We start from the raw sequence: 115,135 nt of genomic DNA on the forward strand, positions 1-115,135 counted from the left end.
TGGCAGCAGACGGCAGTGCAGATGTACAGTCCGCTCAGGCTGAGGTGGCGTTTGCTGAAGAAGCATCCATAACATATTTTAGTGTAGGAGGTCAGGATACCGTAAGCAGCGGTTCTGTACATATAAGCGCTTTGGGATATGGAACAGAGGCTGTTCTCTATGTAAATGGAGCATGGTATGACTCGTGGACAGACAGTGACTATGACGGAAGCTGGCATGTGGATACGGAATTCAGAGGAGTTGCTGGTGCGACATATCAGTTTAAGCTGGTAGTCAGTGATGACAATGGACAGACGGTGTCGCAGGAGTCGGGAAAGATATATTTTGAAGCACCTAAGTTCAGCCGCAGCAGGAAGCCTTCAGAATACGTATCATATTCTACGGGAGATACCGGATATAGAGAATTAGGTGGAGTATCTGTGTCGTTCCCATTTGACAGCTACGTACAGAATGATATCTGGTATGAGGTGTACAGATCCACAAAGCCATCAGGAGGCTTTACGAAGATTTTGTCAGGCGTCGGTTACATGTATGGAGCTTCTGAAGTGAGGTATTATGATGATAATGTAAAAGTAGGAAATACCTATTACTATATGGCGAAGATAGTAACCGGAACTGACTCATACAATAAGACATCCAGGGTTGTAGAGACATCAGCCGTTGCAAAGGTGGACTGCAGGCTTGGAACAGCGGAGCTTTCAGTCGATAGAGGCGCAAAGGGTGCTGATATAACGGTAAGCGATTACGGCGCTGCTAACCAGTTCGATCTGTACCGTTCAACTTCAAAGACAAAGGGCTTTAAGAAGATAAAGACGATATACACACCGGAGTATACAGATACAACAGTTAAGGCTGGAAGGACATACTACTACAAGATAGTTCCAAAGTATTATGATGCCTCTACCAGAGCGGTTTCAAAGGGAACTGCAAGTGAGGTCCGCGGCGTAAAGATACTCATGGGTACCACAGAGCTCACAGCGGTTCAGAACACAAAGAGCTCAGTAAAGCTCACATGGGATAAGGCAGCCGGAGCAAATATGTATGAAGTCTGGTATATGAGATCCGATATATCGGGAGACAGATATAAGAGAGCTGTTGCGACAAAGGGAACATCATGCACCATCAAGGGACTTGCATCTGGCGCTGAGTATTCATTCAAGCTTAAGAGCCAGAGTGTTTCAGGCGGAAAGGTCATTTGTGAGAACGTGACATACAAATGGCTCCAGACCGGATACACAGAGAGCGTGAGAGAGCTCGAGGCTGTCTCATCCACGGTATCTGCAAGCAAAGACAAGAAAAACCTGACGATATACACCAATCTCAAGTGGAACAGAGTCTGGGGAGCTTCAGGCTACAAGATATTTGCGAGAAATAACTACACAAATAAGCTTGAGCAGGTTGCAGTGATCAAATCTGCAGCCAGAAATACATACAAGTTCAAGAATACAGGAAGCAGCAGTAAGGGTATTAAGTATTACTCTGCATACGTAGTGCCATACAAGGGTAAGAAGCAGGGCGAGATGACATCCGTCAGCGTCAACTATATCCCTCTTGCTAAGAATGTAAAGGCTGTGAGAAAGTCCACATCCGAGGTCAGAGTTACATGGTCAGCGGTGCCTGGTGCAGATTCTTACACAGTATACAGAATGAACCCTGTTCTCGGCACAACCCAGTGGCTGGGACAGACAACGTCAACAAACTTCAGTGACCGCAAGCTCACGACCAAGCTTGAGTATACATATTTTATACAGCCATCGACAATTGTCAGCGGGGTTAACTGCAGCATTGACTATGAAGCTGCAAAGCAGTATAAGGCAGTGTATACACATGCTGTAGGTACACCAAAGATGTCAGGTGCATCTAACACCGGAGCCAAGAAGATCACAGTAAAGTGGAGTAGCGTTACAGGAGCGAAGAACTACGTAGTATATCGCGCAACCAAGAAGAATGGTAAGTACACTAAGATCGGTACAACATCATCATGCAGCTTTACAGACAAGAAGGCTGCAAAGGGCAAGACATACTATTACAAGGTCGCTGCAGTGGCAGTTAACGACGGTGGATGTGCTGCTCAGTCAGCATACTCCAAGACCGCCAGTGCCAAGAGCAAAAAGTAATGGCATATGTTAGGTAATAACAAGCAGTAGATATATTTGCGGGAAAACATATATACATGCATGGAAATGTGGTATATATGGTTTCCCTTTTTTATGGGAAAATGCTTGCGGAAATGCAAAAAAAGTGGTTGACATACCAATGCAAACAGTATATTATATTAACGTTCGTTGTGAACATGCGGAAGTGGCGGAATTGGCAGACGCGCAGGCTTCAGGTGCCTGTGGTAGCAATACCGTGTGGGTTCAAGTCCCATCTTCCGCATTTTTTTATACCATAGTATGCGGAAATGCTGAGCTGTGGAGTCAATAATTTATGATATTTAGGAGGTATGTGCGGCAATGGCAGAGAAGAAGAATGTGGTTACTTATTCAGGTCTCAAGAAGATAGAGGAAGAGCTTCAGAATCTGAAGGTTAATAAACGTAGAGAGATCGCAGCTAAGATCAAAGAGGCCAGAGAACAGGGAGATCTGTCAGAGAATGCAGAGTACGATGCAGCCAAGGACGAGCAGAGAGACATCGAGGCAAGAATCGAGCAGCTCGAGGCCATGCTCAAGAATATAGAAGTAGTCGACGAAGATGAGGTCGATACAGGAGTTGTAGGTATCGGATGTAAGGTAGTTGTATATGACTACGAGTTCGATGAGAAGATCGAGTACGATATCGTTGGTTCATCACAGGCGGATATCATGAACAACAAGATCTCAGATGAGTCACCTGTTGGAATGGCACTCAAGGGTGCAAAGGTTGGCGAAGAGGTTCTGGTGGAGGCACCAGACGGAGAGTTTAAGTACAGGGTACTTGATATTAAGAGACAGGAGCTGTAAGAGAAGATGGCAGAGCAGAATAACAAGGGAAAAGATCAGGATCTTAATAAGCTGCAGATGGTGCGCCGCGAGAAGCTGGCAGACCTTCAGGCGGCAGGCAAGGATCCATTTGTCATAACAAAGTATGATGTGCAGCAGCACAGTGCAGATGTGAAGGAGATGTACACAGCACATGAGGTAGAGCTTCTGGCTGGTAGACAGACACCTTCAGTTGAGGACCTTGAAGAGGCAGAGAAGAGAGAAGTTTTAAACAACGATTACAATGAGAGAAGAGCCATCATGGATGCTTCACCTATCAATGTGAGCATCGCAGGACGTATGATGTTCAAGCGTGTCATGGGTAAGGCTTCTTTCTGTAACATTCAGGATCTTAAGGGCAACATTCAGGTGTATGTTGCAAGAGATCAGATCGGTGAGGAGTCATACGCTGACTTCAAGAAGTCAGATATCGGTGATATATATGGAGTTAAGGGATATGCATTCAGAACAAAGACTGGTGAGATATCCATACATGCAGAGGAGATCACACTTCTCTCTAAGTCACTCCAGATCCTTCCTGAGAAGTTCCACGGACTGACAGATACAGATATGAGATATCGTCAGAGATATGTGGATCTCATCATGAACCAGGACAGCAAGGAAGTATTTATCAAGAGATCACAGATATTAAAGGAGATCCGTAACTTCCTGGCAGGACGTGACTTCATGGAGGTTGAGACACCTATGCTGGTCAGCAATGCCGGTGGTGCCGCAGCCAGACCATTTGAGACACATTACAATGCACTCAATGAGGATGTAAAGCTCCGTATATCACTTGAGCTCTACCTGAAGAGACTTATCGTCGGCGGTCTTGAGAGAGTATACGAGATCGGACGAGTATTCCGTAACGAGGGTGTTGACACACGTCACAACCCTGAGTTCACTCTGATGGAGCTGTACCAGGCATACACAGATTACTATGGTATGATGGAGCTCACAGAGTCCATGTTCCGTTACCTCGCAGAGAAGGTATGTGGAAGCACCAAGATCTCATACAACGGAATCGAGATCGACTTTGGCAAGCCATTTGAGCGTCTGACTATGGTTGACGCTATCAAGAAATATACAGGTGTTGATTTTGACCAGGTTGCTGATGACGCTGAGGCGAAGAAGATCGCTGACGAGCATCACGTAGAGTACGAGGAGCGCCACAAGAAGGGCGACATCGTGAACCTGTTCTTCGAGGAGTTCTGTGAGGAGAAGCTGATCCAGCCTACATTCATCATGGATCATCCAATCGAGATCTCACCACTTACGAAGAAGAAGCCTTCAGACCCTACAAAGGTTGAGCGTTTCGAGCTCTTCATCAACACATGGGAGATGTGTAACGCATACTCAGAGCTGAACGATCCTATCGATCAGCGTGAGAGATTTGCCGCTCAGGATGCGAATGCCGCAGCCGGAGATGATGAGGCTGAGCACACAGATGAGGATTTCCTCAATGCGCTTGAGATCGGTATGCCTCCAACAGGCGGTATCGGTTATGGTATAGACAGACTGGTTATGCTCCTTACAGATTCACAGGCGATCAGAGATGTTCTTCTGTTCCCGACTATGAAGAGTGAGGGTGGTTCAGATTCTGATTCAGTATCTGAGACAGCCGGTGACAACAACGGATTCTTCACACCAAACGAGAAGATCGATTTCTCCAAGGTAGATATAGAGCCACTTTTTGCTGATGAGGTTGATTTCGAGACATTTTCAAGATCAGACTTCAGAGCGGTAAAGGTTAAGGAATGTTCAGCAGTGCCAAAGAGCAAGAAGCTCCTTCAGTTCACACTGGATGACGGCACAGGCACAGACAGAACCATCCTCTCAGGAATCCATGCATTCTATGAGCCAGAGGAGTTAGTCGGCAAGACACTTATTGCAATAACAAACCTTCCACCTAGAAAGATGATGGGAATCGATTCATGCGGTATGCTTCTTTCAGCTATCCATGAGGAAGAGGGCGAGGAGAAGCTTCACCTTCTGATGGTTGACAACCATATTCCTGCAGGTGCGAAGCTCTATTAAGATGAGAAAACTGAGCCTTGCGGCGGTGTGCGCTTGCGAACACCGACATAAGGCGAAAAACACACGGAGACGTCAGTCGACGTGATGTAAAGATGTACCGTTTTACCAAATAGACGGGACATACTTCATTTGATAAAAATGAAAAACAGCGATTTACATCAAAATTACATCATTTGATGCAGAAATCGGTGTAAGTAAGAAAAAATTGTATGATTAGTACGATGAATGGGCAATTCCAATTGGAATTGCCCATTTTTGAAAAGAGGAAAAATATGAATATTAAGGTATATCTTGGTGCAAACGAAGGTAATAATCCCTCTGCAATTTCTTTACTTCCGTGATACAAAATCAAAACTTTTCTCCTTCATCCTATACTTCCTCGGTGTCACTCCATACTTCTGTTTAAACGCCTTGATAAAATGGCTGCAGTCACAAAATCCAGTCTCCTGGCTGATATAAGTTAGGTCAAAATCTGTGAATTGCAATAAGTCCTCCGCTTTTTGCAGTCTTACCGTGAGAATCATCTCCTTGCAGGTCTGTCCATAGTACTCCTTGAATATTGCGGCAAAATACGAATAACTCATATGAAATTTTTCTGCCAGCTCCGCCACCGAGAGATCTTCCTGGTAGTGCTGTGAAATGTACTCAGATACCTCTGTAAATTTTTCGCTTAATACAGTTTCCTTTTTCCTTTTTTTTATCTGAAAGCCTTCCTGCTTCCAGACACGAAGAATTTCTGCCATAAGAAGACAATAATTCGAATGCATAATAATGTCATAACCAAATTGCTTTTCTTCTAACGTCTTCACTGATCCCTGAATCAGCTGCTTCATTTTTTCCTGATTAAATTTCTCTTTCGAAAAATAAACCGATAGCTTCTGCTCCACTGCGGCCATGGCGATCAGACTCGAAATCGATGGAAGTGCCGAACCGGATATATTCAGATGTGCAGGATCGAATTTCAGGACATAGTAACGGATTGGAAGCTGTCCTGTTGAATAAATTGCATGAGCCATCTGTGGATAAAATACGATCAGATCTCCCGGTTCCAATACATAATTCTCTTCTCCTGCCTCTACATACGCCTTTCCCTCCACCATGTAAAGAATCTCCACAAAATAATGCCAATGTGGAAGAATTGGGAACATCTCAGATGTCTGTGCATCAAATAAAAAGGCTTCATATGGTTTGTTTAATTTGTCTAAACATTCAAAATAAGGTTTCACAGATTATCTCCATCATAGATTTTTACAATTTTGTAATAGATTCATTATATCATATCTTTTTTCTACATGATATACTTCCAGCAGAAAATAGAACTATATAATTCGAAAGACAGGAGGTTTTTACCAAAATGAAAATTCAAAATCAACTTGGATATATTAAAGGAATTACATTTGCCCCATTTCACAAACGTGGTTCTCTTTCTACACAGACTGCCCGTGACAGTTTTGATTATATGATAGAACACACTGCTGCTGATTTCGTAATCCTTGCTCCTGTAGGGCTACAGGACCACGCACACTCAGAAGAGATCTGTTACACTTCCAGTGCCACATTCTCAGATGAAGAATTAATCAATATGATCCGCTATGCAAAAAGCAAGCGCATCCGTGTTGCCTTGAAACCTACCGTTAATTGTAAAAATGGTGTCTGGCGTGCTTACATCAGTTTCTTTGAAAAAGATGTTCCATGTGAACCGAAATGGGAAAACTGGTTTGCCTCTTACACAGAATTCCAGACACACTATGCCAAAATTGCAGAAGCCGAACAATGTGATCTTTTTATTGCAGGATGTGAGATGGTAATGACGGAACACCGCAGTGAAGAATGGAGAAACGTAATCGCTGCGATCCGAAACTATTACCACGGACCTGTTTCCTATAATACCGATAAATATCAGGAAGAAAATGTAACCTGGTGGGACTGTGTCGACATGATTTCTTCCAGCGGATATTATCCGATTGATCAGTGGGAACAGGAACTTGACCGTATTGAAAAAGTCGTTCAGAAATTCAAGAAACCATTCTTCTTCGCCGAAGCAGGATGCATGTCCAGAAAAGGATCCTCACTGGTGCCTAACAACTGGGCAATTCAGGGAGATTTACGTCTGGAGGAACAGCCAGACTGGTATCGTGCTATGTTTGAGGCCTGTGCAAAGCGCTCATGGGTCAATGGTTTTGCCATGTGGGAATGGGCTCCGGTTCTTCCGTCCAGAAGTATTGCATCAAGAGATACCAGCTACGAAATCTGCAACAAACCGATACAGGAGGTTATTAAAGACTACTATGGGAGAGACACAAGAAAATAACATACAACAAACTTCAGAACAGGATCTCTGGCAGGAAGAAGCTGCCATGATGCACATCTTCAGCCGGAACAGAAAAAATAACCTGCGCACGCTTCTTTCTCTTTTCAAGGGACACTATGGCGCGCTGGTTGGTTCCATTTTCTTTTTCATTATCAAGCATTCCCCAACCTGGGTTCTTCCAATCGTCACAGCTAATATTATCAATGCAGTGACAGACCACAACGGGAATATTACCAAAATTCTGATTCTGAATACCATCCTTATGATTGCATTTCTGGTACAGAACATACCAACCAACTACATCCATACCTGGCTCTATGCTAAAACGGTACGAACAGTAGAGAAAGAACTGCGAGAAGCCCTAGTCTGCAAGCTTCAGCAATTGTCGATTACCTATCACAAGGAAATGCAGTCCGGAAGGCTTCAGTCGAAGATCATGCGAGATGTAGAACAGATACAAAATCTTGCATCTCAGATTTTTATCTCTCTTTTGACTATCATTCTGAACATTGGTGTATCCTTCGGAGTGGTCATCTTCAAAAGTCGGATCGTATTTCTTTTCTTCCTCTGCACGATACCAGTTTCTGTTTTGATCATTGTTGGTTTTAAAGGAAAAATCAAAAACCATAACCGTGCTTTCCGTAAAGAAATGGAAGAAACTTCTGCAAAAGTAATGGAAATGGTTGAAATGATTCCTGTAACTAAAGCTCACGCTCTGGAAGATCAGGAAGCCCGTAAAATGAGTGAACAGCTTCGTAAAGTTGCTGAAAAAGGGCTTCAGCTTGATATGATTCAGACATACTTTTCTTCAATCAGCTGGGTTGCATTTCAGATCTTTCAGGTATTCTGTCTTGCATTTACAGCCTACATTGCATGGAAAGGAATCATCGGTGTCGGAGATATCACCTTATACCAGACTTATTTTTCCAGCATCGTCGCTCAGATTGCAAGTATTGTGACTTTGCTACCAATCATTGCGAAAGGCCTGGAATCCGTTGAATCGATTGGTGATGTGCTTTGTGCAAATGATATTGAGGACAACTGTAGGAAGAAAAAAGTAGTTGATCTGAAAGGTGAGATTACATTTCAGGATGTATCTTTTACTTATAAAGGCAATGAAAAACCGGTATTAAGTCATCTGAACTTCAAGATTCAGCCGGGGGAAACAGTTGCCTTTGCCGGTGGTTCCGGCTCTGGAAAAACAACAATCCTCAATCTTGCCATCGGTTTCCTGAAAGCTGACAGCGGACAGGTATTGGTTGATGGAAATGACCTGATGGAACTGGATCTGCACAGCTACCGAAAGCAGATTGCCGTCGTTCCACAACAGTCCATTCTCTTCACCGGAACTCTCCGCGAGAATATCACCTATGGATCTGAATCTATCTCCGAGGAACAGTTATGGAATGTCATACGTGCAGCCAACCTGGAAGAAGTTGTCCAGAAACTGCCTGATGGTCTGGACACGATGATCACAGAACATGGGGAAAATCTTTCCGGCGGACAACGGCAGCGCATCTCCATTGCCCGTGCATTTTTACGGAATCCGAAGATCCTGATTCTGGATGAGGCAACTTCTGCGCTTGACAGCATCTCTGAAAAGAAGATTCAGGATTCAATCCAGAAACTTGTGAAAGGACGTACCACACTGATCGTAGCCCACCGTCTGTCTACCATTCGCAATGCTGACCGGATTGCTGTGATTGAAAAAGGAAATGTTCTGGAATGTGGCTCTTACGAAGAATTGCTAGAGAAAAAAGGCGCATTTTATCGGATGGAGAAAATGTAAAAAATCATTAGGATATTTGAGTCCTATAGAGTACAGACATAGACTTGGATTGGTCACTTATATAGTCCAAGAAAATGTCTGCACCCTCCACTCATCACATATATGGAGTTAGCAATCGCAGTTTTCACTTCTTCTTCTTTTTTGCACCAAAACAGTTAGAAACGATTACGCCTATGCCGGAGGAAAGTCCCATACATAATGAGAAAAATAAGAAACTTATCATGCCTACAGAACCAACAGCTCCATAATAGTAGTTATTCCTATTATAGATGGGCTTTAGTTTTATATTTCCGACTTTCTGGTTTTCCGATATTCCCTCGGAGAAAATCCCTTCAGCTTATGAAATAATCGGCTGAAATAGAGCTGGTTATCGTAGCCTACAATCTTAGATATTTCATTGATGGAATAGTTGGTTGTCTCAAGCAAGACCTGTGCGTTGTTGACACGGAGCGCAACAATAAACTGCATAGGAGTAGAACCCGTGAACTTCTTGAAGCTTCGTATGAACCAACTGACGCTCATCCCCTTGGATGTCGCATACTCTTCTATATTGATATCACGGTTATAATTTTCGTTAAAATATGTCATGGCGGTATCCATCTCGTGGTCGAGATATTCATTTTTTAAAACTTGCTCTCTGGTAAGCTCACGTTGGAATATGATCAGAAGATGACGGAGCAATAATGTGAGCATTTCTTCGTAGTTATCCTGACAACGTTGTAATTCTATAATAATTAGAATAAATTATATATGTCTTTTTGACTATCTTTTTATATCTTCTTAAATGTCCGCAAAGCCTTATTTTATAGGCTCTACGGGCATTTTGCTTTTGTGGTAAACCTCACATATCTAGGTCTATCTTCTTATATTTTCGCTATCAAACGTGGTTAAAATCGTGGTAAATACTTCTTATGCGATTAGACGCTGAACCTCTGATTTTGCGGTATCTATGGACGCATGAGCGTACCAGTTCATTGTGATACTGATATTTGAATGTCCCATGATATACTGTAAATCTTTCGGGTTCATGTTCTTGCTTGCCAGTCTTGTGCAGAACGTATGGCGTAGCGTATGTGGTGTGATATGTGGCAAGGGGTTATCCTTATGGTGCTTGTTGTATTTCTTTACCATACGGACAAATAAGGCGTTGTAATCAATGGCAACTTTCGGCTTGCCTTTCTGATTGACAAATAGGAAGTTGCCCCGTCCGTCTATCACAAATGGTTCTGCCTTTGGGCGTTTCTTCATCACTCGTTGAAATGCTTGTATCGTTTCTTTGCTTAATGGCACTTGCCTTGTTCCGCTTTTTGTCTTAGGCGTTTCAATATAATAGCCTTGTTCCTTGCTCTTTAGTAACTGGTGGTCGATAACTACAACCTCATGGATAAAATCAACGTCCATGATTGTCAGTCCGCACAGTTCCGAGATACGAAGTCCAGTCTTTAACAGTATCAGCACATCATCATAATACTTGTGATACACATTGTCCGTCTTGATGAATGACAGTAGGACTTGTTCCTGTTCTTCTGTCAATGCGACTTTCTCTTTGGTATCATTTTCTAGGACTTCACTCAACTTGAAATCAAAGGGATTTTTCCTTACACAATCGTCTTGTATAGCGATATAGAATGACGCTTTTAATGAGCGTTTATAATTGTTAATGGTATTGTAGGAAAAGCCTTTGTCTTTCATGCGTAACGCCCATTCCTTAGCGTCAGAGAGCTTGATTGTGTCAATGCTCCTAGCACCTAACTTGTCCTCTTTTAATAACCGCATGAGTTGTTCCCGTTGTTTCTGTGTGCTTTTCTTCACGTTTGCCCTCTGTGCGTTCTGTTTGGCGTAAAGTTGGCAAAGCGTCATTTTCTTGCCTGTGCTGTCGATACCGTCCTCAATATCCCGTCTTATCTGCTGTTCCAGTTCTCGAAGTGAGGGTTTTTCCCGTTTTCCCTTTGGTGTCGGGTCTGTGGGTGTCAATCTCCAGGCATACACATATTTTGTGTTTCCAAATGCGTCCACATATTTATATAAGTATTTCCCGTCTGTTCGTTGGCTCTCTCCAGTATGCAGGATACGTCCTTTGCTATCCCGTCTTTTTTCTTTCATGGTGTCTGCTCCTTTCCTTGTTGGAAAGAGCCTTGATATGACTTGTGTTCATCATAACACATACAAGGCTCATTTGCATTAGATTGCGTCCAATTTATCAATGACCTTTTCAAACTGTCGGCGTTTAATCTGTATGCGGTTGCCATTCATAATGAGCCAGCCAGCGTCCTTGTTTTCCTCTGCCAAGCGTCTTAGCTTGTTTTCTCCGATACGGAAATATTTTGACGCTTCTTCAATGGTAAGGGTGTATTTTTCCCATACGGGAATATCGTTGTTATTCATCAGATACCCCCTTTCCCATGTTTCGTGTCATACTGGATATAGGGGATAAGGTCGGTGCGGTTTATCCTCTGTAAATGGGCGGTCAGTTTACTGGAAAGGGAAGTGCTGTATCTTGCCTTATCAAGCATAGTTCCCACCCGTTCCAGTCCACCTAATGCGTCATGTTCTTCCAAGAAATAAAAACTTTTGACAGCAGAAATCACGCCACCCTCTGTGAGCCATTGCTGTGTTTCCTCAAGGGAATTTTGCTGTTTTGGTACTTGCAGTTTCAAGACTTCCACAGCCCCTAAAAAGCGTTCCCAAAACCGACACGTTTTCCATCTGCTTTTATTACTTTCGTTTCTGTTTGGCACAACAAAGCGTAGGTTGTTTGCCAATAACCCGAAAGCCAGTTTCCCAAGTTCCAGCGGTCTGTCTTTGAATGTCATGGCAAAGACATGAGCCTTATCATCACGCAGTTGCATTTCTGTCCGTTTCCAACTGCCGACTTCATTAAGTGTCTTATTATGTTTTGAACATACTTCCTTATCCTTGTCATAAAAGCGGTAAGACAATCCCGATTTACCAGCACCGATATAAACAGTCTTTGCGGTGTCGAAATCATCAAACTTGCTTTCATCAAAGTGGTAGCCCTCACTATTCGAGATAAATTCCTCTTTTTCGCATTTCTTCTTTATCTGCTCTATGGTAAAGAATGGCTTTTCGTTCTTATCATCAATGGCAATATCAAGCCTTGTGAAATGGAAATTATCCAGTCCGTATCTTCGCTCACAATGTTTGAACATATCCCCAAAGGTATAATTCCTACTGTCGAGAATACGGAAAATATCATCACACCCTCTGCCAGTCATAACAAGATAACAGCCTAGCCCTTGTGGGTTGTCCTCTGTCTTTCTTGCGTCCCCTGATACATAAATATCTCCAATCTGCCAGCGTGCTTGATAAGTCTTGAATTTAACGCTTGCCGGATAGACATTGAAAATGTCAGTCGGTAAACCTAAAATGTGCATGATGACATCTTCTGCGGTTGCGGTTTCAAATACAATGCTGATGTAATCAATCTTAACGGATAAATTTTTGTGTGTAGTTATAGTGCATTACTCCTTTCGTACTTCCCGTTTTTTTGCGGGGTAAAAATCGTGTTTTTTCCTTTATTTATCACAGTTTCTAGGTACTATGACATGTATGCGCAGGGCGGTGTTACATATACGCCCTTTACGAACGCCTAAAGGCGTTCCCTTTCTTCCTGTGTCTGCCCCGTTCTTAACGCTCACGAGCCTTGTAAGGCTCGTGGCTAAACGGAACAGCCCAGTCAGAAACCCGATTTTCAGTCTGATAGTCCATGCCTATTCATGCTATCAAAGCGAAAATAACTCTTTTCTATGCCTACTCAAGCGTGTGATTGACCTCATTGTGCTTAATCACTATATCCTCCATGATAATAACGCCGTTAGAATTACTTGTCAAGAACTTTTTCTTGACTTTTTCGGCTATAATAAGTATGATAGGCTTATAAAGGAACGAAAAAGCCGGGAAAGGAAAAGATATAAGAAGTTATGGAGCATGACACAAAGAAAATAAATTTTTTAGGGGAGAACATACAGACCATAAGAAAACACAGGAAAATGAAACAGCAGGAGCTTGCGGACGCCATCGGTATCAATATGCAGAGCCTTTCTAAGATTGAACGAGGGGTAAACTATCCCACCTTTGACACGCTGGAAAAGATAATGGACGTACTGGAAGTAACACCGAATGAATTGTTGTCGGGAGAATGGAAGTTTGTCCAACAGGCGGAAAAAGAGGTATGCAAGTTTTTACGGACGGAAGAACGCCTAAATGCAGAACTGAAACACGGACACTATGATAACTTCTTTGACAGTGAAGAAGAATGGCTAGAGTATGAGTTGGAGCAGTTGCGGAAATACATCACAGACTATATCAAGGGAGAGGACATACAAGCGTCCGACCTTTACCCTATCAAAACATTTATCCAGCACTTGAAATTTCAGAAAGTATTAGACCGTTATGATGATTTATACAGCATGGATATGTTCGGGGAAAGCACAGACGGACACAAGTACGGTACACCTTATCAGGTTGTAAAGAGGATAAATCCCAACTCAAAAGAAGATATGGAGCTGTTGCGGGAAGTCTTAAAGGACAGCCATTTTGACAACGGGGACGAGTAGCCTTTTTCCTCTTGCAAAAAGATACAGCAAACAAAAAGCCCAGATCAAGAGTGCAAGCACCACTTCTAAAGAAGTGGCAGGCTCTTGACAGGGCTTTTTCTTTTCTGTTTATGGCAGACAAGAGAAAAAAGGATAGCTATATTGTATAGTTTCTCTAATAATTTTAGAGCAATGAATTTATCACAGGTACTTCGTCTTTTCATTGTAAAAGTACAATCGTGGAAAGCACTAATATTGGCACTTTGATTTTGTGCATTATGCACAAAATATGATAGCAACAAAGAGGTCATATATAAAATAGAAACAAAAATAACTTGACATTTAATGAAATATATGTTATGTTGAGGTTAGTAAAAACAGTACGTGACATAAATATTCCGAAATTGGGCGTAAAGCAGGTATTAGTCGCAACTACATGGTAAAGGCAACTGTAAAGGTCGGCGGAGATACATATACCAGTGGATTCAAGTCAAACTACGCTTACAAAGATGCAAAGAGAGTTTGGTGGGCGAACGAAACATCTTATTATGATTATTATCCATATTAAGTAAAATAGTTCAAACACCTAGGGCAGGGCTATTTGTCCCGCCCTATTTTATACATTTCTTCAAAGAAAGGGGCGTATGTTATGAAAAAATTTTTAAAGATTTTTATTTTCCTTGAAGTCATACTCTTTGCATATATTTTTAATACTTCTATTTACAACATTTATGAAAAGAATAACATTGCTACTGAGAATTTAAAAGGGTATGTTTTAGAAGAAACATCGCCAGAAATTCTCGACAAATTTTATACAATATTTACAGAAGAATATTCTCAAAATAAATTAGAACTCATTAACAATACGCTCACTTCCACAGATAAATCTGTTTATGATTTATATTGCTATCCATTAAATGAGTTTACACAAAAACAGCCTATATCTTCCTCTATTTTGTTTCAATATCATGAATTGCAAAAGGAAGATTTTTTAGATAGTGTTGGTGTATTCTATACAGATTTACCAGCTAACGCAATTAAAGAGATAGCTTCTCAACTGTCCGTCGCAATAAATAACTTTGAAAATGACGCTATTCCGTATAGTATGGTATTAGAATTGAATCTTCTGAATTTTGTAATCTTATTTATTGTACTTCAAATCATATACTGTATTTATACGTCTTATAGTTTGAAAAAAATAGGTATTAAAAAAAGCATGGGCTTTTCTACTATACATATTTTAAAGGAGCAAATTACCAGTGTAATAAAATATTTTGCTGTAATATGTTTAGTATTACTGTTCTTGCTAAATTTATATTACGCATTAACAAACAGATATGATTTTTCTTATTTAGCAACAAGTGTACTGTTCTTTATTGGTGTTTTAGCTATAAATATACTTTGTGTTTTAATTACAAGTATTTTAATTAAGTTTGTTTCTTTAGAGGCAATGATAAAAAATAAGACTTTAAATAGCGGCACAAATATTGTAGTTCAGGCTATAAAAATAATTTTTTCGGTAATAATCGCTATCACTATTATTTCATTGCTGAATCAGGGGAACTCATTTAGACAAAGCCAACAAGCTGTTTTAGATTATAAGTATCTGGACGGATATTATACCGCTAATGGTTTTAATTCATCGGAGTATGATTATGCGTTAGCAAACACAGACATATTAGAAAAATATTCTGAACAAACATTAGAGATGTATAATCATAACCATTCACTACTATGTGATTTTAGGACAGACGGTGGTTTGCAGACATCACGCCCCTATTATGAACAACAGCTTGTTATTGCAAATAGAAATTATCTGAATGAATTTTCAAATATCCAGCTCAGTGGAAAACCATTGGGAGAAGATATATTTAGTGAACCAACAGTATTAGTTCCACATAAATATAAGAATGATGAAAATTCTATTAGCGAATATATTAAGCAAGAATATTTCCGATTGATGAATTACAATCAATTTTATGGAATACCGGGAGAAGAAAAAACTATTGATAAATTTAATGTTGTTTATATAGACGATGATTCTACGATAAAAGTCAATACAGAAAATGGTTTTTCGGATATGGCTAATCCTGTTATCATTGTTGATACGGGCAATTTTGCAGGACTTTACTATTTGGATTCTTTAAATACAAGGTGTTTATTTTTTCAAATGGAGTCAAGAGAAGATTTTTCTTCTTTGTTATCAGAATATGATTTAGAGCAATTAGTTACAGCTGGAACATTACTTACACCTTATTTAATGCAACTTGAAAATGTGACATTCGTTCTTAAAACACTCACTATGTTTACGATTGTCTTTATAGTGTCTTTACTGTTTATTTTGTATATTTCAAATTATGTGGACATTTTTGTAAATCGAAAGAGATATGCGGCAAAAGAGATTTTAGGATTCTCTCATTTTAGGACACTGAAAAATCGGTATATTTTTTGGGGAATCGAAATAATTATATCAGGCGTATTAACTGCTATAAATTATTATTTTGCTTGCCTTTTTGCGATTATACTTATTGACTACATATTCTGCGAATTGCTTTATAGAATTTATATCTCAAACGCTTTATATGAGATTGAAAAGGGGGCATAAGTATGTCATTGATTACATTAAAGAACGTCAAAAAAGAATATGGGAAAAATCAGGTTCTATTTGAAAATTTATCTTTAGAAATAGAAAAAGGCGAATTTGTGGGGCTTGTAGGGAAAAGCGGGGCAGGTAAAACGACACTTTTAAATATAATAGGATTGATTACTGATATATCCGAGGGAACAATCACTATTGATAGTCATAAAAATTTGTCCATGAACGGTAAAAATGCTATGATTTTGAGAAGATATACAATAGGCTATCTATTTCAAAATTATGGACTAATAGAAGATGAAAGCGTGTTGTGGAATTTAAAATTAGCTCTTGAATATAAAAAAGTAAAAAAAGAAGAAAAACTGAAACTAATCAATAAGTATTTAAAGCAATTTGAGCTAAGTGACATGCTTAACAAAAAAGTATATCAGTTAAGCGGTGGAGAGCAACAGCGAATTGCAATTATTAAATTGATTTTGCAAGGAAGTCAGATTATATTAGCTGATGAACCAACTTCTGGACTTGATAAAAAGAACGAATTGATAGTGATGAAACTTTTGAAAGAATTAAATGAAAAGGGCATTACTATAATCATGGTCACTCACAACATGAATTTGTGCGATTGTTTTTCCAGAGTTATAAATGTAGAAAACTTTAGATAGTTTGTTAAAGGGAGATACGCGGTTTTATTATACGTGCAATCTCCCTTTATATTTCGTCATATCAAGACTCATATTCAATTATGGTAAATTCGTGGTAAAACACTTATTTTTTCAAGTGATGAACAGCCCTTAAATGCTGTATTTATGCGGATAATCGGATTTTCTATATCAAGTTTCTCTTAAATATACGCTCATATTCCATGGATGTACCAACCGGGAATATTCTCTCGTTATCTGGGAAACCATATTTTCTTAGGATATTTTTTACATCACTTCCAGTAAAATGAATCCAGTAGACTTCTGTCTTATCTTCCCCATAGTATTCATATTTCTGAAGCTCTTTTGGACGGAATATGACAATGTTACCAGCGGGAACAATTGTTTCGTTATCAACAGTATCAAAATGAAAATGTCCGCATCCGGCTGCAATATATATAATCTGAAAATCAACACGTCCTCTTGGGCGATAGGTTGGCATCTTTGGGTGCTCAGACAAACGATAGATTCCGCAGCTACCGACAATCAGTGGTCGGCTTTTATCCTTAAAATCCATATGTGAATGTTTCAAATAACCGGTGTTCATGTACATAGGGCAGCACTCCTTTCACTCGATACAATAATCACGATTTCTTCGTTCTTCGAACTCTCGAAATCGTGCCAGCCATGCGCACTCCGGACTATCGTCCTGCGTGCTTATGACTGTTTACCTATCAAATAGAAAAGTGTCCGATGTTGCAAGCAGTTCGTCCACTTTTCTGCTTGATGGGATTATTGTATCATTTTGTGCATATTTTGTCCATTCTAGTTTATAGACATAAGAAATGGATTAAGGTAATATAAATCTAACAAAAGCGAGAAGGAAAAAAAGCAGACAGTAAGAAGAAAACTGTTTGCAGGGTTACAAGCAACAAAAAAGTGTATAAACTGTATGAATGAAGGAGGATTATTTATGATCGTGCCACGTTACTATGAGGACTTAAGTGTATTACATGACAATACGATGCCGGCGAGAGCTTATTACATGCCGGCTTCCAAGCGGATGGATGACCTGGTAGAGCACAGAGAGCTGTCAGACAGAATGCAGCTATTGAATGGTACATGGAAGTTTCAGTATTTTGACAGCATCTATGATATGAAGGATGCCTTTTATGAGGATGGTTATTCGGTTGAGGGCTTTGATGAGATCAAAGTTCCGAGTGTATGGCAGATGGCAGGTTATGATACACACCAATACACAAATATCCGTTACCCATTTCCGTTTGATCCGCCATATGTGCCACAGGATATTCCATGTGGAGCTTATGTGCATACCTTTGACTATGCAAAGGATGCTGCAGCACCAAAGGCATATCTTAACTTTGAAGGTGTGGATAGCTGCTTTTATGTATGGTTAAACGGCACCTATGTAGGCTACAGTCAAGTGAGCCACATGACCAGTGAGTTTGATGTGACAGACGTATTGCGGGAAGGAGAGAACCGGATTTCCGTGCTTGTGATGAAGTGGTGCGACGGTTCGTACCTTGAAGATCAGGACAAGTTCCGTATGAGCGGAATCTTCCGTGATGTGTATCTCTTAAAACGTCCGGAAAAGGGAATCCGTGATTATCGCATTACAACACAATTAGATTCAGACATTGCAAGGATAAATCTTACAGCAGCATTTTACGAGCCGACAGAGGTTCGGGTAAAGCTCGAGGATAAGAATGGAGCAGTTGTTTCCGAGGGTGTTATTTCCGAGAGTGGAGAAGCGACTTTTGAGATTGTAGATTATACACTCTGGAATACAGAGAATCCGTATCTGTATACGATTATTCTGGAGACGGAGCAGGAGGTAATCGTAGACCATATAGCACTCCGCAAGATCGAGATCAAGAATCAGGTAATCTACTTAAATGGACAGAAGATTAAATTCCGTGGTGTGAACCGCCATGACTCCGATCCGGTCACCGGATTTACAATTAGCATGGAGCAGATCAAGACAGACCTTACCCTGATGAAGCAGCACAACTTCAATGCCATTCGTTCCAGCCATTATCCAAATGCACCATTTTTCTATGAAATGTGCGACCGCTATGGATTTATGGTGATTGACGAGGCAGATATCGAAGCACACGGACCATTTATGCTGTATCGAAAAGAGGATACGGATTACAACCGCTTTAAGCGTTGGAATGAGAAAATAGCAGATGATCCGGTATGGGAAGCTGCGATTGTTGACCGTGTGAAGCTGATGGTGGAGCGTGACAAGAACCGGTTCTGTATCGTGATGTGGTCTATGGGAAATGAAAGCGCTTATGGCTGCAATTTTGAGAAGGCACTGGCATGGACAAAGAAGTTCGATTCGGAGCGGATCACGCAGTATGAGAGTGCCAGATACCGCAATTACGATGTAACCTATGATTACGGGAATCTGGACTTATACAGCCGTATGTATCCGGCACTTACTGAGATAGAGGAATATTTGGAAAAGGATGGCAGCAAACCATTCCTTCTGGTGGAATACTGCCACAGTATGGGAAATGGTCCCGGAGATTTTGAAGATTATTTCCAGATGATACAGGCAGAGGATAAGATGTGCGGCGGTTTCGTGTGGGAGTGGTGCGATCATGCAATCGCCCATGGTGTAGCCGAAAACGGCAAGACGATCTATGCCTATGGCGGCGATCATGGCGAAGTAATCCATGACAGCAACTTCTGTATGGATGGTCTGGTATATCCGGACAGAAGGATACACACCGGACTTTTGGAGTACAAGAATGTATACCGACCGGCAAGAGTAGTATCGTATGATGCAGCAAGCGGTGAGCTGGTGCTTCACAACTATATGGATTTCGATGATTTGAAGGATTATGTTGAGATTACTTACGAGCTGTCACAGGATGGACTTGTGATCGGAAAGGGGAAGCTTTCTGAAGTATCCGTATTACCGCATTGTGATGGAAGCACGACCTTAAAGCTTTCAATTCCGGAGAATGGAAAGGTATATCTGAAGCTGTTCTATAAGCTGAAGAAGGACATTCCGCTTCTTTCCAAGGCGTATGTCTTAGGCTTTGACGAGATAGATGTAAGCAGTAAGGGTGCAAAGAATCAGCAGGCAGTAGGCTGGCTTACAAAGGAAGTGCCTGATACGGGTATTCAGGTACAGGAAAATGATACAGAGATCATCATAAAGGGACGGGATTTCTCCTATACGGTCAACAAGCGGACAGCACTTTTTGACAGCCTGACATTTGCAGGCAGAGAATATATGAATCATCCGATGGAACTGAACATCTGGAGAGCACCGACGGATAACGATATGTATATCAAGGCAGAGTGGAAGAAAGCCCACTACAACGAAGCCTATACAAGAGCATACAAGTCAGAGGTGATTCAGGGAAAGCACGGAGTAACTGTGACAAGTCAGGCTTCGGTCGTGGCAGCAACCGTGCAGAAAATTATGGATGTGACAATCACTTGGACGATTGACGCAGCCGGAAGAATTGGAGCGGATATCGCAGTGAAAAAGGATGAGGAGTTCCCGGATCTACCAAGATTTGGTGTGCGGATGTTCTTAGATAAGAAGCTTACAGATGCAGGGTTCTTCGGTATGGGACCGCAGGAAAGCTACCGGGACAAGCATAGAGCAGCAAGCCACGGATTGTATCGTCTGAAGGTTTCCGATATGCATGAGGACTATATCCGCCCACAGGAAAACGGAAGTCACTACGACTGCGATTATGTGGAGCTTGGCAACAGCCAGTACGGTATCACTGCCGTTGCAGAGGAAGATACATTTTCATTCAATGCGTCCTTCTATACACAGGAGGAGCTGGAAGAAAAGGCACATAACTATGAATTGATAGAATCGGACAGTACGGTATTCTGTCTTGATTATGCACAGAATGGAATAGGCTCTAACAGCTGCGGACCAGACGTGTTAGAAGCATACAGATTTGATGATAGATTATTCCGGTTCCGGTTTACACTGGTTCCGTATGTGAAAGGATAATGATATAACTCGTTTCCCGAATATCGACGTATAAGTCCGGACATACGGGGATATTCGGGATACAAGAGAACAAAAGTAAAAGCATTTAGAATAATATAGGCATCAGACTGTTTGACACATGAAATTCTAAACATGATTAAGATGAGGAGTGATTCTATGGAAGAAAAAAAGTATTTAAAATGGTATAACAAAGTCGGATACGGATCCGGCGATATAGCAGGAAATGTAGTATATGCATTTTTAACATCCTTTGTGATGATTTATCTGACGGATTCAGTCGGACTTGCAGCAGGTATAGTAGGTACGTTGATCGCAGTTTCCAAACTGTTTGACGGATTTACAGACATTTTCTTTGGCTCGATGATTGACAAGACACACAGCAAGATGGGTAAGGCGAAACCGTGGATGCTTTACGGCTACATTGGATGTGCGATTACACTGGTATGTTGTTTTGCGGTTCCTACAAGCTGGGGAAATACAGCAAAATATGCATGGTTCTTTATTGCATATACATTGTTAAATGGTGTGTTCTATACAGCAAATAATATTGCGTATTCTGCACTTACTTCTTTGATTACGAAGAACAGTAAAGAGCGTGTGCAGATGGGATCTTATCGTTTCATCTTCGCATTTTCTACAAGCCTTTTGATCCAGTCTGTAACCGTAAAATTTGTTGATTACTGCGGTGGAGATGCAGCAGCATGGAGAACGGTAGCAATCATCTATGCAATTATCGGTCTGATTGTAAATACAATCTCAGCGCTCTCCGTAAAAGAGCTTCCGGAGGAGGAGCTTAACGATGGAGAAGTAAAAGGAGATGAAGAAAAGTATGGACTGGTTCAGGCATTTAAGCTTCTTGTAAAGAACAAGTATTATATGATGATCTGTGGAACATATATTTTACAGCAGCTTTATAGTGCCATGATCGGTGCTGGTATCTACTACATGACATGGGTATTGAAGGACAAGAATCTTTTTGGTCAGTTCGCCTGGGCGGTGAATATCCCGCTTATTATAGCTCTTATCTTTACTCCGACACTCGTTGGCAAGTGGAATGGTATGTACAAGCTGAATCTCAGAGGATATATCATTGCCGTTATTGGTAGAGCGTTGGTTGTTGTAGCAGGATATATGGGAAGTATTCCTCTTATGCTGGCATTTACAGCCCTTGCAGCACTTGGACAGGGCCCATGGCAGGGAGATATGAACGCAGTGATTGCTTCTTGTTCAGAGTATACTTATCTGACACAGGGAAAGAGAATTGACGGAACTATGTATTCTTGTACATCACTGGGTGTGAAGATTGGTGGAGGAATCGGAACTGCAGTATGTGGCTGGTTATTAGAGCTTAGTGGTTATGTCGGAACAAATGCAACACAGCCGCAGTCAGCACTTGATATGATGCAGTTTATGTATTTATGGTTGCCATTGATCCTTGATGTGTTAATTATGATTGTTCTTTCCAGAATGAACGTGGAAGCTGTAAATGAAAAATTGAAAGCTGAAAAGGGAATTAAGTCTGATGAAGTAACAGACGCAACAGAGTATTAAGGTTTATATGTAATGAAAAGCATTGTCTAATTGAACATTCGAGAAAGGCAATGCTTTTTGTGCAAGCTAGGTATTCAGTTTTCACAAAGCAGTCCTTTTAGTATTTTATGCATGATATACATGTTCAAAGTAATCAGCGTAGAATACTAAAAGGTTGTTCATATAATTCTTAAACTTGTTCATAATGCGTACCTCCTTTCCTTATTTACAAGCTGATTATAGAATAAATACAATGTGATTGCCTGCCAAATCGAAAAAAAAGTAGACAAATCTTGCAAAGGGGGCGTAACCAATGCATTTATCATTTGTTGATACAAAAGAAGAAATATTAGCTTTAAAAAGAAAATCGAAGCACGTTGCTCCGCATTTACATAATGCATTGGAGATCGTATGTGTGACAAATGGAACACTGGAGCTGGGAGTTGGACAAGAGTTATACCACATGGAAAAGGGAGATATTGGTTTTGTATTTCCTGATATTATCCATCATTATCAGGTTTTCTCTTCGGGAGTGAATAAGGCGGTTTACATTATTTCTCCACCATTTGCGATTGGGAAATATGCTGATATTATACAGACGATGGCACCGGATTACCCAATCATAAAGGCAGAAATGGTGGAGCCGGAAGTATACCGGGCAATTAATGCCATCTTAGATACAGACCACATGGATATAGCAGTTATACAGGCATACCTGCAGATTTTGATTGCAAGATGCATTGGAAAGCTGAAACTGGTCGAGAAAGGAGATGTGGGAAGTAAAGATCTTGTCTATCAGGCAGTATCGTACGTGTCTGGTAATTTTAGAAAGAATTTCTCGTTAGATGATATGGCAAGAGATTTGGGAGTGAGCAAGTATGTTTTATCACGAACATTCTCCAAAACATTCCATCGTAATTTCAATCAATATCTGAATGATGCAAGACTAAATTATGCTTGCCATCGCTTGGAAAATACCAGTGATGCCATTACAAATATATGCTATGATAGCGGATTTGAAAGTCAGAGAACATTCAATCGGGTATTTAAGGAACGATACAAAGTTACACCGAGCGAATACAGAAATATAAGCCGTACAGATATAATATCGTGACTATCAAACATAGAGGCAGAGAATGGAAAAGTTGTGGCTGTGATTGGATATAGGCAGTAAATGTGGCAATTCTACCTTTGAGAGGTGTACTTTTTTGCTGTGATAAGATAAGATTGTCATGATGAAAGGAGGAATGACCTATGGATATTGCTAAGATTGGAAGATATATCGCAGAAAAAAGAAAAAGAGCTAGGCTGACACAGAGACAGCTTGCAGATAAGCTCGGGAAGAGTGATAAGTCTGTTTCAAAATGGGAACGTGGAATTTGCCTTCCAGACGTTTCTGTATATATGGAACTGTGTGAAATATTGGAAATCAGCGTCAATGAATTTTTAGCCGGTGAAGATATCAGCGAAGATAGTGTAAGAGAAAAGTCTGATGAAACGCTATTGCAGGTGTCAAAGGAAGGAAAGAATAAACAGAAATTTCTGCGACGAATCATTGTAGCACTTTGTATTATTCTGACAGGATTTATCACTGTAATCGCTGTTATAGCGTGTAAGAAGATGAGACAACCCCGAAATTTCATAGAAGAAGTATCGCCGGATAGTGCGGAAATGAAAACTGCGGAACTGATGTCTGGAGCAGATGGGGTAATGATGTTTCGGTATAAGACAAAGGATAACTATAAATGCCTTTTTGTTTACTTGTCTGAATATCAATCCGGAAAAAGAGTATCGCATGAGAAAATTGCAGAAATATCTTTTAATGGTACGGAATCTACCGAAACTGGAATGATAGTGGTTGTTCCTAATTTTGAAAAATTTTCTGCAAGTCTAATTGTGGCAGATAACTATACGAAATACACAACAGAAAATCCAATTTTAAATGATGTTGAAGATCGGAAATATTATGGAAGATCGGCGACAAGCATAAACCATATATGTCCGATAGATTTTGGAACAGAGCAGGGGTTAGTGGCTTTGGTTTATGGTAAAAATGGATTAAGTATGTTACCGATACAGGATATTTCCGGAGATTATCTAAATACAGAGAATGATTATATGTATTATTACTCCGTAGAGTTTACGAAATGAGAATATGGATGATCTTCCTATAAAATCTTTACTGATAAGCATGAGGACTAAATATCCTCATGCTTTTTCCCTAGATAGGTGTCAATTTCCTTCTGGTAGTGTTGCAACTCCTTCAGGTCACGCTCATTTTGCCGCTGTTGTTCTTCAAGGTTATGCATGTTCTGTTTAGCCTGTTCCAGTAGTTTTTGTAGGATTTGGATGTTGGAATTCTCGGTATACCGGATGCCGTACCTGTCGTGCAGGTTCTTTTGTATCTCCTGCATGCGTCTGGCGTTCTGCACATTTTACCATTTCTGCAAGCCAACGGTATCCCGTGATACATCACCAGAGAAGTCACACATGGACGAGATTTTCAATCGACTTTTATCCAGTTTTTTTCACCGGGCGACATGGCATCATAAGCAGCTTTTCGCTTTTCTTTTCGTTCTTCCGCTTTTTTCTTTTGTGTTTTCAGATAGTCCTGTCGTCTCGAAATTCTCTTTTTTATGTTGTCATCGGTATAGAATGAACCGAGAGAGTAGCCACGATGAAAACGTTGTTCAACCGAAAATCGGTATTTTGTAACCGTTCCGTATTTCTTTGAGTTTCCGGTTTCAATTATAATATTCTGTGCTTTTAGTCGATTGATATAATCCTCAAATGAAACAGCTTCCATAAGAAGCTCCTTCAGTTCACACTGGATGACGGCACAGGCACAGACAGAACCATCCTCTCAGGAATCCATGCATTCTATGAGCCAGAGGAGTTAGTCGGCAAGACACTTATTGCAATAACAAACCTTCCACCTAGAAAGATGATGGGAATCGATTCATGCGGTATATATGAAAAAGGACCCCAGATTAGAAGTACACACTTCAGATTTGGGGTTCTCTTTTGGTGTGAGAGACGGATCAAAATCCATGATCGCAGGCATGAACAAGTCCGGTAAGTATGGCGCTGAGCTCAAGTTTTCTGTTAAGTCCATGGACGTAATGAAGGTCATGGTGAAGAGCGATTCCAAGAGCTCCAACGATGCACTCAAGGGCACGATGGCGCAGATAAAGGGCGAGGATTACACTGACCTGCAGACGGATGCCCCCGATATCAAGGAGACAAATACGATAATGGAGAGTCTGGATGCGATAGAGAATCTTAAGGCGGATTTCACGGTATCGGATTACTACAGCGTGTATTATTATACTGAGAGACGGCATTTCTCAGCTTTTGCTGGGAGTGCCGTCTTTCTGCATATAAGCCGCAGTTAATTCGCAAAACACATTCGCAGAAAGTCAAATTCAGTTCGCAGAATATCAAATGTAATTGATATTCTGCGAACTGGAGGGTATAATATGCGGTATCTTTGGGTTAGATGCTTGCGGTATGTTGATGCAAGCATGTGTGTATTAAAAGCGAAATGACAGGGGTGAAGGGTAGATGAGAAGATTAAAGTATGTTTTACAGAGTGCGATCGCCTGCTTTGTCGTGGCCGGGGCCTTGCTGGTGCTGTTCTGGGGAGCAGGAATATACAATATATATCATGAGTCACATGGAAATATATCGGATCTGTCAGAGCTGTGGTCGTATATTTCGGAACAGGGATTGATGTTTCTGATCGGATTGCTGGCTTTTGTGTCGTTCCTGGTATCCGGATTTCAGGCGAAGAAGGCCAGCGAGGCGGATAGAGCAGCTAACGGTGGGAACGAGTATGATGGTGTAGGATATGGTGATGCTGATTATTCTGGCACGATAAATGCTGGTGGCGGATATACATATGATTCAATGGACACATCTATAAAGTTAGATGAAGGTTCAGGTATGGAAAATGATAGGAATGTATATGGAAAAAACGGTATGCCATATGCGGACATCTATGGGATGACTGGAGATGCACAATTAACCAATACATATTCATTGCAGTCAGGTGCCAGAAAGATAAGCTTTGACCTGCCTCAGAGGTATAGACTGATAGATGGCGATGACAGTGATCCGGCATTTGCGGGGTTTAATGAGGAGCTTAAGCCGGAACTTGTCTATTGTTCACTTCAGGAGGCTATCGATGATGAGACGGCTGAGGATTACGTGCTGGATGAGCTGGTGGAGGATGAAGCCTGCCCGGAGGAACTGCGGACAAGGGCATATCTGAAACATGAAGTGATAGAGGGAAGACTTTATTACTATTATATATTCAAGTATAAGAAGTCCAGAAAGCAGAGACAGAAGTTTGCGGCGGCATGTGACATAGGCGGCGGGCTGTTCTATACGATAGAGACAGAATGGATATGGCGCAAGGAGGAATTGACGCTGGAAGCACTCATAGACTTTTTGAAGATACGGGTAGAGTGATTTATGACATCTACAGAACATGAGGTGATAATATGTGGACAATAAAGAGAATAGATGAGGCCGACTTCGGCTGTGAGGAGAGGCTTCCGGGGGAGCCGCTTATGGTGCTGGTGAGTCTGGAGTGTGACGATGGAAGGATGCTTCAGCTTGAGGTGGCTGACAACTGGCTGACCATGCAGGAGCTTGACGAGGGCGATGAGTGGCCGGATGATCCGGACGAACCGGATGAAGAAGATGCGAAAAGCGCAAAGCAGGTGCAGTGGATGGAGAGTTATCTGGATGCTCTGGAGGAGCTGGAATAAGAGTGAAAATAATAAGAATATCGACAAAACCGCCATATCATAAGCGATATTGGCGGTTTTTGTGCGTATGGAATTACTTTTTGCCATATACTTTAGGATAATATGTTGTTATAACGAAAAGAATGGTTGTGTGAATTTTGTCGATGTTTGGTTTGCAGGCAACTGCGTATGGGAGAGAATTAATGTTTGGTTTCACTGGTAAATGACATCCTCGACATGTCCAGAATAGAAGCGGGCAAGATAGAGCTCGAGGACAAGCCGTTTGACATAAGGGTTCTCGCAGACGAATTGAGAAATATGTTCCAGGAGAGCGTTGAGGCCAAGAACCTCAGATTTGATGTTGAGCTTGTAGATTTTACTGATTAATTCAAGACAACGATCTTCAGGCCATTTGAGCAGGAGAATGCAGGCATAGCTAAAAATTATGGAGGAACAGGTCTTGGTATGGCCATCACAGATCAGATCGTGAGACTCATGGGCGGTGAGATCGTGATAGACAGTATGCCTGAATGATGTTCTGGCTGTCTGATAAAGGATTGATGCCGGTTGACCAGTATTCCACATATACAGAGGCCGATCCTGCACAGGCTGACAGGGGCAATTTTGTGACTGTGAAGAATGTCGGTGCCAGCAGAAAATACATATATACACCATATTCTGCGGATATTCCGGAGGGAATATTTGTCAATGTGAACGAGGATATGAACTACCTGTCGATGGGTTTGTTTGGTGCAAAGGACTATCAGTACAATGAATATTCCGGTGACAGAATGAACGGAAGCTCCGTCAGAGAAGCCACAATATACCTCTGGATATCCTGCTGGGTATCGTTCTCGTATGCGTACTGGCGGTTACGGTGGTTGAAGTCAGATACTTTGTGCGGAGACTAAGTGATGAGAAGAGGTATGACAGATATGTCCGTGGATGGACATGTCTGCCGCTGTTTTTTGTTTTACTTAAAGATATCTTAAAGATTCGCCTCATTGAAACTTAAAGGGATGGCGGCTATAATCAGCAGGTGTAGTGAGAAGCTGCAGTGCGGATTACGCTGATGGATTGAGGAAGTGTAACCATATTGTAATAACTCTTACATATAATTAAGTCTGTTGAATGTATATTAAGTTGAACTGGCAGAAAGGCTTGGCATATAATCTATTCGATTTTGGAAGAAAGAAAAAGGTGGTTAAACGAGGTGGTAAATATTGAAAAATATATTGGAATTTATAGAGAATTCGGCTTTAAAATATCCAGACAAGCTGGCAGTTGCAGATGAGGAAGGCGGACTCACATATGGTCAGATGGAGAGGCTTTCCAGACAGATCGGTGCATGGATATATGAGAAGACAGATGGCGTGAGGAATAAGCCTGTTGCCGTGTTGCTGGACAAAAAGCCTGGGAGTGTGGCTGCCTATATGGGAGTTGTCTACAGTGGCAATTTCTATGTGGTACTGGATGCGGAGATGCCGGCGTCTAGAGCCGAGTCGATACTCGGAACGCTGAATCCGGTTGCAGTCGTGACTGACATCGGGCATATGGAGAAGGCGCTGGAGCTTTACAGAAATGGCGTGGATGAAGATGGATGCCAGGGACAGGAAGGCGAGAACAAAGAGGTATTCAGGATATTAAATCTTGACGAGCTGGACACAAGTGCAGATCAGTCGGTGTTGGATGCGGTCAGAAGCAGGGCGATAGACACGGATCCCGTGTATGCGCTTTTCACATCGGGCTCGACCGGAGTTCCAAAGGGCGCTGTGGTATCACACAGGAATGTAATATCCTACACCTACTGGTACACGGAGGCATTTGGTATAGACGAGAGTACGATATTCGGAAGCCAGACACCGTTCTACTTCAGCATGTCGGTGTCAGATCTCTACAGCACTCTTAAAAATGGTGCCACGCTGTACATCATACCGAAGGCGTATTTCACCTTCCCTATGAAGCTGATGGAATTCATGAATACATACAGGATCAACACGATATACTGGGTGCCATCGGCATTGCAGATCGTTGCAAATTACAAGCTGTTCCAGTACGCCCAGCTTCCCGAGCTGAAGAAGGTGCTGTTTGCCGGAGAGGTGATGCCGACAAAGCCGCTGAATTACTGGATACAGAATCTTCCGGATGCCATGTATGCAAATCTGTTCGGCCCAACAGAGACGACCGACATATGTACGTATTACGTGGTGGACAGAGTATTTGCCGATGACGAGCCGCTGCCGATGGGACATGCGTGCAACAACTGTGATGTGTTTGTTCTTGATGAGAACGGCAGGGAGGTGTCACCGGAGATCGATCCTGAGACGGGCTTCAGCCGTGAGGGTGAGCTCTATGCCAGAGGTTCATTTGTGGCGCTGGGCTACTTCGGAAATGCGGAGAAGACGAGAGAGGCATTTGTCCAGAATCCGCTGAATCCGTACTATCCAGAGCTGGTCTACAAGACCGGTGATCTGGTGAAATACAACAGATACGGCGAGCTGGTATATGTGTGCCGTAAGGACTATCAGATAAAACACATGGGTTACCGCATAGAGCTCGGCGAGATCGAGGCTGCAGCAGGAGCTATAGACGGAATCAGAAGCTATGCCTGCATATACGATGATGCGGCGGACAAGATCGTGTTCATCTACGAGGGCAGGAAGAAGGACGAGACGGAGCTGCTTAAGGCGTTCCAGGAGAGGGTTCCACATTACATGGAGCCGAACCGTTTTGTCAGGGTGACAAGCATGCCCCACAATGCAAATGGCAAGATAGACAGGAAGAGACTGAAGGCGGAATATGCGCAGCATGTGTGACAATTTTATTGATAAGGAGATAAGAGATTATGGAAGAATTATTAAAGATTTTGAATGAGGTAAAACCTGGAGTTGATTATGAGAACGAGACAGATCTTATAGGACATGGCGTGCTGGATTCCATCACGATGGTAACGCTGGTGCTTCAGCTCAGCGATGAGTTTGACGTAGACATTTCTCCTGTTGATATCACACCGGAGAACTTCAAGACAGTCCAGACCATATACGATATGATCCAGAGACTTGAAGACGAGTAAGAGCAGATATAGATATTGGAAGATGACGGGGACTGACTGCCGTCAAAAAATACTGGAGGAGTGAGAATTATGTCATATACGTCGATATCGTATCTGGTATTTATATTGCTCGGAGCGTTTATAGTGTACAATATAGTGCCGCTGAAGCACAGATGGAAGGTCCTGCTGGCATTCAGCTATCTGTTTTATTTTATCAATTCAGGCAGATATATCATATTTATCCTGTTCGGGTCGTTGACCATATATGTGGGCGGCCTGCTGATAAACAAGATAGATGATGGCTGCAGCATGGCAAGGAAAGCTCTGTCAAAGGAAAACAAAAAAGAGTACAAGGCACTTATCGGATGGCAGAAAAAGTGCGTGTGCGTATGCGTGGTGCTTGTGAATGTAGGAATTCTGGTATTCCTGAAATATTCGGTATTCCTTGGACAGGTATTTACAGATGTGCTTGGACTCATACACATAAATGTAGAGAATCCGATGTATCAGAGGATGATGCCGCTTGGAATCTCGTTCTACACACTGTCTGCGGTGAGTTACATAGTGGACGTGTACAGAGGCAAATACAGGGCATCGGACAAGTTTGGCAAGGTTGCACTTTTCCTTGCATTTTTCCCGCACATTGTTGAGGGACCTATAGCCAGGTTCGATCTTGTTGGAGAGCAGATGTATGAGGGGCACAGGTTCAGTTATGAGAACATGACCATGGGACTCCAGCTTATACTGTGGGGCTTCTTCAAGAAGATAGTTATTGCAGATCGCGCAAATATGTATGTGAACCAGATATTTGACAATTACGCAAGCTACACAGGACTTCCGGTAGTAGTGGGAATGCTGCTCTACACATTACAGCTCTATGCGGAATTCTCAGGCTGTATGGATATAGTAAGGGGAAGTGCCCAGATGTTTGGAATAGGACTCTCAGAGAACTTCAATCAGCCGTTTATGTCAAAGACGGTCAGTGAGTTCTGGAGAAGGTGGCATATGACTCTCGGTGCATGGTTCAAGGACTATGTGTTCTATTCAGTTTCACTGTCCAAGCCATTTGTGAAGCTGAGTAAGAAGACCAGGGAACATATGAATACTTTCTTCGCGACATTTGTTCCTATGTCTATAGCGATGTTCATAGTGTGGTTTGGAACGGGTATTTGGCACGGCGCAAGCTGGAAGTACGTCATGTATGGTCTTTATTATTGGGCTATCATGGTAATCGGACTTCTCATGGAGCCTCTTTTCAAGAAGCTGTATGGGAAAATGAATGTTGACCGCCAGGGAAAGGTATACAGGCTGCTTCAGGTTGTCAGGACCTTCATTTTTGTGAATGTGGGAATGCTCATGTTCAGGGCTGATGATCTTACAGCATTTGGACACATGTTTGTGTCCATGTTCAGGGGATTTACATTTGCGGATCTGACAAATGGAACTTTGCTTGGAATGAAGCTTGACATGGCAGATTTTGCAGTGCTGGCAGTGGGCGCGCTCATTCTGTTCCTGGTTGGACTTTACAAGGAGAAGGGACACCAGATAAGAGCAGAGCTTGCAACGAAGAATATAGCCCTCAGATGGGCAGTTTACTATGTGCTGCTGTTTGGAGTGATCATACTCGGAGCATATGGCAAGGGCTATGAGGTGGCTGGATTTATATATGCACAGTTTTAGAGGTGATTTATCTATGAAGAAAAGTGGACGTAATATAATAAAATCCATAGCATTTGCCCTGGTGGCCGTGATGATCATGGGAGTGCTGGGAGCTGCGTTTACTCCGAAGCGGAGCGATCCGGGAAGCGGAATAACCAACTCGAATGCAAGGGGCTTCTATGGAGAACCGAAGAATTCGATAGACGTACTGGTGCTTGGAGACAGCAATGCCTACAGTGCATGTTCTCCGATGTATATATGGAACAAATATGGAATTCCAACATATGTGGCGGCTGAGGGATTCCAGAATGTGACCGGGGCATCCAACCTTCTGGATGAAGTGCTCACATGTCAGAAGCCAAAGCTGGTGGTGTTTGATGTGAATATGCTCTGGACAGGCAAGACGACATTGAAAAAGGTTGAGAACAACCTGAAGAATCTGGCATATAAGTATCTGCCTCTTGCACAGTACCACAACAGGTGGAAGAGCATGAGTGTTTCGGACATGTTCGGTGCCAGGGACTACACATACAGATCAGCCTCAAGAGGACAGTATCTCAGCATGGAGGTCAAGCCGTTTTCAGGCCAGAGCAAGATGGTGGAAACCAAGGCTGTTGAGGACATACCGGAGGTATCAAAGATACTGCTCGATAAGCTGATGGACAAGTGTGAGAAGAATGGAATCAAGATCATGTTCATAGAGACTCCGACGGCGAAGTCATGGAATTATGCAAGACACAATGCCATGGTTAAGTATGCTAAAGCCAAGAATATTGATTTTGTCGATATGAATACGCTCAAGGGCGATTATGTGATCGACTGGAGCACCGACACGAGGGATGGCGGAAGACATCTCAACTGTAAGGGCGCAGAGAAGGTAAGCGCCTATCTTGGAAAATATATTTCAGAGAATTATTCTTTTAAGGATAAGAGACATTCAGAAAAGTATGCGGATTGGAATAATGACTATCTGGATTATGTGAAGTATATGTCCGGAGAGACTGTGTCGTTGGAGGCACAGCAGTCCGACGGAACGGTATCTAACAACTAAATATAAAATATATAAGTGGACGGAGGATTGAATCCCCCGTCCACTTTATTTTTTATTTTACTGTAACTTTGCATCTGGCAGATATATTGCCGGAAGTATATGTCTTTTTCTCAGTGCTGTTTGAAGGTGTGAGAACCGGTTTCAGCAGATAGCTCTTGCCGCGCTTCAATGTGATGGCTGTCACATTGACACGCATTGTCGAGGTGACCTTTTTCCAGTATTTGCGGGTCTCGGTTATCATCCTCTGCGGCATAGACAGAGACAGGGATCGTCAAAGTCGGTGCTGCAGCCATTATAAATGCTGGCAATAATTTTCTTATCCTCATAGACATAGGCTCCTCTCTTTCATTAAAGGTCAATCTGTTTATAAAAAACATGCAAAAGGATACAAAAAGGATATAAGTTTGAAGTATACTGTGTTCAGAATCTTAGATATCGATGATTTACATAGAGTGGCACGGCGCTGTGAGGTATACAGAATCAAAGCTGCCACGGGGAGGGAATATGAAGTATAGCATATTGCTTGTCGAGGACGAGCAGAAGATAGCAGAGGGGATAATGGACTATATGAACGGCAAGGAAGCAGAATATGAGACCTGTTTCACCTGGGCTGATGATGGAGACAAGGCACTGGAGCTTGTGTATGAGAACGAATACGATCTGGTGCTGCTGGACGTCATGCTTCCGGGGGCAGATGGATTTGAGATATGCAGGGCCATCAGGGCAAAGAGTTATGTGCCTGTCATTTTCCTGACTGCAAGGGGCAGGGAGGAGGATCGGCTGTATGGCTATGACATAGGTTGCGATGACTATGTGGTGAAGCCGTTTTCCATGGCGGAGCTTTCTGCAAAGATCATGTCATTCCTCAGAAGAAGCAAGGGGCTGTGGGAGAAGAAGAGCAGCATAGAGGCATATGACATCGTGATCTATCCGGACAGGCTTCAGGTATTTGCCGCTGGGAACGAGGTAAGGCTTGCACCGAAGGAATATGCCATGCTGAAGTATTTTATGGAGCACAGAGGAATGCTTATCACAAGGGATGATCTTCTGGTCAGGCTGTGGGGCTATGATTATGAGGGCAGCGACAGGGTAGTGGACAATCATATCAAGAAGCTTCGACAGGCACTTGGAGAGTCGGGTAAAAAGATCAAGACAGTATTTGCAAAGGGATACAGGATGGATTGAGACTGTGTGAAACGGTGCAAAGTGTAGATATAATTAATGGATGTGTCAGTACACAGACCCCATGACTCGGAGGTTATTAAAAGGGAAAGGATGTTTTATAATATGAAGAAAAATAAAAATATGTTATATGGGAAAAAACAAAGATTCGGCTCATTTTTTCTGAGAATATTTGTGCCGTTTATATTGGTGGCAGCATTGCTGGGAGGGATCGTGACCTATCTGTTGGTATCTATATATAATACTAGTGTAGACAACGGTGTAGCGAGTGCTGAGGAACGAATCAGGTCAAATGTAAATGAAGCAGTTACAGAATATCAAGATGCACTGGCAGGAGCCTATGTGGATGGGATCAATTATGATTTTGAGACTGCGGATAACAAATTCACCAGTGATGTTGAATATACGTGCGAAATGCTAAGTGCGATTGCAGTGGATGGCGGTGCTGCTGCAAGTCTGTACTATAAGGACTCAGATGGCACTTTGACATTGGTTGCCGGGCATGACTACCGTATGTTTTTTGTTGTCACAGATGATAACAATAAAAAGTTTAGATTGTCATGTACATATGAGGATTATCAGAAGATGATGGCGGAGGCTCCAAGATACGGAAGTGCCGATGGTTTGCCTGCTTTATCCAGGATAGAAGAGATATATGTAAAGGGAACCAGTTTCTGGATAAGTAAATATAGTTACTATGACTACGGTGATGACGTTAAGGTCATAGGAATTCATGAGGCTCAAATGGACTATGGCGAATCTGATGAGAAGAGTGTCACAGTAACAGAGATCCCCGATGGTTATGTGAAGCTTGACACAAGCAAAGGATACCATTTTTATAATAGCAGTCTTATCGGTTCGGGAGCAGCTTCCCGTAATATGGATTATGAAGGAAATATAGAGACTCTTGTGGCAGATCTGGGGGACTCCGGTGTTGGAAGTTTATCAAGAGTCAGTAGGAATTGTGATCAGGGAAAGCACAACACCGATGTGGTAGCGATTGGAAATAGTTATTATCTGGTGATGGATTATCACACCGACCTCGTAAAGTCTTCATTTGGAAAAGTGATAATTGCCACGTGGATAGGAATAGCACTGCTGAGCACGCTTGTCTCACTTGCAATAGCCTATGTATTGTACAGATCATACAAATCTGTCTATGACATGGAGCAGTACAGGCGTACCACATCAAATGCTATGGCGCACGATCTGAAGAGTCCACTGGCGGTCATCTCACTTTACGCTGAAAATCTCAAGGCTGGCACAAATCCTGAGAAGAACCAGTATTATATGGACGGCATACTGGATGAGGTCAGACAGATGAATACGCAGGTTGCGACTATACTGGATATGGCTAAGGCAGAGGACGTGGATACAAAGCTCAAAAAGACAGAAGTGGATCTGACAGGCATAGTTGACACTGTGGCACAGATATATAATGAGAAAATATCGGAGAAAAACGTGCAGATCGATATATCGGGGGCATGCACGGTCTCTGCGGATGAAGCTCTGATGTATCAGGCTGTTGTCAACATCATGGATAACGCTGTCAAGTATGTGACTGATGGCGGACACATCGATGTGAAGCTATCGGATAAAGAAGTGTCATTTGTCAATTCCAGCGAACCACTTGATAAGGACACGCTGGAAGGTGCATGGAAGCCATTTGTCAAGGGGGACAATAGCCGTCACGGACACAAGGGCACCGGACTTGGACTCTCGATCGTCAAGGCCATTATGGACAGGCATGGATTTGACTGTGAGATGAAGAATGTTGATGGGGGAGTGGAAGTGAGATTGATATTCAAATAAGAAGGAGTGGGATTTATGCATTTGTCGGTATCACAGGAAAAATTAAATGAAGAAATAGGTGATGAATATCGCATGGAGCAGCTCACGGCGAAAATCCGGGATACAGAGAATTTGATCTCTGAGTCCGAGAAAAAGATAGCTGCCTGTGAGTTAAAATACTCGGAGCTGCTGAAAAATTTCAAGATCACTATGATCCTGATTCTGGTTGTCGTGGGAATATTTGCTTATATAGCGGCAAATGCGGCGCTTATAGCGTACAGGTTCGTTGCACAGACGTATTTGTTTATCTTTGTTGGGGCTATGGTGGTTTCGTTCATAGCCTATGTGATAAGGCGTGCCACAAAAGAGATTCCTATGTACGTTCATTGTCGCCAGGAGGAGAAAGGAACTTCCCAGGATACCAGAAATTATGTTTATAGGATAAAGCAGGAGAAGAGACATCTGGCAGACTATAAGGCAGAGCTTGAGATGGTTAAGCGGAAAGGCGCACAGGCTGGATGATCAGAAGCTGTGGATCGACAGGATATTTGCGGAGAATCCATCTATGAACAGTGTGTACCCGGATGACAGCAGATATGTGCTTGAGCCGTTCTATTGATACAGGATGAATACCTGACACAGGTAAATGATGAGAAAGGCATAGTAAACGCTGCAAACAGCGGTATGATCGGAGGTTATGTGCCATGCCACAATTGTATCGATAACTGTATCCACGCTGTCCTGTCTGCGGAGGCTCGATGGACATGAACCTCCGCAAGGATGGTTATTTTGTTCAGGACAGTGCCTGGTATGAGGCAGAGCGGTGCTTCGATGATTTTGTCTCCAGATCCCGGGACAGGAAGCTTGTGCTCTTTGAGCTGGGGGTTGGATTTAACACGCCAACCATAATCCGATTTCCTTTTGAGAAGCTGACACGAGAACACGATAACATAACCCTTGTCAGGTTAAATCTCGATCAGGCTGTGATTCCGGAAAGTCTTGGGAACAGAGCTATAGGGATAAATGCGGATATGGCGGAGAGTATAAGTGATATACTCAACGTTTCAGTATCGCATCCATATCCTGTTCAGGGGCAGTGATCGGGTTTAGCTTATAATTCTCCACCAGATATTTCACCACGGTCTCGGACATGAATGCCGGCAGTGTCGGGCCGATATACATGTTGCGCACGCCCAGCGACAGCAGGGTGAGAAGGATACAGACGGCCTTCTGCTCGTACCATGACAGCACAAGGGTGAGTGGGAGGTCGTTTATGCTGCAATGAAATGCATCAGCCAGAGCCAAAGCAACCTTGATGGCACTGTAGGAGTCATTGCACTGACCCATGTCGAGTATTCTTGGAATCCCGTCGATTTCGCCGAGGTCGAGATCGTTGAAACGGTATTTGCCGCAGGCGAGGGTGAGGACAAGGGTGTCCATCGGAGTCTGCTTTACGAATTCGGTGTAATAGTTGCGTCCCGGATGTGCGCCGTCACAGCCTCCAACGAGGAAAATGTGCTTGACATGTCCTGCATTGATGGCGTCTATGATCTTGCCAGCCTGTGACAGAACCGCGCTGTGTCCAAATCCGGTTGTCAACATGTGACCGCCGTTTATGCCGCTCATGCTTCTGTCGTGTTCGTAGCCGCCGAGCTTCTGGGCATGTTTTATGATCGGAGTGAAATCCTTTTTGCCTGCTCTTGTACATGAGATGTGAACCATGCCGTCATAACCCACGACTGATGTGGTGTAGATCCTGTCCTTGTAGCTCGGCCTTGGCGGCATGAGACAGTTGGTGGTAAAGAGCACCGGCGCGGGTATGTTCTCAAATTCCGTCTGCTGGCTCTGCCATGCGGTTCCGAAATTACCCGCCAGATTATGGTATTTGTTAAGCTCCGGATAGCCGTGCGCAGGCAGCATCTCGCAGTGGGTATATACATTTACTCCTGTCTTTTCAGTCTGCTCAAGGAGCTGTGACAGGTCGTTCAGGTCGTGACCGGAGACCACGATAAATGGCCCTTTTTTGATGTCAACATTTACTCTCGTAGGCACAGGATTGCCAAATGATTCAGTGTTGGCTTTGTCCAGCAGCTCCATGCATTTGAAATTGACCTGGCCAAATTCCATGATGAGTTCTATCCATTCGGTGACGCTGTGCTCCCTGTTAACCTCGCACAGTCCCTTGTAGAACCACTTCAGAACCTCATTATCTGTGTAGCCGAGATTCATGGCGTGATGGGCGTATGCCGCCATACCCTTGAGTCCAAACAGCAGGGTGGAACGCAAGGACACTATATCCGTGTCACCATCCCATAGGTCGATCACCTGTATCTTTTCAGCCTCAGGTCTGCTGATCTTGTTCTGCTCGTTTTTAACCCTTCCCATAAATTCTTTTATTGCATTGTCGTCAAAGTTTACATTTGTCAGGGTTGTGAAAAGACCGTCTATGATAAGTCTGTCGGCGACCGCGCTGTGTTTATTCTCATTTTTTGAGAGTTCTGCAAGTTTTATAAGCTCACACACAAGCTCGTCCTGTAGATTAGATGTGGATGGCTGCTTGCCGCACACTCCAGTATTGATACATGCGGATCCCCCCGCTGTCTGCTGACACTGAAAACAAAACATATTTGACATGTACTGTATACCTCCTGAAATTATGAATCTATCTGAAAAAACTGGTGACTGCCTGGCAGTCTGTGGATTTTCTTCTAAATAGAGTATGGACAGTGAACAGGAGTTTTATACGCAAATTTGCTAAAGTATATCTGTGAAATAACATTTAGGGGGATAAAAAACTTTCGTTGCTCAGATAGAGGCGCCCTGAGAAAAAATGGAGACAGAGGTGGGGACGGAGGTACCTGTCCCCTCCGTCCCCACCTTCATTTGATACTGCGGAGTCGCCGGTTATATTGAGCAGATAAGTGCCGTCTTGCACGCATTTGACTGAAATTTTACATGGCGCTGATAGTGGGCAGATGTGAAAAAGTTTTATAGTAAATCAAATAACAGTTGATCTGGACGGGGATAAAGGAGAAATCACGGATGAAAAAGGAATACGGGGATAGACTGGCTCGCGCGCTTGAATTTGCAAATGAATCAGCCAAGTATCATGTCAGGAACTATGCGGATGGGACGCTTATGCCCGGAGATGCATATGCCGATCTGCCGATAGATGAGAGAGACCGAATGTATCTTGGACCGGATGCTGGAGCGCCCAACATGTATTCCAGAATATACCGCAGCCAAAGAGAGAAAGAGATGCGGGAGCAGGGCATGACAAATGAGCAGATAAAGCTGAGATGGGAAGCACTTGATGCCATGTGGCGCCAGGAGATAGAGGAGAGGCTCTACGGGGAAGCCAGACAGAATGATCGGTCAGAGGATGTTATATCAAGATACGAGAATGGAGGCTTGCCCGGTGATTTTCAGAGAAGGAGCGATCAGGCGGATGCGAAGAGAAGGACAAAATGGCTCGGGATACGAATAGTGCTCATAACCGTAGTAGTGGTGATCATGGCGTTCACGATACTTAATGAGGCCGGGCTGATAAACGGCATGAGTATAACAGAGCGGATATTTGACAGGGTAGAGCAGATATTTGGCGGTATGGACAACATATCATCAGGCGGTGCGGGAGCTGGTGGCGGAACAGATTCAGAAAATCCCGGCGGACTGGTGATCGTATACGGAGTAGTTATCTTCCTTATATTCAGATGGGTGAGTAAGAGCAAAAAGAAAAAAGAGAATATTTCAGATTCCAGTGTGATTTACACGGAGCTGATCCCACAGATTATCAGGAGACGTTATGGAGAGGGTAGCGTATACAGACATCAGGGTGGACTTCCTGATGAACAGATGAGAAGACTGAACTGCTTTGCTGGCAGACCATTTACACTGGATGGCAAGCCTTTGCTGGTTAACGGCCGCGACATGGTGGAGGGAACATACAAAGGTGTTCATTTCAGGTGCAGTTATGAATACATGGAGTACGAGTATTATCACGAGGACAGTGATGGTGATAAAGAGAAAAAAATAGACAAATTATTTGGGGGGCTGGTTGTTGAGATACCATATAGAAAGGTTTCATCGGCTTTGCTGGGAGTCATGGGAAACTCTGAACTGGCGATGAAGAATATATTGAAGTGTGGTTCGGAGAGTGGCGCAGTGGGAAGAATAGAAAAGACAGAAAACGAGAACTTTAATCTGCTGTTCACTATAAACTGCAATGACGAGGAGAATATATTTTATATGCTTACACCGGATGTCATGGAGAGGCTGGCGGCACTTTATCCAAAGGAGAAGGCGTCTCTCCATGTGACATTCGATGGGGACAGATTGTACATGTGTATAAGCAAGAGTGATAAATACATGGTATTTGACGAGGAGAAAAATATAAAAAGTATGAGTGATGTGGAGGCTTATCTGGACAAATACCTGCGCATGCTGCAGGAGACGATGGATGCGGCTCTGTTACTATAGAAGAGAAATTGTGAAAATGAGCAAAAGTACACGGAGGGAAATGTATGTTTACAATATTATTTAGCAAAGGTGTGTTCGTATTTTGTGTGTTGGTGGTAATAGTTTTGATACTTTTAGCGTATGCGATAAAGACTGCAAATGCTCTGAAAGCAGCGGAAAATAAGGTGAGAGAGCTGGACTCGGATGTGGATATTGCTCTTGCAAAGAGATATGATCTGCTCACAAAACAGTATGCGATGGTAAAGACTTATATGTCGTATGAGAGCGAGAATCTGATAACAGCGATAAAGCTCAGAAAAGGCATGACACCTGATGAGAAGACCGGGGTAGAGAAACTTATGAAAAATGCCTCGGATCAGATAAATGCAGTTGTGGAGGCGTATCCGGAATTGGCGGCGGGCAAGAATATAGAGGTCCTTCAGAACAGCTGCACAAATGCGGAGGAGCACATCCAGGCGGCAAGAAGACTGTACAATGCAGGTGTGACAAATTATAACAATCTGTGCAGCCAGTTTCCTTCTTCGGTGGTTGCGGCCATAACGGGTCACAATATGGTGGAGTATTTCAAGACTGATGCGGATAAGAGATCAGATGTGATATTTTAGCAGGGAATCCAGATGCTTTTGTGCATAAAAAAATCGGTGCGACGGGATTCGAACCCACGACCTCTTCGTCCCGAACGAAGCGCTCTACCAAGCTGAGCCACGCACCGAGTGTGTTTATCAACACTGCCATAATAGTATAAGAAGATTCTGGAAAAAATGCAAGGAGTTTTCTAAATAAATTGTCAAGAAATTCACCCAGGAATATCCGAGAAACTTTTGTGAAACTGATAATCAATCAATGACAGATAACTATCCGTTTATGGGGGGACCGTAGATACATTTTTGGGGTGCCCATAGATACAATTTATATAATATTTAGATTTGTTACAACGAAAATTTATAAGTGTATGGCAGAGTAATAACCAGAAAGTAGTTGATATGAGGATAAGGTGCAGGTGGTGATGGACAGAATGAAAGCCGCCTGAAATAGAAGGAGACGATAGATCATGAAGATACTTATTACTACGGACTGGTATGAACCTGTTATAAATGGAGTTGTGACATCGGTTGTAAATCTGTCAAATGAACTTAAGAAAAGAGGACATGAGGTAAAGATACTTACACTCTCGAGAAATCACCACACATATATAGTTGGAGATGTGATATATGCGGCGTCAGTAGGTGCCGGAAAGATTTATCCGGAGGCGAGGCTTAAGATGCCTGTTATCAAGGCGGTCATAGACAAACTCATAGAATGGAAACCAGATGTCATACATTCCCAATGCGAGTTCTCAACCTTCTTCATGGCGAAGAAGATAGCAGATGAGACAAATGCGCCGATAGTGCACACATACCACACGATATACGAGGATTACACTCATTACTTTTCGCCAAATGCAGCGTGGGGACGCAAAGTTGTGCAGAAACTTACCAGGATGTTATCATCGAGGGTCGATGCCATGATAGCACCAAGCAGGAAGATAGAGGATGTGCTTGAAAAGTATGATGTGTTATGTCCTGTTGAGGTGATCCCCTCTGGAATCGACATGAATAAATTCGGAAAATACATTGGAACGGACAGCAGACACAGAATCAGAGAGCAGTACGGACTCAGTGATGACCAGACAGTTCTTCTCTATGTTGGCAGATTGGCGAAGGAGAAGAATATCCAGGAGATACTTAGATGCCAGAAGAGAGTGCACGGGTATGGTACAATCCTCATGATAGTTGGAGACGGACCATATAGGGCGGAGGTAGAGGAACAGGTAAGAGCGCTTGGAATCTCAGAGAGTGTGATATTTACAGGCATGATCGAGCCTGATAAGGTGGCTGAGTATTATCAGGTTGGTGACTTCTTCGTAAGTGCATCCACGAGCGAGACTCAGGGGCTTACATATGTAGAAGCTCTGGCAGCGGGAGTGCCGCTTCTGTGCAGAGAGGATCCGTGCCTTGTAGATGTGGTTGATCCGGGAAAGAATGGCTGGAAATTTACTGATGAGGAAACATTTGAAACTGCGCTGGTGAAGTGGCTTGATATGAGTCCTGCTTTAAGGCATCAGCTCAGACGAAATGCAGTGCAGTCGGCATATGAATTCTCCACATCGACATTTGCAGACAGAGTTGAGAAGCTTTATATGAATGTGTGCGAGCTGCAAGCACTGGTGCTGAGGGCTTGTTAGAAATTTAATTTGTATGAATTCTCTAGTGGCTGTTGGGATAACCAGGGAAAAGATATAAAATTATCTCCAAATAGATGAAAAAGCTCTAAAAAAGAAAAAATTTTAAAAAATTATCCGTAGGACACAGAATAATGTGTTTTATGGATAATTTTTTATCTTTTAAGTGAAAACATTGTATATGAGATAAAATGTAGGTAATAAGCAAAGATGGCGAGATGACCTGATGCATGAGTTACTATCTAGATGACAAAAAACTAAAAAAATATGCTTTATTTAAAAATACAGTTGACAACACCATGACACTAGTGTACTATTCAACTAGTACAGCAGTACAGAAGAGCTAGACAACATACAAGGAGGAGGTGTGTGATGGAATTTAAGACGAATATCCCCATATATCTTCAGGTCATAGAGGATATAAAGCAGAAGATCATAGCGGGCACACTGCCTTTGGGATCTAAGCTTCCGTCATCAAGAGAACTTGCCATAGAATACCAGATAAATCCGAATACTGCAGCGAGGATTTACAGCGAGATGGAGTCTATGGGGTTGTCCTATACCAGACGTGGAATAGGAACATTTGTGACGGAGGATGACAGGGTCATAGACGACCTGAAAAAGGAAAGAATAGAGGAAATCATACAGAGCTTTGATGAACAGCTCACCGGTATGGGATTTTCACACGATGAGATCCTTGAACTGCTAAAAGAACACTTCGGGAAGTAAAAAGGAATAAAAAAGAAGGGAAATGATACAATGTTAAAATGCGAACATCTTGTTAAGAAGTATATCACCACCACAGCGATATCTGACCTGTCACTGGAGATTGAGCCGGGACACATATATGCGCTGCTCGGTCCGAATGGAAGTGGAAAGTCAACACTTATGAAGATCATAGCCGGTCTGGTCAAGCCGGATTCAGGAACTATCACAATAGATGGAGTGCCTATGACATACAGGTCAAAGAAAGACATAGCGTATATGCCGACGGAGGCTTTCTTCTTCGGATATATGAACTGTAAAGACATAGGAAAGTATTACAAAGATTTCTTTGATGACTTTGACTATGACAAATACATGGGATTGCTTGCTGAGATGGAGCTGAATCCAGATCAGAAGGCGAAGAGCATGTCTTCAGGAATGCTGGCAAAGCTCAAGATAGCGGTTACTCTGTCCAGAGACAGCAGGATCGTTATGCTTGATGAGCCACTGAATGGAATAGACATCATAGCTAGGGAGAAGATCATCAGCACGATTGTCCGGAATATATCGGATGACACAGCCGTGCTCATGTCAAGCCACCTTGTGGATGAGCTTGAGAGGATCGTGGATCACGCATTCTTTATCAAGAATGGCACCTGTGTGCTTCAGGGTGATGCGGAGGAGCTGCGAGTGAGCAGGGGCAAGTCGATAGTTGATATGTATAAGGAAATATATGCTTAGGAGGAACCGCTATGAACGAAGTTCATAATAGGAATCGGTTCCGACGACCTGCCCCGCTCGTGTGAGCGAGAGGGGCGATACATATTGGATAGTTAAATTTGTTGATGAAGGAGAGATAGATATTATGTTAAAGATGATGAAATATGAATACAGACGTGGAGTATTTTCACTTCTGGTGGTTATAACGGCTCTTGCGGCAGCAGAATTGCTGTTCCTGATTGGAATATTTGCAGAAAAAGATCTGCTAACTGGACTTGGTATCACCTTCCTTGTGCTGGGAGGCTGGGCTTCGTTTATGTTCGTCTTGATATATGGTGTGATAATATACAGTCAGGATCTGAAGAACAAGACTGGGTATATGGTGTTTATGACGCCAATTTCAAATTACAAGATTATCGGGGCAAAGCTGCTTTCAATCCTGCTCACCGGTGCGACACTCGTGGCCTTTCTTGGACTGCTTATAGTTGTTGATTATAACCTGCTTAAGTCACATAACGGCGGTGTAGCTGGTGCTGAGATTGTGCTGGATGAAATTCTGGGGACAAGAGGATTATCAATAGGAAGTGTCATTGCAAATGTTGCAGGGCTTATAGCAATAGCACTTATTCAATTCTATACAATGATCACTATAGCGTACCTTGCAGTGTCACTGTCTTCAACAGTACTTCAGAACAAGAAGATAAAGGGTGTTGTCAGCTTTATACTTTTTGTGGCTCTTTATGTGCTAGTGAGCTACATAGCATACAAGCTTCCGCACCTTGGGAAGAACGTGCAGGTGGAGACTATGCTTGACGCGATGTATAAGAACATACCGCAGCTTATTCTCTATGTTGTATGCATGATCGGCAGTTATATAGGAAGTGCGACACTGCTGTCTAAGAAGATCAGTTTATAATGTAATGAGAGGAATGCATTAAGATGGCAGTAGATATGAGGAATGGTGATGTGATGAAATGGTTTAGATACCTGGTTACAGGAGTCTGCACAGGAGTCATAGTAGTGCTCCTTGTACCTGTGGCTGTGTGTGGGATCTGTGCATATGGTGTGTGGCGGCTGCTCAATATGGTAACAGGCGGAAATAAAGAGCCACGCAGGACGATGATAAAGCAGAATTTATAAATGTATATTTTTAATCAACAAGATAACCCGGAGTGAGAAAATGTCTCACTCCGGGTTATTGACGTTCGGGGAGGAATCCTGTAGTATTTTCACTAGAGTTAGACAAGGCTAACCAAACCTATTTGCCACAAGGAGGTTTTGTATGAGTGAAAATACATGGGAGATCATGAAGGGCATGGAGCTCGGTGACGTGGAACTTCAGATGGCACTTCAATGTGCACCGGTGATAACGGGTGTCAAGGTGTCAAATCTGCTGAACATAGAACTCAGCGGATATCGTCAGATGGTGGAGATACTGAAGGACAGTGATATATGTATGTACACACTGGGAGCAACCTGTGGCAGGGTAAATGTATTTATCTACAATGCGGCAAAGCTCAGGGCATTTGTTCAGAGGGATGATGTGCAAAGACTTATGTCTGAGCTGGGATATGCGGACATGGAGCTTTCTGAGATACTTGCGGTGTTTCGTGAAAAATATCAGCAGTACTTAAAGAGCAGAGGAAGATTCACCTCAAAACAACCGGCACATGAAGATCAGGCTTGTGGCGATGGATCTTTTGGCAAGGAGTGGTTCCCACACGAGATGGGCTTGTTGCTGGGATACCCGCCAGAGGATGTGGAGGGATTTATTCTGCAGAACGGAAGAAATGCACTTTGCTCCGGTTATTGGAAGGTATATGGGGATGCTGAATCAAAGCGGAGAACATTTCATATATTTGAATGTGCGGAAGAGAGACTTATTCAATTTCTTTCAAATGGACTGCATATGAGAGATATCATGGGGATGTACACGGCGAGCAGAAACGCGGCGTAGAAGTATATGGAAAGATGCAGATAAACACAGTTTACAAGGATGTATAGGGAAAGCCCCCTTTTACATATAATTTCATAAGGAGGATTATTATGAGCAAAATTAATATCGTATTCTGGACACAGGGCGGAAATACACAGATGATGGCGGAGGCTATCGCAGACGGCGTGAGAGATGCCGGAAAGGAAGCGGAGGTAGTATTTGTAAGCAGCATCACACCGGATGCACTCAAGGATGAACCAGTATTTGCACTTGGATGCCCGGCTATGGGAGCTGAGGTGCTTGAGGAGGCTGAGATGGAGCCATTTGTTGCTGAGGTTGAGGGATTTGCTTCAGGCAAGAAGATCGCACTCTTCGGTTCATACGGCTGGGGAGATGGCGAGTGGATGCGCGACTGGGAGGCGAGAATGCAGTCAGCAGGCGCAGAACTCGTAGGCGGAGCCGGACTTATGTGTCATGAGACACCTGACGCAGAAGGCCTTGAGGAGTGTAAGGAGCTTGGACGCCAGCTGGCAAATGCGTAGGTGACGGACGGCACTTAGATAAAATAACCATATATATGCAGTCACGTTTGGCATATATATGGTTATTTTTTATCTACGTGCCTGGTCGTGGGGATATAAAAAGAGCCGCTTGAGAAAATCTGTAATTTGAATGTGATTCTCTCAGGCGGTTCTTTTTTGTGTTGAATTTGTTCTTAGTGTCCTACGTACTGGGCCTTGTGGCTGCCGTGGTGCTTGATGTGATTGGTTATGTATGGTGCGATGGCGATGTGTTTGTCCATGACATTTCCAACTATGGCGATTCCCTTGCCCATGGTGAAGGCAGCTAGGACTGTGCCGATTCCTAGACCGTAGACATGACCGAGGATAAAACCTGTCATGGCAGCTGTCGTTGCAAGGCAGATCACATCAAACGAAATCTTAACCTTGGAATATTTTGCCGATATAATCTTAGACAGCTCTCTTGGGAAAAGGTCTGTCGGGATAATCGGAAGTCCACATCTGTTGGACAGTGCGATTCCGATACATATCAAAATGTAACTTATCACAAAGTAAAGGATTCTCCATGGGAGGGCAGTTGGCAAAGCCCCGATCCACATCTCATGGATATCCAGCATCTTGCCAAATACGAAACCAACTATGAAGCTGCACAGATATTGGGGAACGAATTTCTTTCTCATGATCATGAGGGTGAGAATAAGTACGCCCTGAAATATGTATGTCCAGGTTCCGAGAGTCAGTCTTGGAAGAACCAGCGAGAATGCGTATGGCACGCTGGATATTGCCGATATTCCTGCTGCAGAATAGAGCATGAGAACCACTCCGAAACTGTTGATGGTGACTGCTGTTATCAGGGCGATCTCGCCCCACATGTTATGCAGATGTGCATTTCCTGATTGAGTATTCATTTTCTGCTTTTCCTCATTTCTTTCATATATGATGCGTTTTATAACATATACTTTGATTTCCCCAGCATCAGGGGAGCTTTAATTGTCTAAGACTTCATATATATATCCCTGCGGTTTTTGATTGTAGCACCGACAACACCACATAACAAATAAATAGTTTTTATGGTTTGATAGATTTTGTCTATAAAAAATATTCGGATTGTATTAAAATATGAATAGGATCATGTATAAATAATGAAAAGGGGGAGTTATAAGTGAACCTGTCATATATTAGATATTTTGTTGAACTGGCCCATGTTCAGCATTACACAAATGCAGCCAGAAATCTGAATATAACGCAGCCAAGCCTCAGTCACGCAATATCCCAGCTTGAGGAAGAACTTGGGGTAATGCTTTTTGAAAAGAATGGGCGCAATACGGAGCTCACTGCATTTGGCAGAGAATTCCTTGCATGTGCAGAGCGTTCGCTTGGCACTCTTGATGCGGGGGTAGAGTCCATACAAAAGGAGGCTGCCGGGGATGGCGTGATACGGCTTGGTCTAATAAGACCTCTTGGAATGGAATTTGTACCGCGTCTGGCAGCGGAGTATTTGAAGAAAGCTGAAAACAGAAATGTGTCGTTTACATTTCATACAGGGACCACAGGGCAATTGCTTGATGATCTTGCGGCTAGAAAATATGACATGGTTTTCTGTTCGAGACCGCCTGAGACGATGGGATTTTCCGCCATTCCAGTTGGCAGACAGGATCTTGTTGTCATAGCACCGTCGGGACATTATTTGGCAGATAGGGATTCGGTGACACTCGAGGATACACTGGGATATAAACATGTATATTTTTCGAAGGGATCTGGAATGAGAAGTCTGGTGGATGAGATGTTTGAAGGACTTGGCAAAGCTCCTGAGATAGCATGCGAAACGGAGGAGGATGAGGTCATAGCCGGACTTGTGGCAGCAGGGTTTGGAATAGCGGTAGTCCCTTACATGGATATACTCAAAAGGCTTGATGTGAAGGTTCTTAGCATAAAACATCAGCTGGTTGACAGGCTTTATTATGTTGTTCATGACAGCCGGACATATATGTCCCCTGTGGCGACAAAATTCCATAAATATGTGTTATCTAGTAATTGACAAATTAAGGTATGATATATAGAATGGTTCTCATATGAACTTGTAAAATTGAGAAAATGTTGCACAAATCAAATTGTACAATTACTACAATAAATCGCCAGGAAGTTTAAGGGGGCGCATAGTTAGTGGATAGGACTGCTGTATTTAATATAGCATTTGAAATGTGGGGAATATTAATCTGTCTGTTTGCATTTGTGGTTATATTCCTTCAGAAGAATAATAATAGAGATAAAAAGAATGTGAGTCTATGTATGGAGGCTGCATGTATCATCCTGCTGGCTGCAGATATGTTGTCATGGTATTATCAGGGAAAAACAGGACAGACAGCCTATTACATGCTGAAGATAAGCAATTTTGCCGTGTTCTTTATCAACTATTTATATATGACTCTGTTTACGTTTTATCTTCTTGTCATTCTCAACAGAGGAGAGACGAAGATGCCAGCGAAAGCAAGGGGCGTGGTAGTTCTGAGTGCTGCTGGGATAGTCCTGCTCATTATATCCCAGTTCAGTGACAAGCTGTTCTATTATATAGATGATAACAACTTTTATCACAGGAGCAGCTGTTATCTGTTGTCTCAGCTTATTGCTGCAGCAGGACTTGTTCTAAGCTTTTCGATACTTTTGCAGTATAAAAAAAGACTGGAAAAAAGAGTTTTCTGGTCAAGTGTTTTGTATTTTATCCTGCCATGTATATCCACAGTTGTTGTCATATTCTATTATGGGATTTCATTTCAGACGATATCTGTGGTGGCTTCTACACAGATCATGTTTGCAGTTGATATGGTCGAGATGGACAGATCACTTGCGAGATCCAGACAGGAGGTTGAGCGCACAAAGTACGAGGCTGAGCATGATCTTCTGACCGGCATGTACAACAAGACGGCTGGAATGCAGAGAATAAGAGAGTATATAGATAACATGACTGACGAGGACAGTGCTTCCCTTGTATTTGTGGATATAGATGATTTCAAGAGTGTAAATGATACATATGGTCACGCAGTTGGTGATTACTGGATTGAGAAGGTGGCAAAGTTTCTCCGGAGTGACTGCTATGAAGAGGACGTTGCCTGCAGGTATGGTGGAGACGAGTATGTTGTGCTTCATAAGGGCTTATCGGATATATCTGTTCTGGAGTCAAAGGTGATAAGATTTGCCAGAAAACTTCAGCGCAAGGCAATGGAGAAAGGGCAGAATGTCCATTGCAGTGCTGGTATATGTCAGATCAATGGTTCAGGATTCAGCACAGAAGAGTGTATGAATGTCGCGGACACTGCGCTGTATGAAGCAAAAAAGAAGGGCAAGAATGTCAGCGTGATCCACAGCATCAGCAGGGATGGTACGGACAGAGTGACCGTACTTGACAAGATAGAGTCTGATATAAAAAAGGCTCAATCCAGGGTAGAGGCAAGGATCGCATATATGTATACTGATATTATATATGTTAATTATGAGAACGATAAATACCGTGTTATAAAAGGCGATTCTGAGCTGAACAATGCTGTATCTTGTGCGAATAACTACGATGAAGTAATTGGATTGATAAGTAACCGGTTTGACTCGGATCGGTCAAGAAAAATAGTCAGAGATTTTCTCAGCCGTGAGCGCATGGAGAGTTACACAGGCGGCAATACGGAATATCAGACAGAAAATTTCCTCAGAGGGGTTTTGTCAGTCAGCTGTGCAAACAACCATGGGGGTGCAAGTCTTATACATGCTATCCCGGTGGACGAAGACGGTGATAGAGGTTACTTTGTGGTTGTGCAGGATCTTGACATATATGTTGGTTGAAGTATATAATTACACATAATAATCTAAACGAAAACAAGTTGGTGGATTTTTCCGGATCAGGTCATCTTTTCGCCCCACAACCGCAAGGTTGTGGGGCTTTATTTATGCCATCCGGGGATGGAGGTTTTATGAACGAGAATTTTATGAAAGAAAAGCCGGTGTTCCCACTTTTGATGTCCATGGCACTGCCTATGGTTATATCGATGATGGTGAATGCTTTGTACAATATAGTTGACAGTTTCTTTGTGGCTAAGATAAGTGAGGATGCGATGACAGCACTTTCGTATGTATTTCCACTGCAGAATTTTGTAAATGCTGTGGCGATCGGATTTGGTGTTGGAATAAACGCGGTGATAGCCATATATCTTGGATCCAAGGACAATGAGCGGGCAGATCGTGCAGCTAGTTGGGGGATGTTTCTTGCTGTTATACAGGGAATAGTGATGACGGTCGTGTGTATTGCCATCATTCCATCGTTTCTCAGAGCCTTCAAGGCAAGTGGAGACGTCCTTGACCTTGGCTGCCGTTATGCAGACATAGTATTTGGATTTTCTATAATTATTTCGGTTGATCTTGCATTTGAGAAGGTGTTCCAGTCGGTTGGACGCATGATAGTTACAATGGTTGGACTGATGGGCGGCTGCATTGTGAATATAGTGCTTGATCCGCTGCTGATATTTGGTGCGGGACCATTTCCTGAAATGGGTATAGAAGGCGCTGCACTGGCAACTGGCCTGGGACAGGTGTTTACACTGATCATTTATTTTATTGTGTACTTTGGAAGACCGATAAATGTGAAGTTCGGCATAAAGTATTTGCATGAGGGCGGTCTGATGGTGAAGAAGCTTTATGCCATAGGTATACCTGCCATACTCAATATGGCACTGCCGTCTCTGCTCACAAGCGCACTCAACGCCATACTCAGCATGTATTCGGCAACTTATGTCATGATCCTGGGCGTGTACTACAAGCTTCAGACATTCCTGTATATGCCGGCAAATGGAATCATTCAGGGAATGCGTCCTATCATAGGCTATAACTATGGTGCCGGAGAGCATGCAAGAGTGAAGAAGATATTCACCATAACGCTTGCATTAAATGTTGGAATCATGCTGGCTGGAACAGTTGTGTGCCTGCTTATCCCGGAAAGGCTTATAGGTATGTTCACAGAGAATGTGTCTACAATAAATGCAGGTGGAACAGCACTGCGCATCATATGCGCCGGATTTGTAGTGTCGGCTGTGTCGGTAACTGCATCGGGGGCACTTGAGGGGTTGGGGAAGGGAACTCCGTCCCTACTCATATCCCTGCTCAGATATGTGGTTGTCATAATCCCGGCTGCATGGATACTTTCAAGGCTTTGTGGTTTCGGACCTGCTGGTGTGTGGAATGCGTTCTGGGTAGCAGAGCTTATAACGGCGGCGTGTGCGGCGTTTATATATAGAGGGGCTGTCAGAGGACAGAGGGAAGTGGTTTAGATAAATTGAAGATGTAATACAAATAAAGTCACGACATGATGTGATGAATAGATATGTGTCAGTAATCCTTTGGACATATCAGTATCGGGTCATGTCGTGACTTTATTGTTTTTTCTACTGTATTTTACTAATAAGACATAAAGGCTAGAGCTCGGGAATCATCTATGAGATTAAATTGAAGAAAATATTATATACCAAAAACCAATATATAATTATGCATTTTGTATACATGAAGCTTGAAAAATAAAATGGTTTTATTGAAAAGTAATAAAACACATAGTATAATTTCTCTATATTATTTTTCTGTTAAGAATATAGTTCTGTTAATATTTGTCGAGTATTGGGGGAAAAGACAAATATCTTATTATCAGTATTATTTAATCAATTAATATCCCCGGAATCGAAGAAAGACAAAAACTGTCTATGTAATTTCTGTATTATTACGAAGGTTATTATGGTTGCGTTTTCAGTTGAAAATTAGGTCATATACAAAAGAAACAAGAGATAAAAGGTTCGTTGGTTTAGTAGGGAGGAAGAATATTGAGAATATGGGATAGAAAATAAGCGTGTTATAAATATGAACATTGATAAGAATAATATATTGGAGAAAGGAGTTGCAAGATGGGTTATTTCCGAAGTGATGAGCATGTTAGAGTGGTTGGTTCTGTGGATGAGTTATTACAATTGTTAAAGACATTATTTAGTGGATGTATATGTGTAAATGATAATGAATGTAATATCAAGATATTATTTAAGTCTGCAGAGATTTGGTTGGAAAATAAAGATAATTATACAGATGTTCAGTTGAAAAAAATGATAAAAGAAAATGAATCCAGTTTAGAAATAATATGTGAATCAGAGGGCAGAAATACTATTGATCCAATTGATACATATTTGGTTCAACTATTAGTAAATGAATTTCCGTTTTTGAAATTAAATGGAGAAACAACGGGATGTTCATATTCTATTCCCTGCGCAGTTGGGTATAGAACAGATAATGGAAAACTGTATACTACCATATTTCCTGAATCACGTTGCATAGATGTAATGTTGAGAGAAACAAACTACTTGGATTACATGGAAAGAATATTACCATATGATGAGTTTTGCAATTTATTTTGTGTCGATAAATCTAAGTTTTCTGAAAAAGATTTAGAGTGTCTTTATAGGCACTCTATAGATTTGGCTGAGGAAGATTATTTTTATGTGGATCAGGAAGCAACTACATATCTAATTTTTTATGGGAAGACGTCCGAATATATAAATGAATGTTTTCCAGATATTGGATATGAAAGATTTATAGAGATTTGTAATTATGGAACAGAGATTGGAGAGAAAAATTATAAACAGACTATCAAGTTAATAAAAGCCAGGGGAGTTATTGATCCTCTGGAATTTTGCAAACGAAAATTTATGCCCGACATGTTTTGTAAAGATTTATTTGACGAAAATCCTAATAGTTTAAATTCAATTATCAACTCAAAAGCTTTTATGAAGGATAGTTTTTTTCCTGAAGCTGATCGAAATTATGAATATAAGGATATTGATGAATCTTTTGATATATATATGCCTAAAAAATATATTAAACAAGATTATAGTGCTGATGAATCGGAAATTGCTGCTGTAATATATAATATTGTTATGGCACAATCACCTATACATATAGACCTAGTGTGTGATCAAGTTGCACCGTTATGCGAAATAAAAGAAAAAGTATTAAAAATCATTAATAAATTTGCATTGTTTGATAGATGGGAGGTTAGAGGAAGGTTTTTATGGCGTGTTGACGGCAGCGAGGTTGTACCACGGATTCCTATAACAGAGGAAGATGCAAGACTTTTTGATTATATAGAAATAGATGAACTGGCTGCTGCCATGCTTGTAGTTCTCAAGAGAAACAAATATATAAGAAAAGCACATTTGTATGAGATGTTAGCGAGTTTATATAAAACAAAAGTATGTGAAAGTAGATTAGATTGTGTTTTTAGTTTGCTTTATAGAAATAAAGCAATAAAAGAACTCGAAGGCAAGGTATATGCATGTAATACAAAGTAGAGGTGGTAAAACTGGATAAAAAAGTGGAACGAGTAATGACTATGTATGAACATCTTGCCGATGGTGGTTGGATAAACAAGAGCCAGGAGGCTGCTAGATTTGGTGTGGACAACAGGTCGATTCAAAGGGACATTGAAGATATAAGAGCTTTTCTTGCAAATCATCCTGAGATGAACAGAGAACTGGTCTATGACAGAACACAGAATGGATATCACATAGTGCAGAATCATACGACGACCCTTACAAATAGTGAGGTATTTGCAGTGTGCAAAATACTGCTTGAGAGCAGGGCTATGGTGAAGGAGGAAATGTATCCGATTATAGATAAGCTGCTTAAGTGTTGTGTATCTATAGAGGATTATAGGAAGGTTGCAGGTCTTATAGGCAATGAAAAGCTACATTATCTTGAGCCACATCATGGAAGAAAGTTTGTTGATACGCTGTGGAATATAGGAACTGCAGTGAACGAGCACAAGCTTATGAGAATGAGGTATCAGAAACTCAAAGAACCGGATAAGGTGAAAAGGCTTATACAGCCGGTGGGGATAATGTTTTCTGAATATTATTTCTACCTGTGTGCGTACATAAGTGAAAGTGAAGAAAACCCAGCTCTGCCCAAACATCAATTCCCAACGATATACAGGATAGACAGGATTGCTGAGTATGAAGTTCTGGATGAGCATTTCAAAGTCCCTTACGCTGATCGGTTTGAGGAAGGAGAATTCAGAAAGAGGATTCAGTTTATGTTCGGCGGAGAACTTAGGACTGTGAAATTCCTGTATAAAGGAATAAGTATAGAGTCTATATTGGATAGATTCCCAACTGCTGAGATCCTGAAACATGATGAAAATGGCTGGCTGGTCAAGGCTGAGGTATATGGTAACGGAGTGGATATATGGCTTAGAGGTCAGGGGGATATTCTGGAAGTAATTGGCGATGATGAAAAGGATCATCAGATGCCTGATATGAGTGTGATAAAAGAAAGAGAGGGGGAAGAAAAAAGATGACGATTGATATTCAGAGACTTAGACGAGATATGGTGAATGCTGGATATGGAGCATACTATGGTGGAGGTTTTGGTGGTGGCCTGATGGGAGCATTTGATGCTAACAGTGCTTCACCGCAGGAACTTGTTGAGATGGCAGAGAGAATGGGATTTGACATTAGAGATTATGCAGTGATGGATTATGAAAGTGACTATAGTCATACAGATCCTGATGAATGGGATGATGACTATGATGACGATTGCGATGACAATGACGATAATGATCTTGATGGTGATGACTATTATTAGCAGAACAAGAAATGTACATTGAAAAAGGAGAACAAAAGCCATGGGACTTTTGGATGACGACGATGGTGATTTGTACGATAAGTTCGTGTCGAGTCTTTCAAAAGAGCAGGAGGAGAAGTTTAAATGGTTACAGGAGCATGATTCTGATGAGGATGGTTATGATTATGCAATTGCAGATTTAGTTGATGAACTTTCGGAAAGTCAGAAGATGATGTTTTTCATATTATTTGTGAATAATAATGAAGACGATGACGAGTAGGTCATAGCTAGATTGATCACCATATAAAAATCTGCCCCACTCATAAATTTGAGTGGGGCTATATATTATACGAGAGGATACAGCATGGAAGAATTACAGATAGTCAAATATGAGAATACGGATATATCTACGTGGAATATTGATCAGATAAAGGAACAGCTTGCAAAGGAGCTAGAGTATTATACAGATGTTGTATATACGGATGACAGTTTTAAGAGCGCAAAAGAGGACAGGGCTGTTCTTAATAAGGCGAAAAAGGTTATTGATGATGCCAGAAAGGCTTATAAAGCCAAGTGCCTTGAACCTTATGAGGCTATGGAGAAGAGAATAAAAGAGCTTCTTGATATGGTAGAAGTTCAGAGAAAACATATAGACGAGAAGGTAAAAGAATTTGAGTCTGATCAGAAAGCTGAGAAGGAAAAACTGATACGGGAGTATTACGACAGCAAATCAGGTACACTGGGGGAGATGGCAGATAGACTGTACAAGGCTATTCTGGATAAGAATTCAAAGTGGCTCAATGCTTCCGGCCCTAAGGGAAAAACTCTTGAGAAGGCTATATGGCAGGAGATTATCAGAGTTCAGGGTGAAGTGGACAAGATAAAAAATATGAACTCTGTATTTTTAGACAAGCTCCTTGATGAATATGTTGATACTCTGTCAATTGAGGCTGTAGAGAAAACGGAAAATGAGCTCAAGTCAGTACTCGATTCTGCAGGTGTGACATCTGATGGGATAGTAGAGAAAGCAGAAGAACCGATGGCTCAGATAAAGGAGTCGGGAAGAATTGAACAGAAAGAGAAAGGTGAAATCATCCTTGCTCTCAATGCTACGCAGACACAGCTTGACCAACTTGTGGATTTTATGAAGGCGATAGGAATTACATATGAACTCAGATAGCTTCAACTGGGACCGGATAAATGAACAGCAGAGGCAGGCTGTTCTTGTATCGGATGGACCGGTTCTTATCATAGCGGGACCCGGTACTGGCAAGACATTTACCCTTGTGAAGAGGGTTGCGTATCTTGTAATGGAGAAGAATGTTTCGCCTGAGCGAATTATGGTTGTTACATTCACAGAGAAGGCCGCCAAGGAACTTCTCACGAGAATTTCGAACGAATTCTTGAATTACAATGTAAATATCAATATGAATGAAATGTACATAGGTACATTTCATTCAGTGTGTCTGAGGCTAATGAAGGAGCACCTGGGAGGTGCGCCTGATGAAAATAGCAAACGGATGATGGATGCTTTTGAACAGACATATCTTGTGTGCAGGAATATCGATGAATTCCGTTTTTTGAAGAATTATTCAAAATGGATTACTGCTAATGAGCCATGGCAGCAGGCTTTGGATATATGTACCTATGTGAATCAGATTATGGAGGAACTGGTCGATTTCGAAACGCTTCAGAAGGATTCAGATGAGGATGTGAGATTTCTGGGGAAACTTGTGGCAAGATATACAGCATTGCTTGAAAGACATGGAGTTATGGACTTCTCGGCAATACAGACAGAGACTTATCGTATGCTTGAGACACACCCGGAGATACTTGCTAATATCAGGCAGAAACTGGATTATATTATGGTGGATGAATATCAGGATACCAATTATATCCAGGAGCAGATAGTATTTGCTATAGCTGGTGACAAGAAGAATATATGTGTTGTAGGCGATGATGACCAGGGAATGTACAGATTCAGGGGTGCAACTATTCGTAACATATTGGAATTTCCGGATAAATTTGCAGCAGACGAATGTAAGATTATAAAACTCAGCCAAAATTACAGGTCAGAGGACAAAATAATTCAATTTTACAACAGATGGATGCAGAATGTGGACGGTATAAATCTCTTTAATTGGGATAAGTATCGATTTGACAAAGAAATTGTTCCGGCGAGATCTGATAGTTTTCCTGGGGATTCTGTATTTGCATGTGATTATGGAGATGGTGGGCTTACTGGTGCAGGAAAAAAGAAAGTACTTGATATTATCAACAGGCTTATAGCAAATGGTAATATAAATAATTTCAATCAGGCTGCGTTTCTATTCAGATCGGTAAAAAGCAAAGAGGCTTCAGAACTAGGATCATATCTTGAACAAAATGGTATACCAGTATATTCGCCGAGGTCTGATATGTTTTTTGATCGTATGGAAGTTAAGCAGCTTATTGGGTGTATTATGTGGTGCTTTAATGATTACATGGATGATTTAAAAAAGAACCATTTCAATATAGAGATTCCAGAGAAGCTTAAGAGTTATTATATCGGTTGTGTGAAGCTGGCAATGACCCTTATGAAACAGAATAAGGGATTGCAAACTTACATAATGGATATCATGAAAAAAATCCGGAATCTTAAGGGTGCTGGAACAACTTCAGATTGTAGGTGCGAGAATGAGAATGAATCTGAGAATGAATCAGAGCACGAATGGGGATTGCTTGATATATTTTATAGGATTATCTCATTTGAGCCTTTTGCGTTATATCTTAGTGCAGATTTAAATGGCAACATCACAGAGACCAGAGCTGCACGAAATTTGGCAGAATTGTCAAGGATGATTGCCAGGTTTAACTTTCTGCACGATATGCATAAGATAACACCAGAGAATAAGACTGTACTGCCAGAGGAATTTTTCAATATATATATTAAGTATTTGTATATTGATGGTGTAGGTGAGTATGAGGATGAATCAGAATATGCACCTAGCGGATGTGTGTCATTTATGACTATTCACCAGTCAAAGGGACTGGAATTTCCGGTCGTTGTGGTTGGCTCTTTGAATAGTAAGGTAAAAGATACATCGAATGCACTTATGTCAGCGGTTGAGTCAAGATTTTATCATAGACCACCATTTGAACCATTGGAAAATATAAAGTATTTTGATTTTTGGAGACTGTATTATACAGCATTTTCCAGAGCACAGAATATGCTTATCCTTATGGCTGGCGATAAGGTTGGAAAGTATTTCCTGCCATATATCAAAAGCCTTCCAGGTATAGAAACCTGGAATTGCGGCAGACGATTTGGGACGGTTAAGGATATACATTATAAGCATGTATATTCATTTACATCTCATATATCTGTATATGATGGATGCCCGATGCAGTATAAATTCTATAAGGAGTATGCATTTGCGCAGAATAAAATGTTTCACACGTCAGTTGGATCTTTGGTACATGCCACACTCGAAGATATGAACAAATGTATTATATCAGGCAATCTGGAGCGTGTTGGCGAGGAAACGATAACTGAATGGTTCTGGCTGAACTATGCAGGTATGCAGGAACAGACTGGGTATTTCTTAACGGATGAGCAGCAGACGAATGCCTTGAATCAGGTTATCAGGTATTTCCGCCATAGAAAGAATGAACTTGGAAGAGTGTGGAAGGCAGAGGAGGAAATCAATCTTGTGCTGCCTGACTATATACTGCAGGGAATAATTGATCTTGTTGAGAGCGATGAAGATGCTGTGGAGATAGTGGATTATAAGACAGGACCAAAGCCAGTCATTGAAGGCCACCCGGAACGGGTGGAGCATTACCGAAAGCAGCTAGAGATTTACGCATATTTGGTGGAAAAGAGATATGGCAGGAAGGTAAAAAGAATGCACTTGTATTATACAAGTACATCAGAGGATGGAAATCCGCTGATTACATTTGAATGGAATAGAGAGAATGTGAATCATACTGTTGACGAAATATCAGAGACAGTTAGGTGTATAGAGGAGAAAAAGTTTGATAGATCTGTTCAAAATTCGTATGCATGTGAATTCTGCGATATGAGATATGTATGTGGCAAAGAAAAGTGTTGATGAACAATGGTTATGAGGTGAGTGTATGGCGATATGTTTAGTATGTGGAGATGAAAACGGCAAGGGATGTATCTGTGGCACCTGTGCAGGCAAGACTGATTTGGAGGCTCTGGCAAAGCGGATGATAGCGTATGATCTTCAAAATGGCGATAATCCAGTATGGAATAATATAATAGAGGATCAATTGAACAAAAAGAGTTTTAGGTGGCTGGTGTTTGCGGTGACCTCAGATCTTCCGGCTCCAAGGAAAGATTATCTTAGGGTGTGCGCAGCTGCAAGCACCTATGATAATAAGTGCGGTGTGGTAAAGAACAGCAGGCCATGGTTGTATGAGATTACCGGTTTGGATAATTTTATGAAGAGAAAAGGTCCTGGTGGAGAGACAGGCATAATGCCATCTGAGAAAGATTCATTGCTCGATTCGGAGAATCTCAGCGGAGACGAGCGGAGTTATGTGGCTGGCCTTGTCCTCGATGCATTGTATAAGGATTACAGATATGAAGAGGCTGAGTTGGTTCTCAATTATCTGAAACTGTTTCCTGAATTGCCATTTTGTCCAAGTGTTAATATGGCAGACTACTATATAAAGACCAGAAGGTATGACGAAGCGGAGAAGATCATAGATAAGCTCAGATCACAGATATCTTGCACCGATAACGATATTGAAAAGTCAACTGTTGAAAAACTGGAAGAGGATAAGGAAAAATATCTTAAGAAGAAGCTGCAAGGTAAGAGGGAGTACTATCCAAATCCTGATGAAAACAAGGATGATATGTTGAAGAAGTATGAGGATTTTATATCTTCTATAGGAGTTGATATTCCGGATTATTATTCATTCAAGAAGATGATACCTGATCCTATACCGAGGGATCAGTATCCGTCACCAAAGGAGATAAGAGATACGGACTTTGATTCTTTTGTTGCTTTTTCGCTTGGAACAACAGGTGAGGATGTGAACAAAGATTGCATATACGAAATTGATGCAGTCAAGGTTGTCTCTGGTGTTATATCGGGAGAAAGATACCATACATATGTAAAACCATACAAGAAGGGGCTGGAAAAAGTTGCTGAGAGTGCAGGTATCCCTTCAGATATTCTTAAGGATTCTCCTCAGATGTGGGAGATGTTCAATTCATTTATGGACTATGCAGGTGATTTGGTTCTGGTTGGTTATGATGTAATGAGAATTGGAAGCAAATTCCTTGCAAGAGCTGGCCGGTATGCTAACAGGATAGTGAACAATTTGTATTTTGATTTGAAAAGAGGTGCTTTGAATGCTTCAGGTGAAGACAGAGTTCCGGTTAGTGCTGATGATGTTGCCGAAATGTATTTAACATTAAGGAATGTTGAATCGAAAGATAAAGAAATTAGCATGGAAGATATGTTTGCTGAGTGGGAATGAATCGAAATGTAAAAGCAAATTGAAAGAAATAGAAAACTGGCGTCAGTATCGTAATCAGATAGTACATGCCATGTTTAGCAAAGACATAGAGGTTCTGAGATCTAATTATAAAGAGCATGTAGAACAGGGATATCAATTTGGCAGATATGTGGACCGGCAGGTGCAGGCTTTGAAAAGAGTATAGAAGATGTTGCTATAGACATATTATGTCTATCCTGATTGATAAAATGGAATCATCAATTACGGAGGTATTGATAATGAGAGTTGTTAATCACTGCTTGAGAGTACAGCTATATTATAATCAGAAAATTCACGACAAATGGGATAGAAAATAAGCGCGTTATAAATATTAACATTGATAAGAATAATATATTGGAGAAAGGAGTTGCAAGATGGGTTATAGTTGGAGTGATGAGTGTGTTAGAGTGGTTGGTTCTGTGGATGAGTTATTACAATTGTTAAAGACATTATTTAGTGGAGGTATAGGTATAGATGATTATGGTACAAGAATATATCTGGGGAATGTGTATTTTGATTTGAGCGACAAAGATAATTATACAGATGATCAGTTAAAAAAAATGATAAAAGAAAGTGGATCTAGCTTAGAAATAACATGTGAAACAGAGAGTGATCCTATGGATGAATATTTGGTTCGACTATTAGTAAGCAAATTTCCATTTTTGGAATTAAATGGACACGCAACGGGATGTCAATGTTCTATCCCTGTCATAAAGGGGTATAGAACAGATAAAGGAAAATTGTATACTACCACATTTGAGGAACGAAGTATAGATCTAATATTGAGAGAAACAAACTACTTGGATTATATGTTTAGACTATTACCATATGATAAGTTTTGTAGCATATTTTGCATTGATAAGTCTAAGTTTTCTGAAAAAGATTTAGAGAGCCTTTATACACGATCTATTGATTTGGCTGATGAAGTTGATTCTTATGAGCCAACTAATGAATATATAAATGAATGTTTTCCAGATATTGGATATGAAAGATTTATAGAGATTTGTAATTATGGAACAGAGATTGGAGAGAAAAAGTATAAGCAGATTATCAAGTTAATAAAAGCCATGGGGGTTATTGACCCTTTGGAATTTGGCAAACGAAAATTTATGCCCGACATGTATTGTGAAGATTTATTTGACGAAAATCCTAATGATACAGCTTCAATTATCGAATCAAAAGTTTTTATGAAGGATAGTTTTTTTCCTGAAGCTGATCGAAATTATGAATACAAGGATATTGATGAATCTTTTGATATATATATGCCTAAAAAATATATTAAACAAGATTATAGTGCTGATGAATCGGAAATTGCTGCTGTAATATATAATATTGTTATGGCACAATCACCTATACATATAGACTTAGTGTGTGATCAAGTTGCACCGTTATGCGAAATAAAAGAAAAAGTATTAAAAATCATTAATAAATTTGCATTGTTTGATAGATGGGAGGTTAGAGGAAGGTTTTTATGGCGTGTTGACGGCAGCGAGGTTGTACCACGGATTCCTATAACAGAGGAGGATGCAAGACCTTTTGATTATATAGAAATTGATGAACTGGCTGCTGCCATGCTTGTAGTTATCAATAGAAACAAAGGTATAAGAAAAGCATATTTGTATGAGGAGTTAGCGAGTTTATATAAAACAAAAATATGTGAAAGTAGATTGGATTGTGCTTTTAGGTTGCTTTATAGAAATAAAGCAATACAAGAACTCGAAGGCAATGTATATGCATGTAATACAATATAAATTAGATAGCGAAAGCCAATGCACATGTTTCATGACGCATTGGTGTCTTTCGCAGAAAGACGGGTAATACATATGGATTGGCAGGAGTTTCAGGATGAATTTCCAATAAAGTTAAATGAACAGCAGCAGGAGGCAATAAAGACAATCAATGGACCGGTACTTTTACTGGCTGTTCCAGGATCAGGAAAGACTACGGTTCTTGTGGCAAGGCTTGGCTATATGATTTTGTGTAATAATATCATGCCGGAGGATGTGTTGACAGTTACATATACTGTTGCGGCAACGAGGGATATGTCCGAGCGGTTTGCATCTTTTTTTGGAGATGAGCTGGCAAATAGATTACAGTTTAAGACTATAAACGCTGTGTGTGCTGGGATAGTAAATTACTATACAAGAGCGAGGGAAGCTGACCCATTTGAATTGGTTTCAGATGAGAAAATGATAATGGGTGTTCTGGCACATATATATCAGGATGTGGTTCAAGAGTATCCTGCTGATAGTGATCTGAAGGCTGTTAGGACTCTTATATCATATATAAAGAATATGATGCTGACTGATGAAGAAATAGTCAGATTGGATGCTGAAAATGGTATAGAAATATCGAAGATGTATAGCAAATATCAGGAGTGGATGAAGAAGAATAACTATATTGATTTTGATGACCAGCTGGTATATGCGTATAAGTTGTTATCGGATAATCCGTGGCTTCTTGAAAAATACCAGAGAAGATATCAATACATATGTGTGGATGAGGCACAGGATACATCGCGTATACAGCATGTGATCATTGCTTTGCTGGCATCAAAGGCAGAGAATCTGTTCATGGTTGGTGATGAAGATCAGAGTATCTATGGTTTTCGTGCGGCATATCCACAGGCATTACTTGAGTTTGAGAAAGATCATGCCGGGGCAAAGGTTTTGCTTATGGAGGATAATTTCAGATCAAATGCAAATATTGTTATAGCTGCTGACAGATTTATCCAGAGCAACACCTTAAGACACAAGAAACAAATGAGGGCAACCAGAGCGGGAACTTGTATAGTTGAAGAGATTCGTGTCAATTCAAGACTTGAACAATATGAAAACCTTGTAAAGGTTGCAGAGAATTGTAGAATCCAAACTGCAATTTTGTATAGAGATAATGATTCATCTATTCCATTGGTTGACTTGCTTGACAGAGCTGGAATTGATTACAAAATGAGAAATGCAGAATTGTTGTTTTTCAAAAATCGTGTTGTTCAGGATATAGTAAGTATTATAAAGTTGGCTTTAAATTCTAGAGATACAGATTCGTTCATGAGTATTTATTACAAAGTTGGAACTTTTCTCCGCAAGGTTGATGCATCGAATATTTGTGAAAAGAGTATTCGAGAGGAAAAAACGGTGTTTGATGCTGCGATGTCATGTGGACTCGGCGGTGGACGCATAGGCAGAATAAACAAGTTGAGAGCAGGTTTGAAAAAGTTAAAAGAAGATACTGTTAATGATGCGCTTGACCGGATCTTAAATGAAATGGGATATGGATCATATTTGAAGAAAGCAGAAATTGGAACGTCCAAGATAGAAATACTAAGAATTCTCGGAAATAGGCTTGATTCGGTAGAACAATTGATATCTAGGCTTTCTGAGCTTGAGGAAATTATAAAAAACAAGAAAAATAATTTCGATTGCCCGCTTATTCTTTCTACTATACATTCAAGTAAGGGACTTGAGTATGATACTGTATATATGATTGATGTGGTTGATGGGATTCTGCCTGAACGATCTGGTAATAGTTTAAAGAATGTTACTAAAGAAGAGTTGGAGGGATATGAAGAGGAACGACGCATCTTTTATGTAGGTATTACCAGAGCTAAGAATAAGTTAATCCTATACAATTTGGGAAGGGGAGTCAGCTTTTGTGATGAGCTGTTAGGAAGAAAAAAGGCACCGGTAGTCACAGTAGTAAGTAAACAGGAAAAACTTCTGTGCGAAACAGGGAAGAAAGGGGCTGAATACAAAAACAGAACTGCAAAGAAATCGTTAGAGATGGATGGCAGTGTATCTGCGAAGATTATTCCAGACAATAAGTATATAGGTAGGAAAGAGAAACCATATAAAGCGCGTGCCTTTGGTAAAAACTATTATAAGACATCTGATAATACATCTTCAGGAAACTACAAAAAGCTTCATTTTGAAGTGGGGGACAAAGTGGTACACAAAAAGTACGGTAATGGCGAGGTTGTATCTGTGGTTGGAGACAAAGTAAAAATTCGTTATGGAGATACAGAAAAAATCATGAGTATCATTGCTTTGTCGCATATGAATGTATTAGAGATAAAGAAGTGAATAGAAAACTAATTATAAGGGGCATTATGCAGTGATTAGCATGGAAGATAAAGAAATTAGCATGGAAGATAAAGAAATTAGCATGGAAGATAAAGAAATTAGTATGGAAGATATGTTTGCTGAGTTGGAGGGAATATGAGACTATTACATTTGAGCGATTTACATTTGGGGAAGAGCATATATGGCTATTCGATGATAGAAGATCAGAGATACTGGATAAACGAATTTTTAAAGGTGTGTGATGAGCAGAAACCAGATGCCGTCATGGTTGCGGGGGATGTGTATGATCGTGCCACACCTGGGGCGGCGGCAATCACGTTGCTGGATTACTTCATTGAGGAGATTTCAAACAGGCAGATCCCACTGCTTATCATCGCCGGCAATCACGATAGCGGGGAGAGGCTTGAATATGCTGGGGAAATATTGAAAAAGCATGATGTATACATAGCGGGTGTGCCACAGCGGAAGATTACCAGAGTTACACTTCCGGATGAAGAGGGAGAGGTGAATTTTTATCTCCTGCCATATCTGTATCCGGAGCGCGTAGCAAGCTTTTTTGACAGAAATGATATTAAAAGTTATGAGGAGGCAATGATCAATTATCTGAGTCATCAGGATATAGATACCGGTGAGAGAAATGTTCTTATTGCCCACCAGAACATCATTGCCGATGGTGTAGAGGCAGAGCGTGGTGGTTCTGAAACCATGTCAGGAGGAATCGGACCTATCGACTATTCGGTGTTTGATGATTTTGATTATGTTGCTTTGGGCCATATACATAGAGCCCGTCCGGTTGGAAGATCACAGGTTCGTTACGCCGGTACACCTATCTGTTACCACCTTGACGAGACAAAGCAGGGAAAGAAAGGCCCGTTATTGGTGGAGATTGGCCCGAAGGGTGAGGGAATAAAGGTTGAAACTATAGAGATAAAGCCGCTGCATAGGATGCGGTATGAAAAGGGAACAAAAGAAGAGTTGCATGCCATGTTTGAAAATGATAATGGCAGAGATGAGTATGTGGGACTGGTGATGACGGATGAGAGAGTAGACTCGGTTACGTATGCATACTTCAATGATCTCTTACAGAAAAGGGGCAGCAAGCTTTTGGAATTCAGATCAGAGGCGAAGTCCCAGTCAGGAGTCAGGGAAGGCAGATCCCGTGAGGAGATACAGAGGGAGAGCCTGCAGGATTTATTTGCGGAGCTATATACGAAGGCGAATAACGATGAGCCACCAACCACAGAAGAATATGAGATGATGAAATTTGCAGCCGATAAGATGTCCAGATGCGAAGTCACAAAGGATGCAAATCCAGATAATTCTCTGGTGGATGAAGTGATTGCATTTGCCAGACAGTTAGGAGGGGAGTAGCATATGAAACCAATAAAACTTGAGATGACAGCGTTTGGTTCGTTTAAGAATCATACGGTGATAGATTTTTCCAACTTTGAAAAAGAAGTTTTTCTTATAACGGGAGATACCGGGGCCGGCAAAACGACTATATTCGATGCCATTACATATGGACTTTTTGGAACCTTAAGTGGTTCAGGCAGCAAGTCGAGGACCCCGGAGATGATGCACACGAAGCAGCTCTCTAAGAGTATTGACACAGTTGTTGAGTTGACATTTGCACACAATGGTGACACTTATAAAGTTGTGAGAACCATGCACTATGCTAAGAAGCAGAAGCTTGAGAATCAGTATGACGACAAGGCATCTCTGAAAGCTGTGCTTTATGATTCGGAAGGACAGGCGTGTTGTTCGGGTGCAAAATGCGTGACAGACGAGATTGAAAGGATCCTGGGAATCAAAGTAGAGCAGTTCTTGAAGATTGTCATGCTGGCTCAGGGCGAGTTTAAGGCATTTCTTACTTCCGCGGGTGACAAGAAGGCAGAGATTATTGGCACCTTGTTTGACAGCAGTAAGTATGAGTATTATGAGAAGATATTCAAGCTTGCATATGACAAGCTGGCGGACGAGAGAAAAGAATCTGAAGGAAGAATAAAGCTCGTGCTTGATAGCACGTTTAACAAGCCGGACACAGACAGATATTCTGAGGAGCTGTGGCTGTGGAGAGGGGAAGATGATAAGCTGATCGGCAATCTCACTGCACTGCTTGATGATGAGCAGGAAGAGTATGACGAAGTATCCAGAAAGGCAAATGAACTTGCAAAGCGCAGGGATGATCTGCTTTTGGAAAGAAAGAATGCGGAAATTAACAATAATAATCTGAAAGAATTGGCAGAGTGTCAAAAAGCCTTGGAAGCGCTTGAGGCAAGAAAAGGTGAGATAGCCCAGAAGAGGCTTGAGCGGGAGCGAATCTGGAAGGCCTGGTATGATATACATGGTTTGGTGAATCAGCTGGAGAATATCCAGAACAGATTGAATTATGAGATTGAGGAAAAATCAAATCTGGAGAAGCGACTAAGCGTGGTTACGCAGGAACTGACACAGCTGAGTGAGGAGGCTGCTCAGGATGAGGCTATACTGAGTCAGAAAGAGAGCTTGGGAATCGAGATTGATAGTTTGCGGAAGTCAGTTCTGAAATTCAAGAGCAGGGATGCTGAGAGAAAGAACCTGCAGACTCTCCAGAAGAGAAGCGACGATATACTCAGTAAAATATCCACTTACAAGGATGAGAGGAACAAGACAGAGAGCCTTCTTGAAAAGTGTAAGGAGCAGCTGAGGCATCTCTCAGGTGCAGACGCCGTGTTGATAGAGAAGAATCAGTTGGTGGAATATAGGGAGAAACAGCTTGAAGATATCAGAAGTCTGATAGGATACCGGAATTCCCTTCTTGCCACTGAGAAGAAAAGGGAAGAGGCGGCTGCCATCTGTGCAGAATCAAGTGAGAACTGCAGTAAGCTGGATGCGGAGTTTTATGATCTTCAAACCCGCTTTTACAGTGGACAGGCTGGACTATTGGGCGAAAAGCTTCTGGAGGATATAAGGAAGAATGGCTCAGGAATCTGCCCGGTGTGCAGAAGTAAGATCCAAGGGGATGTCAGTAAGATTGTGACAAGAGGTGAGGATGTTCCTGTTGAAGATGATGTAAAGGCCGCAGAGGAGCGGAGTAGAAAAGCCAAGGCAGAATTCGATAAAAAGCATAGTGAATTCGAAAGATACAAAGCCCAGTCAGAGGAAAAGAGGGCGGAGCTTGTAAAGAATCTGCAGAAGCTTCTGGGAGATTCCGTAGCGGATCAGGCACTGGCTGACGGATATCTGGAGAACCAGGCTGAAGCGGAGGAAGGGCAGAAGCAGCAGGCGATTGCTGAGAGAAAACAGGCCGAAGAAAATGTAAAAGAGAAGGAAAAACAGGAAAAGAACAAGGAGAGATTTGAAGAGCAGCTGCATAAATTTGATGAGAACATTAATATAGAGAATGAAAATCTGGCAGCTGTCAATAAGGATATTGCGGCTTCTAGTGAGAAGATAAAAGGTATCGAGGAACAGCTGAAGGGCGAGAGCGCTGAGGAAGTTGAGAAAGAGATAAAGTCTAAAGAAGAAAAGTGCAAGGCTATCGAGAAAATTCTCAGTGATCACAAGATCAGTAAAGAGAAGCTGGATAAGGATAAAAATGTCATCACTGGCTCTCTGGTCAAAATCAACGAGGATATACCTAAAGATCAGGCGAATAAGAAGAGTATATCTGAAGAACTCGAGAACAAGCTGGCAGAGGATGAGTTCGATAAGGTTGAAGATGCGGAAAGACTGATACAGGATATTGCAGATGTGGCTACATGGATCAAGCAACGTGACGAAGAAATAAAGAAGTACGACATGGATGTAAAATCCACGAGTGATATTATAGCTTCCCTGGAGCCGAAGACACAGGGCTGCGAGTATATCGAACTCTCTGCAATCGACACCAGATTGGACGAGACAAAAACAGAGATTGAAACCGTGAAAGCTTCCCTGACCAGTGTTGACAAGCTTATAGACAATCATAGATCTGTACTTGATACAATATCCACTGAGAGTATGAAACTGCAGAGCAGCAGACAAGCTGTGAAGATGCTTCGCTCCTTGAGTGAAAAAGCAAATGGAGTGAGCACGGATGGAGGAAAGCTGAGTTTTAGCAGGTATATTATGAGCTCAGTATTTGCTGAGATTGTACAGCATGCAAATGTATGGCTGGACATTATGACAGGTGGAAGATATGAGCTGGTTCATGTTATGGAGACTAGCCACAACAGCTCCATCGCAGGGTTTGAACTGGAGATCCGAGATGTATTGCTTGGAACTCAGAGAGAAGCTGCATCGCTGTCTGGTGGTGAATCATTCCTTGCTTCTATGTCACTTGCTCTTGGCTTATCTGATGTGGTTCGAAATGAAGCGGGTGGTATGGATATGGAGGCCTTGTTTATCGATGAAGGATTTGGTACTTTGGATGAAGAGGTGCTGACTAAGGTGGAGGAGGTACTGAAAACCTTAAAGAGCAATGGAAATATGGTTGGCATCATAACTCATATAGGCCGTCTGGAAATGATCACCGACAAGATTATAGAGGTGCATTACGATGTTGAGACAGGTAGTGCAGTAAAAGTAAAGTAAGAAGAAATTTTGTAACTTGACCTTTGAACCACAAAAGAGGCGGCCATCAAGTTTTGGCTGCCTCTTTTAACATGAATGAGATATGACTAATAAAATCAGGCTAGAAACCAATCCCCCCAGGGCGCTGACTCGAGGTGTCAGACACAGAGAATGTTCATCTGCACCTGATATCGAGAAATTCTTATGAGATAATCCCCAGCTTCTTAAGCGCCGTTATAGTACATACGGAGGTGTTCTTGTCGTAGCCAAGCTCCTCAAGTTTTGCTGGGTCGGAGATGTTCTCTTTCTGCGCAGTGAGCATAGCTTCCGTCAGCAGATCTTGGCCCTCGGAGCGTCCTTCAGCTAGTCCTTCGGAACGCCCTTCATCCTTGCTTTCCTTAAGTTCCTTAGCCATAATTCTTCTCATCGCATCGTTCATCATAGAATGTGCCTCCTTCCATGTCTCAATTTTTTCTTCGTTTACATCGGATACAATGGCAAATATTGTCTCGGCAAACATGCTGTGTCTGCTGTCTAACTCGTTGGCATTGTTCAAAAAATCATTGTAAGTGTCCTTTGAAATATCAGCAGTGAGCGCGTTCAGCCAGATTATGTCTTTTTCATCTTTGCTGGAGCTTTCAACATCTGACGATGGCTTGGTAATGACGATCTGTATTGGAAACTGAGCGCCGTCTACATGGTAGATGTTCCTGATATCTTCGCGGATGGTATATCCAAGTTCCTTAAGCTCTTTCATAAGTTCCCTCGGGTATGCGGCGCGCACGATGGATATTGTCATATCATTCTCGCAGACAGGTGCACCGTATGCATCGCAGTTGGCGGGAGAGATCATATACAGCAGCGCATATGCCTGTACCTTATAAAAAGTCTCAAGGTTTAACTCGTCCTTCGGTGATTTGTATTCAAGTATATTGTGTTTCCTGAAAAATCTGCCGATGTTGTTGTCGATGACCAGATCGTCAGGTTTCTTGACCACGGTCAGGTCTATGCTCAGCGGTTTCCTGGTGAGCTGAAATTCTTCGTTGAATTCAATATCATCCTCGTAGTCCTTCAGATACAGCCGCATGGCGTGGACAAATCCTGTGTGCCACTGGACGCGGCCTGTTGTATCGTCAGAGCAGGTAGCACTAGTTGTGGAATCATCCTCTGCTGCCTGAGTCGCATCACCGTTGATGACATTAAGTTTATCGTTGTGTTTGTTGTTATATCTCAAATAAGTACCTCCATTTTACCCCATAAATTCATAAATAACAATGTTGTAAATAGTTCATCTGGCCAGATGATCGTTTGCGTTTGTAGTTCCCGCGGGAGATACGTTATGTTTGTATTTATTGAGAATACAGTAAAGGATAAGATATTTCAATAAACCGGATATGAGTTTAACAGAGAGTTCACAGAAATTGACAAGGTGTATAATTGAGCCTGTGTGTTTACGGTATTGCCCTGATAATATACGGTATGTTAGAATGTTCATGGTTATCCTACAGAAACAGTAGGATAATTAAGACTGTTTTGTCTGCGTGGCAATAAGCCCAGGTTTGTGCTGTGCTGATTTAGAGCTATTGTAATAAGTGAATTTGGAGACCGCCGCGCTAGCTTGAGAGAAAGGAAAAATCGTGGGAAATATATTCAGAAAAGCATTTGTCAAATCAATCCCAATCATGTGCAGCTATTTGTTCGTCAGCATGGCATACGGAATTATGATGGAGAATGCCGGATTCAAATGGTATTATTCACTGCTGGTCAGCCTGACGGTGTACACGGGGGCGTACCAGTTTGTGCTTGTGACGCTGCTTTCAAGCGGAGCCTCCATACTCACCATGGCGCTCACTGCATTTCTGATGAACAGCAGGCAGAGTTTCTATGCGCTGACATTTGTGGATGAGTTCAACTACATGGGAAAGCGGAAGTTATATATGATACATACAATGACGGATGAGACCTACGCCGTGAACTGTACCCTGCCGGATACCGGTAAAGAGAAGCAGAGCAGCATGTTCTGGGTGGCTTTTTTGTCGAGGTGTTACTGGATGATCGGTGCGGTTGCCGGGGGAATCCTGGGGCAGATCATTCCGTTTGATATGACGGGGATTGATTTCTGTATGACGGCGCTGTTTGTCATCATATTTATCGATCAGTGGGAGAAGGCGGAGAGCCATATCCCAGCGATTGCAGGAATTGTGATAGCGGCAGTGTGTCTGCTGGTAATTGGACCGCAGTATTTTCTTTTGCCGTCACTGATCATAGCGTCAGCGGTGCTGGTGGTGTGGAATATGAGGAGAAAGTAGGAAAATATCATGAATACGAAATATATATTGATAGGAATTGCGGTGTCGGCAGTTGTAACATTTGCACTGAGGGCACTTCCATTTGTCATATTTGGTGAAAAAAGGCAAATGCCGGAGATGCTGGTGAAACTCGGTAAGGTGCTTCCGGCGACCATCATGGCGGTGCTCATAGTGTACTGTCTGAAGGGGGCGGTGGCGGTTCCGGTGGCAACTGGAATACCAAGTCTCGTTGGCGTTCTGGTGACAGGCGGGACATACAAATGGAGGCACAATACGCTTCTGAGTATCCTGCTGGGGACTGTGAGTTATATGGTGATGTTGCGTCTAATGTAGGTGATCACTTTTGGTTGATTTCTGACACAATGTTTTCGTAACCAGCAATGTCTCCATAGATAATGTCGTTGAAAGTGTTAGAGCCTTTTTCTTTTCTTAGCACGGCGATTACAGGTTTGGATTTATCTTTGGCAAGTTGATTGTTTTTCATAAGAGTCATTGGTCTGCCGGTGGCAACAAAGCCAATAGTGTATTTGTTTGATGCAGAGGCAAAGCTACAAGAAACTTTACCTTTGGAGAAGTTTTGTTGGCATTCAATATCAGATGCTGAAAACATGTTGCAAAAATAAGGTAATGCAACTATTTTTTCTCTTACAGAACCCTTGGTAGATTTTTCAGATTGATTTTTCTTTTTAAAGTCAAAATCATTTGTTGACAGTGTTCCTCTTATGCATTTGTTGTAAAAATCGGATGCTGAAAGATTTGAATTTACACCAAGAAGGTGCATATAGTTATCCTTATCTGCATGAATTTTTACGTGTTTCTCAGTAAATGCATTTGAAATTATTAAGTATTCGTAATTGCAAAAGGTGTTTCTATATTTGACAGCGCAGGCTATAGCAATATTTTTAACACGTTCTTTAAAAGGAATTTTTTCCATAAATTGTCCTTCGTATTTGTAAAAGAAAAGAGGAATGGAAAAATTCCATTCCTCTGAACCATTGTTTTTAGCAGTAATCTCTGCAATCGGATGGGTTTTAGGTCTCCACCCCGACCACTCGATAAGGTTTTTAGTCTCTCATCCGACTTACTATTATAGTATGTTCAATTTAATGAAATGTCAATATTACTTAGTATTTTTCTTTTTATAGACGATACAGTAACAGAGTTATATTTGCAATGGGGATAGACATTATTTAATGAAAGTTTTATAAAAGTATACAAAACGGATAATTTGTACGCATAATCCCACTATTGAATGAATGTGCATAATTTGTTAGAATAGCTGTGTGTTTATCGACTTAAGCACATATTATAATATGAAGATATCATCGCGGCAGATTTTGTCTGGGCAGGTGATATTTGGAGATATTATTAGAAAGGATCTGAATAAGTAATGGATAGATCAGATAAACAGAGAATTGAGGGGATCGTGCAGAGGATATTGGATGATTTCGGCGATGACAGAGCCATCAACAAGACGGATCTGTGCAACGAGCCGGATAAGACAGCCATTATCGATGTGATCGACAAACTCATGAAGATTCTGTATCCGGGTTATTACAGCGACAAGCTGTATAAGATATACAGCCTGAAGAATAACATGTCTGTTATCATAGAGGATGTAATATTCCATCTGAAGAAGCAGATCATGATAGTTCTCAGGTATTGCAAAAAGTTTCCTGAGCTCACAGATGCTGAGCTTGAGGATAAGGCGATGGATATAACATATGAATTCATGGATAAGATACCTCAGATAAGAGACTATCTTGAGACTGATATCCAGGCGGCATTTGACGGAGATCCTGCTGCGGGCAGCAAGGATGAGGTCATACTTTCATACCCTGGTCTGTATGCCATATCTGTATACCGTATGGCACATGAGCTTTGTCTGCTGGAGGTGCCTATGATACCTAGGATCATGACTGAGCATGCCCACAGCGTGACCGGAATAGATATTCATCCGGGTGCCACCATAGGAAAGTATTTCTTTATTGACCATGGTACGGGAATCGTTATCGGCGAGACGACTATTATCGGCGAGCATGTGAAGATATATCAGGGCGTGACACTTGGAGGACTCTCTACACAGGGAGGTCAGAAGCTCAAGGGAGCCAAGAGACATCCAACCATCGGTGACAACGTGACCATCTATTCAGGCGCGTCCATCCTTGGAGGCGAGACTATCATCGAGGACAACGTTGTTGTGGGTGGTAATACATTTATCACCAACTCAGTAGAGAAGGATACAAGGGTTACTGCCAAGAAGCAGGAGCTTCAGTATAAAAATAATTAGAGGACATACAAATGAGTGACATACGAAAGATAGCGGTTCTGACCAGCGGAGGAGATGCTCCGGGCATGAATTCAGCTGTTAGGGCTGTGGTTGTATCGGCCATCAACAGTGGAATAGAGATAGTCGGAGTGATGCGTGGTTACGAGGGACTTATCGACTGGGAGACACAGCCGCTCGGCCTGGCGGACGTCAGGAACATAAACAATCAGGGTGGAACGATACTTTTCACCAGCAGAAGCGAGAGATTCCTTCAGAAAGAATACCGCGAGCAGGCGGCAAAGAATCTGAGAGATCACGATATAGATGCGCTTGTTGCCATCGGTGGGGATGGAACACTCCGTGGAGCCATAGCATTTCAGAATGAGGGTATCAATACCATCTGCATCCCTGGAACAATAGACAGAGATGTTGTATGTTCTGAGTATACGCTGGGATTTGACACAGCGGCGAATACAGCCATGGAGGCCATTGACAGGATAAGAGATTCATCGGTTTCCCACGGACGATGCAGCGTCGTGGAGGTCATGGGACGAAAGAGAGGCTATATAGCGCTCTGGGCAGGCATGGCGACATCAGCTGATGCCATCATAATTCCTGAAAAATGGGATGGTGACTATGACAGTATCATAGATACGATAAAGGCAAAGCATGCTGACGGAAGGAACAGCTATCTGGTTGTTGTGGCCGAGGGTGTTACAGATGCTCCAGAGCTTGCACAGATGATTCTTGATAAGACTGGTATAGAGTCGAGGGTATCGGTGCTTGGCTATATACAGAGAGGCGGACAGCCAACGGCAAAGGACAGGATGTATGGCTCACTCATGGGTGCGTATGCCGTTGATGTACTCAAGAAGGACAAGGCAAATCGTATGATAGCTATCAAGAACGATATACTTATAGACTATGATATAAAAGAGGCAATTGATATACAGAACAATCAGATCGATTCCTTCCAGTATGAGCTGAGTAAGCTGCTGGCCGAGTAATCGGTGAGGCTGGCAGTGGGTAAAAAATAAGCTGACTGATTATAAAAAGATATATAAATGACAGGTATAAAAGATACAATATAAAGGAGAAGGTTATGAAACAGGTAATATTAACAGGCGACCGTCCTACGGGCCGTCTTCATGTGGGACATTATGTAGGATCACTTAAGAGAAGAGTCGATCTTCAGAATTCAGGAAAGTATGATGAGATTTACATCATGGTGGCTGATGCGCAGGCGCTTACAGACAACGCAGAGCATCCTGAGAAGGTCAGACAGAATATTATGCAGGTTGCTTTGGATTATCTTGCCTGTGGCATAGATCCTGAGAAGTCTACTATATTCATCCAGTCAATGGTACCAGAGCTCACAGAGCTCACATTCTACTATATGAACCTTGTAACAGTGGCAAGAGTCCAGAGAAATCCTACCGTTAAGGCAGAGATCAAGATGAGAAACTTCGAGGCAAGTATCCCTGTTGGATTCTTCTGTTATCCTATCAGCCAGGCTGCAGATATCACAGCATTCAAGGCCACAGAGGTTCCTGTTGGAGAGGATCAGATGCCTATGATCGAGCAGTGTAAGGAGATCGTTCACAAGTTCAATTCGGTATACGGTGAGACACTTGTTGATCCAAAGATCGTTCTTCCTGACAATGAGGCATGTCTCAGACTTCCAGGTACAGATGGTAAGGCCAAGATGAGTAAGTCACTTGGAAACTGTATCTACCTGTCAGAGGATCCTGCAGATATCAAGAAGAAGGTTATGTCCATGTACACAGATCCAAATCACATCCGTGTTGAGGATCCGGGTCAGATCGAGGGCAATTCAGTATTTACATATCTTGATGCATTCAGCAAGCCAGAGTACTTTGAGGAGTTCCTTCCAGACTACAGTGGTATGGATGAGCTCAAGGAGCACTACACCAGAGGCGGTCTCGGCGATGTAAAGGTCAAGAAGTTCCTGAACAATGTTCTTCAGGCTGAGCTTGCACCTATCAGAGAGCGCCGTCAGATGTGGGAGAAGAGACCACAGGATGTATATGACATCTTAAAGAGTGGCAGCGAGGTTGCCAGAGCAAAGGCAGCAGAGACGCTTGCAGATGTGCGCCGTGCTATGAAGATTGACTATTTTGAGAACGACAATCTTTTCAAGTAAGAAATATTATAACTTTTAGCATGATTACATGTGCAAAAAGGATAAAATTCTCACTGAATGTCCTGAAAAGTGATATTGGGGACAGATCAAGGGAATTTTATCCTTTTTTCATGCAAATAATCATTTTAGAGATATTTTTGTGCTAATGACGAGCAAATTATCTCAAAATAAGAAAATCCTAGGGAGATGACATATCACCCGAATGTGGAGTTAAATAACGCTGTCAATCACATATTATGTCCTCATAACCACAGCTTCATACGGATACAGTCCTGTCAGTGAAATTACACAGTGCAGATGGGCGTAAATTGCAACAGTCAAAAACAGTAATTACCTGAGTCGTTAACTATATAAATAATCCGGATTTCTCCTTGCTGTGCTCCAGCTTGTCAAGAAGCTTTGCGCAAGGCTTGGCGAGCAGCAGTCCGATGACCGCTGAGATCGCAACATATATCAGCAGGGTGGCAAGACATTTGCCGTAGGTGTGCTGATACATTCCGGCGACACATTCCCTGAGGGCGTTCATGCAGTATGAGAACGGCATGAATTTGTACAGGTACTGGTACACTGATGGGAGCACTTCCACAGGGAAGGTTCCACCTGCTCCCGCAACCTGAATGACCATGATGATCACGGCGATGGCCTCACCGATATTGCCAAATGCCACGGTGAGAGAGTAGATCAGGAATGTAAATACAAAGCTCGTCATTATGGCGGCCAGTGCAAATGCTATCGGATGCTTGCACTGTATTCCCACGTAGAACAGATCGCCCATAACGGTTATGATTGTCTGGACCTGTCCGATGACGAAGAAGTTAAGATATCTTCCGAAGAACTTCTGGTAAGGCTTCACGCCCTCAAGCTCTTCATTGTCCTTGACCTTAACGTGTATGAGTGCCACAAGTATGAGAGCACCGACCCACAGTGCCAGGACCGTGTAGAATGGTGCCATGGCTGATCCGTAGTTGGATATCTCGTATACAGCAACTGTGTTCATCTGTACCGGTGATGAGATGAAATTCACTATCACCTGTGGATTGTCCTTGATGGCATTTATGAAATCCTGGTAGCTGCTGTTAGACGTGATCGTCTGTATGTCGGCCTTGATCTTGTCTATGCTTTCTTTGAGATCCTTCAGACATTTGATCGTTCCCGCGATGTCTGCGGTTCCGTCCTTCAGAATGTCCTGATACTCGGTCAGGGACTTGCTGATATCGTTGAAGTTTCCCGGAACATTTGCCAGCACGGTCTGTGCCTGCGCCAGAGATGACTGGATATTCTCTAACGAAGATTTCAGTTCAGGCGAAAGTTCGTTATTTATGAGATCCTTCACTGAAGCAATGTCATTTGTACACTTCTTTATGTCGGACGATACCGCTTTTTTCAGTGATGCAAATTCTTCGTCCGACAGGCTTGTGTCGGATACAAGCTTTGCTAAGTCTTCGTTCAGATTTTCAAACTGAAGTTTGGCATCCGATACTATAGGTGACTGGGCTTCGATCAATCGGTTTATTGTGTCCAGAACATTGGTGCCAAGGGAACCATTGAGGTCAGTTTCGATTGACACTGATCCGATATCGTGGGTTCTTGAGAGGCTGTCCACGGTTTTACCAAGCTCTGTAAGCCTGTCAGAGATCATGTCGAGACCTGTGTTCAGCAGTGATATCGAGGTGTCTGCAACGTCGCTGCTTATGCCTGCGCTGTCACTCAGATTTCCAAGACTGCTTGAGCCGCTCTGTGCCATGCTGTCTATGCTTGGAAACAGAAGCTGAGTGGTATCGATGGCATCTGATGCAGACTCTGTGAGCAGTGAAAATGTATTCAGCATATAGACGTAATTGTCCAGCGTGGATGAGATCTGTTCCAGTTTGCTCTCAAGACCGGCAACGAGGTCTGAACCGTCTATGTTATTTCCGGAAATGAAATCTCCGGCATTTGCAAATACCTCGGTCAGCGTGCTTATGATCTTTGTGTTTATCTCGTTTTGGACGGTCGTCTTGACCTTGCCGGTTATCTTGGTGGCAATGGCGTTCTTCTTGCTGTTCTCGTAGTATTCGATATTGGGATTGACGATGTTGCCATTTAGTATGCTGAGCATGTTCGCCGTGAAGTCCTTTGGTATGATTATTCCGGCATAACATTCCCCGCTGGCGATGAGTTCAAGTGCCTCATCTTTATTATCGGCAAATGTCCAGTCGATAGTGTTGTTGTTTTCAAGACTTTCGATCACCATGTCTCCGATGGTCAGATTTATTCCGCTCATCTCGATTCCCTCATCCTCAGAGTAGACGGAGATCTTCATGAGTGAGGTGGCGGACTCTCCATACGGATCCCAGTTTGACAGGATGTTGAACCACGCATACAGGGAAGGAATTATGCACAGACCCATGACTATGGACAGTGCGACAACATTTGTGGTGATCCTGCGCAGATCAGATATGTATACACGCCAAATGTTTTTCATGATAATTCCTCCTTGTCAGCTTCTGTGTTTTCTGTGGCTTCATCCTGTTCATCCGTCTGAACCGAGTCGCCATGTTCATCCGTCTGAACCGAGTCGCCATGTTCATCTGTCTGAATTGTCTCGTTTTGCTCATCAGACTGCACAGACACACTCTGATCATCTTGCACAGCCTCAGCCATCTCAGCCACCTTGTCCTGCACGGCGGTGATCTGTGTCTGAATGTCTGTTTTTACATTTGTTATTATGTCGCCCAGCTTTTTCTTCGGTGCAGAAACCTTTGTATATATGCTGTCTATGTCGATCAGACCATCTATATCACTGCCTAAATCCTGAAGGGAGTTTACCATTTCCTGTATCTTGTAGTCCGAGTACTCCACATGTATGAGGTATGCGGCTATTATGAACAGGCTGGCGATCCACAGAACAAGGAAGATGATCTTGGAGCTTCCTGTCAGGAAAAGGAGTATAAGGAAGGCTGCGGGCACTGTGAATATACACTTTATACCAGCCTTAAGCTTTCGTACATTTTCTGCATGGGCATTGTCTCTGAATGCAAGCACCTGGGACTTTATGTCAGATGGCTCGGTGCTGGTTGTATTTGAATTTGTATCTTCGTTCATGGGTGTTCCTCCTTATTTGCATTACATCATATCCGTATCTTCCATACGTTTCTCGATGAAGTGCATGATATGGATAAATGGTTTTCTGATTATAAGTCCTATGACCAGTGCAACCACAATGAAAATTGACAATTCAAGCAGATATTTGAACAGGTCTGCGTGATACATTCCGCCAATACATTCACGCATTGCATTTATCGCATATGGGAATGGGAAGAATATGTACACCTGTCTGAAGAAGTTCGGAAGAGCCTCTATAGGGTAGGTTCCACCGCTCCCCGCTATCTGCAGCACCATGATCACAACAGCGAGGGCCTTGCCTATGTCGCCAAATGATATGGTGAGTGAATATATCAATATTGAAAATGTCAGCCCTGTGAGTGCCGCAGTTGCCCAGAATGCAAATGGGTGCAGACACTGTATCTTCAGCAGGAACAGATCTCCAAGCACTATGACCAGAACCTGAAGCTGAGACAACAGGAAGAAAATAAGGTATCTTCCAAAGAACAACTGGTGTGGTCTGGCATCCTTCAGATAGTCCGCATCCTTCACATGCACCTTCATGAGGGAGACGAGAATTGTCATTCCGACCCAGATGGCAAGCACTGAGTAAAATGGTGCCATGGACGAGCCGTAGTTGGCAATGCTGTAGTAGTAATGTTCCTCGACAACAACAGGCTTTGACAGGAATGACGCCAGCGCCTCTGAGTCTCCGTTGAGGAAGGCGATGATCATGTCGGTCACCTCGCTGTCGGCGGCCTTGTTGATCTCGTCTGTGGCGGTCTGGATCTTGTCACGTATACCACTTATGAGATCGGAGAGGTCTTTGAGACTGGTGTTCATTGATGCAATAGTCACCTTATAATTGTCAAATACAGAGCTTGCACTACTGATGGTAGAATTCAGGGTATTTAACAGATCCTGAGCGTTTTTCAGTGCATTTTTGATGTTCAGGATAATGTTGTCCATGTCAGGAATGACCTGGCTGGTAAATGTGTCATCTATATCTGAGACAGAGTCGATGATCTGGTCGAGCTTATCTGATACGGCATTTTCTGCATTTGTGATCGCAGATATATCCAGACTATCGATGGTGTCAGCGGTGAGAGAGGAAATCTTCTTAACCTCTGTTTTCAGCTTGTCAAGCTTGTTGAGTGCATCTGAAACCTCATTCGTGTTGCTTATGTCAAGAGATTTGATATATTCGTCGACTGCATCGATCTTTTGCTGAAGTTTGTCTGCATCTGCCTTGATATTCTCAAGATCGGCAGATATGTTCTCTGCATCATCCTTCATATGGATAAGCTTTGCAGAGCTTTTCAGATTCTGTATGTCCTGCGCGATGCTGTCAATCTGATCCTGAAGAGAATTCCTGACAGTGTAGTAGGTTGAGCCCACTGAGTCTATATCAGACATGCTTGAATCAATGGCGGAACCCGCATCGGACAGAAGCTTGCTGCTCTTGTCAGTTGCGTCCTTGAGCTTTGTGCTGGTCTTGAGTTTGTTATTTGCCTTGATTATGGAATCTATGGTTTTCTGGTATCCGGCGAGATTGTCATCGACGGTCTTGAGTGCTGTGATGAAATCCGTTCCCTTGAGATCCTTCGACAGATCTGTGTCGGAGTCGTCAATGGCAGTGATAAGCTTCTGTGATATCGCCTTGACGTAGGTCTCGTTGATGCTTGTCTTGAGCGTTGAGACTGCAGTGTCGGTTATCTTAGGTGCCACGGCATTTTTCTTCTCATTTTCATAGTAGGTGAAGCTTGGATTTACGAAGTTGTCCGTCAGGGCATTGAACATGTTGTAGGAGAAATCCTCATCAATGACGACGGCGGCATAGTAGGTGCCTGATTTCACACCGCCGATGGCGGACTTTTCAGATTCCGGAAATACCCAGCCGATACTTGTCTGGCTTTTCAGCTTATCGACCACTGACTGGCCCATGTTCATCTCGTTGCCGTCCGCATCTGTGTAGCCCTTGTCCAGGTTGACGACGGCGATATTGATATTGCCGGTATTGGCATATGGATCCCAGTTTGCAAATATGTTGAACCATGCATACAGCGCAGGCAGTATGCACAGTCCAACGGCGAGAACTATTGTGAGTATACTTTTTTTGATACCGATCAGGTCGTTTTTGAATATTTTCAGTATTGTTTTCATTTTTATGTAATTCCTATTTATATAGTAAATGCATCAGCGAGGACTGATGTACATGAGAGAGTCCCCGCTGATGATCGTTTATTATTCTACAGGTCTTTGAAATGGAACTGCTTCTTTCCGGTTGCGTAGTCATCAACTATCTGTCCATGTCCGTAAAGCTTGTATTTGTAAGTTACAAGTCCCTCAAGTCCTACAGGGCCTCTTGCATGGATCTTGCTTGTGCTGATTCCGACCTCTGCGCCGAAACCGTATCTGAAGCCATCGGCAAATCTTGTGGAGCAGTTCTGGTATACTCCCGCCGAGTCGACAAGCTGCATGAAGAGGTCGGCAGTGTCGGCATTTTCAGTCACGATACAGTCAGTATGGTGTGAACCAAAGTGGTTGATGTGTGAGATCGCCTCCTGCACATCGTTCACGATCTTGACTGAGAGCACCAGGTCAAGATACTCTGTATTGAAATCGTCGTCTCCCATGATCTCAAAAACGTTCTGGCTGTCAGTTGCGGCATTCGTATGTGAACCATTGGCCTGACCGTCAGCTGTGTATGCCCGTTTGATGATCTCCGCCGCCTCTGCGGTTCCGCGTAGCTTTACACCATTCTCCCTGAGAGCTTTAGCCATGACTGGAAGCATTTCATTTGCCACATCCCTGTGGATGAGAAGTGTCTCCGTTGCGTTGCAGGCAGCGGTGTACTGTGTTTTTGCATCTATGATGATAGGGATTGCCTTTTCAATATCCGCATCCTTGTCTATGTATGTGTGGCAGATTCCGTCTGCGTGTCCCATGACAGGGATCTTGGTGTTGTTCATTATATACTGCACAAATGCATTTGAGCCTCTAGGTATGAGCAGGTCAACGGACTTGTTGCATGACAGAAGCTCATCGATCTCGTTGTGCTGGCTTGCCTGGAGCATGCAGCCCTCTGGTGCTCCGTTTGCAACGGCTGTGCTGTAGATCACATCGAAGAGAGCCTTGTTGGTGTTGGCAGTTTCCTTGCCACCCTTGAGTACTGCGCAGTTGCCGCTCTTGATGCACAATGATGATATCTGGACCAGCGCATCCGGTCTTGCCTCGAATATGATTCCGATGACACCGATAGGGCAGGAGACTCTCTGAAGGACCAGCCCCTCGTCAAGCTCTCTCTTGAGCTGGATCTGTCCAACCGGGTCAGGGAGCTTTATGAGCTCATCGATTCCATTTGTCACGTCAGCGAGCTTGTGCTCGTCGAACTTCAGTCTCTTCTTGACTGATGCTGCGATCCCGTTCTCCTCGGCAGCAGCCATGTCCTTTGCATTTGCCGCAAATATCTCATCCTTATGTGCGATGAGTGCGTCCTTTACATGTACTAGTATATTGTTTCTTGTATCTTCTGAAAGTGCAGCCATTTTGTAGCTGTCAGCCTTCATGATGCTTGTAGCTTCCTGCATGTTCATAATCTTGTTCTCCTTTATAATACTGTATGTCATGTGCACTTATTCTGTCGTGGCACATGAGCATATAATCCATTAAATATTACCACAAGTTTGGGGAGATGACCACAGGGAAGAAGATAAAAAGAGGCCATCGCATAATATGAGCAATCCACATTTGGAATGAAATCCGTATGGATGATTGCCATATTATGTGATGACCTTTTTATATGGTTATTGAGTTGTTATATATTGCTCCAAATTAGCAGCTTATTACAACAAAGCTCTGTGCCGGAAGAGTGATAACTCCGTCAGCGATACCTGGCTGTGTGCCGTTTATTGCTATAGAATAGATAACCTTTGCGTCACCAGTCAGCTCAGCAAGCTTCCTTGACTGGGTGTCTGTATTTTTAGGGTTCACTGCAAGGAGTAGATTTCCTCTCTTGTATACCAGTGGCTTTCTGCTGATGATCTCAAGGTTGCTCTTGTCCAGCAGATCGGCCTGTGAATGTCTGAGGGAAGTGAGGGCTTTCACTGTATTGAGCAGTGAGTTCTGGTCTGCCTCGGAAGCCTCAACATTTGCGGCATTTTCTGCAGGATCAACCGGCAGATAGAGCTTGTCGGCAGGCGCTGATGAGAAGCCCATGTTGTCACCGCTTGTCCACTGCATAGGAGTTCTTGAGCCGGTTCTTGTAAATCCGCCCTCCTTGCTTGCCATGCTTCTGAAGCTCATGGCGATCTCATCGCCATAGTAGATGAATGGATTGCCAGGCATTGTCAGGAAGAATGCGTAGGCAAGCTTTAACTCATCCTCCGAGAGTCCGTAGCTGATACGTGTAGTGTCGTGATTTCCTGTGATGAGGGCTATAGCACCCTTGTCCTTTATCTGCTCGTATCTTCCCATGTATTCATCAATGAAGTGGTCGCAGGTTCCTTTGCTGTCAGCCTTGAAGAAGCTGTTGTTCTCCGTGCTGTCGTCAAGTGACTCTGGAAGAGATGCAAATGCATTCAGGTGAGCTTCGTAATCTCTTACCAGAGAGTTATATCCGTTGCCCATCCAGTCGAGATAGAAGTCCATGTCGAAGCCGGCCTTGATTGACTGTTCAGCCTTTCCCCACTCAGATACAAATGCTGACTCAGGGTACTCAGCGTGTATATCGCCGAGAATGTCCTGCCATACGGCAACTGTTCCGCTCTTGTTCGCATCATCATGCTTTACAAGTGAATCTGCCATATCTACACGGAAGCCGTCACAGCCCTTGTCGAGCCAGAAGCGGCATACGTCCTTCATAGCCTCTCTGGTTGCGATACATGCAGGATCGTACATGCTCTTGTGCCATCTCTCAGTTGGATTAAGCACTCCATAGTTGAGAGCCGGCTGGCACTTGAAGAAGTTGACGATGTAGGCACCGTTTCTTGGTGATTCTCCTGCGATGTAGTTGAGACCTGCACCGCCACAGAGCCATCCGTCAGTCCACATATATCTATCTGAGTATTCATTTTGCTCAGCTTTTTTGCTCTCGGTAAACCATGCATGCTCCTCAGATGTGTGGCCTGGAACCAGGTCGAGGAGAATGTGCATGTCCCTCTTGTGAGCCTCAGCGAAGAGGTTCTCTATGTCCTCCATTGTTCCGTATCTTTCGGCAACCTTCTTGTAATCCCTTACATCGTAGCCTGCATCGGAAAATGGTGAATCAAAGCAAGGATTCATCCAGATAGCGTTGCATCCAAGAGACTTGATATAGTCAAGCTTTGCAGTGATTCCGTTGAAATCACCGATTCCGTCGCCGTTGGTATCATAAAAACTCTGTGGGTATATCTCATAAAAAATTGCGTCTTTAAGCCATGTAGCCATAATAAATGTCCTCCTTATAAAAATGCAGCATGCGCATATAAATGCACTTCGCGCGGCGCATGCGTTACTATTCGTTCCTCCATAATATGAGCAGCGCACTTGCAGCTATGCGCTGGTGGTTTAAGGTATAAGGTACTGCAAACCCACACAGAAATCTGCCTCAAAATACGGAGAACGATCTTATTAGTATTAAGAAAATTCTACTCATTATAATAAAATATAATATGGAAAAATGTAATCCTTTATATGTAAATTAATAGATTTATTTTGCAGGAAAATATACTTGTTGAAAACGCACAGCAAACATAAAAATATCTGTATTTTATCTGGTTCAAATATGGGATAAAATTTGCTTTAATCTGTAAAAGTTTAAACACACAAATGCAATGATATATGTTACAATCACAAGGTATGTGTCAGCAGAGATGGAAAATACATAATGTAATGGCTTGAAGTAGATGTTTGACACAGACAAAGGGCGTATCAGGTTTTGAAAATCGACACATAGTGCCAGCCTGATAATCCTGATAATATATAATAGAAGGAGGCAGGTGCCATTTTTACAGACATCTGCAAAAGAAGATTGTATGAGTAAAGAAAGTAACAACGGCGACAGAGAAAAGTTCGCCTCCAGACTGGGGTTCATCCTCGTATCGGCGGGATGTGCTATTGGTCTTGGAAATGTATGGAAGTTCCCGTATATATGCGGGCAGAATGGCGGAGCGATATTTATCGTGATATATCTGCTGTGTCTGCTGCTTCTGGGATATCCTATCCTTACCTGTGAGTTTGCGATAGGCAGAGGGAGTGGCAAGAGCGTTGGTTCAGCGCTTAAGGAGCTTGCGCCGAAGGGCGGCAACTGGCATAAATTCAGCTGGTATGCCTATGCCGGCAACTATCTGCTGATGATGTTCTATACTATGGTAGCGGGCTGGATGGTATACTATGTGTACGTCATGGGATCAGGACAGCTTCATGGTGGGTCAGTAGAAGCAATAGAAGACAAATTTACAGGGATGCTTGCATCACCGGGACTTATGGTCGCGATCACACTTGCGGTCATCGTGTGCTGCATAGGTATATGTTCACTGGGACTTCAAAACGGAGTGGAGAGGGTGACAAAGATCATGATGCTTGCACTCATCGTTCTGATGATAGTCATGGCGGTGAACTCACTCATGCTCTCGGGCAACGAAGAAGGACTTAAGTTCTATCTTGTTCCAAGTATCGAGCGTGCAAATGCCAGAGGCTGGGGCAATGTACTATTTGACGCCATGACCCAGGCGTTCTTTACACTCAGTGTAGGTATGGGATCCATGGAGATATTTGGAAGTTATATAGGCAAGGAGAGAAAATTGTCTGGCGAGGCGAAGAGTGTTATGTACCTTGATACATTTGTGGCACTCATGGCCGGAGTCATCATATTGCCAGCATGCTTTGCGTACGGGATCAGCCCGGACAAGGGACCATCACTTCTGTTTATGACCCTGCCGAATGTGTTCAACCACATGCCGGGAGGAAGAGTGTGGGGAATTCTGTTCTTCATATTCATGTCATTTGCGGCGCTTTCCACGGTTATTGCGGTGTTTGAGAATATCATATCGATAAGTATAGATATGTTTGGATGGAAGAGAAAGAAGTCACTTATTATAAATCTGATCGGGATATCAGTGCTCTCCCTGCCGGCTGTGCTTGGATTCAATGTGCTCTCAGGAATCACTCCGATGGGAGCAGGTACAAATATCATGGATCTGGAAGATTTTCTCGTATCGGGAAATATCCTCCCACTCGGATCATTACTTTTTGTCCTGTTCTGTACAAGAAAGAATGGATGGGGATTTGAAAACTTTGTCGCTGAGGCAGACAACGGTATCGGTAAGCCGTTTCCGCAGTACCTAAGAAAATATATGTCATACGTGCTGCCGCTTATAATTGTGGTAATCTATTTCAAGGGATACTATGATACATTTGCCCCGAAGGGACCAAAACTGCTGTGTATCTGGATGGGAGTTGCAGCATTGTTTGTTCTTTTCATAGGCTATCTGGCGTTTGGACATGGACGGAGCAGAAGAGAGCAGACAAAAGAGTAATTGCGTTTTGGAAATGTCTCAAAAAAATTTATAGATTTAACGCAGACTCATTGTTTTATGGGACAAAATGTGATAATATATAAGTACCAACAGTAAGTCCTTCGATAGTGCGTTTATCTATGTAAGTGTTCTGTGTGAGCATCGCTCGGAGGCAATTGGTATTTTAAATATTTCAAAAAAGGGATTGAAACCGCGATATGGGTCGCAAGGTTCAATCCCTTTTTGATTATGTCAGCTCGTAAACACCCTTAAGTATACCCAGCTCTTTCATAAGCTCCAGCTCATCAGTATAGTGTCCGGTCTGCAAGTGAGAATAGAACAGATTAGAAAATACATCCGCTATCTGCACAAATTTGTTGCAGGCCGAGTCAAAGTAGCTCACTGAGAAATTACCTGCGACCTGACCTGACAGTGAAAGCTCAGTGTTCAGGTAATTTTCAAGGAATGATTTGTTCTCCACCCGCTCATTCCTCTCGTCAAGCTGCAGAAAGCAGTCCTCGTCAGGAAGATATCCATTCTGTATGAAGTAGAGCAGGGCAGATTTGATGGAGAAGTTGAATGTCCTGGAGATGTTGTCGAAGAAGCGGTTCGGCAGATTTTCATTCTTCATCATGATATAGTACACGTCAAAGTGATGCTTCCTGGAGAAGTAATCCACAAATATGTGCTTCATGTCTCTGTCAAACTGTGCACCTTTTAGTTCACGGAATTTGCCGTCCCGGAACATTCTCCCGCCGTGCTTGGTGATCTTGCCGGTCATGTCATCGACCTTATCACTGTCCAGATCAAGAAGCATCTCATAGTTGGAAGAAATAAATCTCTTGTAAGCACGCTCAAGGGCGACGGGATCGAGGACATGGATCATAGACACCACGAAATACTGATCGTTTGTGGCATATTTATTGATAGAACCTGATTCGTCTATGTAAATGTTCACGATTCCCGCCTCCTTATATAATCGGATCACACTGTCCGTCCAATTGGGTGGGACAGACCGTCGGAACTGACGTCAAGTGTGAAAAGGTTCCTTCTAACATAAGTATCGTTACTATTAGTCCACTGATACAAGCTCTATCTTGAAGTTGAGCTCTTTGCCGGCCATCTCATGGTTTGCATCAAATGTGATGGATTCGTCATCTTTTTCAATGACCTTTACAAGGAACTGCTGTCCCATGGAATTGGCAAGGTATACCTGATTACCGACCTCAAGATTCTCAGCGCCAGGCATATCTGCAAGAGGAGCCTTGATGATGGCCTCCGGGTCAGGCATTCCGTATGCGTCCTCAGGACGAAGATGTACATCGATGATATCGCCAACGTTCATGCCCTCAACTGCCTGATCAAATCCCGGAATCATCTGTCCTGCACCGCAAACGAACTCGATAGGCTCGCCCCTGTCATATGAAGAATCGAACTTTGTTCCGTCGTTGAATGTTCCTGTGTAGTGAACCTTACAGGTTCTTCCTGTGTTACTCATAAAAATTTGTCCTCCAATTGGGTAATATGTCATTAATTGTAACATGAAATAGAGGGAATGGATATAGGAAAAATTATGGCGTTCCAACCTCGATAAGATTGCCGTCAGGATCATAGAATCTGATGACTTTTTGTCCCCATGAATGAGTCATGAGACGATTGACATATTCAATGTCGTATGGCGACTCATCAAGTTTTTGTGCAAACTCCTCGATATTATTTTCTTCAAAATATAACTCCGAAGCATTGTTATGTGGAATTACAAGATTTTCAATGAATTCAGCCCAAATAGTTGCATCCTGAAGGACCAGCCCTCCCGTCAGGATCACATTTCCCTCGTTGTCCAAGATAACCTCAAGCCCGAAGATATCTTTGTAAAATTTTTTTGATCGTTCAATGTCATTTACGACGATTAGTACATTTTTTAATTGCATAGCGGTTTTCTCCCAAATGTATAATATAAGTTGGTTTCTGGTATTTAGTTTACCAAATGATTTGCGAACAGTCTACATAATATATGGTAAAATTAGAAAAAGCTATTTATTGATTGTAGCGGCAGCGTATTGTGCAGTCGGCGAGGATAGAGTAAACTGAAACCAGTTTAGAATGAATGGAGATAAATTATGTTGAAATTAGGATGTCATGTGGGTATGTCGGGCAAGGAGATGATGCTAGGCTCAGTGAAGGATGCTGTGGCATTTGGCGCAAATACATTTATGCTCTACACAGGCGCACCACAGAATACGAGACGCAAAGATATATCGGAGCTTAGGATACAGGAGGCACATGAACTCATGGCTCAGAACGGCATAGAGGAGTTCGTGGTTCATGCGCCGTATATAATCAATCTTGCAAATACAGTAAATCCTGCGACTTATGAAATCGCAGTGGAATTCCTCGCAAAGGAGATTGACAGGGCGACAGCGATGGGATCACAGACCATAGTCCTTCATCCGGGCTCACATGTAGGAGAGGGCGTGGACAAGGGAATTGCAAGCATAGTAAAGGGCCTGAATGAAGTCCTGACCGCGGACACCGCATGCCACATAGCTCTGGAGACCATGGCGGGAAAGGGCAGTGAGATTGGAAGAAACTTTGAGGAGCTTGCGCGAATCTATGATGGAGTGAGTCATAATGACAAGCTTCGTGTGTGCTTTGACACTTGTCACACCAGCGATGCGGGCTACGACATCATACATGATTTCGATGGAGTCGTGGAGAAGTTCGACAGACTCATCGGCAAAGATCAGATAGCCGTGTTCCATATGAACGACAGCAAGAACGAACCGGGAGCGGCTAAAGACAGACACGAGAACTTTGGGTTTGGCAAGATCGGCTTTGAGCCACTCATGTACATCATGAACCATCCGGACTTCATGGAAGTCCCAAAGATCCTGGAATCCCCATACATCAAAGACCCGGAAAACAGCAAGAAAAGCTACGAGCCGTTCAAACGGGAGATAGCAATGATCCGAAATGGAAAATTCGATCCGAAGATGAGGGAGAAAGTGGTGGAAGATAACAGATAAAAAAGGAGTTCTACTTAGTAGAACTCCCTGAATGTTTTCTTTCGGCATCTCTGCCTATCCGGGTTTTGGTAAACAAACAACCCTTATGAAGCTCAGCCATGCACTGTTTCCCGGAACATCACACGCATCATCACTCTACAGCCTGCTACGACTATTAAGTTTACGTCAGTCTGATAGGCAACTCCTGTCACCTGCATAACAGCGCTTTCGCCCCATTTCTACTATTCATTATAAGCTGAGCCGCAAGAAAGGCAATAAACCTGTGGTTTACCATTGCATATCTAATGTTCAGTCAAAACACAGGTAATCAGCCATTCATCTGCTTCAAAAAATATAATAAAAGAGATGTATGTTGTGTGTGGGCTATCGGTAGTGAAGCGACAGCAGTCGAACGTGATAGCACATACACAACATACATCTCTTTTTTCATGAACTGAATACAGATGAAGGACTGATTACCGTCCGTCCCTTACTTCTCCGGATGCTCTGTCAGCCAGTGCTCGATGACCTGCGCATCAGAGTGACACTGCACAAAAGTTCCGTTGATTCTCTGGGTACTCTCAATACCCTTTCCAGTCGTGATGACAAGCTCACCAGGCTGAGCCTCATCAAGTGCTCTTGTGAGAGCCTGCTCCCTGTCAACGATTATATAGCAAGGCTTTGTGATGTACTGCTTGATCTCCTTGCAGATCTCCTCACAGGACTCAAAGCCCGGATCCTCCATGGTGAGAACAACCTTGTCGGCATACTGCTCAGCAAGTCTTCCCATATCCTCACGGCGCTTCTTGTAACGCTCACCGCCACAGCCGAATACAACGGTTATAGACTTTGGCTTCATGGTCTTTTTAACCATCTCATACAGTCTGTACATGCTTATATAGTTGTGTGCGTAGTCGATCATAAATGTGCGATCCTTCCAGTGATATACCTGTAGTCTTCCCGGAACATATACATCTCTGATGCTGCTTCTGATCTGATCATTTGGAATGCCGATGAGAAGAGAGGAGATGATTGCGGCAACAATATTTTCAACATTGTAATCACCGATCAGGTTGGTGTTGTATGCTCTGTTCTCTCCTCCGTATATAAGCTCAAAGTAGCTGTTATGGTCTGTGAGATCTTCATTGTGGATGCTGGCGAATTCAGTATCCTTTTCAAAGAAATCGTCATCCCTTGACATGAGCTTTTCAATTGATTCCTTGCTTCCGTATACAACAACGTGCTTGTCTCTTACTTCATTATATATAGTCTCAAAATATCTTGTGTCACTGTACAGCACAACGTTGTCACACTGCTTCAGGAAGGATACCTTGCATCCGAGATAGTCCTCCATGGAGGCGTGCTCTGTCGGGCTGATGTGATCGTAGTCGATATTGGTAAATACTCCGACCTTGTAGTGCTCTCCGTAGATACGGTTCATCTTCATGGCCTGGGAAGAAACTTCCATTATACAGTGTGTACAGCCTTCATCTACAGCCATGTCGAAGTATGTCTGGAGTTCAATAGGCTCAGGTGTGGTGAGAGTGGTCTCAAAAACCTTTGTTCCAACATCAATCTCATGGGTTGAGAATGCTGAGCATCTGTTGTCGGTGTATTTGTCCAATATATCCTTCATGACAAATGTAACTGTGGTCTTTCCCTTTGTTCCGGTGATTCCGACCTTGGTCATGTTATCGCCTGGATTGCCGAAGAACCATCTGGCAGCGAGAGCCATGGCCTTTCTTATATCATTTACAATAATATAAGGAATGTCTACGTCGTCGTACTTTTGCTGTGACAAATATACGATGGCGCCCTGTGCGATGGCTGATTTCAGGTAATCCTCCTTAAATGAGGCACCCTTGCACACGAAGAATGTACCTGGGACCACATCCTTGGAATTGATGGTTATATGGGAAGGAGTGATGTCTTTGCAATCCTCCGAATATTCAGTTATAAGATCCTGCCTGCTTAAAATATCCAATAAAGCTGTAAATTGTAAATTCTCTTTCATACTTTTCCCCTTGGAATGTGTCTTTTATTGTATTTGTACGGACTATGATCCGTACGACTAAATGTATCACTTATTATGCTTTCTATAAATAATTATGTCAAATAAAAAATACTCAGATCATTCGTTCTGTTCTCTTCATATTTATCTCCATTTGCATACAAATATATCCAAGCTGGTACAACCATGCCTATTATAGCATAACCTCAGGTATTATAGCACTTAAATTGTCGAAATGCGAAGCATTTTGGCCCGGTATTGATAACTTCTATCATATGCAAAAACTTGTGTTGACAAAGTGTGCCTGTTCAATTAAATTGTAGTCGCAATTTAAAAAGAAAGATGAACTAATGAAGAGGTTATACGAATATAGTATAGACAGAATACATATTATAAAGAGGTGATGAAATGTCAGAGTTCATAACATTATTTATACCATTTGCCGGAACAACACTAGGAGCGGCCATGGTTTTCCTTATGAAAGATAAGATATCCCCGCTTGTGGAGAAGGCTCTGCTCGGGTTTGCGGCGGGGGTCATGATCGCGGCGTCCATATGGTCACTGCTCATTCCGTCCATAGACATGGCGGAGGCACAGGGAAAGATAGCGTGGCTGCCTGCACTTATCGGATTTGCTCTTGGAATCATATTCCTGCTTGTTCTTGACACGGTGATACCTCACCTTCATCTGGAAAGTGACAAACCGGAGGGCGTCAGGTCAAAGCTTCAGAAGACGACCATGATGATATTTGCAGTCACGCTCCACAATATCCCCGAGGGCATGGCAGTGGGCGTTGTGTACGCCGGCGCAGCTATGGGCAATATGGGCGTGTCCGTCACAGGTGCATTTGCACTTTCCATAGGAATCGCTATACAGAACTTCCCGGAAGGTGCAATTGTGTCCATGCCGCTTGTTGGCGAGGGCATGAGCAAGAAGAAGGCATTTCTGTATGGAACGCTGTCCGGAGCTGTGGAGCCGGTCGGAGGTTTCCTCACGGCACTGCTGGCTGTCCAGGTCACACCACTTCTTCCGTATTTCCTTGCATTTGCGGCGGGAGCCATGCTCTATGTGGTCATAGAGGAGCTGATACCTGAGTCTCAGGCGGGCGAGCATACCAATATAGGAACCATCGGTGCGGCGGTGGGCTTCGCTCTTATGATGGTGCTGGATGTGGCACTCGGATAATGACGAAAAATGCTAAATGATAAAATATGAGCAACTACTCATGTTGATTTTAAATGCAAGTTAGTTTAAACTAACATCGTAGATCATGTGAGCTCCTGTACCCTCTGTAAACTGCTGAATCGGAGGGTCAGCAGGGGTTATACTCGCGCGACGAAAGGAGAAATATAAAAATGATGAATTATCTTGAGATTGAAAAGGTAATAGGAAGAGAGATCCTTGATTCAAGAGGAAATCCAACAGTTGAGGCGGAGGTGTATCTGGCAGATGGAACAGTAGGTCGTGGTGCGGCGCCAAGTGGAGCTTCCACAGGTGAGTTTGAGGCACTTGAGCTTCGTGATGGAGACAAGTCAAGATACCTCGGCAAGGGTGTTCAGAAAGCAGTAGAGAATATAAATACTACTATAAATGACGTACTTACAGGAATGGATGCGTCTGATATATATGCAGTTGATGCAGCAATGATCAAGGCTGATGGAACAAAGGACAAGTCAAACCTTGGAGCAAATGCTGTCCTTGCAGTTTCAATCGCAGCAGCAAGAGCAGCTTCAATCTCACTTGACATTCCTCTTTATAGATTCCTCGGTGGAATCTCAGGAAACAAGCTTCCAGTTCCAATGATGAACATCGTAAACGGTGGATGTCATGCTCTGTCATCAGGGCTTGACGTTCAGGAGTTCATGATCATGCCAGTTGGCGCTCCATCATTCAAGGAGTGTCTGAGATGGTGTGCAGAGGTATTCCACGCACTTGCAGGAATCCTCAAAGAGAGAGGCCTTGCTACATCAGTAGGTGATGAGGGTGGATTTGCCCCGGCACTTAAGTCTGACGAGGAGGCTATCGAGACAATTCTCGAGGCCGTAAAGAAGGCTGGATATGAGCCGGGTAAGGACTTCAAGATCGCTATGGATGCTGCTTCATCAGAGTGGAAGAGCGAGAAGGGCAAGGGCTGGTACAAGCTTCCAAAGGCTGGAACAGAGTATACAGCAGAGCAGCTCATCGAGCACTGGGCAAAGCTTGTTGAGAAGTATCCTATCATCTCAATCGAGGATGGTCTCGATGAGGAGGATTGGGAAGGATGGCAGAAGCTCACAGCAAGACTTGGCGACAAGGTCCAGCTTGTCGGTGATGATCTGTTTGTTACAAATACAGAGAGACTTGCAAAGGGTATCGAGATGGGATGCGCAAACTGTATCCTTATCAAGCTCAACCAGATCGGCTCAGTATCAGAGACACTTGAGGCTATCAAGATGGCTCATAAGGCTGGATACACAGCAATATCATCACACAGATCAGGTGAGACAGCGGATACAACTATCGCAGATCTCGCAGTAGCACTCAACACATGCCAGATCAAGACAGGTGCTCCTTCAAGATCAGAGAGAGTTGCAAAGTACAACCAGCTCCTCAGAATCGAAGAGCAGCTTGGCGACTCAGCTGTATATCCTGGAATCAAAGCTTTCAACGTAAAGCAGTAGGATAATAGCATTAGCTATACGAATGCATCTCCACTGGTGGAATCATCGATGGAGGTGCTTTTTTTATACTTTAATTAAATAAAAAATGACTAAAAATTGCCAGATAATATGTGTGTATTTTAACATTAAAAATATGGAATCACTTGACAGATAGTGTTAAACTATACATAGGCTTATCGGGAGGTAGGAATCATGGCTTCAAAAAGAGATTATTATGAAGTTCTCGGCGTATCAAAGACAGCCACAGACGCTGAGATAAAAAGAGCATATAGAACCCTGGCGAAGAAATACCACCCGGACACGAATCCTGGCGATGCGACGGCTGCAGAGAAGTTTAAGGAGGCCTCTGAGGCCTACGCGGTACTGTCTGATGCCGAGAAGAGGAAGATGTATGATCAGTTTGGAATGGCTGCATTCGATGGCTCCGGTGGAGCTGCCGGTGGTGATCCATTCGGAGGCGGAGGCTTCCACTTTGAGGGTGGAGACTTCGGTGATATGTTTGGCGATATATTTGGCTCGTTCTTTGGCGGCGGTGGACGCTCACAGAGAGGCGGATTTGGCGGATTCGGTCAGGGAAGCTTCAATGCGCGGGGCAGAGATATGGAGGCAAGTGTCACGGTAGATTTTGATGATGCAGTATATGGTTGCGACAAGACTCTGTCGTTCAATGATGGACGGGGAGGAAGTTCCCAGTTCACTGTACACATTCCGGCGGGTATAGACAACGGCGGTGTGATAAGACTGGCTGGCAAGGGATATCCCGGAACCGGCAAGGGGCAGCCTGGAGATATGCTGCTGAAGGTCAATGTAAGAGACAAGGCAGGTTATGAGAGAAAGGGTCTGGATATATACACCACGGCTCTTGTGCCATTTGACACGGCAGTTCTCGGTGGAGAGATATTGGTCCACACCATGTTCGGTGATGTGAAGTGCAAGATAGCACCGGGTACTCAGTCGGGAAGCAAGATAAGGCTTCGTGGCAAGGGTGTCCAGGCGAGGGGCGGCAATACCCATGGAGATCATTATGTTACCGTGAGAATTGCAGTTCCAAGGAACATTTCACCAGAGGCGAAGGATGCGCTTAAGAAGTTCACAGAGCTTGTGAACAAGGGCTGATAATATTATGTTCACATAGAAACCAGGGCGGAAAGCTCACTTTATGAGCGGTCTGCCCTGGTTTTCTCAGCTAAAGCGGGAGCTTCTTGACTTTGCAGACAAAAATACATATAAGGATTACTTCAAACCATTGATTTCAGGAGGAAAAATGTTATTAGATAAAGATATACGAGAACCCCTGTTTGATTTCCTTGAGGAGCGATATGGCAAGGTGCGTATCCTTGAGGAGAAGACCGTCGGAAACTCCCGTGCGGATGTGGTAATGGTCATTCCAGACAAGATAGTGGGAATCGAGATAAAAAGTGATGCGGATACATACACGCGGCTGGAGAGTCAGGTAGCAGACTATGATCTATATTTTGACCAGAATATCGTGGTGGTGGGAAGTACACATGCAGGTCATGTGGCAGAGCATGTACCAGACTACTGGGGGATCATATCTGTTGAAGAATATGATACAGGCATCAAGTCAGATACAGATGGCAAGCCAGATGCAGAAGGCCTGGAGGATGGAGTGTCAGACAAGCTGACTCACAAGATCGATTTCTACGTGGTCAGGGAGATGCAGCCAAATCCACGGGCTGATCTGCTTCGTACCATACGTATATTGTGGAGACCGGAGCTTGCACATATTCAGGAGACCTACAGCCTTCCGATGTATAAGGGAAAGAGCAAGGATTTCGTCAGGACACTTATAGTTGACAGACTTCCGGCGGAGATCGTGCACCATGAGATAAGTGAGATCCTGTTCGAGAGGGATTATGCCGCCATGATCGAGCAGATACAGGAATTCAGAAAGGCACAGGCGGCAAAGCGCGGCAAGACGGTCAGGAGAAAGAAAAAGAGATACAGAAGAAAAAAGAGAGATGCATAGAGGTGACAGCATGATAAAGAAGTATACATACGGAAAGCCATTTCAGACAGAATCAGTAGTGGTAGATATCGCAGCAGAAAAAGGACAGCCAGATCACGGCAATATAGACTTAACAGCCGGATTTTCGTACACATTTGGTCTTGAGGACAGTGATATAGTGTATGGCCTTGGCGAGGCGAACAGAGGAATCAACAAGAGAGGCTACAAGTACATAAGCAACAATGCAGACAATCCGCATCATCACGAGGATGTATACTCACTGTATGCATCACACAACTTTATTATAGTTTCAGGAGCGCAGACATTTGGCCTGTATTTTGACTATCCATCCACGATCACATTTGACGTGGGATATACGAAGTGCGATGAGCTGCATATTTTCTGTGACAGCGCAGATTTGGATATCTATGTGATAACAGGTGACAGCCCATATGATATCACGAAGCAGTTTAGGAAGATGATCGGAAGGAGTTATATCCCGCCAAAGTTTGCATTTGGATTTGGACAGAGCCGCTGGGGATACAAGACACCGGAGGACTTTGAGACGGTGGCGAGAAAATACAGAGAGAACCACATCCCGATCGATATGGTCTACATGGATATAGATTACATGGACAGCTATAAGGATTTCACCATAAATGACGACTTTGGCGATTTTTCGGAGTATGTGGAGAATCTGAAAAAGGATAATATACGCCTGATCCCGATCATCGATGCCGGAGTAAAGATTGAGGAAGGTTACGATGTGTATGAGGAGGGCGTGGCAAATAACTACTTCTGCAAGAGAGCAGATGGAAGTGATTTCGTTGCGGCGGTATGGCCGGGATATACACATTTCCCTGATGTGCTGAACCCTGAGGCGAGACGCTGGTTCGGTGCAAAGTACAAGATTCTGACGGATGCAGGTATAGAGGGCTTCTGGAATGACATGAATGAGCCGGCGATCTTCTTCACCCCGGAGGGCGTGAGCGAGCTGAAGAAAGCTATGAAGAAGTTCATTGAGAAGGACGAGACTGTGGACGATGTCTGGGGCATCTCGGGTATGGCGGCAGGTGTTGCCAACAATCCGAAGGATTACGCATCTATGTATCACAATGTGGATGGGGAGATGGTGCGTCACGACAAGGTTCACAACCTCTTTGGATATAACATGACAAGGGCGGCAGGCGAGGCGCTTCGCGAGATCTCACCGGATGAGAGACGACTTTTGTTCTCCAGATCGTCTTATATAGGGATGCATCGTTATGGCGGCGTCTGGATGGGCGATAACAAATCGTGGTGGTCACACATCCTGCTCAACATCAAGATGCTTCCGTCCATGAATATGTGCGGTTTCCTGTATACGGGCGCGGATCTCGGCGGATTTGGCTGTGATACTTCAAGGGATCTTCTTCTCAGATGGCTCGCACTCGGTGTGTTCACTCCGCTCATGCGTGACCATTCTTGTGAGGGTACAAGAGATCAGGAGTGCTATCAGTTTGAGCATATAGAAGATTTCAGGAATGTGATCGGTGTCCGTTACCGATTGCTTCCATATATATACAGCGAGTACATGAAGGCGGCCTTGACGGACGACATGATGTTCAAGCCGCTGGCATTTGAATATCCAGATGATAAGATCGCAGCCCATGTGGAGGATCAGCTCATGCTGGGAAATGAGATCATGATCGCGCCGGTTTACACGCAGAATGCCATCGGAAGATATGTGTATCTGCCGGAGGATATGATGCTTGTAAGGTTTACGGCAGACGGAGCAGTTGAGCAGACGGAGATGCCTGCAGGACATCACTTTGTTGAGGTACCTTTGAATGAAGTCATCCTTTTTGTAAGAAGTGGCAAATGTATACCTGTCGTGGATGTGGCGGAGTGCGTAGCGGATATCGACAAGACTACAATGCAGCTGATTGGCTACAGGAACAGCAGCTATATGCTGTACGATGATGACGGTTATACAAGAGAGTATGATCTGGAGAAGAATTGTGTCACCTTGAATAAAAAGTAAGATGCGAAGAGCAGCCCTTAGTTGGATCGAGAGAACAGCGGGGCAGGGATAAGCCGGTAGTGGCATGGTTAGTATATAATAGATATCATAGAATATTCACAAGGAAGAAAAACATGAAAAACGTAAAATTAATAGCATCAGATATGGATCACACATTGTTGATGGAAAATGGAAAACTCCCGGATGGCTTTTTTGACTACATTGACAGGCTGGATGAGAAAGGAATCAGATTTGTTGTAGCCAGCGGGAGACCTATGTACACCCTGAGAAACATGTTTGGAGACAAGATGGATAAGCTTGTGGTTATCGGCGATAATGGTGCTGCCATATCAAACTGCGGTGAGATCATATATAAGAGCCTGATGGATGTGGAAGAGTACCAGAAGATGATACGATTTGTGGAGGACGAGACCGATGGAGTCGCAGTGCTCTGCGCCCTTTCCGGGGCTTATGTCCTGAAGAAATACGAGAAATATGCGAAGTTTTTCCGTGCATTCTTAAGCAATCTCACATTTGTCGACGATATGAGGAGCCTTGATGTCGAGGCCAATAAGTTTACGATATTTGCTCCTGATGGGGATGCTGCCGTGAAGTACAAAGAGATCTATACGCCTCGTTTTGGCGATAACTTCTCAGTCACTGTGGGCGGAAGAGAATGGATAGACATCATGAACAAAGGTGTTGACAAGGGCATGGCTATGCGAAAGATCGGAGAACTCCTTGATGTTGATACCAGTGAGATGATGGCATTTGGAGACAACTTCAATGATGCGGAGATGCTTAAGACGGTATATTACAGCTATATCGTGGCAAATGCGCAGCCCGGCATGGAGAAATTTGCAAGATTCCGCGCCCCATCCAATGAGGAGCGCGGTGTGCTGCAGGTTATGGAACAGGTGCTGACATCATAACAAGAATATTCCAGCATTACGAGACTGAAATGATATGTACCCTCTTTACTGGACAACCAGTAAGGAGGGTATTTTTATATGTGTGAGTACAAGTCGAGAATGGAATTACAGTTTAAAGGTAAGTGTAAATATGCTTCCATGTGGTATGTTGTCACATACGGTGAGGTCGGCACTGTGTAGATCTGCTATACTTTTGGCAATGCTGAGACCAAGACCGAAATGGGTCCGGTGATCATTGCGCCCTGAGTAAAATGTCTCAAATATGTGAGGCTTGTCCTCATCGCTTATCCCATCACCCGTATCAGATATCTGGTAACACAATCTCTGGTCTCTCATAGATACTGACATAGATATGGCCCCTTTGGAGGTACACGATATGGCGTTGTCGACCAGAATTGACATGCACTGGAGCATTCTGTCCCTGTCCATGGAGAAAAGCGGCAGCGGGTCGTCCGGTATGGACACAACCAGATCTACATTTTTCTGAATGGCAATGGGTTCAAAGCGATCATAACAATCTATTATTATATCTTCCGGGTGAACCTCATCAAAATTATCTCTGCCAGACTTCTTGATATCGGCAAATGTCAGAAGATTGTTCACCATATCAGTCATCCTGTCACATTCCCTCTGGGCTGTTAAAATATAATCATTGTCAGTCTCGTTCGGCTTACTGCCGGATAGTCCGTTGAGGCATGATTTGATGATGGTTATAGGTGTTTTCAGCTCATGGGACGCCACAGCTATGAACATATCCTGCTTCTGATATGCCTTATTTACAGGGACAAGTATCCTGACCGTGAAAATGCATGAGAAGATGGACAGAAGTATGATCGCGGCGGAAGTTATGAGCAGAAATAAAATAATTATCTTTGTCTTGTATGCGGATAATACAGCATTGTTGAATACTGTGTGTATGGTATAGAAAGTGCCACCTATATTTATGATGCTGTAGCTGTTCCAGTAGTCTATATGATTATACCTGACAGTATAAAATCTTCTGTTGGTTTCCCCTTGATTTACCGCATTGTAATAATCATCCCAGTACATAGGCTGAGAGTATGGAGAGGCAGCTTCCAGAACTGCTGCACTCTCTGCAAAGCTGTTTGTCGACATGACTGTGTTGCTGTTTCGCAGCACATCTATATTGAGATTTTTCTCGCTGTATTCGGTTAGAATCGGAATGTCCAGGATGCTCACCTGTTCGAGATATGAGTATAAAAGATTTACATCCCTTGAGTACGATACATGAGTGCTGTTTGTGTACTCCTTTATCACAGTGTGGAGCAGCAGTATGGACATGGCGGCCAGAATGACCGCAATGACGGAGGACAGAAATGTGGAAAGTCTTTTTTTTAGCTGCGCTATCATGTAGATGTGTCCCCCTCTCCACAGACGAGCATATATCCATTGCCGTATACTGCCTTTATCACAAGATGGCTATGGATTGTCTTAAGTCTGTTTCTCAGAAAATAAATGTAATTCAGTATATTTCCATTTCCCACATTTGAGGTCAGTCCCCATATGGATTCTATGATCTCGTCCTGACTGACGATCTTTCCTGCTGATCTCAGCAACAGTTCAAATAGCTGGGATTCTCTGTTGGTGAGCCGCACCGACTGGTCACCACATTGAAGTGTCCGGCTGTCAATCAGATAAGTGACATCCCCATATGAATAGTCAAATGTATGAATCTGGTGAGATCTTCGGTATAGTGCATTTACACGGGCCAACAGCTCGTCAAATTCAAAAGGTTTGACGATGTAATCATCGGCGCCACGGGAAAATGCTGCAGTTTTGTTCTCAAGTGTTCCGAGGGCTGTGAGCATTATCACGGGTATTGATATTCTGTCAAAATATAATTGGTTCAGAATGTCCAGGCCGGACATGTCGGGGAGCATCCAGTCAAGCACCATGATGTCGATGTCCGCACCGGAATATATGAGCTCCGTACCCTGCTTTCCGGTTGTACACAGTGTCACGGTTATTCCGTGATCTTCCATTTGCCTTTTCAGTATTTTCCCAAGATTGAGGTCATCCTCTACAAGAAGCAGATTCATACATATCCCCTTTTCGTTATTGTGATATGGAATGTAGACCATATGTAGTTCGTAGTTCATTCCTACTTTATAGTAATTCATTTGAGGAGCGTTTGAAAGCGGTATACTCAATTTAGATGTTTTTTAGATAATCCATGAGACTGTGGATGCTACAATCTGTATATGAAGACCTGGGAAGAGGGAGAATACCAATTGGGAAAAGGAGGTAATTATGAGACGTATAAATATATTTTTACTGCTTGCCGCCGTTATAATAATGTGTTGTGGCTGCGCTGGTACATCAGAAAATGAAGAAAATGTGAAGGGAATGTCTGAATACCAGAAGGCACAGTTAGATGTGGCGGAGGTGTATGGATTTGGAAAGACTCATGATGGCTATGTATGCATAGGAGAAAATCCTGACGGGGATGCTGTAAAGATGACGCTCACATCACTTGATGGTGAGCCCCGGGAGGAAAAGCTTGACTTAGATTCTATAATATCAGCGGATGAGAAGATATCGGCAGCATATGTTGATGGGGATGGGAGTGTCTATATAGCTTTGAGCAGTGTCACAGGAGATGGTGACATAGAGAGCAGGATCGCCTTAATAACAGGGAATGGAGAAGTCAGACAGTTATCCGAGGGCATTGAGGGAAATGTGACAGCTGTCAGACTGCTTGCTGACGGTTCCGGCTATATCTCAGGCTGCCCGGGCGGTGAGATAAGGTGCTTTTCCATGGACGGCGAAGAGAGATTTGCCATCAAAAATATGGATTACACAGATATATGTGTGGCGGGAGATCGGCTTATGGTTTTAACAGAGAGAAGTCTGTTGTCATATGACATATCCGATGGAAGTGAGGCTGAGACCACCACGTCATTTGATGAGGGAATGGCGGATGGGCTTGCCGAGACATTCAGCGGCAAGGGGATGGATGCGGTGAGCTGCAGAAATGTCATGAAGTATGATGACGCTACTGACTCACTGTATCTCATGCTGAGCACAGGGTTATATGAGTATAAGCTGGAGGATAGGCTGGGGATAAGACTTGCGACATTCAGGGATTCGGATATCGAGTACGACTATGTGGTTGAAAGCAGCGATACATTTGTTGCGATAGCTGGTGACAGGAGCGGAAGAAAGAATGTGGTGGTGTATTCATCTGATCCAAGCTATGCATCAACCGTGGTAGATGAGGAGCCGGATGATAAGACGGTCACACTATATTCGCTCTATTATGCGGAGAGCTATGAAACCTTGATCTCGTGGTATGAGGCATACCATTCGGATATGACTGTGAAGTATGTGTGGGGCGTGGATGACGAGAATGGAATATCTGAGAGCGATGCCATAAGTGCGCTCAATACACAGCTCCTGGCAGGTGAGGGACCAGATGTCATCATCATGGATGGGCTGAATGTTGGAAGCTATGAGGATACCGGAGTTCTCATGGAATTGTCCAAGGTGTATGACGATATACTGCAGGAAAATCCAGATTGCCTGGAAAATGTGTTAAATGCATACAGAAATAGTGATGGTTCGATATACGCAATTCCGGCTATGGAGACATTTACTGCCATTATCGGACCGGAGAATGAGGTCAAGAACGTGACGGATGCCCGGTCGCTTGCAGCATATATAAGCAGTCAGGACAGACCGGAATATGGAAATGACTTGTCATTCTATTACTGGGAGTGCTATTTCGATACGCTGTATCCGGTATATGCATCGGAGATTGTGGATAGTGATGGAAATTACGATGCTGAGATGCTCAGAAAATTTCTGGAGGACTTAAAGCTTCTGTATGACACGGAAATGGAGCGGACGACCCAGGATCAGATCGATGAGTGGACTGCCGAGTGGGGAAGCTACAGCGATCAGGTAAAAAGAGCCATAAACAGTGAATATATGAGTCCGCTGTTTAACAGATCATGGTCTGGCAGAAAGTCAGCATTTGTGAATATGAAAACTATGGGAGAGTCCTGGCGTTTTTATAGTATAAAAGAGGACTATGGGGTGGGAGCAGGCGAGAGCGGAGAAAACACAGATTACGCATACGAAATATGGGGAAATGACAGTGGGAAAGTATTTGTGCCAAACACAGTCATAGCGGTAAATGCCGGTTCAAAGAGCCTGGACAATGCGGTCAGTTTTATGAAGGCTTTGTTCAGCACGGATGTACAGAAAATATATTACGGAGTTGATTGTGGCAATCCGGTAAATATGGAGGGCGTGCGGGAATGGAACAGAGAGGCACAGTCCATGGGAACTCCGGGCGGAAAGATCACGCTGGGCGGAAGTGATTACATGGACTGGTCGTATTGGCGTAAGGAAGAGTATCTTGATGAGTATATAAGAAAACTTAGAGAGCTGGATACTCCGTCAAATCCTGACGCGAGGGTCCGCAGTGTGATAAGGGATAACGCTGCAGACTATCTTGAAAATGGTGAGAGTCTGGACAGTATAGTAGATTCCATCGATAAACTTTTAGGGGTATATCTGAGTGAATAAATTGGTTAGCAGAAGAACAAATGAAACGGTTGGATTTGTGATTCCGGGCTTTGTGGGTGTCCTGATCTTCGTGGTAATTCCGCTGATGGATGTATTCATATCATCCTTTCGTCATGCGGGGCAGGGCGGATTTGCAGGACTGCAGAACTACAGAGCCGTCTGGAGCAATACGGCATTCAGACTGGCGGCGGGCAATTCCCTGAGGTTTGAACTGGTGAGTGTTCCACTGCTCATGGTGATATCGCTGATAGTTGCGATAGAGGTATACGGAATGAAAAGCAACATAGTCAGGTTTGCATTTCTCATTCCACTTGCCATACCGTCAAATTCGTTGGCAGTGGTATGGAAGATATTATTCGCCGATCTCCTTTCGGGAAAGGCTGTCTTCTGGCTTTTTGTAGGTACATTTATATTTAAGAATACAGGATACAACATGCTAATCTGGATGTCTGGATTGTCAGCGATACCGGAGACTGTGTATGATGCTGCCCGGGTTGACGGAGCCGGAAGATTTACACAGATATTCAGGATCACACTTCCGAATATGAAGAGATCTTTTTTTATCGTAGCCATGTTGTCAGTGGTGAACTCCCTCAAAATATTCAGGGAGCAGTATCTGATGGCGGGTAGTTATCCCGATATGAGTATATACCAGATACAGCACACATTTAACAACTGGTTTGAGAAGCTGGAGATCAGCAAGCTCACAGCGGGAGCGGTTATGACGGCTGTTGTATTTTTCGGGATCATACTTGCCATACGTGCCTTATGTCTGATCGACTGGCATGGGATCTCGGCGAAGTATAACAGAAAAATTTTCCAGAGAGGACGTGGGGGCAAATGAGATATATGGCAGAGGGGATACATTTGTTATTGAAGGTGTTCGTCATAATTGGTGCGGTACTTGCGGTGCTTCCGTTATTGTTTCTGGTAAGTGGTGTATTTATGGGTGAGACAGAGCTTGGGCAGTTATTGTTTTCGGGAACTGACGGCGGAGCTGGATACACTGCGTGGCATATGATACCGCTTTATCCGACATTTCAAAATATCGTGGAGCTGCTGTTTGACACTCCGGAATACTATGTGCTTTTCTGGAACTCGGTGAAGATTGTCGGGGTGGTAATAGCCGGACAGCTTGTGTTCGCTGTGCCGGCGGCATGGGGATTGTCCCGGAGCGGCAGCAGGTGGGCAAAGCTGATATTTGGCCTGTATATGTTCTGCATGATACTTCCATTTCAGGTGACGATGCTGTCACAGTACATAGTGCTAAACAGTCTCAACATGATAAATACCCATTGGGCTATCATTTTGCCGCTGATGTTCTCAACATTTCCGATATTCATTATGTACAGTGCCTTTGAGCAGGTTCCTGATTCTGTGGTTGAGGCGGCGAGGCTGGACGGTGCTGGCAGCTTCAGGATATTTATATATATGGCTGTTCCCATAGCAAAGAGGGGGATCATAGCGGCGGTGATATTGGGATTCCTTGAATATTGGAATGTCGTGGAGCAGCCGGTTGTATTCCTCAAGGACAAATATCTGTGGCCGCTGTCTGTATATCTGCCAAATGTGACCGAGGGAAGCGCGGGGAGAGCGTTTACATTTGCCTTGTTCAGCTGTGTTCCCTCACTGATCGTGTTCTATGTAGGCAGGGTAATTCTGGCGGAGGGAATATCCATAGGCTCTGCCGAGGATTGATGAAGGCTGGTTGTAGGAGAAAAACAGGAGAAGAGTTATGAGGCGATTTTCAGGAAAGCGATTTGAAACAAAGCTATGGGCAGAATGCGGGGTAAAGGCTGTTGGAATATTTATGGCGGTGGTTATTGCCGGCACATTTATGTCGAGATTTGCGAGCAGTGCCCTGACACCGAGGGTCGAGACGGAATATGCGGTGTCTGGGACGGTATCCACGGAGATTTTGCAGGATGTGGTGATAGATGGAGACAAGAAGACGCCGGTGTACGTCTATCCAGGACTTTTGGCCCAGGAGATATATGTGAGTGTCGGGAAAAAGATAGAGCAGGGAGATCCCCTTATGAGGGTGGATGTGGCAGCTGTCAGATCTGAGTATCTTGAGAAGAAGCTCGAACAGAAAAAACTGAAGGAACAATACTGGTACACATGGGGAGACGAGATGGCGGTTATGGATGACAAGATCGCCGTGGTGGATGAACAGATCTCATATCTGGGGAAACTCATGGATGACAATGGTGTTGTCTGTTCGGAGCTTAATGGGCTCATATCGGAGTCCAGAGTTGGAATCGGAAATAAGACTACTGAAGAGGCAGCTTTTGTGATAACAGAGAAGTCGGACAGCTACACCATAAAAATGTCAGTGACTGAGGAGCAGAGACGGTACATAGAAAAGGGGGATAAAGTTACAGTCCAGATGGATGACAGCGGTGTGAATACCGAGGTATCTGCAGTGTACAGTAATGTTGAAAATGGTCAAGGCTATATAGTGGAGGCTGTTGTTCCGGGCGATACATTCGATGTGGGGGACAGCGTGCTGGCAGAGATCTCACATCAGTCTGAAAAGTACGGATCTGTAGTTTCCATGTCAGCAATACACGCTGATGTGTCTGGTTCATACGTGCTTGTCGAGAGACCGAAGGATACTCTTCTGGGGACGGAGTATGTTGCAGAAAAGGTATACGTGACCGTCGGGGATACAAATAATTATGATGCCGGTCTTAAGAAGAGCCCATTCACCGGTGATGATAAGATCATTGTAAGTTCTGACAAGAAAGTGGAAGCCGGTGATACTGTACGTGAAAAATAGGTGGCTTTGTATGAGGAAATTTGTGATCGGTATATTTGTCGGAATTGCGTTGTTGTGGCTGTTTATATGGAATGTAGTAAATGAAATATATATGAGTGGCGGGTATGGTGTCGACAGAAATTATGCATTTGTCACCACAGGGCAGACCATGTACACCAGAATGAAGGATGAGGATTATGTGAAGGGCACGTACAGGATATATCCGGGCGAGACGGTTGGCGGAGATGCTGTATATAAAAAGGTGCAGTCAGATATAGTTGTGGTTGATTTTGCGGTGGAGGATATGTTTTGGGGAGCTGGAGCTCTGAGAAGAAATGATGCAGCTGGATGTATCATAAGCGGGGAGCTTTCGTATACACTGTTTGGAAGTCGCCATACCACCGGTTCCGTCGTGACCGTGCTTGAAAAAGAGTATGTCATCCGTTCTGTCATTGACTCGGAGGAAAGTTTCATGATCGTTCAGGCAGAGCAGGGGCATGGCGGTGACTGGGAGTTTGCCGACAGTAAAATTATAGATGGCATGGTGCTCGATATATCAGATGAAAATTACAGAGGGGAATATGCCGAGGAGGCTGCCGTTCATCATGGTTATGGCAGCAGCTTTTACTATGCCTCGGATTATCTGGATATTCTGCCGGACATAAATCTGCCGTCAAAATGGTCAGATTTTGATTTCTGGAGTGATGCCTCAGATGAACTTGAGGCTATACATGAGCGAAGATTGTATTCTGACAAGGATGTGCTGGAGATATTTTATCACAGATGTGGGCAGCAGCTGAATATGTACAGGCAGCGCAGCGCAATATCCGCACTGTTACTATCTGGCTGGTGCGTGATGGTTCTTGTTAATATCAGAAAAAATTCTAAAAAATCTGCTTAGGGAATTGATGCTTTATGAAACTTGTGTTAAAAATACTAGCAGAAGTTCCCTAAGGAGATGTCATATGATTTACACATATCCGGATTATTATAAGAAATTCAATTGCATAGCGGACAAATATTACACGTACCGAATTATTTTCATCTATAAGATCATCTAATGATGAAGTAACCATTCTTGTCTGGTTTCTATCAATTCCAACAATATATGCCATAATCTATCCTTCTAGATTCAATATCTTGCACTTTAATAATACCATTTATTTGAATTGTTTGACAGTCTGGCGTACGGTGCTGTGAGAGGACGGCGGTTAATTACTGCCGCCTACTCGATTATTGATAATGTAAGCAGTGACCACTAAAACTTAATATTAAACGTAATAAGATTGTAAGATGTGGATGTTAGAATAAAATCGTCAAATAGATCAGACGGCAAATAGATCAGATAAAGAAATGACAGAAAATGAAAAAGAAATGAAAAGGAAGATGTATCATGAATATATTATCAACCCACAATCTTACAAAGACATACGGAACAGGAGACAATGTCGTGCATGCGCTTACAGATGTGTCACTTGATATTGAAGAGGGAAAATTTGTATCTATCATAGGCAGTTCAGGAAGTGGAAAGTCAACACTTCTAAATCTCTTAGGAGGACTCGACAGGCCAACATCGGGGGATGTTATACTGGACGGCAAAGCTATTTTTGAAATGGACGATGAGGCACTTACTATATTCAGAAGACGAAAGATAGGATTTGTCTTCCAGAATTACAATCTGGTGCCAATATTAAATGTGTACGAGAATATAGTGCTTCCGATCGAGCTGGATGGAACGAAGATAGACACTGCGTATGTAGATAAAATTATGGATGTGCTCGGGTTATCGGAAAAGAAATTTTCCATGCCTAACCAGCTGTCAGGAGGCCAGCAGCAGAGGGTTGCGATAGCCAGAGCGCTGGCAGCAAAACCTTCTATCATATTGGCTGATGAACCGACAGGCAATCTGGACAGCAAGACCAGCATGGATGTCATTGCACTGTTAAAGCTGACTGGTAAAGAGTTTGCACAGACGATAGTGATGATCACTCATAATGAAGAGATAGCAACCATGGCAGACCAGATGATACGGATCGAAGATGGCAGGATCTTCTCAGCAGGAGTACCAGATGGGGCAAATGGGGGTGAGAAGGATGCTTAGAAACAATAACCAGGCGGCGGTGAGCAGGATATATCACCGCATGTTAAAGCAGAATAAAGTGCGAAATGTAATTGTTATTTTGGCGATCGTTCTCACAACATTTATGTTCACGGCTGTATTTACATTGGGATTTTCCATAGCTAAAAATCTTAACCAGATGCAGCTCAGACTTCAGGGAACAAGATCTTCTATATATATGGAGCATCCATCTGAAGGTCAGATAAATGATATAAAGTCCTGTCCGTCACTTCTTGCGGCTGGAATACAGATCGATGCACAGACGGTAAGCACGGAATCAGGCAAGTACAGTTATCTGCTTCAGTATGATGATGATACGGAATTTAATGAGAATCTGAAACCTGCCATAACTGATATAAAAGGCAGTTATCCGAAGGATGAGAATGAGATAATGCTCACAAAGCAGATACTTGACAATATGGGTATCACGTCGCCAAAGGTAGGTCAGAATGTTACGTTTGTGATGGATGGTGAGAGGAAAAATTTTGTGCTCTCAGGCTGGTACACAGGATTTGCCAAGAGCAGCGTATGCCTGGTGTCAAAGAAATATGTGGATTCCCAGGGAATAGATATGCAGAAGGATGGACGTGTCAGTATCTCCGCAAAGGAGGGCAAGGGTGATAAACTCCAAGATGAACTTGAGAAAAATGTTACTTTGAGGCAGGACCAGAAGTTTGACGTGAAATATGATGTTCAGTCTGAAAATGGTTCAAACCGTGTTTTTATAGCTATAAGTATAGGCATTATAGCTCTTATGATACTCCTTAGTGGATATCTTCTTATATATAATGTAATGTATATATCTGTCACAAAGGATATAAGATTCTATGGAATGCTGAAGACCATCGGAGCCACGATGTCCCAGATACAGAAGATAGTGAAAAAACAGGCACTATATCTGGCTTGTATAGGAATTCCGATAGGTGTACTCCTTGGAACGGCGGTGTCATTTGGCGTTGTTCCTCTTGCTATGAACATGCTGTCGGTAGACAGGGAAGCTGCACTTTCATCGGCGGTCAGTTTCAATCCGGGAATATATGTATTTTCCGTGGTATTTGCATTTGCAACTGTATTTATAAGTGCAAGGAAACCGGCAAAATATGCAGGAAAGATATCCGCAATCGATGCTATGAAATATGCTGGAAATATATCGGGGACAAGATATAAGTCCACAAGTGGAGGAAGACCCCGGAAGATGGCATGGAGGAATGTGTTTCGTGAAAAAAAGAGAAGTATACTTGTGTTCGCATCAATATTCATGGGTTCAGTTACATTTCTGTGTGTGAATACATTTATATCATGCATGGATGCGGACAGTTATATAGAGCACTATCTTCACAATGATTATGTGCTATATGGCGACGGAGAATCAGATAACTCTAAGCCTCAGGCGACCATGGCAGATATCGCGGATCAGATGCGAAACATTCCGGGTATGGGTACTGTAGAGGTGGACAGAAGCGCAAATGTAAGACTGCCATTTGATGCTGAACTTTATGCACCGTTTATTGAGACCGAGGATGACCCGGAATCTCTTGCGACATTTTATGAGACAACGACCAACAGTGAGGCACAGTATGGGGCACCGCTGATATCGGTCAATTCAGATATGATAAAGCTCTACAACAAAACTGCCAGACAGAAGATTGATATAGATGCATTCGAAAAAGGAGAGGTATGTCTGATAGGTTATGTAGATTCCATATCAGCGTCGGAGCGGATGACGGATAAGACTCTGACACTTGTAAATGACCAGACGGGCAGGAAGAGACAGATCTCAGTCGGTGCAGCCATGATGAGAACAGAGCAGTCAGCAATCACCGCTGGGTATTATTGGACACTTGGTGGAGCTCCGGAGGCGATATTTGTGAGTGATGCGGTGATGGATGATCTGTTCCCGGATGCGGAGATCTCATGCATCATTGCGGATGCGGAGACAGGAAAAGAATCAGAAGTGACACCATATGTACAGCGCATCGTAAAGGAAAATCCAGTCATAGCCGGTAGTGATATCAAGTCGGTGGAGGGCTCGGAATTCAAGAAGTCTATGCTGTCGCTTGAGGTGATAGGCGGTGGAATGTCGATCATATTGATACTTATCGGAGTGGTGAATTATATCAATGTCATGATCACCGGTGTATATACGAGAAAACTGGAACTGGCAGTGCTTGAGAGCGTTGGAATGACAAAGAGGCAGATACGTAATATGCTTATGTACGAGGGCATGTTTTATGGTATTATAACAACAGTACTTATTGTGACGCTTGGAAGTCTTATGATGTATGGAGCTGGCCGGCTAAGTGTGAATATAGCCGATTATGCAGTGTTTAATTATCCGTATGCACTTGTTGCCGGAGTCGTTGTTGTGCTGTTTGCTATATGCATTGTGGTTCCGGCGATGGTGTTCAGACTTGTGACAAAAGATACGGTGACAAGCCGGCTGAGAGAAGCATCATAGATATTGGGCAGACCGGGAGTCGTGAAAATGATATGGAATCAGCATGTAATTGATAGGAGAAAGTATGAAACGTATTTTGGTCGTGGAGGATGATGTGATCATATGTGGAGGTGTGAAGTTATTCCTTGAAAAGATGGGATACGAAGTTGAAACTGCGTACTCATGCAAGGAGGCGGATGGCTGTCTGGAACATGGCTTCGATCTGATATTGCTTGACAGAAACCTTCCCGATGGAAGGGGTCTTGACTATTGCAGAGAACTGAGAAAAAGTACAAATGTCCCGATCATCTTCCTCACGGCAAGAGATACGGAGGCTGATATGATAGAGGGGTTCCGGGCTGGCTGCGATGACTATATAGCGAAGCCGTTTTCCGTGGAACTTCTGTATCAGCGGATAGAGGCAGTCCTTCGAAGAAGTGAAAATGCACTGGATGGGGTAAAGCACGAACGTTTTCATTATGGAGATATGAGTGTTGATTTTGAACGGATGCAGGTGTACATATCGGATGAACCGATAAAGCTGTCCGTTACGGAATACAGGATACTGGAACTGCTGATAAAAAATAAGGGACGCGTTCTCACAAGGGATATGATCATACAGAAGATTTGGGATGACAATGAAAATTATGTGGATGAGAACACGCTGAACGTGCATATCAGAAGACTGCGTCAGAAGATAGAAAAGGATGCCGGCAATCCGGAGTACGTGATCACGGTGTTTGGAATTGGATATACATTTGGCGAGACATAGGCAGGGGTAGATAACAGAGATAATATGGATAAATATATTGAAAACTATGGTAAATATACGAAGAGAGTGAGGATGCTGTATGTATGCTCACTTCTTTTGTTTGTGTTTTTAGCAGTATTCGAGTATGTATGTTCAGGGAAAATACTTGCGGCCATAGGCGCACTGGCGTGTGGTGTAGTTATGTTTGTTGTCATAAAGTTGCTGCAGAAGGCAGATGATGACTTTATTTCGGAGGTCGTGGCAGATATGTCGGATCTTCTGGACAATCTCTCTGAACTGAAACGGCAGCAGGTATTTCCGGAAAATGATGACTCGCTGGTATCAAGGCTGCAGAGCAAGGTTGACAAGATAATCGATGCGCTGAAGCTTCAGAATTCCAGAGAGAGGCTGGAGCATGAGAATATTAAGGGGCTGGTATCGGATCTTTCCCATCAACTGAAGACACCAATATCGAACCTGAGGATGTACACGGATTTTCTGAAAAATCCGGATATAAGTGATGATGAGCGTACTAGGTACTTGCAAGTCCTTGAGCTGGCGGTGGAGCGCTTGTCATTTCTCTTGGAGAGTATGATAAAGGTATCCAGACTGGAAAGCGGACTTATCAATCTCGATGTGAAAAGCCAGAGTATAAATGACACTGTGCTGCAGGCAGTGAAAGATGTATATGTGAGTGCGAAAAATGCCGGTATAACTATCAGATATGATGAACAGGTGAAATGTGATATACAGCATGACAGAAGATGGACTGCGGAAGCGTGTTTCAATCTTTTGGATAATGCGATAAAATACGGAAAAACTGGAAGTGAGATAGTCCTGTCGGTCAGAAAACTAGGGCTCACGGTTGAGGTCAGTGTGACAGATGAGAATGAACCAATAGGAGAGGATGAGCGTACACATATATTTGAGAGGTTTTACCGTGGCAGAAATTCCGGTGACAAGGATGGTGTTGGAATAGGACTTTATCTGTCAAGGGAGATCATAGAAAAACAGGGCGGAATGTTAAGCGTTATTCCCCAAAAGGACGGTAACAAGTTCGTGATCGTGCTGCAGAGCCGATGAATGGAATAATGGCATGATTATATATAAAGGAGTACATATGATTTACACATACCCGGATTATTATAAGAAATTTAATTGTATAGCGGACAAATGCCCGGACACATGCTGCGGCAAATGGCAGATAGTGATAGATGATGATTCGTTGGAAAAATATGAGGATTATAATGGTGAGTACAGGGATGAGCTGCGCCGCAAGGTAAATTGGAAAGAAGGCGTTTTCAGACACGGCAGAAGTGGAAAGTGTGCATTTCTGCGGGATGATATGCTATGTGACATGTATATACATATGGGTAAGGAAAGCCTTTGTACCACCTGCAGGGAGTATCCGAGACATACGGAGGAATTCGAGAATGTGCGCGAGGTTTCGTTATCACTTTCGTGTCCTGAGGTGGCACGTATACTGATGAACATCACGGATAAGGTTACATTTGTGACTGAGGAAGATGACGAGGACGAGGTGTTCGATGACTTTGATTATTTTCTGTATTCCAATCTGGAGGATATCCGGGAGGCGATACTGAATGTCATTCAGGACAGAAGTGTGGACATACGGAGCAGAATAGAGAGGGTGATTCAGATCGGTGCGTCGGCTCAGAGACACTATGACGAGGGCGACCTTGTCATGTGGGATGAGTGTGAGGAGCAGGATAAGCCGGAGATCCACGGAGAACATGAAGAGTATATGTTGCTTCAGAAGCAGGCTATGTTTCTCATCGAAGATCTTGAACTTTTGTATGATGACTGGGAGGATGTGCTCATTGAGTCACAGGAGCTGCTGTTTGGACAGGGTGAGAAGGTTTTCATGGAGAATAAGAAATGGTTTGAAAAGTGGTGGAGGGACAACTGCGAGGTTACAGGTTGTCATCCTGGACAGGAATCGGATACTGCTGAGAGTGTTGTGACTGAGGACAATGTGATTGAGGGTGAGCTTCGCATGACGATGGACATATTCCTTGAACAGATCATAGTCTACTTCATCTCGATATATCTTCTCGGCGCAGTGTACGACGATAATATATCCGGCAAGGTAAACGCATGCGTCGGACATGCGGTTGAACTCTATATGCTGCTCATGGCTAGATGGCTCAGAAATGGTGAGACTTTGTCGGCGGATGATCTCATAGAGCTCTCTTACAGATATTCCAGGGAGATAGAGCATTCGGACGAGAATCTTGAACAGGTTGAGGTGCTTGACTGGTTTGATCTGTAGTTATATCTTCTCAAGATCCTTATACTGCTCCAGTGCGGGACTCTCATCGCCGACATACCAGTAGTCACAGCAATCACCGCCGAGCGCCTCGGTCTGTGTACGGATCAGGCGGGCGTGCATGAATTCCGCAAGGTAGTGGTCAGTTCTGCACAGATATGGGAGCAGGTCCGCATAGCCATGCTCCTTTGCATGCTTGGCTATAGGGCATCCGACTAGGTGGAAGCAGAACCCTTCTGTCCTTCCATCCGGGTTGATCTGAACCTTCCAGCTATCCATCCACTCGCCTTTTGCCTGGTGTTCTTTTTGCATCTTGTTGAATTTAACATAAGTCTTTTCAAATAGCTTGTATGGCCAGTTGCTCTTGTTGCCATTCACTATTTTTCCGAGAAATTTCATCTTTTCGGCGGCGTCCCGTTTGATCCTGAGAAGAACTTCTCCGTCAAGCCTGTGGCCGCTTGCCTCATAGAATGATACGATGGTAAACCAGTCATACATATTGGCTGCCATCATGTTCTTTCCGAGATCCGGCATGTCCCTGCGCATAAATTCCCTGTAATATTCATCAGCCCTTTTGAATATACCATCCGCCTCGGACGGAAGATTCTCTTTGCAGTATTTTTCGTAAAGCTTTGCATAGCTCGATACTGAATATGCCCGTTTCATCTCATTTACCTCCCATAACTTGATGCCAGTCTATTAGAATCCGCAGTGGTGGGGCTGACAAATCCAATTTAACTATTGGGTTAGAATATACTAACTGAATAAATTTTATCATATAAAGTTCAGGATAACAAACAATAATGTATTGAAAATTTTTGTTAGGTTGGGGAAAATCTATATCTATAGAAAAAACAATATAAAAACATTTGTATATAGTAAAATTAAATAATATAGTAATGACATTTAATGGTAAATATGATATAGTTTGTTATTATATTATTAAGTAGTCGTGGGTATTGAGGTAAAGTTAAAAAATGATGGATAATCAAGTATTATCAGTCATTTAGGGGAAAATGGGAGGAAGAATACCATGAATAAAACAAAATGTTTATATAT

The 115,135-nt window shown here is 42.9% G+C and carries 99 protein-coding genes, 2 tRNA genes and 3 pseudogenes (1 of these 104 cut by a window edge); 76 read left to right on the forward strand and 28 right to left on the reverse strand.

The features are described 5' to 3' along the window. The 4 genes from ABUA31_RS08580 to lysS form a co-directional block, all read left to right on the forward strand. A protein-coding gene (locus tag ABUA31_RS08580; RefSeq protein ID WP_349818780.1) for a fibronectin type III domain-containing protein crosses the window boundary here: on the forward strand, nucleotides 1–2,117 show its 3' portion. 79 nt of this gene lie to the left of the window's left edge; 2,117 of the gene's 2,196 nt are visible here — the last part of the coding sequence; the start codon falls outside the window, past its left edge; it ends in the stop codon at nucleotides 2,115–2,117. 178 nt (nucleotides 2,118–2,295) lie between these two features. Beyond that, nucleotides 2,296–2,379, forward strand: a tRNA-Leu gene (locus ABUA31_RS08585). A 77-nt stretch (nucleotides 2,380–2,456) separates the two neighbouring features. After that, nucleotides 2,457–2,942 (forward strand): transcription elongation factor GreA, encoded by a 486-nt coding sequence (gene greA / locus ABUA31_RS08590; RefSeq protein WP_015533707.1) that lies wholly within the window; start codon nucleotides 2,457–2,459, stop codon nucleotides 2,940–2,942. Nucleotides 2,943–2,948: 6 nt separating this feature from the next. After that, complete coding sequence (lysS, locus tag ABUA31_RS08595; protein ID WP_161172070.1) at nucleotides 2,949–4,997, forward strand: lysine--tRNA ligase; 2,049 nt, start codon at nucleotides 2,949–2,951, stop codon at nucleotides 4,995–4,997. Nucleotides 4,998–5,326: 329 nt separating this feature from the next. On the opposite strand, the gene ABUA31_RS08600 is transcribed toward lysS, so the two are convergent. Next, nucleotides 5,327–6,223, reverse strand: coding sequence for an AraC family transcriptional regulator (locus ABUA31_RS08600; protein WP_055223067.1), 897 nt, complete (start codon nucleotides 6,221–6,223; stop codon nucleotides 5,327–5,329). Nucleotides 6,224–6,351: 128 nt separating this feature from the next. Here ABUA31_RS08600 and ABUA31_RS08605 point away from each other — a divergent pair, with 128 nt between their 5' ends. After that, complete coding sequence (locus ABUA31_RS08605; RefSeq protein ID WP_161172069.1) at nucleotides 6,352–7,308, forward strand: glycoside hydrolase family 113; 957 nt, start codon at nucleotides 6,352–6,354, stop codon at nucleotides 7,306–7,308. Continuing rightward, complete coding sequence (locus ABUA31_RS08610) at nucleotides 7,286–9,097, forward strand: ABC transporter ATP-binding protein (protein ID WP_055273148.1); 1,812 nt, start codon at nucleotides 7,286–7,288, stop codon at nucleotides 9,095–9,097. The genes ABUA31_RS08605 and ABUA31_RS08610 overlap by 23 nt, the downstream gene beginning before the upstream one ends. Nucleotides 9,098–9,221: 124 nt before the next feature. On the opposite strand, the gene ABUA31_RS08615 is transcribed toward ABUA31_RS08610, so the two are convergent. From ABUA31_RS08615 to ABUA31_RS08635, 5 genes and pseudogenes are all read right to left on the reverse strand, one after another. Next, nucleotides 9,222–9,320, reverse strand: coding sequence for a hypothetical protein (locus tag ABUA31_RS08615; protein WP_208895981.1), 99 nt, complete (start codon nucleotides 9,318–9,320; stop codon nucleotides 9,222–9,224). A 59-nt stretch (nucleotides 9,321–9,379) separates the two neighbouring features. After that, nucleotides 9,380–9,841: pseudogene (locus ABUA31_RS08620) on the reverse strand (helix-turn-helix domain-containing protein); the annotation flags it as partial. A 165-nt stretch (nucleotides 9,842–10,006) separates the two neighbouring features. Continuing rightward, nucleotides 10,007–11,200, reverse strand: coding sequence for a site-specific integrase (locus tag ABUA31_RS08625; RefSeq protein ID WP_070421219.1), 1,194 nt, complete (start codon nucleotides 11,198–11,200; stop codon nucleotides 10,007–10,009). A 78-nt stretch (nucleotides 11,201–11,278) separates the two neighbouring features. After that, nucleotides 11,279–11,482 carry an excisionase gene (locus tag ABUA31_RS08630; RefSeq protein WP_002610247.1) on the reverse strand — a complete coding sequence of 68 codons (204 nt, stop codon included), beginning with the start codon at nucleotides 11,480–11,482 and terminating at the stop codon, nucleotides 11,279–11,281. Next, nucleotides 11,482–12,543, reverse strand: a complete 1,062-nt coding sequence (locus ABUA31_RS08635) for a replication initiation factor domain-containing protein (RefSeq protein WP_256756141.1) — start codon at nucleotides 12,541–12,543, stop codon at nucleotides 11,482–11,484. The genes ABUA31_RS08630 and ABUA31_RS08635 overlap by 1 nt, the downstream gene beginning before the upstream one ends. 564 nt (nucleotides 12,544–13,107) lie before the next feature. Between ABUA31_RS08635 and ABUA31_RS08640 the strand changes: the two genes are divergently transcribed. The 3 genes from ABUA31_RS08640 (at nucleotide 13,108) to ABUA31_RS08650 (ending at nucleotide 16,911) form a co-directional block, all read left to right on the forward strand. Continuing rightward, nucleotides 13,108–13,674 (forward strand): helix-turn-helix domain-containing protein, encoded by a 567-nt coding sequence (locus tag ABUA31_RS08640; RefSeq protein ID WP_412659886.1) that lies wholly within the window; start codon nucleotides 13,108–13,110, stop codon nucleotides 13,672–13,674. A gap of 628 nt (nucleotides 13,675–14,302) precedes the next feature. Beyond that, the gene (locus tag ABUA31_RS08645) at nucleotides 14,303–16,258 is read left to right on the forward strand and encodes a bacteriocin-associated integral membrane family protein (protein WP_101629281.1); all 1,956 of its coding nucleotides are present in this window, start codon (nucleotides 14,303–14,305) and stop codon (nucleotides 16,256–16,258) included. A gap of 2 nt (nucleotides 16,259–16,260) precedes the next feature. Continuing rightward, nucleotides 16,261–16,911, forward strand: a complete 651-nt coding sequence (locus tag ABUA31_RS08650) for an ATP-binding cassette domain-containing protein (protein ID WP_349818779.1) — start codon at nucleotides 16,261–16,263, stop codon at nucleotides 16,909–16,911. 166 nt (nucleotides 16,912–17,077) lie between these two features. Here ABUA31_RS08650 and ABUA31_RS08655 read toward each other — a convergent pair. Further along, nucleotides 17,078–17,500, reverse strand: a pseudogene (locus ABUA31_RS08655) (AraC family ligand binding domain-containing protein); the annotation flags it as partial. Nucleotides 17,501–17,860: 360 nt separating this feature from the next. On the opposite strand from ABUA31_RS08655, the gene ABUA31_RS08660 reads away from it, so the two are divergent. The 4 genes from ABUA31_RS08660 (at nucleotide 17,861) to ABUA31_RS08675 (ending at nucleotide 24,583) form a co-directional block, all read left to right on the forward strand. Beyond that, entirely contained in the window at nucleotides 17,861–20,902 is a 3,042-nt protein-coding gene (locus tag ABUA31_RS08660) for a glycoside hydrolase family 2 TIM barrel-domain containing protein (protein ID WP_349818778.1), read from the forward strand. A gap of 156 nt (nucleotides 20,903–21,058) precedes the next feature. Continuing rightward, nucleotides 21,059–22,453, forward strand: coding sequence for an MFS transporter (locus ABUA31_RS08665; RefSeq protein WP_015533711.1), 1,395 nt, complete (start codon nucleotides 21,059–21,061; stop codon nucleotides 22,451–22,453). Between the two features lie 292 nt (nucleotides 22,454–22,745). Then, entirely contained in the window at nucleotides 22,746–23,546 is an 801-nt protein-coding gene (locus tag ABUA31_RS08670; protein ID WP_015533713.1) for an AraC family transcriptional regulator, read from the forward strand. 140 nt (nucleotides 23,547–23,686) lie between these two features. Continuing rightward, nucleotides 23,687–24,583, forward strand: a complete 897-nt coding sequence (locus ABUA31_RS08675) for a helix-turn-helix domain-containing protein (protein WP_349818777.1) — start codon at nucleotides 23,687–23,689, stop codon at nucleotides 24,581–24,583. Between the two features lie 47 nt (nucleotides 24,584–24,630). Here ABUA31_RS08675 and ABUA31_RS08680 read toward each other — a convergent pair whose 3' ends face one another. Next, nucleotides 24,631–24,846, reverse strand: a complete 216-nt coding sequence (locus tag ABUA31_RS08680; protein WP_055273142.1) for a hypothetical protein — start codon at nucleotides 24,844–24,846, stop codon at nucleotides 24,631–24,633. Nucleotides 24,847–24,935: 89 nt separating this feature from the next. After that, on the reverse strand, nucleotides 24,936–25,238 hold the full coding sequence (locus ABUA31_RS08685; RefSeq protein WP_055223081.1) for a hypothetical protein: 303 nt from the start codon (nucleotides 25,236–25,238) through the stop codon (nucleotides 24,936–24,938). Between ABUA31_RS08685 and ABUA31_RS14390 the strand changes: the two are divergent. From ABUA31_RS14390 to ABUA31_RS08740, 11 genes and pseudogenes are all read left to right on the forward strand, one after another. After that, nucleotides 25,239–25,403 (forward strand): annotated as a pseudogene (locus ABUA31_RS14390) (hypothetical protein); the annotation flags it as partial. It lies immediately after the preceding gene. A 58-nt stretch (nucleotides 25,404–25,461) separates the two neighbouring features. Then, nucleotides 25,462–25,827 carry a hypothetical protein gene (locus ABUA31_RS08695; protein ID WP_156329444.1) on the forward strand — a complete coding sequence of 122 codons (366 nt, stop codon included), beginning with the start codon at nucleotides 25,462–25,464 and terminating at the stop codon, nucleotides 25,825–25,827. A gap of 169 nt (nucleotides 25,828–25,996) precedes the next feature. Next, on the forward strand, nucleotides 25,997–26,905 hold the full coding sequence (locus ABUA31_RS08700; protein WP_055273138.1) for a hypothetical protein: 909 nt from the start codon (nucleotides 25,997–25,999) through the stop codon (nucleotides 26,903–26,905). Nucleotides 26,906–26,937: 32 nt separating this feature from the next. Then, the gene (locus ABUA31_RS08705; protein ID WP_015533718.1) at nucleotides 26,938–27,207 is read left to right on the forward strand and encodes a hypothetical protein; all 270 of its coding nucleotides are present in this window, start codon (nucleotides 26,938–26,940) and stop codon (nucleotides 27,205–27,207) included. Between the two features lie 186 nt (nucleotides 27,208–27,393). Next, nucleotides 27,394–27,573 carry a sensor histidine kinase gene (locus ABUA31_RS08710; RefSeq protein WP_208895985.1) on the forward strand — a complete coding sequence of 60 codons (180 nt, stop codon included), beginning with the start codon at nucleotides 27,394–27,396 and terminating at the stop codon, nucleotides 27,571–27,573. A gap of 12 nt (nucleotides 27,574–27,585) precedes the next feature. After that, nucleotides 27,586–27,720 (forward strand): ATP-binding protein, encoded by a 135-nt coding sequence (locus ABUA31_RS08715; protein WP_208896345.1) that lies wholly within the window; start codon nucleotides 27,586–27,588, stop codon nucleotides 27,718–27,720. Next, entirely contained in the window at nucleotides 27,717–28,097 is a 381-nt protein-coding gene (locus tag ABUA31_RS08720) for a hypothetical protein (protein ID WP_349093438.1), read from the forward strand. The genes ABUA31_RS08715 and ABUA31_RS08720 overlap by 4 nt, the downstream gene beginning before the upstream one ends. Nucleotides 28,098–28,409: 312 nt before the next feature. Further along, nucleotides 28,410–30,002: an AMP-binding protein gene (locus ABUA31_RS08725; RefSeq protein ID WP_161172062.1), complete on the forward strand. Its 1,593-nt coding sequence runs from the start codon at nucleotides 28,410–28,412 to the stop codon at nucleotides 30,000–30,002. 29 nt (nucleotides 30,003–30,031) lie between these two features. Then, a complete protein-coding gene (locus ABUA31_RS08730) occupies nucleotides 30,032–30,259 on the forward strand; it encodes an acyl carrier protein (protein WP_015533721.1) in 228 nt (75 codons plus the stop codon). A 69-nt stretch (nucleotides 30,260–30,328) separates the two neighbouring features. Then, the gene (locus tag ABUA31_RS08735) at nucleotides 30,329–31,918 is read left to right on the forward strand and encodes an MBOAT family O-acyltransferase (protein WP_349818775.1); all 1,590 of its coding nucleotides are present in this window, start codon (nucleotides 30,329–30,331) and stop codon (nucleotides 31,916–31,918) included. A 13-nt stretch (nucleotides 31,919–31,931) separates the two neighbouring features. Further along, nucleotides 31,932–32,948: an SGNH/GDSL hydrolase family protein gene (locus ABUA31_RS08740; protein ID WP_117874530.1), complete on the forward strand. Its 1,017-nt coding sequence runs from the start codon at nucleotides 31,932–31,934 to the stop codon at nucleotides 32,946–32,948. Between the two features lie 52 nt (nucleotides 32,949–33,000). Here ABUA31_RS08740 and ABUA31_RS08745 read toward each other — a convergent pair whose 3' ends face one another. Further along, entirely contained in the window at nucleotides 33,001–33,189 is a 189-nt protein-coding gene (locus ABUA31_RS08745; RefSeq protein WP_349818774.1) for a hypothetical protein, read from the reverse strand. A 263-nt stretch (nucleotides 33,190–33,452) separates the two neighbouring features. On the opposite strand from ABUA31_RS08745, the gene ABUA31_RS08750 reads away from it, so the two are divergent. The 6 genes from ABUA31_RS08750 (at nucleotide 33,453) to ABUA31_RS08775 (ending at nucleotide 37,021) form a co-directional block, all read left to right on the forward strand. Beyond that, on the forward strand, nucleotides 33,453–34,133 hold the full coding sequence (locus ABUA31_RS08750) for a response regulator transcription factor (RefSeq protein WP_117874532.1): 681 nt from the start codon (nucleotides 33,453–33,455) through the stop codon (nucleotides 34,131–34,133). A gap of 102 nt (nucleotides 34,134–34,235) precedes the next feature. Then, nucleotides 34,236–35,942, forward strand: a complete 1,707-nt coding sequence (locus ABUA31_RS08755; protein WP_349818773.1) for a sensor histidine kinase — start codon at nucleotides 34,236–34,238, stop codon at nucleotides 35,940–35,942. Between the two features lie 15 nt (nucleotides 35,943–35,957). Further along, on the forward strand, nucleotides 35,958–36,443 hold the full coding sequence (locus tag ABUA31_RS08760) for a hypothetical protein (RefSeq protein ID WP_349818772.1): 486 nt from the start codon (nucleotides 35,958–35,960) through the stop codon (nucleotides 36,441–36,443). Then, nucleotides 36,406–36,540, forward strand: a complete 135-nt coding sequence (locus ABUA31_RS08765) for a hypothetical protein (protein WP_349818771.1) — start codon at nucleotides 36,406–36,408, stop codon at nucleotides 36,538–36,540. Before ABUA31_RS08760 ends, ABUA31_RS08765 begins: the two co-directional genes overlap by 38 nt. After that, complete coding sequence (locus ABUA31_RS08770; RefSeq protein WP_349818770.1) at nucleotides 36,537–36,689, forward strand: hypothetical protein; 153 nt, start codon at nucleotides 36,537–36,539, stop codon at nucleotides 36,687–36,689. Before ABUA31_RS08765 ends, ABUA31_RS08770 begins: the two co-directional genes overlap by 4 nt. Continuing rightward, nucleotides 36,686–37,021, forward strand: a complete 336-nt coding sequence (locus ABUA31_RS08775; protein ID WP_349093434.1) for a hypothetical protein — start codon at nucleotides 36,686–36,688, stop codon at nucleotides 37,019–37,021. Before ABUA31_RS08770 ends, ABUA31_RS08775 begins: the two co-directional genes overlap by 4 nt. Here ABUA31_RS08775 and hcp read toward each other — a convergent pair. Next, entirely contained in the window at nucleotides 36,978–38,546 is a 1,569-nt protein-coding gene (gene hcp / locus ABUA31_RS08780; protein WP_349818801.1) for a hydroxylamine reductase, read from the reverse strand. The genes ABUA31_RS08775 and hcp overlap by 44 nt on opposite strands. A 417-nt stretch (nucleotides 38,547–38,963) precedes the next feature. Here hcp and ABUA31_RS08785 point away from each other — a divergent pair, with 417 nt between their 5' ends. Both ABUA31_RS08785 and ABUA31_RS08790 read left to right on the forward strand, forming a co-directional pair. After that, complete coding sequence (locus ABUA31_RS08785) at nucleotides 38,964–40,400, forward strand: DUF3137 domain-containing protein (RefSeq protein ID WP_238051587.1); 1,437 nt, start codon at nucleotides 38,964–38,966, stop codon at nucleotides 40,398–40,400. 44 nt (nucleotides 40,401–40,444) lie between these two features. Next, complete coding sequence (locus tag ABUA31_RS08790) at nucleotides 40,445–41,005, forward strand: LemA family protein (RefSeq protein WP_055146645.1); 561 nt, start codon at nucleotides 40,445–40,447, stop codon at nucleotides 41,003–41,005. Nucleotides 41,006–41,038: 33 nt separating this feature from the next. Here the strand turns inward: ABUA31_RS08790 and ABUA31_RS08795 are convergent. Next, nucleotides 41,039–41,112: transfer RNA gene (locus ABUA31_RS08795), tRNA-Pro, on the reverse strand. Between the two features lie 339 nt (nucleotides 41,113–41,451). Here ABUA31_RS08795 and ABUA31_RS08800 point away from each other — a divergent pair. The 7 genes from ABUA31_RS08800 (at nucleotide 41,452) to ABUA31_RS08830 (ending at nucleotide 46,524) form a co-directional block, all read left to right on the forward strand. After that, entirely contained in the window at nucleotides 41,452–42,624 is a 1,173-nt protein-coding gene (locus ABUA31_RS08800; RefSeq protein ID WP_117874538.1) for a glycosyltransferase family 4 protein, read from the forward strand. 369 nt (nucleotides 42,625–42,993) lie between these two features. Further along, nucleotides 42,994–43,350: a GntR family transcriptional regulator gene (locus tag ABUA31_RS08805; protein WP_015533725.1), complete on the forward strand. Its 357-nt coding sequence runs from the start codon at nucleotides 42,994–42,996 to the stop codon at nucleotides 43,348–43,350. Nucleotides 43,351–43,380: 30 nt separating this feature from the next. Next, entirely contained in the window at nucleotides 43,381–44,067 is a 687-nt protein-coding gene (locus ABUA31_RS08810) for an ABC transporter ATP-binding protein (RefSeq protein WP_004849959.1), read from the forward strand. 124 nt (nucleotides 44,068–44,191) lie between these two features. Next, nucleotides 44,192–44,962, forward strand: coding sequence for an ABC transporter permease (locus ABUA31_RS08815; RefSeq protein WP_349093432.1), 771 nt, complete (start codon nucleotides 44,192–44,194; stop codon nucleotides 44,960–44,962). Between the two features lie 23 nt (nucleotides 44,963–44,985). Continuing rightward, nucleotides 44,986–45,186: a hypothetical protein gene (locus tag ABUA31_RS08820; RefSeq protein WP_015533727.1), complete on the forward strand. Its 201-nt coding sequence runs from the start codon at nucleotides 44,986–44,988 to the stop codon at nucleotides 45,184–45,186. Nucleotides 45,187–45,328: 142 nt separating this feature from the next. Continuing rightward, complete coding sequence (locus tag ABUA31_RS08825; protein ID WP_349818769.1) at nucleotides 45,329–46,003, forward strand: DUF3793 family protein; 675 nt, start codon at nucleotides 45,329–45,331, stop codon at nucleotides 46,001–46,003. A gap of 89 nt (nucleotides 46,004–46,092) precedes the next feature. Beyond that, a complete protein-coding gene (locus ABUA31_RS08830) occupies nucleotides 46,093–46,524 on the forward strand; it encodes a flavodoxin (RefSeq protein WP_055146627.1) in 432 nt (143 codons plus the stop codon). A gap of 173 nt (nucleotides 46,525–46,697) precedes the next feature. On the opposite strand, the gene ABUA31_RS08835 is transcribed toward ABUA31_RS08830, so the two are convergent. Continuing rightward, a complete protein-coding gene (locus ABUA31_RS08835; protein WP_349818768.1) occupies nucleotides 46,698–47,411 on the reverse strand; it encodes a DUF6198 family protein in 714 nt (237 codons plus the stop codon). Nucleotides 47,412–47,665: 254 nt separating this feature from the next. On the opposite strand from ABUA31_RS08835, the gene ABUA31_RS08840 reads away from it, so the two are divergent. The 14 genes from ABUA31_RS08840 to ABUA31_RS08905 all read left to right on the forward strand — a co-directional run bounded on the left by ABUA31_RS08840 (nucleotide 47,666) and on the right by ABUA31_RS08905 (nucleotide 69,284). Continuing rightward, on the forward strand, nucleotides 47,666–48,541 hold the full coding sequence (locus ABUA31_RS08840; protein WP_349818767.1) for a LysR family transcriptional regulator: 876 nt from the start codon (nucleotides 47,666–47,668) through the stop codon (nucleotides 48,539–48,541). A 125-nt stretch (nucleotides 48,542–48,666) separates the two neighbouring features. Continuing rightward, nucleotides 48,667–50,331 (forward strand): GGDEF domain-containing protein, encoded by a 1,665-nt coding sequence (locus tag ABUA31_RS08845; RefSeq protein ID WP_161172049.1) that lies wholly within the window; start codon nucleotides 48,667–48,669, stop codon nucleotides 50,329–50,331. A 128-nt stretch (nucleotides 50,332–50,459) separates the two neighbouring features. Continuing rightward, nucleotides 50,460–51,809: an MATE family efflux transporter gene (locus ABUA31_RS08850; RefSeq protein ID WP_349818766.1), complete on the forward strand. Its 1,350-nt coding sequence runs from the start codon at nucleotides 50,460–50,462 to the stop codon at nucleotides 51,807–51,809. A 621-nt stretch (nucleotides 51,810–52,430) separates the two neighbouring features. Continuing rightward, nucleotides 52,431–53,864 (forward strand): hypothetical protein, encoded by a 1,434-nt coding sequence (locus ABUA31_RS08855; RefSeq protein ID WP_349818765.1) that lies wholly within the window; start codon nucleotides 52,431–52,433, stop codon nucleotides 53,862–53,864. A gap of 35 nt (nucleotides 53,865–53,899) precedes the next feature. After that, nucleotides 53,900–54,871, forward strand: coding sequence for a WYL domain-containing protein (locus ABUA31_RS08860; RefSeq protein WP_070098458.1), 972 nt, complete (start codon nucleotides 53,900–53,902; stop codon nucleotides 54,869–54,871). After that, nucleotides 54,868–55,158, forward strand: a complete 291-nt coding sequence (locus tag ABUA31_RS08865) for a hypothetical protein (protein ID WP_055273110.1) — start codon at nucleotides 54,868–54,870, stop codon at nucleotides 55,156–55,158. Before ABUA31_RS08860 ends, ABUA31_RS08865 begins: the two co-directional genes overlap by 4 nt. 40 nt (nucleotides 55,159–55,198) lie before the next feature. Further along, nucleotides 55,199–55,417, forward strand: coding sequence for a hypothetical protein (locus tag ABUA31_RS08870; RefSeq protein ID WP_055273108.1), 219 nt, complete (start codon nucleotides 55,199–55,201; stop codon nucleotides 55,415–55,417). 84 nt (nucleotides 55,418–55,501) lie between these two features. Then, a complete protein-coding gene (locus ABUA31_RS08875) occupies nucleotides 55,502–56,317 on the forward strand; it encodes a DUF1351 domain-containing protein (RefSeq protein WP_055273106.1) in 816 nt (271 codons plus the stop codon). Next, nucleotides 56,304–59,231 carry an ATP-dependent helicase gene (locus tag ABUA31_RS08880; RefSeq protein WP_055273104.1) on the forward strand — a complete coding sequence of 976 codons (2,928 nt, stop codon included), beginning with the start codon at nucleotides 56,304–56,306 and terminating at the stop codon, nucleotides 59,229–59,231. Before ABUA31_RS08875 ends, ABUA31_RS08880 begins: the two co-directional genes overlap by 14 nt. 25 nt (nucleotides 59,232–59,256) lie before the next feature. Further along, nucleotides 59,257–60,633 (forward strand): PolC-type DNA polymerase III domain-containing protein, encoded by a 1,377-nt coding sequence (locus ABUA31_RS08885; RefSeq protein ID WP_055273102.1) that lies wholly within the window; start codon nucleotides 59,257–59,259, stop codon nucleotides 60,631–60,633. A 392-nt stretch (nucleotides 60,634–61,025) separates the two neighbouring features. Beyond that, entirely contained in the window at nucleotides 61,026–62,402 is a 1,377-nt protein-coding gene (locus tag ABUA31_RS08890) for a hypothetical protein (protein ID WP_055273097.1), read from the forward strand. A 72-nt stretch (nucleotides 62,403–62,474) separates the two neighbouring features. Continuing rightward, nucleotides 62,475–64,730 carry an ATP-dependent helicase gene (locus ABUA31_RS08895; RefSeq protein WP_349818764.1) on the forward strand — a complete coding sequence of 752 codons (2,256 nt, stop codon included), beginning with the start codon at nucleotides 62,475–62,477 and terminating at the stop codon, nucleotides 64,728–64,730. A gap of 135 nt (nucleotides 64,731–64,865) precedes the next feature. Continuing rightward, the gene (locus ABUA31_RS08900; RefSeq protein ID WP_082419762.1) at nucleotides 64,866–66,101 is read left to right on the forward strand and encodes a metallophosphoesterase family protein; all 1,236 of its coding nucleotides are present in this window, start codon (nucleotides 64,866–64,868) and stop codon (nucleotides 66,099–66,101) included. Between the two features lie 3 nt (nucleotides 66,102–66,104). Next, on the forward strand, nucleotides 66,105–69,284 hold the full coding sequence (locus ABUA31_RS08905; RefSeq protein WP_055273091.1) for an AAA family ATPase: 3,180 nt from the start codon (nucleotides 66,105–66,107) through the stop codon (nucleotides 69,282–69,284). 181 nt (nucleotides 69,285–69,465) lie between these two features. On the opposite strand, the gene ABUA31_RS08910 is transcribed toward ABUA31_RS08905, so the two are convergent. Next, the gene (locus ABUA31_RS08910; protein ID WP_055273089.1) at nucleotides 69,466–70,497 is read right to left on the reverse strand and encodes a hypothetical protein; all 1,032 of its coding nucleotides are present in this window, start codon (nucleotides 70,495–70,497) and stop codon (nucleotides 69,466–69,468) included. Between the two features lie 403 nt (nucleotides 70,498–70,900). Between ABUA31_RS08910 and ABUA31_RS08915 the strand changes: the two genes are divergently transcribed. Together ABUA31_RS08915 and ABUA31_RS08920 are read left to right on the forward strand one after the other, a co-directional pair. After that, nucleotides 70,901–71,572, forward strand: a complete 672-nt coding sequence (locus ABUA31_RS08915) for an AzlC family ABC transporter permease (protein ID WP_349818763.1) — start codon at nucleotides 70,901–70,903, stop codon at nucleotides 71,570–71,572. Nucleotides 71,573–71,581: 9 nt separating this feature from the next. Beyond that, complete coding sequence (locus ABUA31_RS08920; RefSeq protein WP_349818762.1) at nucleotides 71,582–71,905, forward strand: branched-chain amino acid transporter permease; 324 nt, start codon at nucleotides 71,582–71,584, stop codon at nucleotides 71,903–71,905. Between the two features lie 4 nt (nucleotides 71,906–71,909). Here ABUA31_RS08920 and ABUA31_RS08925 read toward each other — a convergent pair whose 3' ends face one another. Continuing rightward, the gene (locus ABUA31_RS08925; protein WP_349818761.1) at nucleotides 71,910–72,506 is read right to left on the reverse strand and encodes a PBECR4 domain-containing protein; all 597 of its coding nucleotides are present in this window, start codon (nucleotides 72,504–72,506) and stop codon (nucleotides 71,910–71,912) included. 456 nt (nucleotides 72,507–72,962) lie between these two features. Here ABUA31_RS08925 and ABUA31_RS08930 point away from each other — a divergent pair, with 456 nt between their 5' ends. The 3 genes from ABUA31_RS08930 (at nucleotide 72,963) to trpS (ending at nucleotide 76,005) form a co-directional block, all read left to right on the forward strand. Then, a complete protein-coding gene (locus ABUA31_RS08930; protein ID WP_349818760.1) occupies nucleotides 72,963–73,862 on the forward strand; it encodes a serine O-acetyltransferase in 900 nt (299 codons plus the stop codon). A gap of 11 nt (nucleotides 73,863–73,873) precedes the next feature. Further along, a complete protein-coding gene (locus tag ABUA31_RS08935) occupies nucleotides 73,874–74,848 on the forward strand; it encodes an ATP-dependent 6-phosphofructokinase (protein ID WP_349818759.1) in 975 nt (324 codons plus the stop codon). A gap of 95 nt (nucleotides 74,849–74,943) precedes the next feature. Then, nucleotides 74,944–76,005 (forward strand): tryptophan--tRNA ligase, encoded by a 1,062-nt coding sequence (gene trpS / locus ABUA31_RS08940; protein ID WP_015533736.1) that lies wholly within the window; start codon nucleotides 74,944–74,946, stop codon nucleotides 76,003–76,005. 346 nt (nucleotides 76,006–76,351) lie between these two features. Here the strand turns inward: trpS and ABUA31_RS08945 are convergent, their stop codons facing one another. From ABUA31_RS08945 to ABUA31_RS08965, 5 genes are all read right to left on the reverse strand, one after another. Then, nucleotides 76,352–78,469: a YhgE/Pip family protein gene (locus ABUA31_RS08945; protein WP_349818758.1), complete on the reverse strand. Its 2,118-nt coding sequence runs from the start codon at nucleotides 78,467–78,469 to the stop codon at nucleotides 76,352–76,354. Then, the gene (locus ABUA31_RS08950; RefSeq protein WP_349818757.1) at nucleotides 78,466–79,089 is read right to left on the reverse strand and encodes a hypothetical protein; all 624 of its coding nucleotides are present in this window, start codon (nucleotides 79,087–79,089) and stop codon (nucleotides 78,466–78,468) included. The genes ABUA31_RS08945 and ABUA31_RS08950 overlap by 4 nt, the downstream gene beginning before the upstream one ends. Before the next feature lie 21 nt (nucleotides 79,090–79,110). After that, nucleotides 79,111–81,252: a YhgE/Pip family protein gene (locus tag ABUA31_RS08955; protein ID WP_349818756.1), complete on the reverse strand. Its 2,142-nt coding sequence runs from the start codon at nucleotides 81,250–81,252 to the stop codon at nucleotides 79,111–79,113. 86 nt (nucleotides 81,253–81,338) lie between these two features. Then, nucleotides 81,339–82,685: a glutamate-5-semialdehyde dehydrogenase gene (locus ABUA31_RS08960; RefSeq protein ID WP_349818755.1), complete on the reverse strand. Its 1,347-nt coding sequence runs from the start codon at nucleotides 82,683–82,685 to the stop codon at nucleotides 81,339–81,341. A 238-nt stretch (nucleotides 82,686–82,923) separates the two neighbouring features. After that, a complete protein-coding gene (locus tag ABUA31_RS08965) occupies nucleotides 82,924–84,516 on the reverse strand; it encodes an alpha-amylase family glycosyl hydrolase (RefSeq protein ID WP_349818754.1) in 1,593 nt (530 codons plus the stop codon). Nucleotides 84,517–85,103: 587 nt separating this feature from the next. On the opposite strand from ABUA31_RS08965, the gene ABUA31_RS08970 reads away from it, so the two are divergent. Beyond that, entirely contained in the window at nucleotides 85,104–86,606 is a 1,503-nt protein-coding gene (locus tag ABUA31_RS08970) for a sodium-dependent transporter (RefSeq protein WP_349818753.1), read from the forward strand. Nucleotides 86,607–86,832: 226 nt separating this feature from the next. On the opposite strand, the gene ABUA31_RS08975 is transcribed toward ABUA31_RS08970, so the two are convergent. The 3 genes from ABUA31_RS08975 to ABUA31_RS08985 form a co-directional block, all read right to left on the reverse strand. After that, complete coding sequence (locus ABUA31_RS08975) at nucleotides 86,833–87,543, reverse strand: DUF3800 domain-containing protein (RefSeq protein ID WP_055146595.1); 711 nt, start codon at nucleotides 87,541–87,543, stop codon at nucleotides 86,833–86,835. A gap of 114 nt (nucleotides 87,544–87,657) precedes the next feature. After that, nucleotides 87,658–88,083, reverse strand: coding sequence for an FKBP-type peptidyl-prolyl cis-trans isomerase (locus ABUA31_RS08980; RefSeq protein ID WP_004850005.1), 426 nt, complete (start codon nucleotides 88,081–88,083; stop codon nucleotides 87,658–87,660). A 73-nt stretch (nucleotides 88,084–88,156) separates the two neighbouring features. Then, nucleotides 88,157–88,516, reverse strand: coding sequence for a VOC family protein (locus ABUA31_RS08985; protein WP_015533742.1), 360 nt, complete (start codon nucleotides 88,514–88,516; stop codon nucleotides 88,157–88,159). Nucleotides 88,517–88,708: 192 nt separating this feature from the next. Between ABUA31_RS08985 and ABUA31_RS08990 the strand changes: the two genes are divergently transcribed. After that, complete coding sequence (locus ABUA31_RS08990; RefSeq protein WP_055223234.1) at nucleotides 88,709–89,611, forward strand: deoxyribonuclease IV; 903 nt, start codon at nucleotides 88,709–88,711, stop codon at nucleotides 89,609–89,611. Nucleotides 89,612–90,080: 469 nt separating this feature from the next. Here the strand turns inward: ABUA31_RS08990 and ABUA31_RS08995 are convergent, their stop codons facing one another. After that, the gene (locus ABUA31_RS08995) at nucleotides 90,081–91,604 is read right to left on the reverse strand and encodes a Mur ligase family protein (protein WP_055223107.1); all 1,524 of its coding nucleotides are present in this window, start codon (nucleotides 91,602–91,604) and stop codon (nucleotides 90,081–90,083) included. 405 nt (nucleotides 91,605–92,009) lie between these two features. Here ABUA31_RS08995 and ABUA31_RS09000 point away from each other — a divergent pair, with 405 nt between their 5' ends. From ABUA31_RS09000 to ABUA31_RS09025, 6 genes are all read left to right on the forward strand, one after another. Continuing rightward, nucleotides 92,010–92,786 (forward strand): ZIP family metal transporter, encoded by a 777-nt coding sequence (locus ABUA31_RS09000; RefSeq protein WP_015533744.1) that lies wholly within the window; start codon nucleotides 92,010–92,012, stop codon nucleotides 92,784–92,786. A gap of 173 nt (nucleotides 92,787–92,959) precedes the next feature. Then, on the forward strand, nucleotides 92,960–94,261 hold the full coding sequence (gene eno / locus ABUA31_RS09005) for a phosphopyruvate hydratase (RefSeq protein WP_055146761.1): 1,302 nt from the start codon (nucleotides 92,960–92,962) through the stop codon (nucleotides 94,259–94,261). Nucleotides 94,262–94,453: 192 nt separating this feature from the next. Further along, a complete protein-coding gene (locus tag ABUA31_RS09010; protein WP_015533746.1) occupies nucleotides 94,454–95,377 on the forward strand; it encodes a DnaJ C-terminal domain-containing protein in 924 nt (307 codons plus the stop codon). A 148-nt stretch (nucleotides 95,378–95,525) separates the two neighbouring features. Continuing rightward, nucleotides 95,526–96,251, forward strand: a complete 726-nt coding sequence (locus ABUA31_RS09015; RefSeq protein WP_022217318.1) for a sce7726 family protein — start codon at nucleotides 95,526–95,528, stop codon at nucleotides 96,249–96,251. Between the two features lie 10 nt (nucleotides 96,252–96,261). After that, nucleotides 96,262–98,253: a glycoside hydrolase family 31 protein gene (locus ABUA31_RS09020; RefSeq protein ID WP_349818752.1), complete on the forward strand. Its 1,992-nt coding sequence runs from the start codon at nucleotides 96,262–96,264 to the stop codon at nucleotides 98,251–98,253. Between the two features lie 113 nt (nucleotides 98,254–98,366). After that, nucleotides 98,367–99,164: an HAD family hydrolase gene (locus ABUA31_RS09025; protein ID WP_015533749.1), complete on the forward strand. Its 798-nt coding sequence runs from the start codon at nucleotides 98,367–98,369 to the stop codon at nucleotides 99,162–99,164. Between the two features lie 105 nt (nucleotides 99,165–99,269). Here the strand turns inward: ABUA31_RS09025 and ABUA31_RS09030 are convergent, their stop codons facing one another. Further along, on the reverse strand, nucleotides 99,270–100,535 hold the full coding sequence (locus tag ABUA31_RS09030; RefSeq protein WP_015533750.1) for a sensor histidine kinase: 1,266 nt from the start codon (nucleotides 100,533–100,535) through the stop codon (nucleotides 99,270–99,272). Beyond that, nucleotides 100,532–101,224, reverse strand: coding sequence for a response regulator transcription factor (locus ABUA31_RS09035; RefSeq protein ID WP_015533751.1), 693 nt, complete (start codon nucleotides 101,222–101,224; stop codon nucleotides 100,532–100,534). Before ABUA31_RS09035 ends, ABUA31_RS09030 begins: the two co-directional genes overlap by 4 nt. 211 nt (nucleotides 101,225–101,435) lie before the next feature. Between ABUA31_RS09035 and ABUA31_RS09040 the strand changes: the two genes are divergently transcribed. Genes ABUA31_RS09040 through ABUA31_RS09060 form a run of 5 tightly spaced genes read left to right on the forward strand, consistent with a single transcriptional unit; the run spans nucleotide 101,436 to nucleotide 107,380 of the window. After that, nucleotides 101,436–103,718 (forward strand): ABC transporter substrate-binding protein, encoded by a 2,283-nt coding sequence (locus tag ABUA31_RS09040; protein WP_015533752.1) that lies wholly within the window; start codon nucleotides 101,436–101,438, stop codon nucleotides 103,716–103,718. Continuing rightward, the gene (locus tag ABUA31_RS09045; RefSeq protein WP_055223115.1) at nucleotides 103,711–104,562 is read left to right on the forward strand and encodes a carbohydrate ABC transporter permease; all 852 of its coding nucleotides are present in this window, start codon (nucleotides 103,711–103,713) and stop codon (nucleotides 104,560–104,562) included. Before ABUA31_RS09040 ends, ABUA31_RS09045 begins: the two co-directional genes overlap by 8 nt. After that, the gene (locus ABUA31_RS09050; protein ID WP_015533753.1) at nucleotides 104,559–105,416 is read left to right on the forward strand and encodes a carbohydrate ABC transporter permease; all 858 of its coding nucleotides are present in this window, start codon (nucleotides 104,559–104,561) and stop codon (nucleotides 105,414–105,416) included. Before ABUA31_RS09045 ends, ABUA31_RS09050 begins: the two co-directional genes overlap by 4 nt. Before the next feature lie 37 nt (nucleotides 105,417–105,453). Then, nucleotides 105,454–106,500, forward strand: coding sequence for an efflux RND transporter periplasmic adaptor subunit (locus ABUA31_RS09055; RefSeq protein ID WP_022217322.1), 1,047 nt, complete (start codon nucleotides 105,454–105,456; stop codon nucleotides 106,498–106,500). A gap of 10 nt (nucleotides 106,501–106,510) precedes the next feature. Further along, nucleotides 106,511–107,380: a hypothetical protein gene (locus tag ABUA31_RS09060; RefSeq protein WP_015533755.1), complete on the forward strand. Its 870-nt coding sequence runs from the start codon at nucleotides 106,511–106,513 to the stop codon at nucleotides 107,378–107,380. 49 nt (nucleotides 107,381–107,429) lie between these two features. Here the strand turns inward: ABUA31_RS09060 and ABUA31_RS09065 are convergent, their stop codons facing one another. Then, the gene (locus tag ABUA31_RS09065; RefSeq protein ID WP_015533756.1) at nucleotides 107,430–107,594 is read right to left on the reverse strand and encodes a hypothetical protein; all 165 of its coding nucleotides are present in this window, start codon (nucleotides 107,592–107,594) and stop codon (nucleotides 107,430–107,432) included. A gap of 278 nt (nucleotides 107,595–107,872) precedes the next feature. Here ABUA31_RS09065 and ABUA31_RS09070 point away from each other — a divergent pair, with 278 nt between their 5' ends. The 5 genes from ABUA31_RS09070 (at nucleotide 107,873) to fliB (ending at nucleotide 114,079) form a co-directional block, all read left to right on the forward strand. Continuing rightward, on the forward strand, nucleotides 107,873–108,580 hold the full coding sequence (locus tag ABUA31_RS09070) for an ABC transporter ATP-binding protein (protein WP_015533757.1): 708 nt from the start codon (nucleotides 107,873–107,875) through the stop codon (nucleotides 108,578–108,580). Then, nucleotides 108,573–111,056, forward strand: a complete 2,484-nt coding sequence (locus ABUA31_RS09075) for an FtsX-like permease family protein (RefSeq protein ID WP_349818751.1) — start codon at nucleotides 108,573–108,575, stop codon at nucleotides 111,054–111,056. Before ABUA31_RS09070 ends, ABUA31_RS09075 begins: the two co-directional genes overlap by 8 nt. Nucleotides 111,057–111,120: 64 nt before the next feature. Further along, nucleotides 111,121–111,807: a response regulator transcription factor gene (locus ABUA31_RS09080; protein WP_349818750.1), complete on the forward strand. Its 687-nt coding sequence runs from the start codon at nucleotides 111,121–111,123 to the stop codon at nucleotides 111,805–111,807. A 24-nt stretch (nucleotides 111,808–111,831) separates the two neighbouring features. Next, complete coding sequence (locus ABUA31_RS09085; RefSeq protein ID WP_349818749.1) at nucleotides 111,832–112,869, forward strand: sensor histidine kinase; 1,038 nt, start codon at nucleotides 111,832–111,834, stop codon at nucleotides 112,867–112,869. A gap of 37 nt (nucleotides 112,870–112,906) precedes the next feature. Continuing rightward, entirely contained in the window at nucleotides 112,907–114,079 is a 1,173-nt protein-coding gene (fliB, locus tag ABUA31_RS09090) for a flagellin lysine-N-methylase (protein WP_349818748.1), read from the forward strand. Here the strand turns inward: fliB and ABUA31_RS09095 are convergent, their stop codons facing one another. Further along, nucleotides 114,080–114,742: an L-2-amino-thiazoline-4-carboxylic acid hydrolase gene (locus ABUA31_RS09095; RefSeq protein ID WP_349818747.1), complete on the reverse strand. Its 663-nt coding sequence runs from the start codon at nucleotides 114,740–114,742 to the stop codon at nucleotides 114,080–114,082. Between the last annotated feature and the right edge of the window lie 393 nt (nucleotides 114,743–115,135).

The sequence above is a fragment of the Coprococcus sp. RTP31081st1_H1_RTP31081_211007 genome (assembly GCF_040227275.1).
GTDB lineage: Bacteria > Bacillota > Clostridia > Lachnospirales > Lachnospiraceae > Coprococcus > Coprococcus aceti.

Coding starts and splice junctions, on each gene's coding strand:
- greA (WP_015533707.1), top strand. CDS start 2,457: ATGGCAGAGAAGAAGAATGTGGTTACTTATTCAGGTCTCAAGAAGATA.
- lysS (WP_161172070.1), top strand. CDS start 2,949: ATGGCAGAGCAGAATAACAAGGGAAAAGATCAGGATCTTAATAAGCTG.
- ABUA31_RS08605 (WP_161172069.1), top strand. CDS start 6,352: ATGAAAATTCAAAATCAACTTGGATATATTAAAGGAATTACATTTGCC.
- ABUA31_RS08610 (WP_055273148.1), top strand. CDS start 7,286: ATGGGAGAGACACAAGAAAATAACATACAACAAACTTCAGAACAGGAT.
- ABUA31_RS08615 (WP_208895981.1), bottom strand. CDS start 9,320: ATGATAAGTTTCTTATTTTTCTCATTATGTATGGGACTTTCCTCCGGC.
- ABUA31_RS08625 (WP_070421219.1), bottom strand. CDS start 11,200: ATGAAAGAAAAAAGACGGGATAGCAAAGGACGTATCCTGCATACTGGA.
- ABUA31_RS08630 (WP_002610247.1), bottom strand. CDS start 11,482: ATGAATAACAACGATATTCCCGTATGGGAAAAATACACCCTTACCATT.
- ABUA31_RS08640 (WP_412659886.1), top strand. CDS start 13,108: ATGAAACAGCAGGAGCTTGCGGACGCCATCGGTATCAATATGCAGAGC.
- ABUA31_RS08645 (WP_101629281.1), top strand. CDS start 14,303: ATGAAAAAATTTTTAAAGATTTTTATTTTCCTTGAAGTCATACTCTTT.
- ABUA31_RS08650 (WP_349818779.1), top strand. CDS start 16,261: ATGTCATTGATTACATTAAAGAACGTCAAAAAAGAATATGGGAAAAAT.
- ABUA31_RS08660 (WP_349818778.1), top strand. CDS start 17,861: ATGATCGTGCCACGTTACTATGAGGACTTAAGTGTATTACATGACAAT.
- ABUA31_RS08665 (WP_015533711.1), top strand. CDS start 21,059: ATGGAAGAAAAAAAGTATTTAAAATGGTATAACAAAGTCGGATACGGA.
- ABUA31_RS08670 (WP_015533713.1), top strand. CDS start 22,746: ATGCATTTATCATTTGTTGATACAAAAGAAGAAATATTAGCTTTAAAA.
- ABUA31_RS08675 (WP_349818777.1), top strand. CDS start 23,687: ATGGATATTGCTAAGATTGGAAGATATATCGCAGAAAAAAGAAAAAGA.
- ABUA31_RS08680 (WP_055273142.1), bottom strand. CDS start 24,846: ATGCAGGAGATACAAAAGAACCTGCACGACAGGTACGGCATCCGGTAT.
- ABUA31_RS08685 (WP_055223081.1), bottom strand. CDS start 25,238: ATGGAAGCTGTTTCATTTGAGGATTATATCAATCGACTAAAAGCACAG.
- ABUA31_RS08700 (WP_055273138.1), top strand. CDS start 25,997: ATGAGAAGATTAAAGTATGTTTTACAGAGTGCGATCGCCTGCTTTGTC.
- ABUA31_RS08705 (WP_015533718.1), top strand. CDS start 26,938: ATGTGGACAATAAAGAGAATAGATGAGGCCGACTTCGGCTGTGAGGAG.
- ABUA31_RS08720 (WP_349093438.1), top strand. CDS start 27,717: ATGATGTTCTGGCTGTCTGATAAAGGATTGATGCCGGTTGACCAGTAT.
- ABUA31_RS08730 (WP_015533721.1), top strand. CDS start 30,032: ATGGAAGAATTATTAAAGATTTTGAATGAGGTAAAACCTGGAGTTGAT.
- ABUA31_RS08735 (WP_349818775.1), top strand. CDS start 30,329: ATGTCATATACGTCGATATCGTATCTGGTATTTATATTGCTCGGAGCG.
- ABUA31_RS08740 (WP_117874530.1), top strand. CDS start 31,932: ATGAAGAAAAGTGGACGTAATATAATAAAATCCATAGCATTTGCCCTG.
- ABUA31_RS08745 (WP_349818774.1), bottom strand. CDS start 33,189: ATGATAACCGAGACCCGCAAATACTGGAAAAAGGTCACCTCGACAATG.
- ABUA31_RS08750 (WP_117874532.1), top strand. CDS start 33,453: ATGAAGTATAGCATATTGCTTGTCGAGGACGAGCAGAAGATAGCAGAG.
- ABUA31_RS08755 (WP_349818773.1), top strand. CDS start 34,236: ATGAAGAAAAATAAAAATATGTTATATGGGAAAAAACAAAGATTCGGC.
- ABUA31_RS08760 (WP_349818772.1), top strand. CDS start 35,958: ATGCATTTGTCGGTATCACAGGAAAAATTAAATGAAGAAATAGGTGAT.
- ABUA31_RS08775 (WP_349093434.1), top strand. CDS start 36,686: ATGAACCTCCGCAAGGATGGTTATTTTGTTCAGGACAGTGCCTGGTAT.
- hcp (WP_349818801.1), bottom strand. CDS start 38,546: ATGTTTTGTTTTCAGTGTCAGCAGACAGCGGGGGGATCCGCATGTATC.
- ABUA31_RS08785 (WP_238051587.1), top strand. CDS start 38,964: ATGAAAAAGGAATACGGGGATAGACTGGCTCGCGCGCTTGAATTTGCA.
- ABUA31_RS08790 (WP_055146645.1), top strand. CDS start 40,445: ATGTTTACAATATTATTTAGCAAAGGTGTGTTCGTATTTTGTGTGTTG.
- ABUA31_RS08800 (WP_117874538.1), top strand. CDS start 41,452: ATGAAGATACTTATTACTACGGACTGGTATGAACCTGTTATAAATGGA.
- ABUA31_RS08805 (WP_015533725.1), top strand. CDS start 42,994: ATGGAATTTAAGACGAATATCCCCATATATCTTCAGGTCATAGAGGAT.
- ABUA31_RS08810 (WP_004849959.1), top strand. CDS start 43,381: ATGTTAAAATGCGAACATCTTGTTAAGAAGTATATCACCACCACAGCG.
- ABUA31_RS08815 (WP_349093432.1), top strand. CDS start 44,192: ATGTTAAAGATGATGAAATATGAATACAGACGTGGAGTATTTTCACTT.
- ABUA31_RS08820 (WP_015533727.1), top strand. CDS start 44,986: ATGGCAGTAGATATGAGGAATGGTGATGTGATGAAATGGTTTAGATAC.
- ABUA31_RS08825 (WP_349818769.1), top strand. CDS start 45,329: ATGAGTGAAAATACATGGGAGATCATGAAGGGCATGGAGCTCGGTGAC.
- ABUA31_RS08830 (WP_055146627.1), top strand. CDS start 46,093: ATGAGCAAAATTAATATCGTATTCTGGACACAGGGCGGAAATACACAG.
- ABUA31_RS08835 (WP_349818768.1), bottom strand. CDS start 47,411: ATGAATACTCAATCAGGAAATGCACATCTGCATAACATGTGGGGCGAG.
- ABUA31_RS08850 (WP_349818766.1), top strand. CDS start 50,460: ATGAACGAGAATTTTATGAAAGAAAAGCCGGTGTTCCCACTTTTGATG.
- ABUA31_RS08855 (WP_349818765.1), top strand. CDS start 52,431: ATGGGTTATTTCCGAAGTGATGAGCATGTTAGAGTGGTTGGTTCTGTG.
- ABUA31_RS08860 (WP_070098458.1), top strand. CDS start 53,900: ATGACTATGTATGAACATCTTGCCGATGGTGGTTGGATAAACAAGAGC.
- ABUA31_RS08865 (WP_055273110.1), top strand. CDS start 54,868: ATGACGATTGATATTCAGAGACTTAGACGAGATATGGTGAATGCTGGA.
- ABUA31_RS08870 (WP_055273108.1), top strand. CDS start 55,199: ATGGGACTTTTGGATGACGACGATGGTGATTTGTACGATAAGTTCGTG.
- ABUA31_RS08875 (WP_055273106.1), top strand. CDS start 55,502: ATGGAAGAATTACAGATAGTCAAATATGAGAATACGGATATATCTACG.
- ABUA31_RS08880 (WP_055273104.1), top strand. CDS start 56,304: ATGAACTCAGATAGCTTCAACTGGGACCGGATAAATGAACAGCAGAGG.
- ABUA31_RS08885 (WP_055273102.1), top strand. CDS start 59,257: ATGGCGATATGTTTAGTATGTGGAGATGAAAACGGCAAGGGATGTATC.
- ABUA31_RS08890 (WP_055273097.1), top strand. CDS start 61,026: ATGGGTTATAGTTGGAGTGATGAGTGTGTTAGAGTGGTTGGTTCTGTG.
- ABUA31_RS08895 (WP_349818764.1), top strand. CDS start 62,475: ATGGATTGGCAGGAGTTTCAGGATGAATTTCCAATAAAGTTAAATGAA.
- ABUA31_RS08900 (WP_082419762.1), top strand. CDS start 64,866: ATGAGACTATTACATTTGAGCGATTTACATTTGGGGAAGAGCATATAT.
- ABUA31_RS08905 (WP_055273091.1), top strand. CDS start 66,105: ATGAAACCAATAAAACTTGAGATGACAGCGTTTGGTTCGTTTAAGAAT.
- ABUA31_RS08920 (WP_349818762.1), top strand. CDS start 71,582: ATGAATACGAAATATATATTGATAGGAATTGCGGTGTCGGCAGTTGTA.
- ABUA31_RS08925 (WP_349818761.1), bottom strand. CDS start 72,506: ATGGAAAAAATTCCTTTTAAAGAACGTGTTAAAAATATTGCTATAGCC.
- ABUA31_RS08930 (WP_349818760.1), top strand. CDS start 72,963: ATGGATAGATCAGATAAACAGAGAATTGAGGGGATCGTGCAGAGGATA.
- ABUA31_RS08935 (WP_349818759.1), top strand. CDS start 73,874: ATGAGTGACATACGAAAGATAGCGGTTCTGACCAGCGGAGGAGATGCT.
- trpS (WP_015533736.1), top strand. CDS start 74,944: ATGAAACAGGTAATATTAACAGGCGACCGTCCTACGGGCCGTCTTCAT.
- ABUA31_RS08945 (WP_349818758.1), bottom strand. CDS start 78,469: ATGAAAAACATTTGGCGTGTATACATATCTGATCTGCGCAGGATCACC.
- ABUA31_RS08950 (WP_349818757.1), bottom strand. CDS start 79,089: ATGAACGAAGATACAAATTCAAATACAACCAGCACCGAGCCATCTGAC.
- ABUA31_RS08955 (WP_349818756.1), bottom strand. CDS start 81,252: ATGAAAACAATACTGAAAATATTCAAAAACGACCTGATCGGTATCAAA.
- ABUA31_RS08960 (WP_349818755.1), bottom strand. CDS start 82,685: ATGAACATGCAGGAAGCTACAAGCATCATGAAGGCTGACAGCTACAAA.
- ABUA31_RS08965 (WP_349818754.1), bottom strand. CDS start 84,516: ATGGCTACATGGCTTAAAGACGCAATTTTTTATGAGATATACCCACAG.
- ABUA31_RS08970 (WP_349818753.1), top strand. CDS start 85,104: ATGAGTAAAGAAAGTAACAACGGCGACAGAGAAAAGTTCGCCTCCAGA.
- ABUA31_RS08980 (WP_004850005.1), bottom strand. CDS start 88,083: ATGAGTAACACAGGAAGAACCTGTAAGGTTCACTACACAGGAACATTC.
- ABUA31_RS08985 (WP_015533742.1), bottom strand. CDS start 88,516: ATGCAATTAAAAAATGTACTAATCGTCGTAAATGACATTGAACGATCA.
- ABUA31_RS08995 (WP_055223107.1), bottom strand. CDS start 91,604: ATGAAAGAGAATTTACAATTTACAGCTTTATTGGATATTTTAAGCAGG.
- ABUA31_RS09000 (WP_015533744.1), top strand. CDS start 92,010: ATGTCAGAGTTCATAACATTATTTATACCATTTGCCGGAACAACACTA.
- eno (WP_055146761.1), top strand. CDS start 92,960: ATGAATTATCTTGAGATTGAAAAGGTAATAGGAAGAGAGATCCTTGAT.
- ABUA31_RS09010 (WP_015533746.1), top strand. CDS start 94,454: ATGGCTTCAAAAAGAGATTATTATGAAGTTCTCGGCGTATCAAAGACA.
- ABUA31_RS09015 (WP_022217318.1), top strand. CDS start 95,526: ATGTTATTAGATAAAGATATACGAGAACCCCTGTTTGATTTCCTTGAG.
- ABUA31_RS09020 (WP_349818752.1), top strand. CDS start 96,262: ATGATAAAGAAGTATACATACGGAAAGCCATTTCAGACAGAATCAGTA.
- ABUA31_RS09025 (WP_015533749.1), top strand. CDS start 98,367: ATGAAAAACGTAAAATTAATAGCATCAGATATGGATCACACATTGTTG.
- ABUA31_RS09030 (WP_015533750.1), bottom strand. CDS start 100,535: ATGATAGCGCAGCTAAAAAAAAGACTTTCCACATTTCTGTCCTCCGTC.
- ABUA31_RS09035 (WP_015533751.1), bottom strand. CDS start 101,224: ATGAATCTGCTTCTTGTAGAGGATGACCTCAATCTTGGGAAAATACTG.
- ABUA31_RS09040 (WP_015533752.1), top strand. CDS start 101,436: ATGAGACGTATAAATATATTTTTACTGCTTGCCGCCGTTATAATAATG.
- ABUA31_RS09050 (WP_015533753.1), top strand. CDS start 104,559: ATGAGATATATGGCAGAGGGGATACATTTGTTATTGAAGGTGTTCGTC.
- ABUA31_RS09055 (WP_022217322.1), top strand. CDS start 105,454: ATGAGGCGATTTTCAGGAAAGCGATTTGAAACAAAGCTATGGGCAGAA.
- ABUA31_RS09060 (WP_015533755.1), top strand. CDS start 106,511: ATGAGGAAATTTGTGATCGGTATATTTGTCGGAATTGCGTTGTTGTGG.
- ABUA31_RS09065 (WP_015533756.1), bottom strand. CDS start 107,594: ATGGCATATATTGTTGGAATTGATAGAAACCAGACAAGAATGGTTACT.
- ABUA31_RS09070 (WP_015533757.1), top strand. CDS start 107,873: ATGAATATATTATCAACCCACAATCTTACAAAGACATACGGAACAGGA.
- ABUA31_RS09075 (WP_349818751.1), top strand. CDS start 108,573: ATGCTTAGAAACAATAACCAGGCGGCGGTGAGCAGGATATATCACCGC.
- ABUA31_RS09080 (WP_349818750.1), top strand. CDS start 111,121: ATGAAACGTATTTTGGTCGTGGAGGATGATGTGATCATATGTGGAGGT.
- ABUA31_RS09085 (WP_349818749.1), top strand. CDS start 111,832: ATGGATAAATATATTGAAAACTATGGTAAATATACGAAGAGAGTGAGG.
- fliB (WP_349818748.1), top strand. CDS start 112,907: ATGATTTACACATACCCGGATTATTATAAGAAATTTAATTGTATAGCG.
- ABUA31_RS09095 (WP_349818747.1), bottom strand. CDS start 114,742: ATGAAACGGGCATATTCAGTATCGAGCTATGCAAAGCTTTACGAAAAA.